Genomic DNA, 115343 nt, shown 5'->3' with positions numbered 1-115343 from the left:
GCAGATCTTTGCTCCGGATTTATTTGACCAACTGCAAATGCTAGCACCAAACGCCAAAATATTGTTTCGACCTATCGATGCCAATGATTATCTTGGGGCTTTGGAGTCACAAGAAATTGACTTGTGTATTGGTGTATTTGCTGATCTTCCAAACAAAGTGAAAAGCACTTTTTTATATAGGGAAAGGCATCTTTGTACTTTCGACAACAATGTTCTTCAATGTGAATTACCCATTTCATTGGACACTTACTTAAATACTCCTCAAATGATTGTTACGGCGAGTCATGAACTTTCAACTCAAGTTGATAAGAAACTCGCCCAAATGAAAGTAAAACGAAATGTCGTTCTTGGTACCACCCGATTCCTTACCATCAGAAGGATGTTAACTGGAAGACGGATCCTCGCCGTAATGGCTGAAATGGTTGGTAAGTCGCACTTAATCGACGACCGTTTAACTTTGTGTGAGCCGCCAATCGATATACCTGATTTTGATATTGAAATGCTATGTTTGAGAAGTGACAGTCAACACCCAAGAATTGTTTGGCTTTCGGAGTTAGTCAAAAACATCGTGCAAGAAAAAGTCTCATTGCTACGGAATTGATTCTTCTCCCAAATTGGTAACAGGGGAGTTCTTTGTCGCCACTTGGTAATTTGGGGGCAAAAAAAGAGCCGCTAAAAGCGGCTCTAAACTATTCGGAATTTTCGAAGTATTGATTACTTCTCTTTACCGTAAACGTTGTTCTCTTGCTCTAGAACGCGGATGAACGTAGTGCGCTTAGTTAGCTCGCGAAGCTCTGCCGCGCCTACATAAGTACAGGTTGAGCGTACGCCACCTAGGATGTCAGAGATAGTGCCGTGCACTGAGCCACGGAATGGCAATAGTACGGTTTTGCCTTCTGCTGCGCGGTATTTCGCAACACCGCCAGAGTGCTTGTCCATCGCAGACTGAGAAGACATGCCGTAGAATTTCATGAATTTCTCGCCATCTTTTTCAATCACTTCGCCGCCTGACTCTTCGTGGCCTGCTAGCATACCGCCAAGCATAACAAAGTCTGCGCCACCACCGAATGCTTTAGCGACATCTCCAGCACAAGTACAGCCACCGTCACCCACGATACGACCGCCAAGGCCGTGCGCTGCATCAGCACACTCGATAATAGCTGACAGTTGTGGGTAACCCACGCCTGTTTTTACGCGCGTTGTACATACAGAACCAGGGCCAATACCGACTTTTACAATGTCTGCGCCCGCAAGAATCAGCTCTTCAACCATGTCACCTGTTACAACGTTACCTGCTGAAATCACTTTATCAGGAAACGCTTCACGCACTTTTTGTACGTACTCAACTAGGTGCTCTGAATAACCGTTTGCGATATCGATACAGATGAAAATGAGCTCTTCCGACAACGCCATAATGTCTTTGGTCTTTTGGAAGTCCGCTTCTGATGTGCCGGTTGAAACCATCACATTGTTCAATACTGTTTTTTCTGCTGAAGCAACAAATTCCGCCCAGTCTGACACTGTGTAGTGCTTATGCACTGCGGTCATTACGCCGTGCTCTGCTAACGCTTTTGCCATTGCAAAGCTGCCCACAGAGTCCATGTTTGCAGCAATTACAGGCGTGCCAGACCATTGACGCCCACTATGTTTGAAGGTAAACTCGCGGGTTAAATTTACTTGAGAACGGCTTTTTAGCGTTGAACGCTTAGGGCGAAACAGTACATCTTTGAAGCCTAACTTAAGTTCTTGTTCGATACGCATTGTGTAATTCCTTGATTCATGTATGTATGTGTCACTCAGTGCGTCGTGGACTTGTTGGCAGACAAGACCGCTGTTCTTCGGACACAAAAAAACCGGGGCGTTGGCAGACGCTCCGGTTTTCAGCATTATAGGCAGCGATTTCTTTTCTACAAGACTGATAATTTAAATTTTTTTCTGATACACTCTTACAACGTTGCAACCTAATCTTAGCCAAATCCAAATCTCATCTTAAATATCAACAGGTTAGCCAAAAATCCCCCTTCAGGCCTTTTCACGCAATCCTTTGCTTTGACGATTTTTCAGCCGGATTTATCGACTTTTTACGCCATATGACACGTCTGGCCTCGCACTTTTCTTGTCTATTTGGTCAAAAAATTTCTTTTTCTAAGCGCTATTTTCTCTTTTTCGCTGGTGATGTCCTTGTTTTTAGCGCTCAAAAACGGCAAAGTATACAGAACGACATATTGTTAAGTTAATTTTATTCGTACACGTTTCGCTAATAATTCGGTCTTGATTTGCTAAATTTACGCGCTCTCTTGGCTTGGTATACCCAAATAACTTGGAGCTATCGATCGCCGGCAAAGAGCCGCGCCTTTGAGCACTTTGTGAACATAGATGGACTATGTGATGAGGTCTTCAAGTAGAGCGGCTATAAGAGGATCTATGAAAGGACATAACATGCACAGTTTTCTATCTTTTTTCCGTTATGCAACATTACTCACTGTTTTTACGTGCCATGCTGCAAGCGCCAAGGGCCCCCATGAATTTTACGCGCACGTTGGTGTGTCAACCTTCTCCGCTGGAGATCGTTCAGAAAACGGTCTGTATACTCAAGCAGGGTACAACTACTTTTTTAGTCCTTTTCTTGCACTGGATATTAACTATTCTGATGCCAACTCATTTAACAAAGATCTTTCACCAAGCGACCCTGCTTTTACTTCGCAAGCTCGAGGATTTGGGGTAGGAGCAAAGCTGATGCACGATGTCGGAAGGATCATTTTGCAAGCTAAGGCTGGCATAAGTTACTTAAAGATCACCCACGATTATTGGGATAATAGCCAACTGGCATTCGTTGAAACTAAAGATAATCACATCAGCCCCTATGCCGAAATTGGCATAGGGGTGCTCTCACCATGGACCAAAAATCTCATCGTCAATATCAACTATCAGTATCAAGTGGCCAGTGATGAGATTGATATTTCTAGTATCTCATTGAGCGGGCAATATTTTTTCTAACACGCTACTGGATTTTGTGCCGGGATGTTCAATTTCCACTATCTGATTGAGCACCATTCGCAGCGAATCAATAACATCACTCGCCAATAATCCGATAACGCCCTCATGTTGCACATTCAGATCGGCGGCGCTACTGTGCGCTAAGACGCCTAGTAACGCCGCCTCCAATAGATCATACTTTTGCGCTAACAGTGCACCAATTAAACCCGCGAGTACATCCCCCATTCCTCCGGTTGCCATGCCAGGGTTTCCTTGACGGCACACATAGGTTGTTTCACCATCGTCAATCAGGGTTCCTGCGCCCTTGAGTACAACCACGCCACCGTATTTTTGCTGCAACTGCCTAACGGCTTGATAGCGATCTTGCTCAATTTCAGTAATCGACACTCCGAGCAAACGTGCCGCTTCACCCGGATGAGGGGTTAGAATACGCTGCGCATCTTGCTGTGGGTTAAGTGACAGTAAATTTAACGCGTCCGCATCGAGTACTTTTAACACTGGAAGCTGCGCCGCGGCTTGATACCCTGCTCTCCCCCAATTACTCTGGCTGAGCCCGGGGCCTAGCACCAGCGCTTGAGCCCAACTTAGATCTGGTTGTGGTGTAACCTGAGCCTCACCAACTAATGACTCAGGTTCAATAAAACAATCTACCATCGCTTCAGGGCAACTCAATTGAGTGGGCAACCTTGAATCGGGATGTGTGATCACTTTGACTAAACCTGCACCACCACGTAGCGCCGCATGGGTTGCCATTCGAATCGCCCCCGACATACTGTGATGGCCACCAAATAAGATCAAACGGCCATTGTCACCTTTGTGGGCGCACATTTTGCGCCGTTTAACGAGTTCGGCAATGGCACTGGCGTTCATACCAAAGCAATGAGTGGGTTCTGTGGCAATAAAGTGATCGCCTATCGCTATGGTTTGCAAATGCAATTTGCCAACATATTCGCGTGCAGCCCCAGTGACTAAGCCTTTCTTAATCCCAATAAAGGTAATGGTTTCCAAGGCGCGAATCACGCTCCCTTCGGCTATCCCCACAGCCGCATTTAGCCCCGATGGAATATCAACGCTGATAATCGGCAATTGACTGGCGTTAACTTGGTCGATAATTGAAGCGATTTCTTCGCGTGCAGGACCGGATAGCCCGGTACCTAAAATGGCATCAACAATCATTTCGCTGTTACTAATGCATTGCGCTAAAGCGGCGGTCGAACTTACCTCATTTCCAGCGTCTACCCACTGCTGAAATGCACGCAATGCATCGCCCGACAGCGTTGCCGTGTCGATAGTGGAGACGAGTTGAACCGTTAAACCGGCTTGTTGCAGTTCTAATGCAGTGACATAACCATCGCCACCATTATTTCCCCCACCACATAGCACCAAGACTGACGACGTCGCGGAGTGCGTGTGAATGATGTGTGCAGCGACCGCTTTACCAGCGCGCAGCATCAATTGATAAAGCTCGATACCCTGCTCATCGGCGACAGTGCGCTCACCACGGCGGATCTGTTCGGGAGAAAATAACGGCTGCAGCGTTTGCAAATTCATAAGCTACCCTCGTACATTGCGTCTACGAAGATGGCATCACGAACGGTCTAAACCCCCTTGCAACTTGAAGATGCGGGTAGGTGGTAAACGAGCAAAGCCTTTGCGCATAGATAAAGGTTTGCAAGAACCAGCTACCCCTGCAACGTCAATTAGGACGGGTATAGAATGACGCCATCAAATATGCCAAGTATACTCGATGACGTTTAACTTGACGGTTATGTTTTCAAGTATGAAATGTCAAGGACTCCAATATCGGCGTTCACTCGGCGGTAACGAGTTTTTCTGCCGTCACATCTTGAATCGACAGAAACAGTGAATTCACTTCTCCTGACGGGGTACGCATCGGATTTAGAGTCACGTTTTGATACATGAAATTCACCTGTTGAGTGATAGGGCGAACATTGCGGCACTTGAACAAATAAGGGCGCTGCTGCCAAGTAATAAAACTTCGGCATCCAAGCTCAAAGACAGGTTTGGCTTTCATTCTAAACCAAGCTTGATGTATTTCAGGAAATACATCAAAAAGACTTTTTCCCAGTACGTCATGAGATTGTTGTCCACTATGATGTGTCATAAAACCATTCCAGACTTGGATCTGATAATCGCGGTTAATAACCACCAATCCCATATCAACATTTTGAACCATATCCACCATCCAGTGAAATTGTTCAAATTCAGCAGGTAGATGTAACATCAAAAATCCTCCATCAGGTACGCCAACTTGTTATTGAGCAGAGGAAGCGATTCATCAACAAACATAAAGAGTAAATCACAACGAATTGATGTTCCTTCAATGTTGTAGCTCACTTCAAACGTCATGGTTTTATGGAACACCCCCGTTGTTGATTCAATCACAGAGTCGATAGAGATGTGTTGCCCGAGTAAGACGGGCGTACTTTGGAAAAAACGAACATCCGCTTGCGCGCCCAATCCATTTAAGAAAGAACCGACTAAAATATTGGACACGTCCATGAGCAATTCTAACTCGATAACTCGCTCATCTTGTGCGATTAATTCAGGCGCCTGCATCAATTTTTTCAGATCATCGACACTGGAGTCACTTAAAAGCACCAGTGCTTCGCCCGCAATGCCTTCTCCACAAAAACCTTGGCACACCCCAGAGACATTATCGTGACGCGCAATATCTTTAAGCGCCATGTGTAGCTCACCCAACTCCAGAATATTCACATTTGGTAGCGGCAATTGAACAAAAACATCAAAGTGACGCGCAAGTGCATCTGCCGCGCGACCAATCGCGACGTTCGCCACCTCCATATAAATATCGCGGCGACGTAATATTGGAAGTTCGGTTCGTATCGGTTGAATGATTTGTGGCAAGGCATCCGGCTGCACCAATTCTCTTAGCGCCGCTTTTAGCTCATCATGGTTTATCGGCTTATGAATAAACGCCTTGGCACCTAAGGCAAACACACGCTCTTTGGCTTTAGGTTGAATGTCTCCCGACACAACAACAACCGGAACGTTGATGTCTCGTTGACGCATCGCTTCAAGCGTGCCAAAGCCATCGAGCTCCGGCATGGTCAAATCAAGAAACATCAATCGAAATGTGTGCTGACTCAATTTTTCTAAGGCATCAAGACCATGTTCAGCAAAAATAATTTCAGCATTCAATGATGCTGGCAGGGAACGCGCAATCTGCTTTCGGGCTAAAGCAGAATCGTCGCAGATTAATACGGGTAAAGACATAATGTTCCCTCCAAAACGCCGTGTTATGCCTCATCAAAATACGTTGAAAAACGTCGAGATTACAAACGGTTTTCTCAATTACTTATGAGTTGATCAAAAAAGCCTAGCACAGTGGCTAGGCTTTGTTCATTTAATCGACAACGCGCTGCTTATTAAACAACCAAACTATTATATAATTTGATTTTGGCTAAGAAACCACTTCGGCATCAACCGCTTCAACAGGCAACACTTGCTTAACATAATCACCCGGTGCTGGGCCTAATATAGGATGTAACTCGGAACCACGTCTAAATGGTTCAATTTGTTCCTCTTGGTTATACTGTGCAAGCCAATGATTCCAATGCGGCCACCAAGATCCTTCTTTGTACTCAGCATTATTCATCCATTCTTCGGCGTTGTCATCGAGGTTATCATTTAACCAAAATCCGTATTTATTCTTACCAGGATGGTTAACAATGCCAGCAATGTGGCCTGATGCGCCAAGAACAAACGTTTTGTTACCACCGGTATTCAACGCACCACGATACGTGCCCTGCCACAAAGCAATATGATCTTCTTTGGTTGAAACAAAATAAGTTGGAATGCGAATTTTGTTTAGATCTATCCATACACCACCGATCTTAACGCCTTTCTCTTGAACCAATTTATTTTCCAAATAGAGCTCGCGTAACATAAAGTTATGACACGCAGCAGAGACATTCGTGCTATCGCTGTTCCAGTACAATAAATCAAAATCAACCGGACTGTTGCCTTTGAGATAGTTGTCAATGTAGTAGTTCCAATACAAACTATTTTCACGAAGCAAACTAAAGGTCACACTCAAAGAACGGCCATCCATATAACCTTTCGCATTATTTTGCGCTTCGATTGCTCTGACAACGGGGTCATTGATATACGCGCCCACTTCCCCCGGTTGGGAGAAATCAAGAATTGTGGTAAAGAAGGTGGCAGATTTAATCCGCTTTTTCATTCGCTTCGCGGCGTAATACGCTACGGTACTCGCAAGCACAGTACCACCTATGCAGTAACCTGCGGCGTTAATCTGCTCTTTACCCGTGATTTCTTCGATCGCCGAGACAGCTTTAACAACCCCTTCGGTCACATAATCACCAAATTCTACATTGGCTTGGGCTGGTCCAGGATTTCGCCACGACATCATAAAGACACTGTGACCTTGTTCTAACAGCCAACGCACCAAAGAATTTTTCTCGGTTAAATCAAGAATGTAATACTTGTTGATAAATGGTGGGACGATCAGTAGCGGTGTCGCATTTACTTTTTCAGTCAATGGATGGTACTGAATCAGTTCAAACAATTCGTTGCGAAACACAACATCACCTTGCGTTTTGGCAACATCGTCTCCAATACGAAATGCATTGTTGTTTGTCATTCTAATTTTTAATATATCGGCACTGGCTTCCACATCTTGTTTTAATTGCTCCATCCCCGCCAGCAAGTTCTCACCATTTTGTTCCATGGTTAAGTGCAATAATTCTGGGTTTGTTGCGATAAAATTTGAGGGAGAAAGTGCATTGATTGCCTGACGCGAGAAAAAATTTATGCGCTCTTTCGCTTTTTCATCAAGGCCTTCAATTGAGTCAATCGTATCAAGATAGGTTTTACTAAATAATAGATAAGATTGTTTAATGAAATTAAATATGATTTCGGACTGCCACGCTTCGTTAGAAAAACGCTTATCACCACGCTCAGGATCGATGACACTCTCTCCATTATTTGCTAAAGCGACGTTTTGCCAAATTTGAAGCTGTTTTTCCCACCATTCCGTCTGCACTTTAAGTAATGCACCCGGTTGCTCCGCAGCCTTTTCAAGGAACTGGACTGAGTCTTCAAGACTCACTTCCTGCATGGCTTTATTCAAAGGCGAGTTTACGGCTGTCTTGTTGCTTTCAAGATCATGCCACCACTGTTGATTGCTTTCTTGGAGCTTGACAAGATAGTCCGAAAAGAAGTTTTGAAACATAACGATACTCCTGTATTCGGAAAAAGCGCCACCACAAGGGTGGCGCAAGATACGGGGACGCCTAAATAATGTTTTTGAGTCATCGATATATCAATATCACAACGATTCATTAATCATATAATGATCTAAAAATAACACGATTTAGGTATTTGCCAGCACCAGAATTAAGCGGGTGTTACCGTTTTCATATTTTCCGATGTCAACTGCTCTACATCATCTTTAAACTCTTTAGCAATTGCTTGAAGCTTATTACTGTCATCTAACATTTGTTGAGATAGTTTCGTTAGCGCACCAAGTTGCTGGCTATTAAAAGCTGCAAGTGACGTAATATCTTTTACGTCAGATGCCGCTTTTAGCTGGTTTAAGCCCATTTCACTATAAGTGCGCGCCGCGCTCAGTTGCAGTTCAGTAAGAACTTCAACGTTTTTAGTCATTAATTTATTAAACTTAAAGTAAGGTTCTAGGCTTTTTTCAGTTTGATCAGAAAAAGTTTTAAAAAAATCCGTATACATGACGTTTCTCCTAATAATAAACGTTTAATTCAGCATCAATGAATCGATTTAACAACAACGGCTGTGCCCATACCGCCACCCACACAAAGTGAAGCCACGCCGTATTGTCCTTTTTGTCTATGAAGTTCATGGACCAGTGTCACTAAAATTCGGTTGCCCGACGCACCAAGTGGATGACCCAGTGCAATTGCGCCCCCATTCACATTGGCTTTATTCAGGATATCTGACGAAGGTACGCCATGTTTTTCAGCCAACTGATGAATTACACCAAGCGCTTGCGCCGCAAACGCCTCATTCAACTCATAAAGATCAATATCACTCGTGTGCAAGTCTGCTTTTTCAAGCGCCTTACTCACGGCTTCTACAGGGCCTAAGCCCATTAATTTAGGATCTAAACCAGATTGCCCATAACCGACGATTTCGGCCATCGGCTCAAGTCCCAACTCTTGGACCGCCGTTTCAGAGGCGAGCACTACCGCGCTTGCGCCATCGTTAATGCCAGAGGCATTACCTGCGGTCACAGAACCTTCTTTGTCAAAGGCAGGGCGCAGCTTGGCTAACCCTTCTAACGTTGCATCCGATTTTGGGTATTCATCTGTATCAAACGAAACCGTATTGCGACGCTGCTTGACTTCCACGGCAATGATTTCATCTTTAAATTTACCCGCTTCAATCGCAGCAACCGCTTTTTGCTGACTTGCTAGGGCGTAACGATCTTGCTCTTCACGACCAATCCCAACTTCTTTAGCGATATTCTCTGCTGTCACACCCATGTGATACTGGTTAAACACGTCGGTTAAACCGTCGTTGATTAACAGATCTTGCAACGTCATACTGCCCATTTTTTGCCCATCGCGCACCGCGCCCGGAACCGCAAATGGAATTTGAGACATCACTTCGACACCAGCTGCCACTACAACCTTGGCGTCACCGCTGCGAATGTGCGATACCGCGTCCATCACTGTCTTCATTCCGCTGCCGCAAACCATGTTTAAGGTATAAGCTGGGACAGTTTCTGGAACATCAGCAAAGATAGCCGCCTGACGCCCCACGCTCATTCCTTGGCCTGCACCTATGACATTACCGACAATGACTTCATCAACACACTCAGGGCTAACATGCGCCGCCTCAAGTGCGCCTTTCACTGCTACTGCTGCGAGGCGACCGGCTGGCACATTTTTCAAACTGCCACCAAAGGCACCGATAGGGGTTCTTTTTGCTGATACAATAAATACACGTTCCATAGTCTTACCCTCTACTGCATGTACAAGCCGCCGTTGACGGAAATGGTTTCGCCAGTGATGTAGGCGCCAGCGTCACTGACTAGGTAGCCAACCGCTTGTGCGATTTCTTCAGGTTTGGCCAAACGTTTCATTGGAATTTCGTTCTTGATAGCGTCAAGCACTTCAGGTTTCATTTTTTCAACCATAGGTGTGCCTGTGTAGCCCGGAGCGACAACATTCACTGTCACGCCACTGCGAGCCCCTTCAGCTGCCAACGCTTTTGAAAAGCCAATCATGCCTGCCTTAGCTGCAGAGTAGTTGGTTTGACCGAACTGGCCTTTGAGACCATTGACTGAGGAGATATTAACGATGCGCCCCCCCCCTTTTTCACACATGGCCGCAAAAAGAGGTTGAGTCACGTTAAATAAACTATTGAGGTTGGTTTCAATGACGTCAAACCAAGCACTTGCAGACATTTTCTTAAACACACCATCACGAGTAATACCCGCGTTGTTCACAATCACATCAATCGTGCCTTCTTCTTCAAGAAGTTGATTTAAGCGTTCAGCACACTCGTCTGTGTTGGTGACATCCAGTTCAAAAAGACGAACTTGCTCATCATTGAAGCCTTTTTCGTTCTGCCATTCCACCGCACAGGTGTAAGCGCCAGTGAAATACGTTGCGATGACACGATAACCATCGTTGACAAGTTGTGAGGAAATTGCCGATCCAATTCCGCCTTTTGATCCTGTGACCAAAGCGACTTTCTTCATTTGAGACTCCATTCGTAACAGCAAAGATAGAAACCAATCAGCCACAAATGCCAATTGGCTAGCAGTTGAATCCGCACTTACGTTGAGTGCGTATCTATTAATTTAAGCTAACGTAGAAATATTACATTTCAAACTTATTCACAATAAATATGCATATAGTTGAACAAGATCTCAAACCAGTGAAATGTTAGGAAACTGTTAACCAAAAAATTATATTTATATTTTTCAATGCGTTAAAAATAAAAATGAGCAACTTAAAAATACAACACATTGTTAACAAACGATTTCACTTAACAACAAAGCCAATGCAATTTCACTATGCAAAACAGGTTGCGTTTTCGAATGATATCCTTCGTTAACTTACTCATTTTTAGGCTAAGTAATTGCGTTTGCGTCTCATTGAATGCAAACGTCCTACGAAATAAACCGCAAGAAAGGGGGCGAATTCAGTTGAAAAAATTCGACTGATAGATGGCAAAAAGCCACGCCGATTGGATGGGCGTGGCTTTGTTAGATTTCTTCGATTTGGTAATTCAATTACGGATTATCGTCTACCGGTGTCGGCTGGTAGTGCATGGCGGTGAGTTTTAATTGTTCAGCAAGAACCGTACTAATCGATATTGATGACCATGTACCACAGAAGACGCCAATAAACATTGCCGTTGAAAATCCTAGCAGTGGTTCGCCCCCCATCCACCATAACGCAGAGACGGTGATCAAAGTCGTCCCTGACGTCACCATTGTGCGGGAAAAGGTTCCTCGAACTGCGTAATCATTGATGTCTGCTGTCGTCCATGTTGGCTTTGCAATCAACAATTCACGAACTCTATCTGCAATGATTATTGAATCGTTAAGTGAGTAACCTAAAATGGCGAGAATTGCCGAAAAGACGGTGAGATTAAATTCCATGCCCGTTAACGCAAAAAAACCAAGCACGAGCACCACATCATGCGCCAAAGCCACTAGCGCGCCAGTGGCCAAACGCCATTCAAACCGCAAACACAAATAGGCAAGTATACTTAGCACGGACACCAATAACGCCATAGTGCCAGCCTCTACGAGCTCATCGCCAACTTGTGCCCCCACGACGCTATGACTAATAATGTCGACTTGGTGAGAAATTTGACCCAGCAACTGTGCCAGATTTGGCGCAACCATGTCGTTATTCGGCATCGCGTAACGAATCAACCAACGCCCCTCTTCTGCCGCTTTGGTTATGGCAAAACTGGCATCTATCTGTTGATTTAAATGCGCGCTCAAAGATTGATAACTTAGTGATGGGTCAATAATGACTTCCGTCACCATGCCACCCGTAAAATCCAGCCCCCAGTTTAAACCTTGGGTCATTAAAGCGACTATGGCGATTAGCACGAGTAGTAGTGAAACCATGGTGGTTGAGTAACGCATTGCACGAACACGATTATTAATTAGCGTCATTTTTATACCCTCACATTGCGGCGATTATCTTGGCCCCAAATTAGATTAATAATTGCTCGTGACACAAAAATGCCAGTAAACATACTTGTCAATAGACCTAAACCTAATGTTAACGCAAACCCCTGAATGGGCCCGTTTCCTAGGGTGTACAACACCACAGCAGTGATCATCGTCGTGATATTGGCATCCAAAATGGTGGCAAAAGCACTGTCAAAGCCGCAATCAATTGCCGCAGCAAAACTTCGGCCTTCTTGCATTTTGTCTTTGATACGTTCAAAAATGATCACATTCGTATCAACCGCCATACCAACAGTAAGTACTAACCCAGCCATTCCCGGCAGAGTAAGTACCGCGCCGGGTAAGAGTGCAATCAACCCTAACAAGCAGAGCATATTGGTGCACAAGGCAAGATTTGCCACCCAACCCAACCTGCGATACCAAAGTGCCATAAACAGCAACGTTAGGCCTACCCCCAACACCAAGGCCGCAAAACCATTGGCAATGTTCTCTTCACCTAAAGAGGCTCCAATTGTTCGCTCTTCCACTATGGTCACTGGCGCAGTTAAAGAACCTGCTCGCAACAACAAAGCAAGTGATTGAGCCTCTTGCATTGAACCTACCCCGGAAATTTGAAAGCGGCTGCCAAGCTGGGATTGAATTGTCGCGACACTAATCACTTGCTCTGATTGGCTCGTATTACCAAAGGCGTTAGTGTGATACTCACGATACACCGTTGCCATTGGCTTTCCGATGTGTTGACGTGAATAATCACTCATCATGGCTCCCCCTTGGCTATCGAGCACAATGTTGACCACCGCGTTGCCCATTTCATCCACACCGGAATGAGCATCAACAATATGCTCACCGCCGAGCACGGGGCGACGAGCCAATTCAACATTACCGCCTTCATTACTCGGCAGCACTAAGGATCCACCCGCCTCAACACTGTAAAAGGCAAGACTTGCGGTAGCACCAATGACTTGTTTCGCTTGCGCCGGGTCTTGAACGCCGGGTAATTCGATACGAATGGCATGGCTGCCCTGACGTTGTACCGACGCCTCTGTGATACCAAGCTCCTCAATTCTTTCACGCATGATCTTGGTATTTTGTTTAATCACCTCATTGACGAACTGTTGCTGATAGGTTTCCTGAACAGATAAGCGCCAGTGGTTACTTTCTTGATCCACCTGCCAATGGGAATACTGACTCAAATACTGATTTAATTGGCTCGCGATAGCATCGTTCGAACCTGAAACTCTAATGTCTCCACTTGGTAGAACGTTTACTTTGACGCCACGGATACGAGCTTCTCGAAAATAAAGACGCAGATCTTCTGACATCGCCGTTGCCTGCGCATGAAATGCCATATCAACATCCACGTTTAGCAAAAATTGAACGCCACCACGTAAATCAAGCCCGAGCTTCACCGGCATTAAACCCAAACGAGTCAACCAATCTGGTGCCATAGATAAAAAGGCGTAGGTCATTTCAGTATCTTGGGGCAATAAGGTGGCCAGATGATCGCGCGCGCGCGCTTGGTCTGCTTCGTCAGAAAAAATGACCGTCACGCTATCGCCGACTCGTTTGATTTCATAAACAGGAACGTGCGCTTTTTCCAGCTGCTGATAAATCATAAGAGGCTCAATCGAGGCATTGAGCGTCGACTCTGATTGTATTTGAATGGCTGGTTTTTCACCGTACCACGTTGGTAATGCACTGAGTGCCAATATGGCAACAGTTGTCACCAATACCAAATATTGCCACATCGAATAACGATTGATGACTTTGGTTTTTTTTATGATTTTTTTCATGTAACTCACCTCACGCCATGATGTCAATTGGGGCAAAAAATGCTCTCAAACCACAGCGATAAAACACCTGTTATCACCAAACAACATCAAGCTGCTGTTTAATGGTTGTGCACAGAGCCTTTGAGTCTCAACAGACTCAAAGTTAAATGGTGCAAGCGCTAGCCCGTTTTCGTAAACAAAAAGGCTTCAGCGTTAAATAAAAGGAGTTATACCCAAATAAATTGAAGATGCAGGGAAGCGACCAGCGAACAAAGCTTCTGAACACTTCGTGAACATAGATACACTAGGTGATGAGGTTTTTGAGTGCCTTTCAACACCGCTTCAGCTTCAGGTAAACAGGGTATATAAGATGAGTTAGAACTGGCTATTTAGCGCCACATAAAGCGCGTTCGTTTCCTTCCAACCTGCCAATCGATAATTTTCGATAAAAGAATAGAGACGAGATAGACACGCTAGCGTGCAAGATGGAGCGATTGAATCATTGGGCTTAGCCGACGTAAAACGTTCGACATCGGCAAGATTAGGATCAGGGGAATCATCAGAGAGTAAAGGTAAAGAGCGGAATGAAAGTGCAAGGCGAAGTTGAGGAATCACCCCAAGAACATCGCTACCAAATTCAGAATCGGAATAGGGGTAAGACTGTGTCACCCCGACCGCACGCTGACTCGGTTCCAACGTTGCGTGGACTATCCCTGACACTAAAATCAGCAGTAGAGAGATGAGACCAAGTCTAACACGTTGAATCACGTTCGAGCTTCCATTTTACCACATGGTTCTTTGCATGCCCTTGCGGGCGAGAGTCTTATACTTAAACGACTGGAAACTGCAGACAGGTGAAGAGCAAACGAAGCCTCGGAACATAAATACAGATATGATGAGATTTGTCGTAGCAACCCGTTTTAAATCAAAAGGGGCAGCGCCTTCAAGTCGAGTAAAGATAAGATGCATTGGTATGTTAAGCCGTTATCACAAACCGTGCAATGAAATTTGCGTGATACCATCATGAGCAACACGAAATAATTCGCCATTGTAGGCGTTTAGATAAATCTTATTCGTGCGGCGTAGCCCGCCACAATAAACAAAATAAACAGGATCAGATGAAAACGTGACACTACGAACCCATCCCGACAGAGTTTCTAGATCTTGCGGTTTACACACAGCCTGACTTAATAACTGACTCGTCGCTTTGCGAAACACCTCACGATAACGAGTCAAGTCGTCAGATTGCTGTAAATATCCATCTAAAATCGCCAGCTGCTCCGCTTCATCGATTTGAGGAAGTGTGCGCGATAACGCGCTTAATGAAACCCACTCAGCAACCGCATCGCGCCCTTCTTGATACACAATATAGTCAGCGATGCGACCAAATTCAGCGCCCTCAACCTCATAAACCACAACAGACTGCCCAAGGTATAAATGCCCCATCGTGACACTGTTTTTTTTCGGATGACTTTGTACTGCGACTTTTCGCTCAACGACGTAGTACTCTCCTGTCAATGAAACGGTGGGTTCCGGCGGCGATATCAAAGGTATGATCGGCGCAGGTAGCTCCTCATCCTTCACAACGATTGATTCAGCTGCGTCAACTTGCGATGGCTCTTGCTCAAAATAAGCGTAATAACTCGCCCCCGCTCCTATTAGCAGCAACGCGATGATCACTATGCGAAATACTTTTTTCATGCATCTTTACCAATTTATCATGCGTATTTAGTCAACAACCTTCACATATACCATACTCTAATCCAACAAAAGAATCCTTTGTGAACATATGGTTAAAAGCAATAAAAGAGAGAGCTACGTCACAATAATGCTTTACTTTTGCTGGTTTTTTAGGTAATTTTCTATCCCATAGTCTTTACTAAACTCACAATTTGGCTGGATATGATGCAAAATGATATGCGTTTCAATCGTTTGAACTACACGGATTGTTCACAGAGTACTAAAGCCAAGATCTTATCAGTGGTGCGACACCTTGAAGAGAATGGATCGATTAACGAGTTAGAACTATGCCGAATTTTTGGAGAAACAATTTGGTGCGATGGTAGTGCTTATCACTCGTCTGCCGTCTCCTTTATCATTGATGAAGCTTCTGCGTGCTGTGAAATCGCTCGTGTCAGACACAGCTAATGTAAACGTGACATTAATTTGACACTCAAATATCATTAAACAAAAGCCAGCTTATTGCTGGCTTTTGTTATTTTAATAAAGAGTCTATACCCAAACAACTTGAAGATGCAGGTAGGCGACCAGCGAACAAAGCCTCTGAGCATAGATAGGCTATGTGATGAGGTTTGTGAGTGCCCGTCAACACCGCTGCAGCTTCAAGTAGGACGGGTATATCCAATCGACATCTCGTCTCAAGAGAGTGAATCTTCACTTTGCGCCGCTTTAGTCGCTACGAAACGCGTATGATAATCAATGAAAGCATTGTGTAATTCATGCTCTTTAATTGGTTTCACTATCACATAATTTGCACCAGCGGCAAAAAACGCGTCTCTTGTCGATAATTGAGTATCTGCAGTACAAGCGTATATTGGCATATCAAGCTTCAAGGACGTACGAATCATTGTTGTTGTTTCTATACCACCTAATTTCGGCAGTTGATTATCCATTAAGATCAAATCAAAATGACGTTCTTTTAACGTTTCAAGCGCATCGTAACCGTCTTTCACCCAAACCACTTTCATGCGGTACTTCTCACAAAATGTTGTGATAATGAAGGCATTGGTATGGTTATCTTCCACCAGTAACACCTCTTGTGGCGTTTCAAACAGATCTTGAGGCTCTATTTTTACGCGTGATGGAGCAGGCGAGTGCGTCGTTTTTGCGCGTTGTACCGGAATGTTAACGACAAATGTTGTTCCAGAACCCGGCTGACTGGTCACGTGAATATCCCCTTTAAGCATCGCGACTAAGTTCTTCACAATCGCCAAACCAAGGCCACTGCCTCCATAAACCCGCGTTGTCGTCGCCTCTGCTTGAACAAAAGGATCAAAAATTCGGTTCAATTTTTCGCTTTCAATCCCGATGCCTGTATCTGACAAACGAATACTCAGCACATCACACTCAGCATGGATAAACTCTTCCAAAATGAAATCAATCGTAATCGAGCCTTTATGGGTAAATTTAACCGCGTTACTAGAGAGATTGAATAAGATTTGATTCAGTCGAACCTGATCAGTATAAAAGCGGACTTGAGGTGGTAAATGATCATTAATAATGAAATCGACATCCTTTGCCTCGCATAGCGGACGATAAATATTTTCCAATGTATTAACGCTATCGGAAAATAAAAAATCGCTCTTTTGAATATCAAATTTACCTTGTTCAATCTTAGAGAAATCAAGAATATCATTGAGCACTGCAAGCAAGTGTTCGCCACTGTTACACAATACTTCTATCTGTTTTTGACTTTCAGGCTTATCAATTGAATGACGCAACAATTGAGCCACACCTAATATACCGTTTAGTGGTGTACGAATTTCATGACTCATTCGTGCAAGAAAGTCTGCACGAGCTTGCGCTGATTTTTCTGCTTCACGTCGAGCAAAGTTACTTTGCTTTTCTGCCTCAATGAGCGTGGTGATGTCTTGCCCTTGAACAATAATGCCACTTATCCCACTCTCCACTTTAATTGGCGATAAATTCCAACGGAAGATTTTGTCAGCGATTGGCACATTAATCCCTGTGAGGGTCGCACCCTCCGCCGCCAGTAAAAGATGAGGCGTTAATTTCAGTCGAAAACGTTGAAAAACTGGGTGCCCACGCTCTACAGAATCGAGTTGTTCTACCACCAACTCTCGACGAGCCGCGGGATTCATCTGTAATAACTGCCCTTCCTCAGACCAAACCATAATTGGCGACAAGGCAAAATTGAACAGATCTTGAAACGAACGTTTCTGTGATTCAAGCTGTTCAAATGTGTCTTGCAGCGTAATGCCAATATGCTCAAATTCTTGAATATCAGAACCAGAAAAACGACGAAACTGTGCAGAATCCCCTGCAGATTTAGTGTAATTCATCAAACTCTTCAATGAATTAGACACCCTATTTTGGACCCATTTTCGAATCAACAAAGAAAAGACAATCATAATAAAAATGGATATTACAATTGCTATTAGGTGACGTTTTTGCATTGATGCAACATTGCTATTGTCTTGAATAGAGAGCAGCATCAACCCTGTAATGGCATCATTGATTTGGATTGGTGTTTTAGTGATCAGATAGTTCCTAAATTCACCAAGCAGACCATAATTTGCCACTATAGTGTCAAGATCATATGGTTCATCACTATTTAGAGAATCAGCAATCGGTGTTTGATCAACTAATAAAACGACGTCATTGCTATTACTCTCAGTTTGCAGAAGCTCAAGTAACGGATAATTGTTATCCAACACAACGGATACATAAACCTGCCCCAACACTTCGCCAGTTTCATTATTAATTGCAGGGCTACGTCGCACCAACATATGGCGTCGTCCACGCAAGGTTGCCATTGGAACGTATTGCCAGCGCCCGCTCACCGCGACCTCTTTCGCCATAGCGGCTAGCGCAGTATCATTAACTCCATAAAAAAGAGCATTTCCATCTTCCCAAATAATATGATTATGACGAGTGAGAAAACGAAATTCAGGGGTATGTAAAGAGTCGGTTTGATCAATGCTAACAAAAAAATCACTTAGTGCTTCACTATCACCTCGCCGATAATAATCACGAATCGCTTCACTTTTTGCGTTACTGTCGTGCAACATTTGAATCACTGAAAAATGATTATCAAATAAGTTGTGTAATAAGGCCGACGTTTGCTGTCGTGAACGCACCACTTCGCGTTCGATGATTTGATTACTGAAATAATTATTCTGTAAAAAAATCCCTAACGTCATAAATCCGAGAACTAATACGACGATGCGAGTAATTAACGTAGCAAGCGAGTAGCGTTGTTTAATTCGACGACTGTCCATATTAATGATCTGAATACCTGAACGCTCTTTGTTTCAGCGTTTCAATGCGAGCGGGCGAATCTTCTTTAGTGACCAATTCAAAATCCCCCGAATAAACGGTTGGAACCTGCCGCCCTTCTAAATCCCATTTAATCGCCTCTGCCATCGCTACGCCAGTATCGTCATTCATGCGCATGACAGTCACGTCAAGATCACCACTAGCAATGGCATCTAGCTCTGCTGAACCACCTCCCCAACCATTGATCAACACATCATCACGTTCTGCTTGATCGAGCGCCTCAACTGCCCCAAGAGCGACGTCGGTAGAACACGCATAAATAAAATCAATATCAGGGTATTTTTTTAGACTACGTTGAGCCGTTTCAAACCCGGAGCGTTTGGTCGCCTTAGTGTAAAATGAACTTTCAAGCTGGTAAGCGTCAAAATTGTCCATGTAATGTATAAAAGTATCACCGCGCGCGTCGCTGATGTAACCTTGCGAAAAATAAAGCAATGAATAATCTGCGCCTTGAGGAAAACGCTCTCGGTAGAAATCAGCAATTTTCTTGCTACCGACAACATGATCAAACCCAACATAAAGAAACGGCTGGCGCTGATCCCAAGCTTTCAATGGCGTAGTAATGTTCTGTAAGATGATTTTGGTCTCTGACTCCAAAACATATTCAATATATTTGCGATGACGAGTGGTATCGAGAGTAAAAATAATATAATCGGTTTTATTTTCAATCGCATCACTTAGCGTCCGTCCAATCTGGCGCGAATCCGCATTTGGCCGAGTGAAAAAGCGTTTAATTTGGTAATCAACATTGAGTTCATCAAGACGTTTTACAAATGCCGCAGCATTGCGCACCCAATAATCTGAGACCTGCTCTCCTGGAGATACAAACGAAATTGTCACCGGGCGAGACTGAACCGTATTCAGTGGCTCTGGGCTTTGACGTACTGTTTGAGAAAAATTAGTAACCAGATCCGTTTGTTCTGGGAATTGGGCGAGAAACGCACTATATGACCAATATTGCTCTAGCTGGTTCGGCATATCTTTTGCCCCAACACTCGCACTTACCATACAGAGCCAAACACTCACAATTACTAATCGTCTTTTCATCTCTTTATCTTTTCACTTTATACCCGTTCCACTTGAAGCCGTTTGGGTATAGATAGGGCAATATGTCTACTACTACTGATAGCATATCGCTGAACAAGCACCAAGTGTTGCAAGCAGCAGATCAAACCAAGATCAAATCGATAACATAATTTGAACGCTGTTGGTGTGATCTATGTGGATTTTTCGATGGCCAAGAATCAGTTGTTCTTTTGTCGATTTGGGCAATTGTTTGAGAGCGTATTCAACTCGAGCAGCTAAGGAGCGGCTGCCTACGTGATACTGCCAAACTAGCTGTAATGGCATTTTACCTCGTAACGCTTTAGCACCTCGCCCAGCTTGATGAAGCGCAAAGCGACGCTCAACATCGTTGCTTATTCCGCAATAAAGCGCGTTAAAACGAGTGCGAACGAAGTATACACTCCAGCTTGTTGCTACCTTACCGGATGGGATAATCGGCATAAACTCCTCTTGATGAGACAGAGGCTATACCCGTACCACTTGAAGCTGCAGCGTTGTTGACTGGCGCTCGCAAACCTCATCACATAGCTCATCTATGCTCAGAGGCTTTGCTCTCTTGTCACCTACCTGCATCTTCAAGTTGTTTGGGTATAACTGCATCTAGTGATGCATTAGATATCGCTTTTGCAAAAACGACAACCGATACGGCATTACGCTATAAGTTCTCTTAGAGCCTGAAGTTCCTCGCGCAATTCTGCCACTTCTGCCTCAAGCTGATTCACTCGCAGTTGCAGGTCAGCATCACTAGAGCTTGAAGATGGCGCCGTCAATGCGATAGCGGAGACATCCACCTCACCGCAAAACTGGTGCATGTAACGAGATTCTCGCTTACCGGGTTCACGTGGCAATTTAACCACAAGGTGACCACGTTCTTCGGTCCCCAAGTGCTCTAACGCATTCTCGACTTCTTTAACATCGGCAAAACTGGCAAGACGATTAGTGCGCGTTCTCAGCTCCCCTGGTGTTTGCGCGCCACGTAACAACAAACAGCAGATGATCCCCTTTTCTTGCTCGCTCAGTTGAAGATCACCAAACTCGGTATTGCAAAAGCGGTGTTGGTATTTGCTCGTACGGCTATTAAAGGCACTTTCATCGCTCACTAAGCGGCGCGCAATCAACGCATCTACGGCATCAAGGACCTCAGACTCACTCAATTGCATCACAGGCTCGCGATTGCTCTTTTGATTACAGGCATTCGTCAGTGCGTTTAGGCTCAATGGGTATAAGTCTGGTGTCGTGACTTCTTTTTCCATCAAACAACCGATGACGCGAGCTTCAATAGGCGTTAACTCAATTTTCATTATTATTATCCTTTTAATGCAACAAACCTTCGAATGTTAAAAACCTCACTTTCTACTTTACGCAAAATCGCAGTGATAACACTGCCCACTTTTCTGTTATCAATGTTCGATGATAAAAGCAAACCGTTGTAATTTGCCGTGGCTATCGATCATCACGATTTTGCTACGATTCAGCTCGACTTCAAGTTGCTCTAGGTGGTCGCGTTCGCTTAGGTAAGCGATTTTGAGCTTCTCGAGAGGAGGCGTAGCTTGGGTAAGTGGCTGCGTCAGTGGCGGTGTAAAATCAGACATAGAAAGGTTTGACGAGAAATAACTCATCGTAATATAACCACATCGTTGTACTAGCTCAAGTAGCGATACCCAACAAGTTAAAGGTGCAGGTAGGCGGGATGGGAAGCCTCTGAGCACTTCGCACACAAAGAACAGCTGTGCAATAAGGCTTCAGAGTACCCGCCAACAACACAACAACTTCAAGCAGTACGGGTATATACAGCCTGCGCGGTTCGCACTACAATGGCTTAAGATTCTGTCGCTTTGAGATGCAATACTGATAGCGACATACCAAAGTAATAGTTAAGGAATAGTGTTATGAACAGCGTATTTGAGATCGTAGCCCAAGCGCGCCGCAAAAATAAACTCAAGCGTGAGCTTGTTGATAATGAAAAGAAAGTGCGTGATAACCGTAAGCGTGTTGATCTTTTAGAGAACCTACTTGATTACATCAAAGCCGATATGTCACATGACCAAATCGTTGCCATCATTAAAAATATGAAAGCCGATTATGAAGATCGTGTCGACGACCACATCATCAAAAGTGCTGAAATTTCAAAATCTCGCCGTGAGATCAGCCGCCGCATCCGCGAATTAACCGAAGAAGACAAACAAACCAGCGGCAAAAAATAATTCGAATCCGTCAAAACCGCCTTTCGGCGGTTTTTTTATGGTTCAAATTGACCTAGCCCACTTTAAATCTTTGAATCATCGACATTAACTCATTACACACCTGATCCAATTCTTGGCTGGCATTCGCTAACTGTTTTGATTCTTGAGCCACATCGATAGACATGTCTTTCATACTCACGACATTACGATTGATGTCATTCACGGTCACGGTCTGCTCTTCTGCAGCCGTTGCAATATGGTGACTCATGGTTTCAATCGTTTGCATTTCACTACTGATTTTGTCAAGCGCTTGCACTGCTTGATTGGAAAGCGCAGACGCGGACTCCGCTCGCGTCGAGCCTTGATTCATCACCCCAACAACGTTTTCCGCACCAACTTGCAGTTTTTCAATGATAGTTTGAATTTCGTGAGTCGATTCTTGCGTTCGTTGAGATAAGGTTCTGACTTCATCTGCCACGACGGCAAACCCTCGTCCTGCATCACCCGCTCGCGCCGCTTCAATCGCCGCGTTGAGTGCCAGTAAATTAGTTTGATCAGCAACCCCTCGAATCACCTCAAGCACTGTATCAACATTTCGACTATCCCGCGCTAACTGCTCCACAGCCAAGCTGGCCTGTGTAATATCTTGCGCAAGCTGATGCGCCTCATTCATATTGTCGCTGACAATACGGTGACTATTTTGGGTCTCATCCGCGGCCATTTGGCTGGCACTATTGGCATCCACTGTGCGTCCAGCCACCTCCTCTACCGTAGCCAGCATCTCCGTCATTGCCGTTGCCAATTGTTCCACATCTTGCTGCTGCTGATTCAAGCTTGAATCAATATTGTTAACCGAGCGCCCCATTTGCGCGGTTGCCGAAGAGACCTGACTTCCCACGTCGCTGATACTCAGCATAATTCGCTGAATCGCTCCAACAAAGTGATTAAAGTGACGTGCAAGCTCACTCAACTCCTTACACCCACCCTCATCCAGCCGCTGCGTCAAATCACCTTCGCCTCTGGCTAAATTTTTCATCGCACCTACAGTTTTGGCGATGGGACCGGTGATGGTTCGAATGAAAAAGCTAATACACACTCCAAGCACCAGTAAAACAACACTCGCGTTGGTCAGTGAGGCCAATTCTGAATTATGAATATCATCTTGAAGTGCCTCCATATTCACCCCACCACCAATTAACCACTGCCATGGCGTGAACTCCTGAACGAAACTGGTTTTAGGCACTGGCTCACCCGTGGTTTTGTTGACCAAGTCGTAATCAACGCTCCCTCCCCCAGCCATAGCGGTACGGATCAATTTTTGCACAAAAAATTCTCCGCGCGAATCTTGCATATCAAAGATGTCTTGACCAATAAGATGAGGTAGACCGCTGAGATACAAACCTTGCCGATCAATCACAAAAACATAATTACCATTATCAAATTCAATCGCCCGCATGGCCTGCAGCGCTTGTTCCTGCGCTACGGTTTCACTGATTTCACCACGCTGGTATTTATCATAGTAATGCGCCATAACGCTCTCAGCGCTCTCGACCAGCATCTGCATCCCGCCGATATAGTTATCCCGCATCTGATCTCGAGTTTTCAAAACGTCTAACATCGTGCTGGCCATAAGGCCAACGGCAAAGATCACCAACAAGAGCCACGCGCGCATGGCAATCGAGGTGGATTGAAGTGAAGTAGTCATAGAATGTCCCTAGCCTGTTGTAAATTTACATCCTGTCTTATTTAGCGTAGCAGCCCCCCTATCTCTCGCCAGAAAAAGGCGGTGGAACGTTATGACACTAATTGAATTTATTAGGCTCATCTTTGCAATTCATGGCAATCACAGTCAGATTAGGTACAATTGATTTATTCATTATTTCAGAAAGATATTATGCCCAAATCCCAATCAGTGTCTCTAGCACGGCAGTTATTTACCATGACGTGGCCAATGATGTTCGGCGTCTTGTCACTGATGAGTTTTCAATTGGTCGACAGTGCTTTTATCGGGCAGCTTGGCGTGTTACCTCTCGCCACACAAGGCTTCACTCTGCCAATTCAAATGATCATTATTGGCATTCAAGTTGGATTAGGCATCGCCACCACCGCCATTATTTCGCGCGCGCTGGGGGCAGAGCAATTTGTCTACGCGAAACAGCTTGGTGGATTGGTTCTCATCGTCGGTATGGTGGGAGTTGCATTGATAGGATTGTTGCTTTGGCTGCTTCGTTACCCCATTTTGGCGTTATTAAGTGCGCCCGACACTGTCATGCCGGTCATCAACCATTACTGGCCACTGTGGCTCGTCAGCTCTTGGATTGGCGCAACGCTTTATTTTTTCTACAGTGTATGCCGCGCAAACGGCAACACTAAATTGCCTGGCGCTTTAATGGTGATCACCAGTTTAATTAATCTGGCTCTTGACCCTTTGTTTATTTTCACCTTTGGACTTGGTATTAATGGAGCGGCGCTTGCAACCAGCACCGCATTTGCGATAGGCCTAATTATCATTGCGCCCAAGACTCTCAAATATGACTGGATGAGTTTTGACTGGCGAGATATTGACCTTTCAAACAGCGTACGTTCGCTGCTGAACATCATGGGCCCAGCGATGACCAGTCAATTATTACCACCCATTTCATCGATGCTCGCCACAAAAATGTTGGCCGGATTTGGTACCGCGGCAGTTGCAGCTTGGGCGGTCGGCTCGCGGTATGAGTTTTTTGCTATTGTGGTGGTGCTGGCGCTGACCATGTCGTTGCCGCCCATGGTGGGACGCAGCTTGGGAGGCAAGCAATTTGATGACATCGACGCAACCGTCACTCTCGCGGCGAAGTTCGTTTTTGGATTTCAGCTAATCATCGCGCTGCTTACTTTTGCGCTCGCCGGCCCATTAACCGACATCATGGCCGCAGAAGATTCCGTACGAAAAATTCTCCATTGGCATCTCACTATAGTGCCAATCAGCTTAGGCCCTGTTGGGATCTGCATGATGATGGTCTCGGTCTGTAACGCACTTGGAAAACCTTATCGAGCGCTGCTAATTTCAGCCTTGCGTCTTTTTGCCTTTTTCCTGCCGTGCCTATGGATTGGTGCCAAACTGGGAGATGTGGAAGGGCTGCTGATAGGCGCCAGTATCGGCAATATGCTTGCTGGGTTGTACGCTTGGTCGATGTATCGCCAGACGATTAACGCGCTGAAACGTTCGCGCGAATAATATGGAGCATGAGGCGCAAAACCAATGTGTTGCGCCTCATCAAACCACGCGATTAATCTAAAAATCGATTAAACCGTCACAAGCACGCGAGCGGCAAGGGCTAAAAGGACGCATCCTGACAGTTTATCGATAAGCGCCGCTTTTGCTTTTATCTTATCGATAAAACGCGAACTGGATAAAACGCATGTAATCAAGCTATACCACAAACCATCAACGATCATCGGCGTCAGAACAATCACAGCGCGACCTGTCATACTTTCGCCCAAATAAACGAACTGGCTGAACAGCGCGATAAAAAACAGGGTAATTTTCGGGCTTAAAATCGAGATCAAAAAGCCGTCTCTCGCCGCTTGCCACCAATGGCTCTGCTTACCTGCTTCAAGCTTTGCTGCAACGCCGCCTTTTGAGCGCAATGCATTGATGCCAAGATAAGCGAGATAGAGCGCGCCCGCATAGCTGATCCCTTTAAATACCAAAGGTGAGCTTTGCAGCACAACAGCCAGGCCGATCAATGTGATGAACGCATAAATGCCAATGCCAATGGCGTGCGCCCAGCTAGTCACCAAACCGTGAACACGGCCGCCAGCGAGGGCGTGTTTTGCCACAATCGCTAAACTAGGTCCTGGAGACATTGCTCCAAGAAGACAAACAACAAACAGAGATAACCAAATTGTGAACGTCATACCGCCTCCTACTGACTGAACACAAACCGACACACAGTCCCTAAAATCAAGACATTACCCACTGGGAACAACGCAAAATGCAAACGTCGTATTCTACACCTGAATATTTATTCTCGGATAGTGTTTTCAGCACGGACATGCAATGTGAAACAACGTCATGCGAATGAGGCTTATACCAAATTGAACAATTTATGTTCTACTGCGTAAATATACCCAAGTAACCTCAAGTCGGTTAAAACAAACGCTGGGAAAACCCATGTCAGACCATTTTGAAAATTCAAGTAAACCAAATTCTACTTCAATGCGTTACAACGATGACTCAACCAATGAGCGTCAAGCGCGCAAACTACCCAGCCATCGTCTAAGCCGACTTGGGCAATTTGCCACACTTGCTACTCAAATCGCGGGAAATGTTGTGACGCATGGGGCAAAGCAATGGGTAAAAGGTGAGCGGGCTCAGGTTAAGCAGCTACTCCTAACGCCAAGCAATATCGAGCGCGTTGCAAATCAATTGGCACATTTACGCGGAGCCGCAATGAAATTGGGGCAAATGATCTCGATGGACAGTGGCGATTTCCTCGCGCCTGAGCTTGCCGATATTTTGGCAAGATTACGCTCGGATGCTGACCCAATGCCAACGCGACAACTCGCTCAAGTGCTAGAAGCCAATCTGGGACGCGAATGGCAGCAGCACTTTACTGCGTTTAACTTTAAACCCATCGCTAGCGCCTCAATTGGGCAAGTTCACTTTGCTTACGGCGACGACGGCACACCACTTGCAGTTAAAGTACAATACCCAGGCGTGCGCCAAAGTATTGATAGTGACGTCGATAACGTCGCGACAATGTTACGTATCATTGGCCTCATCCCTGACAGCGCCGATTATCAGGGGCTTCTTAATGAGGCCAAACTGCAGCTGCACGACGAGGCAGACTACACTCGAGAGGCCGACTTTGCCAAAGCGTATTTTTCAGCACTCAAAGATCAGCCAGAATTCATTGTGCCCAAGATCATTGACGATTGTTCCACTCAATCGGTGCTCACAATGCATTATCTCGATGGAGAGCCGATAGAATCCTTAATTAACGCACCGCAAGCGCAGCGTAATACCGTCATGACCCAGCTTCTGTCACTGCTCTTTCAAGAGCTGTTTACTCTGCACATGGTGCAAACGGACCCTAACTTTGCTAATTACCGTTACCAGCGGGAGAGTGAACGCATTGTCTTGCTCGATTTCGGCGCAACCCGTCAGTACAGTGAAAGATTCAGTGAAGGCTACTGCCGCGCTTTTGCTGCGGTGCAGCGCCAAGATGATCACGCGCTCAACGACGCTCTAGAGATGATAGGTTTTTTTAGCCACGATATACTGCCAACTCAGAGAGACGCGGTCATCTCGCTGATTAAAATGGCGTTCGAGCCGATGGGCGCAGCATCAGGTTATGATTTTGCCACTAGTGATTTGCCGACAAGGCTGCGCGAAGCGGGTCAGATCCTCAGTTTTCAACAAAATTACTGGCATACACCACCCGCTGATGCGATTTTTCTCCATCGCAAAATCGGCGGAATGTATCTGCTGGCATCACGATTAGGCGCCAAAGTGAATGTCGCCCAGTTAGTTGAACCCTATACCAATCGCAGTATCTAACCTTCAACTTCGTTTGTTAAAAGAAATTAATCCGTAGCCTAAATAGCAAAAAAGCCGGCAATGCCGGCTTTTTAGTCACTAACCTAAATTATAGGTAGTAACGCATACCCAGTTTCCACTGATTATCACCATCATCAGCTAGGTCAAACTGGTAACCAGCAAAACCTTGGAACTGAGACGTGAAGCTGTATTCAGCTTGCAGTGCAGACGTTTCTAGGAGATCAGAGTTGCCCTTTTCATCTGATACTTTTTCATAGTTAACACTTAAGTTAACGCCGTTTGCCAGAGAATACGCAGCAAGTAATTCCACAGCATGAGTATCTTCAAAAACTTCTTCTGGTGTAGCACTCTTGTCATCAGTATCCAAGTAGTATGCATTTTCACCGATCTCAAACATTGCGGCTAGATATAGGCCGCTGCCATATGAACCATAGGCCGCAGAGAACACGTGTGCTTCAGCTGTTTTAGCAGCTACATCACCAGTGCTGATCGCATAGTTAAGACCAAAGTCTGCAATTGAGTAATTAAGTGCAAGTTGTACACGATCATCGAATTTTTTTGTTAGTTCTGTTGCACCTGAGCCAAAAGTATGTTCTGAAGCGCCTTGCCATCCAAAACCTACGTTCAATGCACCAGCGTTACCGAAATCAAAACCGTTACGGTAGCTGATCATTTTTTCTGCTCGCCAAGTACCTAACGCTTGTGCTGAAAGGTAAATAGAGTCGTTAGCAAACGCGATTGGCATATCCGTTACGCCAGCTGCATCGTAGTAAGGTGCCCATTGAGTACCCACAACTGCGCGACCAAACTCAGCGTGAGTAAGACCAATGTAACCTAAACGAGTTGTGAATGACTCTTCACCACCTTCAAGAAGGTTAAGTGACCACTCACCTTTTGCATCAGCAGTGAAGCCGTTGCCTAGATCATTGGTTGCATTGAAGTTGATACGTGGAGAAACCGCGCCAACATCCAAATCGCCTTTTTCAGAGTCTTGTAGAGCTACTGAAACGTGACCGCCTAGAGAGAAAGTTGTACCTTGCGCATTGTATAGTTCAACTGCTACTGCTTGCGATGCAAATGCTGCGACCGCGATAGCTAAAATATTTTTTTTCATTTTATTTATTCCATTTCTGAACGAATCGACTGTTAAGTTCCTAACGAAGGTTATTTCACCCATTTGGCGAGATTACCTTCAATTAACAAGTGCTCCTCGACTCTATTCGATAACTTATTGATTCCTATCATAAAATAATATAAATTGACAAAAAAATAAATAAAAATCATTTAAAAACAAAAACTTATACAAAGTTAAAATCCTGAAATTTTTGCAACACATCCTCTCGCAATCGTTAAATCACTCGCATTTAGATCACATAAAATGCGCATTCAGTCGCATTACGTACATTTTTTGTGGGCATTTTTCTCACAACAAGCTACACAACAGCCAAAACAAAACACAACAATCACTTAACATCACTACACTATTTGACCCTCGACTCGTCTTTTAACCGTGTCGCATTCCTAATGAGCAATAGTCCATTCTATTAATAAAAGTTTGAACCCCGTCGCAAAGTTGAGGGCGAGCACGATCTAATATGCAACACCAATCATATTGCATATATTGGCGTGGCAAATGTCACAACCGCCACTCATCAAGTTGCAGGTGCAATAGAAACGTCATAGCTTAGAAATAATTTCTTAACACTCAGAAATTAAGTTTGAGTCAACAAACCATTGGGCATGTAAGCCCGTTATTACAACAATTAGGGTACAAGAAATGAAAAAAGCAGTTTTAGCAGCAGCAATTCTAACATCACTCACTATGGCCCCAGCGTATGCCGCAACCGTCTACGATGACAACGGCACAGTGCTAAAAGTCGGTGGTCGCGCCGAAGGTCGTTTCAATATCTCAGATAACAATGAAACGGACGCCACTGCGACAGAAAAAGCGACAACCAAATTTGAAGACAAGAGCCGAGCTCGTGTTAAAGTCGAAGGTTCGACTCAAATTGCGTCAAACCTATTTGGTTTTGGTAAGTACGAATCAGAGTTTAAGCGTTCATATGATGCGGCTACCGATAAATACGATAACAAAATCGATAATCGTTACTTCTTTGCTGGACTTAATTTTGATGACAACTTCATCTCTTACGGTAAGCAAGATTCAGCGCAAGTCATGGTGACTGACTTTACTGACGTATTAGAATCTTTCGGCGGTAGCTCTGCCGACATTGTTGAGGGCGCAAAAGATAAACTTGACGGCAACTTCGTTTATGGTGGCGATTTTGGCCCTGTTGTGGTTCAAGCCAACATGGTTGCCGCTCGCGCAACTGACCGCAACAGCTACGGCATTGCTGGTCTCTACACCCTTGATGAATACAACCTTGACCTTGGCCTTGGTTATGTGAAACAAAAAGATCCTAAGTACAGTGAGTACCAAGTGACCCTTGGTGGTCAATGGATTTACGAACAGTTCACCCTTGGCGGTCTGTTTGTTACAGGTAAACAAGAAGGTGAAACCCTTACTGGTTTCGAGCTAGCGGGCCAATACCAAGTATTGCCACAACTCGACCTCGTGCTTGTTTACAACTATCGTGAAGATGTAAAAGGCGATAATGAAACTGAAGTGAATGAAACCACGATTGAAGCGGTGTACAAGTTCGACAAGAACCTTCGCACTTACGCAGCGTTCGTATTTGATTCACTAGGTGGTATGGATCACCACGATCAATTCCAAGCAGGTATTCGCTACGATTTCTAAGGTAATTTAACACCAAAGTTTATTAGCGATAAATCCGCTTTGATTTAAATATCGTTATCATCAAAAGTCAGCCATTCGGCTGACTTTTTCTCTTTACCATGAAATAAAATATCCCCTTCCAAGTTCTTATTAGTTATAAAAATAAAATGAGGATAAAAGGATGACGCAACCCATTAAACTCACGCTCTACCGTTGGGCAGGCAGCTGGGGACCATTTAAAGTCAACATTCCTTGTGGTGAATGCACGCTGACCAAAGACATCATCAAGGACGTTCTTGTAAACGAACTGGCAGGTATTCCAGTAGAGGTTGAAATTAAAGACTGGCTATCACACTGGTGGGAACCACTCAAGCATGGTGCTTGGCATGCTCCGATAGTAAAAGTGGGCGATAAAATCGTCAGTCAGGGGGAGGCACTCAATCGAGGCGTATTAGTGCAAAAAATCATCGAACAATGGACCAAGCAAGATAACCTAAAAGGAAATATCGTGTTTGGTAAAGCAGGTTGCCCCCACTGCGTGCGAGCAAAATCACTGCTAGACAAAGTCGGTATAAGCTACCAATACCATGATGTAGTGAAAGAGAGTTCCGCACTGTATCGCATGATCCCCGAGGTCAAAGCCCACATTGGCTTAAAAACACCAGTGACCGTACCGCAAATTTGGTTAGAAGGGAGCTATATTGGCGGCGCAGATGCACTAGAGAAGTGGCTTGAAACTCATTTGCCAGAAACCGCTACAAACAACGTTGTTAATTTGAAATAGCGTCTATTTTTCTAAAAAAGTCACAAAAACCTGTCAAGTTCGGGCGTCAAAAGGCGTATCTAACGCCCGAGCTTCGCAACATAGCCTATGGCGTCGACTCAGCCGCGCTTAGGTTGCTGGTACGTTTTCCCTGCTGCTTGATACACCTCTTTCGGTTTCATATCGAAATAAGTTGAGAAGAACCATGCCGCAAATTTCACCAAGTGATCACCTTCATTCATCACATGCTCAACATACTCTGTGAGTTCACCAGCTTCATTTTCTTCGTTAAATACGTGGTAAATTCGGCGCTCTCCTTCCACTTCAGCAAGGGCAAACTGCCCTGTAAGTGCATTGGCAGCTTCTGCAATGTCGGTGTCTTCACTCGCTTTTAGCCACGCTAAACCCTCTGCTAAAGAAGGCAATTTACATAATTCAACGACCAAAAGTTCAAATTCTTTCTGATCCATTTTAAGTCTCCAGTGTCATATGACCGCGCATTGTATACTTATGCACGTACCTTCGAAAGCGCTGTTTTATACCCATAGTGGTAAACAATAGGTCGAGATGACGCTCGTTCAAACTTGTAAACATGTTGCATATGAACAATAGTTATCTTATGTCGGCAGCATGTAAATAGGGCGAGAACGACAGGTATGCAGCATCAAGTCAACACACATTCGGTTGCGATCATGCGGCTCAATCAGCTTCTCAGATCGAACCATTCAACAATCCTTGAGTCTATCGTCAGTGAATTACGCGCGCAATTTCAGCTTCAAATTTGCGCAGTATTCAATATAAAAGCAAATAGAACACGCCTTCTAACTCATGCTCTAGCTAGCGGCAAAGATCACATACCTTCTCGCTCTGAGAGCGAAAAGACCTCTAACCCGCCTTTCGATGATGTCCAAGCAATTAACCAAGCTTTATTAGATGAACTGAGCTCGCGCCTGATTGAGCTTATGACGGCAAGCAAAGACACCATGACTTTATCGGCTATCACGCCCATTGTATTTCAGTGCGCACCGACAAAAACATTGCGATGTTTGGCCATCACTTTGCATGATGCCCACCAACAACCCGACGGGGTATTAATCTCCATATTTGAGCCGATTACCCACTCCAGTACTCTGATTGAATACCACCACCTATGCGCCCGCTTAATTGAACGCGAGTGCCAGACTGCGCGTCTTAGTCATCAATTTAGAGCGCTCACGCAACAATTTAAACACGATGCCACCCATGACCCTCTCACTAACCTACATAATCGAGCCAATCTGTCTGCCACTCTTGAAGCGCTCGTTAATCAACACCGCGCGTTTTCACTCTGCCTACTCGATATCGACGATTTTAAACAAATTAATGCCGCGCATGGTCATATGTGGGGCGACAAAGTGATTCGCTATACGGCAAAAACACTAAAAGAGCACCTGCCAGCCACCAGTCGAGCCTTTCGTATTGGGGCCGACGAATTTGCGTTTATCATCTTCAATGACGAAGCAACCATCGTTGCCAATAACCTGATTAACCTATTTAATCTTGGCTATAGCAACCCAGTTCGGCAAATCGCTTTTACTGTCAGTATTGGCATCGCCTCGTATCAAACCTTTAGTCATAGCAAAGATGAATTAATGCAAAATGCGACTCTTGCACTCAAGGCATGCAAACAGTCACAAAAACAGCAATTCTACCGATTTGATGAAACACTGCGAGCCGAGCATGAACGCCAAATCATACTGACTGAAGCCCTTCGCTATGAGCTGGAACGGCCGATTGACGAAAGCGATATTTATGTGGTGATCCAGCCTATCGTCGCGCTCGATAACCCTCAGTGGCAATACTTCGAGGTGTTAGCGCGTTGGTCACACAGTGAAATGGGAGCGCTATCTCCGTTTGAGTTTATCACCGTAGCGGAACAATCGGGGCTCATTATCGCTCTTGGAAAACGCATTATTGAGTTAGCGTGTCTCGCCAAGCAAACCCTTGAAAACCAGCTTGGCTACACTATATGCCTTAGCATTAATTGTTCGGCGATTGAGCTAACCGATGCGTCTCGCTACATCGAGCACCTAACTGCGATGATGATCCGCTATCATCACAGGCCAAGAGATTTTGTCATTGAACTTACCGAAAGTGTCTTACTTAATCACAATGACCGAGGCGAGCATATTTTAGATGCATTGCGTTATCTTGGGTTTCGAGTGGCATTAGATGACTTTGGGACAGGCTATTCAAGCTTAAACTACATTCATAGCTATCCCATTGATATTATTAAAATTGATGCGACATTCGTGCGTAATATGTTAACCAGCGAGACAGCTGAACGCGTCATTTCATTTATTGCGCAACTGGCGCACCAACTACGCTTAAATTTGGTTGCCGAAGGTGTTGAGAACGTCAACGCGCTGGCGAAACTTCGCAGTATGGGGTGCCAGCACATTCAAGGGTATTACTTCTCAAAACCTCTGGTAGCAGATGAGATGATAGCCTTAATACGCAAAAATAACGCCGAACGCCAAGCCCAAACGACGATTCGTCCTTCTTAGGGTATATCATCGTAAGGGATGTGTGCTTCAATCACTTACCATCGCAAGGCTAGTCTCTTTATCGCCAAACAGCGCATCTAACGTATCTCGCTTGGCGATGAAACTTTTGAGTTCATTTTTAGGTACCGAAGACGCCATTGGAATATTCGCTTTCATTGCGTCAACAGGGCGACCATTAGCAATCAGCTCATAATGTAAATGCGCTCCGGTCACCCGCCCCGTTTTGCCTGAAAGACCAATCACTTCACCTCGCGCCACTTTTTGGCCTCGGCGCACTTTAATTTGATCCAAGTGGAGGTAACGAGTTTTGTATTTACTGCTGTGCTCAATCACCACATATTTGCCAGCATAAGGGTGATTCGTTGTTCTAATCACAGTGCCGTCGCCTGTCGACATCACCGGAGTCCCAATCGGTGTCGCAAAATCAGTGCCGTTATGCGGAGCCACGCGTTTTGTCACCGGGTGCAATCGCCTTGGATTAAAATGAGAACTCAAACGCCAACGCGAATCCACCGGATAGCGCTGAAATGCGCGCTGTAAACTGTTGCCTAGCGCATCGTAATACTGGCCATCGGTATGTAGGTAAGCCGATAACAGACGTTTTCCGTTATAAATTTTTATCGCTTCTAGCTTACGCTTGCCCGTCGCCTGCCCATCAATAAACTGTCTCAATCGAACCACTTCAAAGCGGTCTCCCGCGCGAAGATCTCGAGCAAAATTGACTTTTTCTTTCAAAAGTGACTGCACTTGTTCAATTTCATAGCTGCTCAAACCCGTGCGATTTGCCGACTGAGAAAAGCTGCCATAGATATCAGCAAAAAGTGCCTCTTGGACCCAATCACCTTCTATTGAAACATCGGCAAAATCAAAAGCGTTATCACTATTCCGCGTGTATCGCACGCGGTCTGCAAGCGTAAACTCCAATTCCATCATTTGTAGAGTTCGATTGGCTGGGTCAATCCAAAAACGTAATAAATCACCCGGTTGTAATGTATCTAACGCAAGGTAATTCATGTCTGTTTCCATGACACCCATCATGTCACTGTAACCGATCCCTAAACGCTCAAATATCTGACTTAAACTGTCGCCAATTTGAATTTCATACTGAAAGTGAGGTGTTGGCTCTGTGGGTAAGTCAAACGAGGGTTCCGCATTTGCTACAGGCATCGTTGCGGCCACTTTTAAAGGTATCCGTTTGGTCAGCGCTTTTGTCTCACCTATGGCAAGCATAGTGACCAAACAAATGGCCACCGTGACTAACAGAAAAATCGATATTTTTCGCCCCAGCATAGGGCGTTTTTTAGCGGTGTTCACGCGTTGTTCTCAAAACTAACTATCATTGGGCTGCCTTGCCCGAAAAAATCCACCATACCCATGGTAAAAACCAGCTAACGCAACACTCAATGTTACGCGCGACAAGCGACATACTGTAACGTACCCTTCGCTTATAATCCTTGGGTATACTCTAATCTTGCGAAATTATCACCATGTTACCGTATTTGGAGCCTTTATTGGTGATCTTGACTCAATCTTAACGTTTTAGCTGCTTTTATAACCGACCATTTGACCTTCGCGGGAGAGGTTGTACTCACCTTTGTGACATTGCTCAACAACACCTGCAATAGTTCTCCGTCAAACCTCATACCAGTCACATCGTACAGTGGTGGTGGTGGTAGCGATAACGCGTCGGCTAATATGACCCGTTTTGGCGTAGGATCGTAACCAAAGAGCGCGAGATACTTAAATTGGTCACCCCCATCCTGAGTGATAAGCAAGGGTGCAACAAACCAACCCTCTTGGTTGGGCCACGCGAGTAACTGAGCCGTATCGACAATCACCTCTCCGCGCCAACTACCGCCATCATAGCGCCCTCTCACTTGTTGAACTTGGTCATCATAGTGATCAAGCAAGGCAAATGCATGAGTTTTAGGCACAGTCACAGTCCAGGGATTAGGAACATCAAGCTTGAGTACTTTCTCTATAATTTCATCATTACTTGTTGGCGTCACTTTTGCCAAAATGGCGTCATCACCCAGCGAAAACCGATAAACGGCAGCAACGGCCACGAGAACGAGCAAAACGATGGGGATCGAAAGCATCAATGTTAATGAAGAAATTCCTTTTTGCATAATCTCGCACTCTCTAAAACTTGAGTCTGCAAACCATAGCGCCTTTTCTTATACTAAAACAACTGCAAGCATGGGATTTGTGAAGTCTTAGATAGGTAACCATATGATGAGATTGCTTTCACGTCAGTTGACTTGCCGTTGCCAACAGGCGCAATTGCTCTGTTATGGTGACGCTGTCACACCATCACTTTCCAATAGTTTCATGCTATGGTCACAGTTTGAATTTGAGCATGGACGCCAGCGCGGTATTGGCCTGATTTACCCTGCCCGTTATGTGATCCTACGGGGCGTTACCGTCAGTTTTACTCGCTTGTTAGATGAAGGCGAACAAGTCGCTTATCAGTTTTGTCCACATTGTGGCGTCAGTCTGACCTGCCGCAGCTCTCTGTTCCCTCATCTACTAATGATTCCTAGTGGCCTTCTGACGCAGCCTCTGCAAAAGCAATCTCCCGTGACGCAACTTCAAGTAAAACCAATATAGGTATATAATCCTCGGGTTATTTTCTGCAAACACTGGCAACCTGTCGTGATTTCTAAACTTCCTCGCTGGGTCGAATTCGGCGCGCTATTATTGGCACTACTTGCGGGTAGTGTGAATGCCATTGGTTTACTCGGGTTTCAGCATCAAGCTATCTCCCATCTTTCAGGTACCGTCACGCTCATGGGCAGTCACCTGTTTGATGATCTCTCCACGTCATTTCACCTGTTTTTAGTGATCGCCAGCTTTTTACTTGGGTCAGTATTCAGCGGCTTTTTTATGGAAGGGACCGCATTGAAGCTTGGCAGACGCTACGGTGTTGCATTGTGTATCGAAGGTGGGTTGCTCTTAAGCGCAATGTACTTTATCAATCGCGACATGTTAACGGGCCAATACCTTGCCTCTGCTGCGTGCGGGCTACAAAATGCGATGATCACCACTTTCTCTGGCGCGGTAGTACGCACCACCCATATGACTGGCGTCATCACCGATCTTGGACTCATGATTGGCCAAACTCTACGCGGTTATGGCTTTGATAAACGCAAAGCGAAACTGTTTGTTTGCATTCTTGTTGGGTTTCTATTCGGCGGCACCCTTGGTGCAATTTGCTACGAACGCTATCAAGCCAATGCCTTAGTGTTGCCTGCAATATTAGCTTTTACCATGGCAATCGCCTATTGGCTCTACCTTGCCATAACTCAACCTATATCCAAAACAATGCGATAATCTCATTCATTCTATGACGTGGTGATGACCACTTCATAGAAAACCTCGTTTGCAACCACACCCGCTAGAATTCACAAACCACAACAAAAACAAACCAAAAAGCAACATTTACCACCAATTGGTAAAATAACCGCGAATAAAACTGAATATTTAGCCAAATTTAATGAATAGTATTGCCATTGAGCTAAGTTGCAGTTACTCTTGCGCCCAGTGATTAAATACGGATATTTGGTGAATAAATATGTCCAGCAATGCTCTGACTCAACCTGCGACCCATCGGCTTGCCTTTTGGCGCTTCCTGATCCCCTCTTTGGTGGGCTTATTCCTATTTATGGCACCTGTCAGTTTTGATGGGGCAATTACGATTCCAGTGGCTATTCTAGCCAAGTCTTTGCAGGCTGCATTGGGAAATGTGCTGGTTGAGTTGGTGACGATCATTGTTGCTGCAATGGCAGTATTGTCGGTTATTTTTGCGTTTGCTAAACCTCGCATTATTACCCAAAATCCCTTCCTCACAGGGCTGTTTCTTCCATCCCCTTTATGGCTTGCTGTTCGCGTGATCGGTGGCATTGCCGTAGTGATGAGTTACTTTCAAGTCGGCCCAGAAGCCATCTGGCAAGAAAACACAGGCGGCATGGTACTTCAAGGCTTATTGCCAACGTTATTTTCAGTCTTTATTTTTGCCGGTTTGCTGCTACCCCTATTGCTTAACTTTGGTCTGCTTGAGCTGTTTGGCGCATTGCTAAGTAAAATCATGCGCCCCGTTTTTAATCTGCCCGGACGTAGCGCGATTGACTGCATGGCCTCTTGGCTTGGCGACGGTAGTGTCGGCATTTTGTTGACCAGCAAGCAATACGAAAGCAAATTTTATACACAACGTGAAGCGGCAGTTGTTGGCACCACATTTTCAGCCGTCTCAATCACGTTTAGCTTAGTGGTTATTGCGCAAGTGCAATTAGAGCACCTGTTCTTGCCTTTTTATGCCACCATTTGTTTAGCGGGTCTGGTTGCTGCCGTTATCATTCCACGTTTACCGCCTCTTAGCCGCAAAAAAGATTGTTTTATTGATGGCACTAAGCCAAATAAAGCCGATGATGCTCTGCCCGATGGCCACACTACTTGGTCTTGGGGCATGACGTTAGCCGTAAAGCGTGCTCAAGAAGTTACTTCAGCAAAAGCCGTTATCCAAGAAGGCGTTCGCGCTGCAAGCGATATGGTATTTGGTGTGTTGCCTGTCGTAATGGGTTTAGGCACCATGGCTCTGGTATTAGCTGAATACACGCCTATTTTTGAATGGTTAGGCACCCCTTTTATTCCCTTGCTTGAACTACTTGGTGTTCCAGAAGCGGTGGCAGCATCAAAAACCATCGTAGTAGGCTTTGCCGACATGTTCATTCCAGCGATTCTTGCTGCATCGATTGATAGTGAAATGACGCGCTTTATCATTGCCGCGCTTTCGGTCACCCAATTGATTTATATGTCAGAGATTGGCGCTCTACTCATTGGCAGTAAAATTCCGGTGAATCTATTTGAACTGTGCGTTATTTTCTTACTTCGCACCTTAATTACGCTGCCGGTTATTGCGGGAATGGCGCACCTCATTTTCTAATTGACCACTCCGCCATACCCATGATGCCTTATTTTGGGTATGGTTTTTAGGGTGGTACCGTCATGAAAGTGAAACTTATCACATAGTGTTCTATGGTTAGAAACAAGCCTTTGAGCGTCGCACAAAGGCTTGCAACTTCCTGCCAAATGGAGCTGAACACTATGACGATTCCACCTTGCTCTCGTCAATTCTCTTCCCATGACACACCAGTGATCCTCTGTGCTCAACCACAGCCAACAAATCAGTTCTTATTGGCCTATCAGCTCTCTTCATTGGGATACGCTTATGAGATGCTTACGTGTGGCCAACAGGTGTGGGATAAATGGCAGACAGGTCACTACACAACCCTAATCACCGCCTGCCAATTACCCAATCTTGACCCATTTGAGTTAACCGATACCATACGGGAAACAGAACAGTATTTTAACTTAATCCCAACACGGATTATTGCCACAACACCGAGCTCTCTGGCGGAAGCCCATTTTAACTGCCTTGACGTGGGTATGGATCATTGCGTGAATATTCCTTTTACTGCGGCATCGTTACGATCTCTTTTGGTTCCTTGTCCATTGGCATCACACCAACGGGATCTCGATACTATTCATATACCCTCTGTTAGTTCCAGCTCAGATCGCTATTACGGCATCGACATTTCTCGTCTCATGGAAACGCTCGAAAGCCATGATGAAGATCTCATCGAAACGGTGGTAACGCTGTTTCACCATAGCGCGAAGCAAGATATTGATGAGATAAAACACGCAGTAATCACGATGAATCCAACGTGCGTACAGCAAAAAGCCCATGCATTGAACAGCGCCGCACTTTCAATTGGTGCATTTCAACTTAGCGGACGTTTTAAACAAATTGAAGCTAACAGCGATGACACTCAGTATGTGAAAGCGCAACTGGCGAGTATCGAACATCAACTTGATGTTTTAGGAACAGAGCTCGATTTACTCAGTGATACTAAACCCACCTAATCAACCGGCACCTTAGATCCAAACAAAAGTAATACAGCACTCATTAACAGCCTGATTGAATGTCTTATTTTTGCCACGATACGCATCCTATCCCTCACGAAACCAATACCTATACAACCGCGCACTATACTGACTGAAAAGTCACTCAAAACGGATGGAGATATGGAATCACCAATTGAAACGCTTGCCTCTCGTGGCTGGAAATGGTTTGTGATTGTCGGAGCGCTAGTCAGTCTTGCGGGGCTGGGGGCCATCACACTCCCTGTGTTCGCGGGAATGGCGGTTACCACTTTAGTCGGCGCACTCTTTTTATTTAGCGGCCTCGTTCAAGGCTATCATACATTTCGCATTCATCAGTGGAGTGTCAAACTCTGGTATGTATTTAGCGCCATCATTTACATATTAGGCGGGTTGTTTATTCTGTTTGAACCCCTTTCAGGTCTGATTACCCTAACGATGCTGATGGTGGTCATTATGATTTTTAATGGTGTCACGCGAGTCATTTTCGGCATTGCCAATCGAAAAATTGACGGGGCAAGCTGGATCGTTTTCAGTGGCATTCTATCCATCATCCTTGGCGTTTATTTCTTTTCGTTACTTGGAAACCCCGAGATTTCAACGTCTCTACTCGGCATTTTTATCGGGGTATCTTTGCTAATGGAAGGTATTTCGTTTGTGTTTATGGGCTTTCAGCTAAGACGCGCAGCAAGCGTTTGAGGTCACTATGCACGTTCTTGTCATTGGTGGAACGGGCGGCATCGGCAGCGCAGTTGTTAAAGCGCTGCTTACCCATAAAGGTGTGACAGCGGTTCACGCAACTTACTGTCACAGCAGCCCGATTGATACCAAAAACTCTCATCAGGAAAAAGCCGTTCAAACGGTTGCTCTTGAGGAAAAAACCAACCCAAACGACCCCTACTGGTACCCACTTGACTTAGAGTCTGAATCAGATATTGAAGGGCTCGCAAGCCGGCTGGACACAGTGGATTGGATCATCAACGCCGCAGGTGTGCTTCAGCCACATGATGGCCTTGAGCACAAAACCGAGCAATCACAAAAAAGCCGTCACAGAGCGCCAGAAAAGCGACTTCAAGCGCTTTCCTATTCGTGGTTTATGCAGAGTATGGCGATTAATGCCGCTTCCCATTTGCTGGTAGCCAAAGCATTTGAACCACATTTACGCCGTAGCCACCAGCCACGTTATCTTGCGCTTTCAGCCAAAGTGGGCAGCATCCAAGATAATCGACGTGGCGGCTGGTATAGCTACCGCTGCTCTAAAGCAGCGTTAAATATGGCCATAAAAACCTTATCAATTGAATGGCAGCGCACTTTGCCAAAGGCGGCGATTATCGCCTACCACCCTGGAACCACAGATTCTCGCCTTTCGCGTCCGTTTCAGAATCACCTCGCCCCCGGACAGTTGCAAACCACCGATACCAGCGCTCATCAGTTGATCAACACATTACTCAATTTAACACCTGAGCAAACTGGGTTGTTTCTCAGTTACTCTGGTGAAGTCCTGCCTTGGTAGTATGGCACAGCCCACGACAGCGCTTTGAGCAATAACGAACTTCCTCCCACTGTTTTTGCCATTTTTTGCGCCAATTAAAGGGACGTTGGCAGACTGGGCACACTTTACTGGGCAGATTACTGAGCATTTAGTGCCTAGCCCTAATTTTCCGGCGACGTATGTTCGCTTCCTTCACCAGATTGTCAAACAAAGGCGCAAACAGGTTAGCAAATAAGATTGCGAGCATAATGCCTTCAGGGTAAGCCGGATTGAGCACTCGAATTGCCACGGTCATAAAGCCAATCAGCAGTCCATAAGCCCATTTCCCGTTATCAGTAAACGCCGCAGAAACAGGATCGGTCGCCATGAAAAAGGCACCAAACGCCAAACCACCCAAAGCGAAGTGCCAATAAAACGGCATCGAAAACATTGGGTTAGTATTTGAGCCAATCCAATTTAAGAGCGACGAAGTCACAATCACACCAAGTAGCACGCCAACAACAATACGCCACGATGCAATCCGCATTGCGATAAGCAAAAGACCTGGGATCAAAATCGCCAGCGTCGATACTTCGCCGATTGAACCGGGAAGATAGCCCATAAACGCATTCAACCAACTCAGTGGCGCGCCAGTAGCAACATCAACTAAACCCGATTGCCCATTTTGATACCATTGACTAAGCGGCGTTGCCGCGGTGTAACCATCAGCGGCGACCCAAACAAGACCACCGGACATATTGGCTGGATAAGCAAAATATAAGAACGCGCGCCCTGCTAATGCAGGGTTGAGAAAGTTACGGCCCGTGCCACCAAAAATCTCTTTCGCCACAACAATACCAAAAGTGATCCCAAGCGCGGCCTGCCACAGCGGGATAGTGGGTGGCAAAATCAACGCAAACAAAATTGAGCTGACAAAAAATCCTTCGTTCACCTCATGTTTGCGCACAATTGCAAAGAGCACCTCCCAGAAACCACCGACAATAAATACCGTGGCATAAATCGGCAGAAAATAACTGGCGCCGAGCGCCATTTGACTAAGCCAGCCAGACTCCATGAGTGCTTGGGGCGAGGAAAAAACCAAAGATAAGCGCCAGTTGTCATCAATAATCGCGGCCAACGCATTAGGGTCATACGCGGCAGAGAGCGCGGTAACGGCTTGCAGACCCACGTTATACATACCCCAGAACATCGCCGGAAATACCGCAAGCCAAACCATAATCATAATCCGCTTTAGGTCGATACTATCGCGAACATGGGTGATACCTCGATTCACATGTCCAGGTGTATAAATCAGCGTGGCGAACGCTTCATACAAAGGGTAGTAACGCTGGTAACGCCCACCAGGCTCAAACAGTGGTGCATATTTAGCGAGGGTTCGCTTTACTCCCATATTTGCCTCCTACCAATATACCCGTCCTACTTAGCGCTGCAGCTTCAAGCAAGACGAACATCACTTACCGAATCATCTCTCCCTACTACGGGACCAAGGCCAAAACAGGTCAAATTGAATAAAAGCATGGCAATCTCATTTTCTTACTGAGCGAATTACCCTTTCACCACGTAACCTTTATTGATTGTTGCAGCCGCTCGCTCACAGGTGACGCGGATTGTTTTTATACATTAGCTAAGGGTAAATTATGGACAGTTTTGCGCTTGATCTGGCCCGTTTCCAATTCGCATTTACCGTTTCCTTTCATATCATTTTTCCTGCTTTTACGATTGGACTGGCCAGCTTTCTTGCCGTTCTTGAAGGGCTTTATCTCAAAACGCGCAATGAGCAATATCTTCAGCTGTACAAGTACTGGCTCAAAATATTTGCGGTCAGCTTTGGTATGGGTGTGGTCAGTGGCATTGTTCTTAGCTACCAATTTGGCACCAACTGGAGCGTATTTGCCGACAAAACTGGCCCAATTTTAGGACCTTTAATGGGTTATGAAGTGCTCACAGCCTTTTTCCTTGAGGCGGGATTTCTTGGCGTGATGCTATTTGGTATGGGCCGCGTGGGCGAAAAATTACACTTCGCATCAACCTGCATTGTTGCTGTCGGCACCTTGATGTCGGCATTTTGGATACTCTCGGTAAACAGTTGGATGCAAACGCCGGCTGGCTTTGACTATAACGAGGCAGGCCAATTCATTCCGGTTGATTGGTTCGCTGTGGTGTTCAACCCCTCTTTTCCTTATCGTTTGGTCCACATGACGCTCGCGGCTTTTCTCACTACCGCGTTTGTGGTGGGGGGCGTTGGCGCCTATCACCTATTGAAAGCGCCCGGTAATCCATTGGCCCGGATCATGTTTTCAATGGCAATGTGGATGGCCGTTATCGTAACACCGATTCAGATCATTGCAGGTGATCTGCATGGCCTTAACACACTGGAACACCAACCGGCAAAAGTGGCCGCTATGGAAGGGCATTTCCAATCCCATAAAGGCGCGCCATTTATTCTGTTTGGTATTCCCAACGAGCAAACCCAAACCGTTGACTACGAGGTGTCTATTCCTCACCTAAGCAGTCTCATTTTAACCCACTCGTGGGATGGGGAAGTCAAAGGGTTGGATGCCTTTCCACCCGATGCAAGACCGCCAGTAACACTGGTGTTTTGGGCATTTCGCGTTATGGTCGGTATTGGCTTGGTGATGCTGACGCTTGGTCTGTTTAGTTTGTATCTGCGGCGCAAAAAGCGTTTGTATCAACCGACATGGTTTCACCGCGTTTGTGTTGCGTTTGCGCCGGCGGGATTTGTTGCCGTCATTGCCGGCTGGATCACCACAGAAGTGGGGCGTCAGCCATATACGGTTTATGGCTTGCTGACGACAGCCAATTCCGCCTCGCCAATTGATGCCGCCGCCGTGAGCGTCTCATTAACAGCCTTTGTTGTAGTCTATTTCGTTGTTTTTGGTGCGGGGATTTTTTATCTGCTACGCCTGATGCACAAATCACCCACTCGTTACGAACAAGGCATCGACAACCGTACTCCCGACGGTCAACAAAGTGACCCGACCTCATTAAATCAACACGGCAAGTAAGGAGTTCAACATGGATTATGCATTAATTTGGTACGCATTGATCGCACTGGCCGTGCTCATTTACGTCATATTAGACGGCTTTGATCTTGGGATAGGCTTACTGTTCTTGCGGGCAAATTCAGAAGCGGAACGCGATTTAATGATGAACAGTATCGCGCCGGTATGGGATGGCAATGAAACCTGGCTTGTTTTAGGTGGGGGCGGGCTGTTTGCCGTTTTTCCTCTTGCTTATTCGATCATTATGCCGGCGTTTTACGCTCCTGTTATTGTGATGCTACTCGGTCTCATTTTACGTGGCGTTTCATTTGAATATCGGTTTCGCACCAAACGGGGACGATTTCTTTGGGATAGCGCGTTTTTCCTTGGCTCGCTTTTAGCCACTGTAATGCAAGGGATTATGCTTGGTGCCTTAATTCAAGGGTTAACCGTCACTGACCGCGCCTACGCAGGTGAATGGTTCGATTGGCTTAGTCCCTTCAGTCTTTTTACCGGTTTTGCTTTGATCAGCGCCTACATTTTGCTTGGCGCGTGTTGGCTCATTATCAAGTTACCCAACGATCTCATCTCGGATTACTACACCATTGCCAAGCGTTGGGGCATCGTCTTAGTCATCGCCATTATCGTGACCAGTCTTTGGCTACCTCTTGCTAACGACACTGTTTTTGCTCGCTGGTTCCACATGCCCAATGCCCTGTTCTTTTTCGTAGTGCCTTTGGCGGCCATTGGGTTTATTTGGTTGTTATTCTCGTCACTGCTTCAGCACCGACCAATCAAAGCGTATCTGTGCGCAATCGGTTTGTTTGTGGTTTCTGCTGCCGGGTTTGGCGTAAGCACCTTTCCTTATCTCGTTCCCTTTGCCGTAACGTATAAAGAAGCCGCTGGGCCAGACGAAAGTTTGACCTTTTTACTCGTTGGAACAGTCATTCTCTTACCCCTGATTCTACTCTACACCGGTTACTCTTACTGGGTGTTTCGCGGCAAACTCAAGCATGGTGATGGATACCATTAACCGATGAAAAGTGAGGATAATTTTGGATGGAGAAATCAAATTTAACCACTCACCGCTGGCAACGCTGGCTCTGGCTTCTCATCATTTGGAGCGCCAGTGTTGCCACGCTCGCCATTATCGCCTATCTTCTGCGCCTCATTATGCGCATAGGCGTCTACTGATGGTAGAGCTCGAGACTGCCGATCGAGGAATTTGTGGGTAAGTTACATCGAAAAGTGTTCATTATTTTGTTGCCACTGGCGGCGATCATATTGTTTCTGGGTTACGGTTATTATCAAGCGCGCCAGACACTCAATATTGATCACATCAAGCAGACGGTGCAATTTGCCGCCGTTCAAGGCAGCAAAGAGATCAGCCAAACACTTGAAGCGGGTTTAGCTGAATTTGACCAGTATGACTCCCAAATTAGTGGCTGCCATGACGATTCTCTTTCGATTGAAGCCATTATCGGCGGGCAACCTTTCTCCTTTGATCGGTTTGCAATGGTTTTGGCAACGGATCCTCAAGGCAATATTATCTACGAAAAATCGGTGAACCAGCCGAGTCAGTTTAACTCGACATCACTGAAGCTGAAAACGCCTTTTTACCCCTTTGATCTCTTGCAGCAATTGGTTCAGGTGCACGAGCAACAGCAAGCGCAGCAGGCATACCGCCAAAGCATGCGGAGCCAAGTCAAACAAACGCTAGGCACGCTAAGCGCGCAAGGTCAAACCGATACGCCACTCGCTCGCTCACTTAATTTACAATTACGTCACCTTGCCCAAGTCAACACGCAATCAAAAGCACTGATTGCTTATTTACCTGCAAAACAAGTGGAAGCACTTGCACTGCCGTTTACCGGAGGCACCTTTTATCTTTCTCGACCTTTGACAAACTGCCAAGGCCAGTTAATTGGCTTTTATAGCGTTATTATTAACAACCAAACATTAGAGAAAAAACTCGAATCTATCCGTAAGATACTTGAACAACACCAGCTTGCTCATGCCGATATCTCCGTCGTCCATAATGCCAGCAACGCACCGATGTTTCCGCTAAGCTACATTTCTCTTTCAACATTACGCCGCCAACCACTTAGTCATTCGCCCCTAGCACGGGAAGCGATTGACGATTTGGGTATTATCGTGAACTCACCGATTAATGTGACTTTGCAATCGAACCACTCACGGGTACTGACGACACCATCTGCATTACAGGCACGGCAATTTGGCCTCAACCTTTTGATATATATTCCTTATCGAGAAATGGAACAAGACCATAACGTATTATTTGATGAAATGGCCTTTTACATTCTGCTCTCGTTATTGATGTTTGTGATCCTAAGTGGTTACCTTGCCTATACCATAGTGTCGCCCATTAGCTATCTGACTCACCAAGCGCAGCTGTTGGCATCTGGCGGTGATGTCACAATTAAGCCTTTAAAACGCAATGATGAAATTGGTGAACTTTCTCTTGCGTTTGAGAAAATGGCCATCACGATTCAATCTAAACAGCAATCACTGACCGAACAGGCGCACCATGACCCACTCACGGGGATTTTAAACCGTCGCGCTTTACTGGAAGATGCCACAAGCACGATCAGAGCCAATGCCAGCGTGTGCATGATGGATCTTGACCACTTCAAGCAAATTAACGACCAGTTTGGTCATGCCGCTGGGGATGCGGTATTGCAATATTTTTGTGAGTTGGTCAAAGCCGAAATTCGCACTCACGACATTTTTGGCCGCATCGGCGGAGAAGAATTCACGTTGGTGTTACCGCAAACCCATCTTGAACAAGCCGTTAAACTGGCTGAACGCATTCGCGAGAAAACCGAACAACATCTTCATACGGTATTGACCTCGCCAGCGCCCTTTCCTGTTACCGTCAGTATTGGTGTGACTGAGTGGCGCTCGGGCGATTTTCATAAAGTCCTTTCGCGAGCCGATCAGTGTCTTTATCAAGCCAAGCGTGCGGGACGCAATCAGGTTATCGCCACAACCGATCAACCTTCGTCGTAGTATACCCATCGCTATACCCAAGTAACTTCAAGTTGCAGGCTTCAGAGCCGTCAGTTCCGTGATTGGCTCCCAATGAGCGAGCTATCTTGTATTCCCTCACGTTTACTTACCGCGCTAATACCCGGGCTTACGCTGCGCTCACGAGAGAAGTATCGAGCCTACGTCTTTTCATCATGAATATTTAGTTACAACTCTAACTAAACCGCTCATCTAAAAACGTTTCCAATAGCGTAACAAGTACTATAAATATGGCAAAAACCAGAGCCAACTTGCAAAAATGAGCCAATGATGTATTATTACCGCGAACTAAATAGTTAGACATCTAAAGGATTATGTGGCCAACAATGAGTACTGCTTACCCTTGGGTTGCTTATGCAGACGTACTTCAAAAACAGCAGGATGAATGGATTTTCCGCCAGCCTCACATTCATGACGGAGATGACGTCAATCAACTGATCGCAGATTGTCCACCGTTGGACATTAACTCTGCTTATTGCAACTTTCTTCAAACTTCTCACTTCAACCAAACTTGTGTGGTCGCCGAATGTAACGGTGCGATTGCTGGATTTATTTCCGCTTATCGAAAACCGGATGCGCCACAAGAACTGTTTGTTTGGCAAGTTGCCGTATCCCCACGTCATCGTGGTAAAGGATTGGCATTTCACATGCTGCAAGAGCTACTTCAGCGCGATGGCTTGCAAGACATCGCCGCATTAGAAACCACTATTACTAAAACGAATCGAGGGTCATGGCGATTGTTTGAAAAGCTAGATGCTCAACACGGAAAGCATGGCCAAGTCAGTACTTTCTTGTGTGAAGCGACGCATTTCAACGGCAAGCATGACACCGAGTATCTTTATCGAATTCCACTTGTACCAAGCAAGGTAAATCCTTGAACAGAGATTCTCTGACAAGAAATTTACTTAAACCTCAGAATATTGGCCTAATGCCAAACTTTAAGAGGTGCCTTGGGAATAAACACACTCTCCATCAATAAGGATGAATAACGGTCCCCATATGGATATTTATAAACAGCAAGAGTCAAATGTACGATCGTATTGCAACAGTTTTCCGGTTGAGTTCACGACCGCCAGCGGTTGTTGGTTAACCACAGACACCGGCGAGCAGTACCTTGATTTTCTTGCTGGCGCTGGTGCGCTCAACTACGGACACAATAACCCCAACTTTAAACAAGCACTCATCGACTACATTAGCCAAGATGGGATCACCCACAGCCTTGATATGCACTCTCAAGCTAAAGGGGCGTTTCTCACCGCTTTTCGTCGTCATATCCTTGAGCCACGACAGCTTGATTACAAAGTACAATTCACTGGCCCAACGGGCACTAATGCTGTTGAAGCTGCGTTGAAACTCGCACGCAAAGTAACTGGCCGCCACAATATTGTGACCTTCACCAATGGTTTTCATGGCTGCAGTCTGGGGGCTCTTATGGCCACGGGCAACCAGCATCACCGTGGTGCGTCTGGCGTGCCGCTGTTTGGCGGAACGCGATTGCCTTATGATGGTTACGCTGGTATCGATGGGCTCACCTTGTTTGAAACCATGCTAAATGACAACTCAAGCGGTCTCGATAAACCTGCAGCTGTCTTACTGGAAGTGGTTCAAGGCGAAGGCGGCTTGAATGTGGCCTCAACTCCATGGTTGCAAAAACTCAGTGCGTTATGCCATGAACACAACATTTTGATGATTGTTGATGATATTCAGGCGGGTTGTGGCAGAACTGGCAGCTTCTTCAGTTTTGAAGACGCAGGTATTACGCCCGATATTATTACACTATCTAAATCGATTGGCGGCTACGGCCTACCCATGGCCATTGTGCTGTTAAAGCCTGAACTAGACACCTGGAAACCTGGCGAGCATAACGGCACATTTCGTGGTAACAACCACGCTTTTATTACGGCAACCAAAGCAATTGAAACCTATTGGGCTGATTCAACATTTGAAGATCATGTAAAAGCGCGCGCCGCTCAACTGAACCTTCGCTTGGCTCATTGGTGCGAAACTCTGCCTGAACTATTTGTTAAGGTAAAAGGCAAAGGTCTGATGCAAGGCATTGAATGTCACAGTGGCGAAATTGCAAGTCTATTAGGTAAAGCGAGTTTTAAACACAACCTTATTATTGAAATGGCAGGTCCTGATGATGAAGTCGTGAAGTTTTTTGCGCCGCTCACCATCACTGAATCAGAGCTTGATCAAGGGTTGGCTAAATTCGAACAAGCGATAAAAACTATTGCCCCTCAAATTACTCAAATTGCCTCATAGGATCGCCAATCATGATTGTAAGAACATTAGAAGAATGCCAAAACAGCGAGCGTCGCGTCGTCTCTAGCACTTGGGAAAGCGTGCGCATGCTACTTAAAGATGATCAGATGGGATTTTCTTTCCACATTACGACCATCTATCAAAATACCGAAACTCACATTCATTATCAAAATCACCTCGAGTCGGTTTACTGCATGTCAGGCGAAGGCGAAATCGAGGTCGTGGGTGGTAAAACGTATCCAATTAAGCCCGGAACTTTGTACATTTTAGATAAGCACGACGAGCACTATCTTCGCGCATATAAAGACGCCGATATGGTGATGGCGTGTGTGTTTAACCCACCGATCACTGGCCAAGAAGTGCATGACGAAAATGGCGTTTATCCACTCCTCGATTAAACGCATTTTGCTGCGCAATAAATAGCCAAGTGACTTGGCAGTCGCAAACCCTTCAAACCTTTGACCGCAAAGACACCGTGTGATGAGGTTTGTATTGGTTTGTTGTTGCACTTAAGCAACGCCAAGCACGCCATTCTATTCTGTCCAAAGGATTTAACATGACTTATACCGTAGAGAAAATCGGCGGTACTTCTATGAGCGCCTTCGATGCCGTGCTCGATAATATTCTACTTCGTCCGCAAAACCCCTATCACCGTGTTTTTGTTGTCTCTGCCTATGGTGGTATTACCGATGCGCTACTGGAGTGCAAACGCACCGGCGCTCCGGGCGTCTACCGCTATATTTCAAAACGAGACGAGCAGTGGCGCAGTGCATTTAGCGCTCTCGAACAGCGCATGTTGCTTATAAATGAAAATATGTTCGCCGATCCACTACTTCGAGGGCGCGCTGACAAATTCATTCGTGAGCGCATTAGCCGCGCGACAGATTGCATCGAAAACCTGCTTGAAACTTGCCAGCACGGCCAGTTTTCATTACGCCACTACCTACCACAGATTCGTGAGTTCCTCTCAGCTATTGGTGAGGCTCATAGCGCGAACAATACCGTTCTCAAGCTGAAAGCTCAGGGTATCAATGCGATACTGGTTGATCTTTCCAGTTGGGACAATTCACTGCAAGGGACATTAGACGACGTGATCACCAGCGCGTTTAAGTCCATTGATGTGGCCTCCTCGCTCCCGATAGTCACCGGTTATGCCTACTGTGAAGAGGGGCTAATGAAAACTTATGATCGTGGTTACAGTGAAATGACTTTTAGTCGAATCGCTTGCCTTACTCAGGCTGATCTGGCCATCATTCATAAGGAATACCACCTAAGCTCTGCCGACCCTCGCGTTGTCGGTACAGACCGAGTCTTGCCTATTGGACAGACTAACTTTGATGTCGCCGATCAACTGGCGAATTTAGGAATGGAAGCCATTCATCCAAATGCCGCGTCCGGTTTGCGCAAACATGCAATCCCGCTACAGATCAAAAATACCTTTGAGCCCGAACATCCAGGTACTTTGATTTCTCCAAGTTATGACCCCAATAACAACAAAATTGAAATCATTGCTGGTCGCGACAAAGTTTTTGCGCTGCATCTGTTTGATCAAAACATGGTGGGTAAAGTAGACAATGTGAGCTATGAAGTTATGGAATTTATCTTTGCTTCTAAGGTCAATCTCGTCGGCAAGGAGATGAATGCCAACTCCGTGACCTATTACCTCAGTGGCTCACAAGAGCGGTTAAATGATTTGAGATACCAAACGGAAAAGCGTTTTCCCAATGCCACTATTACAGGCACTATGGTTGCGCTCATTTCGGCTATTGGCGCACAGATCGATACCAATACCGCTCTGGCACAGGGCATTTTAGCCTTGATGAATAATGGCATTACGCCTATCGCCGTTCATTCATCGATGAGAAATGTTAACGTTCAGTTCGTTGTGCCCGACAGTGCTTACCACGATGCAATTTGCGCGCTCCATCAAACATTTTTTGTGTCAGAAAAGTCACTCGAAAGCGCCGCCTGAGCCCAATACTGTGAAAGTGTAGAAAACTGAGTAACACGCGCGTAAATCAGATGACGAGAATCGCTGCCAGCTCGTCATCTGTCATATAGCGATGACGCTGCAGCTTGGGCTTAATATAGAGAAACATTAGATCTGAAAAACCGGGATCAATGACGTGATTTGGTTCGTAGCACTGCCCACCAATAAAAACGTAACGCCCGCTGGACCCTTCATCGTGCAGCGCGTTATTCAGCGGAGTTGAAATTTCGGCACGAACTCCCTCGATAACACAGACGATTCGTCCTTTCACAACTCCGACAACGCGATTCACCACATTGGCTTTTACCCCACATTTCCAGGCTTGTCGGGTGGCCATTTCAAACCCTTGTTGACGAACTCGCTTGTGTATAGGCACTAATAAATTCATGGGCGACTCTTGTTGTTTTTTTATCCAATATACCGACATGAGCGGTGAGATATAACAACAAATATTAATAGTAACGATTACACCCAGACCATTTCGAATAAAACGTCGTGCTACAACTCAAACATCTTGCTATCCCACTTGCAATTAGCGCCCCTTTCTTGTTGTCAAAATCGACAATAAGGTTGAGTTTTAATCAAACGCACTTAAATTCCTTATGTTTTCAAAAATTTCTCTCGCTTTTTAGGATTTATTGCATGTAGAATCAAACCCGGTCACAAAGACCACTTTCGACACACTTTGTGTGATATCGATGCCGAGATGGTGAAATTGGTAGACACGCTAGCATGAGGTGCTAGTGCCTTTGGTGTGAGGGTTCGAGTCCCTCTCTCGGCACCATTCTTATGTCAAAAAACTTCCCAACGAATACGTCCAATGTGATGCAAAATTTCAAGCAGACAGATGCCAATCAACTTCTGAGCGAGCTTGCGGTGCACGCGCTATTGCATCATGAATTTCGACGTCTTTTAACAGCCAACAAAACGCTGTCAGCCCAACAAAGTAATGAACTTCTTAATAAGTGGCTCAAGCCAAAGTTAAAAAACGTTCGTTACCGCACGATTAAAAAACCACTCAAAGCCCTTATTCAGCAAAGCAAATCGCATCAAGCGTCGCTCTTTTCATTGTTAGAGCAGTGCGCTATAACTCGCCCTGAAAATAAACAGCCTCACCTTGATAGCTATTTATTATTAATCAATGAAATTGAGAAAAAATTAGGTCTAACGGTTTTATTATCTGATGCGCATAACGTTGATCTCTCACACGATGCCAACGGCTGTCTGTTGTCTGTGCTCAGCGCGGATCTCAATCAACACTTTGACGGTCATAACGCTTTAATTGAACCCATCTCGATGTTATTTCGTGGTCCTCTTAGCCAACGCGCGCTATTTCTTGGGGCCATTTACGCGAATCAAACGTTCAGCTATCAAGTGATGTATCAAGATGATCAGTTTGTTCGCATTCAGCTTGAGCTCGCCTAACCCTATTATTTTGCTGAAAACTCAAATGAAACAATGGCGAACCACATTATACCCAAGTGACTTCAAGATGCTGGATTCAGAGCCAGCTCACTGAGCTGAGAGCAAGGCAAACAACGCAGCGAAATAGCGAGCCTATTTTCAAGTTGTTTAACGCACTTTCGTTACAACAAAAAGCGGTTCAGTGATTGGCTCCCAAAGGGCCAGCTGTCTTGGCTCATCAGCTTTGTTGACGATTTTCGATTGAGAGCCACTCAATCTTCAAACCCTCGCCTCACTGACAAACCAAGTCATTCTCGCTGAACCATGCATCTTGAGGTTACTTGGGTATAGGTATCGCCATTCGCTTATTCAGACAAATTAACGTGATTGTAAAGCAGCATTAAACGCCGATTTCACCACCATCTTCACGGCGAATCACGACCGTCGCAGCGCGAGGCCTAACAGACTCGCCTTCTGGCGTCGCTTGCGTCGCATCTTCATTGTAAGGCCAATTGCTTGGATGTTGGATATTGATAAACAATGATTTGTAGTCTGGGCTTATCGTAAACCCTGTGACTTCACAACCATTTGGACCAACAAAAAAGCGGCGCAATTCGGCTTGATTCTCTGCATTTATCGTTTGAGCCTTGCCGTCTGCATCGCGCAGTGATGAGGGCACCACTGCCAACATTTGGTCATTGGTATACTCTTCCACTTCGTCCGCGCCATTGTCGGTCTGAATCCATAAAATCCCACGCGGATCGAACGCTAAACCATCGGGGCTTGCAAATTGGTTCCATTCGGTCAATCCAGAACGATTGGTCTCAGCATCACCATTAGCGGGACTACCAAAAACAAAAATATCCCACGTAAAGACCTCGGCACTCGCTCCTTCATCCCAGCGGATAACGTGACCAAATTTGTTATTCAGTCGAGGATTGGCAGGATTCGTTGAGTCGGTACGTTTGGTATTATTGGTTAGGGTTAAATAAACGCTCCCCGTAAATGGGTCGACACTACACCACTCAGGTCGGTCCATTGGCGTTGCGCCGACTAAATCTGCAGCACCTGCTGTGTTCAAGATTATGTCGTCCAATGAACTAAAGTGGTCTGCCAATGTGCCACCATCAAGCGCGCCATCGGTGCGAGTTGGACTTTCAAGTGTTAATGGCAACCAAGCGCCACTGCTGTCGTCATTAAACAGCGCGACGTATAACGTGCCGCTGTCCATGTACTTATCACCCATCGCCAAACGATTGACGGTATCAGCGTCTTCAGCCTGCCAATTTTGCTCAGAAACAAACTTATACAAATACTCAAAGCGAGAATCATGACCTGAATAGAAGACCACAGGCTGACCTACAGTGAGTTTACCAAAGGTGCACCCTTCATGGCGAAAACGTCCTAGAGCGGTGCGTTTTTTAGCGCGAGAATTGGCAGTATAGGGATCAATTTCAACGATGTAGCCATGACCATTCGCTTCATTACGATAGTCATCACGCGCGGTTGCACCGCGAGGCGTGACATTAAAGCGCGAAAACTCATCCAAGCGTTCTTCTTGATGGCCTGCGAGAGTTTCCCATAAATAGCGCGTCTTTTCGTCATCAAGACCAATGCGCTGCTGCTCTGTAGTTTGTGTGCCAGTGTTAACAAAATAACCCGGCCAATTCTCTTCACAGGTCAGGTAAGTCCCCCAAGGGGTATAACCATTACCACAATTATTAAGCGTACCACGAGCTTGACTACCATCGTCGGAAAAGGCCGTCACAAGGTGATGGCTATAGGCTAACGGACCCGAGACGTCCATAACGCTCGCTCCGGTATAACGACGATTGAGTGGGTCGCTCTCAACCATCTGCCAACGGTTACCGGTTAATTGAATTCGCACCACACTCACGCCATGCGCATTGATTTCTTTACGGACTTCATCAACGATGGTGCGCATGCCATTATTGACCGTTGGACCATTCGCATGGAGCGCGTTAACGTCAATATACTCATGATTAATGCACAATAATCCATCATCACTGCTGCCATTGAGCGGAAAAAAATGCAGTCCGTCGTGGTGCATACCGAGCGCATTGAGCTGATCGTCAGCGCTATTTGTACCATCCTCTTTCCACGCGTCAGCCGCAGCGTTTAATGGTGAGCCCCAAGGCACAAGTACTTGCGCTTGATAACCTGGTGGCACAACGACCGCATCGGTGAGAGAGCCGGCAATCGACTTAAAATTGAGGGAGGCTCGCGCCGTACTTTGCGCCGCTTCTCCCGTTACTGAAGAAGAGCTATTACAGCCTGCCAAGCCGAAACTACCAAACGCAGTTAACGCGCCAATGCCCACACCTCCTTTCAAAATCGAACGACGCGATAATGACGCTTCTAGAACTTGTTCAAAAGGGGTATTGCCACTTTGATTGTAACGTGTGGGATCAAATGTTTCCTTACTCATTGTTTTCTATCCTATATTGTTGTTGAGCGCTGACATAGTGCAAAACAAACGTGACAGAAATGTTCCATTAAAGTTAAGGTTTAATGGCTGCTTAGACGAAAACTCAAAGCACATCTCCCAAAGATCAAACGGAATTGGCCGCGAAAAATACTGAATATGTCAATCCCGAGAGGTGATACGCTATCGGCGCAGCGCTAAAAATTAGGGTATGAGTTTTGTTAGAGCGCGTGAGAATTTAATCAAGCTGAGGATAATTTTATTATCGTTCCCCCCTAAGCAAACCCATCAAATCAGAGGTTAAGCCAGGGTAAGGAACGTATGGAGATGCAGTGAAAGGTGAATTAGCTTTTTGACTTGTTTGCCATAATTCGAGTGTGGCGATGGCATTTAGACATATCCATCCAACCCATTGTTAATAATAAAAAGATTATTTCTTAATGCTGGTTTTGCTCGCATCTTTCCAATACTGAATTCGAATGCGATGCAATTGTGCTTTTCTCATTTTCTTCATAGCAATGTCCCTTCATTGTAAGTGTTGCTTTGTAATAAGCTTATTGGTTGCAAGGATTACTTTCGTGGTTAACATAACCAGTTCATTCCATACAATCCGTGACTCATTTCACAGCTCAATGACAAATTTTGCGCTTTTACACTCAAATTCTGATGTTCTACGCAATTTTGTTCTGAGTTCAAGTTAGAGATCCTTCATGACATTTCAATGTCGATTCAGTGTCATTTTGGATTTTATCGCTGTCCAACAATATAAACAAAGTTACATAATATTTAGCTTGCTATTTCAGTAAATGCAAATTCAAACCATCACATTTTGTGCTTAAACATCAAAGGGGGCATTCAGTTGCCAGTGCTCTGCAGCTTCAAATACTTTGGCTATAAGCGGCGTTGCGCACAATTTAAACAAATTAATTTACGCCACATTTTGATGAATTGGGCCTGTCGACGGCCATCGATTTATAAATAACCCTTGGCAGATTGTGACATGGTTTCCAGAACCCCATCTGGCAAATGAAATTTCTAATCGAAACGATTAATGAAATTCGTTTTCTTCCGCGCCGGAAAAAACCTAAGGTGCGCACCTCTGAACGATGTGGTTGCTCAACCACACTCCCAAATCGTCAAAGCGAGCGGAATGTCACAACATTCAAGCAAGTTCGCTTTATTCTGATATCATTTGATTTAGTATTGACTTAGTAAGGTATCGCTATGCGCATTGCCATTCTGTCTCGTAATGAGAATTTGTATTCTACCATGCGCCTAAAAGAGGCTGGTGAAGCACGTGGTCATCAAGTAGATATTATTGATACCCTGCATTGCTATATGGACATCACGAGCAACAACCCAAAAATTCGTTACATGGGTGAAGAATTGCCGCAGTACGATGCCGTTATTCCGCGTATTGGCTCATCAATCACTTTCTATGGCACCGCTGTGGTCCGTCAATTTGAAATGATGGGCACCTTTTGTGTTAACGAATCGGTCGCTATCAGTCGCTCTCGTGACAAGCTGCGTTCGCTTCAATTACTGTCACGCCGTGGCATTGGCTTGCCTCGTACTGGTTTTGCGAATCACCCAGACAATGTTAAAGATCTCATCAAAAACGTTGGCGGCGCGCCTGTTGTTATCAAGTTACTTGAGGGAACTCAAGGGATTGGTGTCGTGCTCGCAGAAACGACGAAAGCCGCTGAGAGCGTGATTGAAGCCTTCATGGGCCTGAAAGCCAACATTCTCGTGCAGGAATTTATCGAAGAGGCCAACGGTGCTGATATTCGCTGCTTTGTTGTCGGCAACAAAGTCATTGCGGCAATGAAGCGTCAGGCCAAAGAAGGTGAATTTCGTTCTAATTTGCATCGTGGTGGTACGGCTCAGTTGATCAAACTGACCAAAGAAGAGCGCGCGACGGCGATTAACGCAGCCAAAGTGATGGGGTTGAACCTTTGTGGCGTCGATATTCTTCAATCGAAGAATGGACCCGTCGTGATGGAAGTAAACTCATCGCCGGGCTTAGAAGGCATTGAAAATGCGACGGGCAAAGATGTTGCAGGCATGATTTACGAATTTATCGAAAAAAATGCCAAACCCCATTCAAACCGTACTCGTGGTAAAGGGTAATTCCCCTTTGATACTTGTCGAACGACATAACGTGGTTTGAATTTAGACGCAGAGCGGAGCATATACTCAAACCACTTGAAGATGCAGGTAGGCGGCACACGAACAAAGCCTCTGAGCACTTCGTGAACATAGATAAACTATGTGATGAAGTCTGTTAGAACCAGCCCCCCCCCTGTAACGTCAAGTGGAAAGAGTATAGTCTCCGCTCAAATATTTTGAGTAACAAGCTTGGATAGAGACTATGACTCAGAAATTGATCATTGGAAATACTGAAGCTGTGTGCTTACCAGAGTTAGGGATTACTCAATTAGAAACACGGATCGATACCGGAGCACAAACTTCGTCACTGCATGTTGATAACCTTGAATGCACGACGGTTGACGGCAAAAAATACGTTGAATTTGATTTACACCCCGACATTTACAATCTTGACGAAACCGTTCGCTGTAAATCGTTGTTAATCGATAAACGTAAAATCAAATCATCTAACGGCACTTATGAGCATCGATTTGTGATTTCAACTCTACTGCGTATGGGCAACGAAGAGTGGCCTATTGAAGTGACTCTTAGCAATCGCCAAGAGATGACCTACATGATGTTGTTAGGCCGCCAAGGCATGTCAGACAAAGTGTTAGTGGACCCTAGCCGAGCGCACTTACTGGCCAGATAACAAAAACCGAGCGCGCTCGGTTTTTTTATTTATTTTGAGTGATTGGTCTGCGCGTCATCAGCGCAGCACTCATCTTGAATAAAGCTCAAAACGCCTTGCAACGTCTGATATTCTGCAACACAAAATAGGGTCCGCCCTTCTCGCCGCTGATGAATCAGCCCAGCAGAAGCAAGCGCACTCAAATGGTGTGACAGCGTCGAGCCTGGAATGGCCAGGCGCTCTTGCAAAGCCCCAACCGCAATGCCTTGGTAACCGGCTTTTACCACCGCTTTAAAAAGCATTAATCGTGTGGGATGGCCCAGCTCTTTCAATGCTTTGGCGACAATCTCGATTTCCATTATCTTTCTCTCATCAAAATCGTTATTTCGATGATAATCGAAATAACTAACAACAGCCACCACTATCGTCCAATAATCGAAACTCATGAGTAAAACGACAATAGGCTATCCCCCGTTTTGCTGTACACTTGACGAAAACACATCGCTGATAAAGGACGCCCTGTGACCGCTTTTAAGCCTCACTCATCACAAGCCATTCCCGCCCCTATTGCAAAAAGAGTCCCTCACCAAATGACCGTTCATGGTGATACACGAGTAGATGACTATTATTGGATGCGTGATGACACGCGGCAAGATTCGGTGGTACTCGCCCATTTGCAAGCCGAAAATGACTACGCGCAAAAAACGCTGCAGCATACTGAAGCGCTACAACAAACTCTGTTTGATGAAATCAAAGGGCGGATCGTCAAAGACGATAACTCCGTGCCTGTGCGCATTGGCCGTTATTTCTACTCCAGTGAAGTAACGGGTGACAACGAATACGAAGTGCATGTGAGAGCGGATGACTTTAACGGCCATAACAAAACCACACTGCTGGACGTCAACCAGCGGGCGGCAGGGCATGAGTTTTACAGTTTGGGCGGCTTGACCGTCAGTCCGAACACCTCACTTTTGGCGTTTAGTGAAGATACACTCAGCCGCCGAATCTATACAATACGAGTCAAAGATTTAACCACGGATACAGAGCTGTCCGATATCATTGAAGGCGCGGCGAGCACTGTCGTGTGGCAAAACGATAACCAAGCGTTTTACTACATCAAAAAAGATCCTCAGACGCTGCTTGGCTATCAAGTCTTTCGACATAAACTTGGTGAGCCGCAAGCCAGCGATACATTAATCTATCAAGAAAACGACAGCGCTTATTACACCGATATAAGTAAAAGCAAAGATGGTAGCGACATCTACATTTGGCACTCAAGCACGGAAACCAGTGGTGTCTCTGTCATCGATGCCAATGATCCCAACGCGCGTGCTCAGCTATTTTTGCCATTGCGCACTGGTATTGAGTACTCTGTAAGCAAACTCGGTGACTGGTACTATATCTACACCAACGATGGCGCAGTTAACTTTCGTCTGGTTAAAGTGCCCGCTGATAATGTGCAAAATCGAGATTCTTGGGAGGAGGTTGTCGCCGCCGACGATAACGTTCAACTGGTTGATTACAGTCTGTTTAACGATCACCTTGTGTTTGAACAGCGGCAAGACGGGCTGTCACGCACCACGATTCGTCAGTTGTCTACTGGTTATGAATTCGAATTGCAATTTGATGACCCCATCTACAGCGCGTTTTTGACTGGCAACCGAGAACTCGACAACAGTGCAGTGCGTTTGTATTACACCAGCCTAACCACGCCTGGCAGCTACTATGAATTTGATTTAGCATCGGGCGCGCGCACCTTGCTCAAACAAAGCCAAGTCCTCGGTGGGTTTGATGCGAAAGCCTATCGCTCTGAACGTCTCATGATACCCGCGCGCGATGGCAAAACCATTCCGGTGAGCTTGGTTTATCGCATTGACCAATTTAAGCAAGATGGCAGCAATCCCCTGTATCAATATGGCTACGGCGCGTATGGCTCAACCATTGAGCCCACCTTTAGCATTAGCCGATTAAGCCTGCTTGACCGAGGGTTCGTTTTTGCCATTGCGCATGTTCGTGGTTCGGAGATGTTGGGACGCCCTTGGTATGACATGGGGAAAAAGCGTCATAAACAAAATACCTTCAATGATTTTGTCGACGTGACTCAAGCCTTAGTTGCACAACGCTATTGCGCTAAAGAAAAGGTCTGCGCAGTGGGCGGTTCCGCAGGGGGCTTATTAATGGGCGCCATTGCCAACCAGGCGCCACAAGATTACTGCGCCATTGCTGCGCACGTCCCCTTTGTGGATGTGGTCACCACAATGTTAGATGAATCCATTCCATTAACCACGAACGAGTACGATGAATGGGGTAATCCAAATCAGAAGGACGATTATTTCACGATGCTCCGTTATTCGCCTTACGACAACGTATCGGCTCAGAATTACCCGCATCTTCTTGTGACAACCGGACTTCATGACTCACAAGTGCAATATTTTGAACCAATGAAATGGGTCGCCAAGTTACGTGAGCTCAAAACGGATCAAAACCGATTGGTCTTTAAAACCGATATGGAAGCGGGGCACGGTGGTGCGTCGGGTCGCTTTAAGCGGATCCACGAAACGGCTTTAGAATACGCTTTTTTCTTTGACATACTTGATATGTAAACCCAAACAACTTAAAGACGCAGGCAGGCGACAAGCGAGCAAAGCCTCTGAGTATAAAAAAGGCCAGCAGTGCTGGCCTTAATATTGAACGCGGGTTAGAAATAATATCTCATCCCAACACCCCACTGGTTATCACCGGTATTTGATCCTAAGTGCGCTTGATACCCAACAAACGCCGCAAAGTGCGTGGTGCGGTAATATTCAATTTGTGGCGCTAAGTAATCAATTTTTAAGCTATCAATCGTGCGATGGTCGTGCTCAACGCGTTCATAATAGAGTACCCAGTTAATGCCATTCTCCATTCCATAAGCCGCGAGACCAGAATACTGGTTGGCATCATAGAAACCATAAAAATCATGGGTACGACCGTAGTTTGCCGCCAAATATAAGCCCTTGGCATACGTACCGTAGCTCAACGACACTGACGTGATATCCGCATCGGTGCCATTCACATCGCCCCCCATGTAAGCAAGACCCAACGTATACTCGTCATAATCAATACTGGCAGCAACCTGGCCTCGATTGTCCATATCGATCGTCGTCGCAGTTTGGGTTACCACGCCCGTAGTACGGACAATACTGACGGTGTTAAGTTGCTCGACATTGGTCGTGGTATCGACATAGGTGCGTTTTCCTTGCCAGGCTAAACCGACGTAAAGCTCAATCTCTTTGTTAATATCAAAGGTATTTTGGTAACTGAGCATGCGCTCTGCACGTCCATTACCAACACGATACATACTGCCACTACGTCCACCTTCATAAAGGTAATTGTTGGCATACAAAATCGGTTGGTCAGCGACACCAGAGATTTGATAGAAAGGTGACCATTGAGACCCTAATTTAATTTTTCCGGCTGGAGTGTGAAGAGCAACATAACCTAAACGTGTATCAAAGGTGTTATCACCGCCGTTCATAAGATTTACTTGCCATTCCCCTTTGGCCTCGACGGTTAATCCGTTGCCAATATTTTGAGTCCCGACAACATTAATTCGCGGGGAAACGCCATCAACGTTAGTTGACGTGCCACCACCATTATGTTCTAACGCAGCATCTAGATAACCACCGACAGAAAAGGTGGTGCCACCGCTGTTGTACAATTCCACAGCGAAGGCGCTTGAGGTTGAGACAGTTACTGCCACTGCTAAAGCAATTTTTCTCATCTTCATATTTTAAGTTCCATTTGCATATTGGTATCACGTTCAATTCGGTACCATGGTGAAGACGCAAAACACTGACACCTCCTCAAAGGCAGGCTTAATGAGTCCCAAATTTGCTGTACCCAGAACTGCTATAGTGGCAATCCAAACCAACCTCACACCCTGCTGTAGGAGACAACATTCGGCCGGAATTGCGAATCACTTCATCTCAGTTGCTGACGGATGTCACACTGAGCCTTACATCCGGAAATAACTCAGTAGGCACAACCAAGCGCTTTGTATCACTCACAAGCATTAACTCGAGTAAGTGAGCCACCTCACGCCTGCCAGCACTTTGATAAACAATGCCGAAACTGCTTGAACTCTATAACCCTAGTATGCAGTTAGACTGCAAGTACGCGTTTATTTGATAAGTTTCACAACAACCGTTTTCAATCGGCGCATTATCACTAACCAGCTCATATATAAGACAGTTTTCTCAACATTGAGGTCACGCTAATCATCGAAAAGCTTAAATATCATCCACCTCTAACCGCCCTGTAAACCCTAAACGCCACTGAGCAGGAGCAAGGTTAAACACCGCTTTAAATTGCTTGCGATAGACACTTTCTGAACGAAACCCAACACGACGAGCGATCTGCGCTATCGAATCATGGCTATTTTCAAGCCAATATTGGCTTGCATTTAATCGCTGATTTGTCAGCCACTCATTAAAGCTGGTGCCATAAATCGCTTTGAACTTGCGCGTAAAGGTACGGCGACTCATCGCACAACGCTCTGCAACGGTGTCTATCGTATGCTGGGTCGCTAAATCTCGTGTTAGCCCCACAACCACTTGCTCAAGCGTGCTATTGGCCCTTGGCTGCGAAGTTAAAGGAGCGGGAATGTATTGTTGCTGACCACCAAATCGAAATGGCGCGGTTACCATCAAACGCGCAACCTGATTGGCTCTTTCTATACCAATAAAACGGCGCAACAAATGGAGACAACAGTCAATCGAAGCCGCAATACCGGCAGAAGTGACGAGCTGCCCTTCATCAATAAACAGCGGCTGAGCATCAAAATTCACCCTAGGAAAGCGCTCGCGAAACGGCTCAGCGTACCCCCAATGTGTGGTGGCGGCACGGTGATCAAGCAGTCCGGTTTCTGCCAAAACAAAGGCGCCCAAGCACAGCCCAACAAGCACCGCTCCACGTTGATAAGCATTACGCAGTGCTTGCACTAATGCTGCTGGTACCTGTGGTAATGAATCCCCCCAGCCACAAATGATCACCATGTCTGCTTGTGCCAAAGGTGATAAATCCACGATTGCCTCAAGATGATAACCCGACTTTTTTGCAAGACTTGCCTGTTCAATACTGCAAACCGTAACGTCAAACACAGGCTCAGACAAAAAAGCATCTTGAAAGACCATACAAGGCACCGCAAGATGGAACAGACTAATGCCATCACCGGCAACAATGACAATACGATGTAGCGGCGAGGAGTTACGAGATAAATGAGATGATGACGTTGACATGAAAAGACTCACAGAGCAATGTTGACCCAATTCAAGCGATCTTTGTCCCCTGGGTCAATATGTAATTCGATATGATTAGCGCAGTTTCATTTAACGCAGATTGATTTGTCATGAAAATTCACCAGTTACGCAATGCCACCCTCGTTATTGAGTCCGGCAACCACGCCATTTTGATTGACCCGATGCTAAGTGCCAAAAGCGCACAGCCACCCTTTTCACTGTTTCGTGCCAAGCCTCGTCGTAATCCCACGGTAGAGCTACCAAATAATGCAAACGATATTCTCAGCAAAGTCACCCATGCGATTATTACCCATAGCCAAACATTTGGGATTCAAGCGCTACAACATACAGATCACCTAGATCAAGACGGCGAGACTTTTCTCAAAAATCGAAACATTCCCATTGCGACGCCAGCAAAAGATGCTGATTATCTGCGCCGTAAGGGGTTAGATGTTGTTTGCGATGCCACGCCCTGGCAGCGCACCGAATTTGCAGGTGGCTTTATCACAGCGATACCGGCACAACATGGTCATGGTTGGATTCACAAAGTGATGGCGAATGGGGCTGGCTTTGTTATTGCGTTATCAAATGAACCGAGCGTTTATGTGAGTGGTGATACGGTACTCACCGATGATGTCCGTCGCGCGCTCGATGAGCTAAAACCAGACATTGCCATCGTCGCCGCAGGCAACGCCAAGATGGATGTTGGCAACCCATTGTTGATGGGTGCCGATGAACTGATTGAGTTTATTCAGCGCTCGCCCGGCCAAGTGATTGCCAACCACATGGAAGCACTCAATCACTGTCACATCGACCGCACGCAGCTCAGCGCCCTCATCACCCAGTACGGGCTAGGTGATAAAGTGCTAATTCCCGCAGATGGAGAGACGCTGACCTTTGCTGAGCGAATCACTGCCTAAAACAGACAGCCCACCAAAAGGTGGGCTGTTGCATGAGTTCCTAGGAATTACCACATAAGATCGTCAGGCACTACGAAATCAGCATAAGGATCATCTTCATCAAGCGTATCTGCTTGAGGTGCGTTTTGCTCAATCACCATCGACTCATCACGCTGCGCAATTTTATTGGCAACGCTGCTTGGGATCACAGCATAACTTTCACCACTCACGGCAATAGAGAGAATACCTTTCGCCAGCTGGTCACGAATCAGTTCCGTCACATAAACCGCTTTAACCAAAGTGCCATCGGTAAAATTGTATTTAATATCGCCGTCTTTCGTATCGAGCTTATTCATCTCAATCAATTGCGCGATCTGCGCTTTGATCTCTTTATTGATTCGCTGCGCATTTTGCTGCTCGCTCAATGCTTTATCTCGCTCAGCTTGCTGTCGTTTATTCTCTTCAACTGCCGCTTTGACTTCACGAGCTTGAACGCGAGACTTTTTTGAGCCTTTTTGCGCTTTCTTCAGCTTTTTCTCATTAACAAGGCCCGCTTTTAGCATTTGCTCTTGTAGGGTCAATTTCGCCATAGTAATTCCAATGAGTGATGCTTGATGTTTGTAGTCCCTATTCTATACCCTTTCTACTTGAAGTTGCAGCGTTGTTGGCAGGCTCTCACAAACCTCATCACATTATGTATCTATGTTCACGAAGTGCTCAGAGGCTTTGTTCGTTTGCCGCCTACCTGCAACTCCAAGTTGTTTGGGTATAACCACACTCTTATATACAAACCACTTGAAACGCTTTGCGTTTTTTTAATGATTATTCGCGACTGCGCAGCAGTTGACTCAAATACGTGACCCAACCTTTGCTTTGAGCCGTTGAAACCTGAGCCTGCTCCGCTAACGCTTGAGCGCGCTTTGCTTGGTGTAGCGCGTCGTTAAGCTGATCCAGTTTATATAGGGCTCGGGTGCGAGCCAGAGCCACGTCTAGCTCTCGATCTTTAACTTGATCTAATGAGACTAATGCCGCTTGATATTGCCCTTCTTGCAACAAAATTTGCGCGTGAGGCCAGTAATACTGTGAGTCTTTCTTGGCGGCTAAAGCCCAAAATTCAGCCGCGTTACGCCACTCTTTGGCCAATTGCCAATAACTGGCTTGCTGAGCAAGTAATTTGGTGTTTTGCTGCGCGTTTTCAAGCAAAGCTAGTGTGCTTGCCGCTTGCTCAGGAATGCCACGCTTAGCGTAAAGCTGCGCCATGATGACAAAATCATTGTCTTCAAGCGCAACACCCTGCAATTGAGCCAACACATAACTGTCGAGAGCGCCAGATTCGTCACTAATACGCAATTGCAACGCCGCCAATTGACGCCACCATATTAGATGTTGAGGCTCGAGCGAGATCAATTGCTTGATTGTTACAATCGCCGCCCGCCACTGCTGCAATTCCAATTCCGCGGAAAGCTTGAGTGAAAGCGGAGGCTTGCTTAGCGCAGGTTCGATTTTCTCGTAACGTTCAATGGCATGAAGTGTTTTATCCCACACCTGCAGTTGATACTGAGACTGGGCAATGCGTAACCACAATGACGCCTCATCTTCATTCTCAGGCACATTGACAACCAAGTCATAATAGTGGGGCAACGCACGAGCAACCGCTTGCTGATTTAACAACAGATCAGCCAACATTTTTCGCGTATGCCAACCCTGTTCATCGCGAAGCTCATCGCTATTAACGGCCAATTCAAGTTGCTCAATGGCCTGTTCGGGCTGCTCATTCTGCCAATAAAAAACGCCCAGCATACGAGCAACAAATGCTTTGTCATAAGCTCGGGAGAGCTCTAACGCGCGAAGTGAATCAATCGCCGCTGCGTATTTCTCATCTTGCGCTAACTGGTGCGCTTTCTGAACGCGCGCTGCGGTATATTGCGACAACTCTACGCCTTGAGCTGCAAAGGTGAGGCTCAAACTCAGCGCCAGCATCGCCAAAAATCGCACACGGCTTACCGAGGTCAAAAAAGATAAAAAGTGGATCATTTGGCCAGTTTAAACTCCAATTTCACCGTTTGGCCGAGCTGCTCTATCGCTTTACCCTCAGCCACTTTCGGTTGATATTTCCACTTTGCCAATGCGCGCATGGCTTCTCGCTCAAAAACGCGCTTCGGCTCGGCTTCAATAATACGAATGTCTTTGGGACGACCCGTGGTATCGATAGTAAACGCGAGCACCACATGCCCTTCCAGCTTGCGCTTAAGCGCTCGCGAAGGGTAACGTGGCTCAACACGATACAGTGGCAACGCTTGTTGATTGCCCATTGTTGTCGATAAATCTGGCGCGTTTATGCCTATGCCTGCTAGGCCAGTTTCAAGCCCCAAGGCTTGGCTTGCGACCAGTGGCGTCATTGGCTCTAACGCCATATTACTCTGAGAGACAGGGGCTTGCTCGGGCACCTGAGGTGGCGTTGGCTGCTCTGGCACGCTGCGCTGACGGCGCTGAACCTGAGAGTCATTTTCCACCATCACCATGTCAAAACGCACTGGAGAGCTCGGCTCGGGCGCGCGTTGATGACCCTGATGCGTCATCCACGCCATCAAGCTAAATAACATCATGGCTGACAGCGCCGCAAAAGGCACTGCCAGAAGCATACGGATCATTACGGCGTCTCCGCCGCTAAAGCGATATTGGTCACTCCAGCACCTTTCGCCGCGTCCATCACTTTGACCACGGTGCCGTTATACGCGTGTTCGTCGGCCTGAATCACCAATGATGCGTCAGGCTGATCAAGCAATAAATGCTCGATTGTCGCTTCAACACGCTCAACATCCACCATGCGTTTATCAATGTAGATGTCGTTAGTTGCTGTAATGGCAATGAAGATCCCCGCCTCTTTTTGACTGACGACATTTGATGCCTGAGGACGGTTTACTTCCACACCAGATTCACGCACGAAAGAACTCGTAACAATGAAAAAAATCAACATGATAAAGACAATATCAAGCATCGATGTTAAATCAATTTGCGCTTCATCTTGTTTACGAGGTTGACGGCCAAGTCTCATGACTGACTCCTTAACAACTGTTCTACTTGACTCGCCTTGCGCTCACACACCTTGCTAAGTCGCGCATGAGCAAACAGGCCAGCCAATGCCGCCACCATACCCGCCATAGTTGGCAAGGTGGCTAATGAAATACCTGAAGCCATTAATTTTGGATCGCTGCTGCCTTGTGTTGCCATCACATCAAAAACCGCAATCATGCCCGTCACTGTACCCAGCAACCCGAGCATCGGACAAATCGCCACCAGCACTTTAATCGTCGATAAATGCTGATAAAGCTGCGCTTCCAGCTCACCAAGCCATTTATCGCGAATTTGCCTTGCGTACCACGAGTCATGATCGCGACGAGCCTGCCAGCGCGCTCGGTAGTCGCGCGCCAGTTTAGGATAATTCAGCAGCAAAAATAGCATGCGTTCAATGATCAGCAGCCAGCACACCATCACAACCGCCGCCAACCACCAGAGTACTTGGCCGCCTTGCTGCATAAATTGCAGCAAAGCTTGCAACCCATCTTGTTGAAAGAGGCTCAGCGAGCTGAGCGTCGACAGCGCCATTACGCTGCACTCTCAACCAAATGTGGTGTCGCCGCGTCATTTTCCGCCAACTCCGCGACCATACCAATACCTTGTTTTTCCAAAATATTGCGAATACTTTCCGCCTGACTACTTAAAATGTTATGGACCAATAGCAACGGCATTGCTGCAATCAGGCCAAGCACGGTTGTCACCAAGGCCATGGAAATGCCCCCTGCCATCACTTTCGGATCGCCATTGCCAAACTGAGTGATCACCTGGAAGGTTTCAATCATTCCCGTTACGGTGCCAAGTAGACCAAGCATCGGCGCTAAAGCCGCCAAAAGTTTGAGCATTGAAAGCCCTTTTTCAAGACCGTTTTGCTCATCGACCACAGCTTCAAGCAAACGCAGTTCAAGCGCTTCAACCGTGCGGTGTTGCCCTTTTTGCTTGTCTTTTTGATAAACCGCCAAAATGCGACCAAGTGGGTTGTTCCCGGGCTGTTCTGGCTGCTTTAATTGCGCTGCAATTTTAGCGCGGGCGCTTACCAGCAATAAACCACGCACTAGACCAATCATTAAGCCCACCAAAAGCAGACCGATGATCACATTACCTACCATTCCGCCTGCGGCCAAACGGTCTTTCAGAGTTGGCGTCAACGCCAATTGAGACAGCAGCACACCTCGAGACGGGTCAACTTGCGCCGTAACGAGAGCGCCGGTTGCCACCGAATCAGCAATCGCTGCGGTGGTGATCCCTTGCGGCTGTTTGGCATAGAGCATGGCTTGAGCTTTGCCGCTGTGCCAATCCAAATAACCTTCGTCATTTAATAGGCCGATAGCGCCGAGACGCTGTACCTGTTGAGTGTTTCGCTCACCAGTGCCGTCAACCACATTCACCATAACCGGCTCAATAACGCGGCTCGATTCAATATGAGTTTGCATCGCACGCCACATTGCATTGAGCTGTGCTAAGGTGGGCAGCGTCTTCGCGGCAACAATCTCATTCAGCGAGTGCTGCGATTGTGCGTTATTAATCCCCACCACACTCTCGCTCAATTCAGTTTGAATTGATTTCGCATTTTGGCGTACGACACCAAACAATTCACCAAGGCTGCCGGTCTCAAGTCGAAGCTGCTCTTCACGTTTAGCCAGTGTTGCCTCATTGCGAGTAAATTGCGCTGCTAAATCATCGGCTTCTTTTTGCAATTTTGCGCGCTCTGCATTTAATGCCGCGTGCAATTGTTTACGCTCTTGCTCTGTCTGTTTAAACGCCGCTTCTCGCTGTTTGTTGAGCGCGCTTTGCGTTGAACTGGCTTGCTGCGCCTTGGTTGGTAGCGCCGAAATGGATTCCGCAACAACCAAGCTTGGCATGGCCGTCATTGCTAATGCCGCCGTCAGCGCAAAGGCTCGCTTGTACATGTTCAGATTGCGTGAAACCGCTCGATGGGAAGAAAAAGGGATCATCACTGGTATCCTATGGCTGAGTGGTCGCGTGCGCGGTGATAGAAAGGGGTAGCTCAAGCAAACTTGGCGCAACCTGTTGCGCTGCCACAGCAAACGCCTGATCTAATTGCGGCTTAAAACTTGAGTCCAGTGCTACCCAGCGTTTTTTATCCGCTTGCCAATGCCAAAATTGCTCCCCCGAGAGTGAACGTGCGACAAAAGCGATGCGGCCAAGATAAAAGAGATCCGCTTCAATGGTTTTGTCATCCAGCGCCACCTGCCCTTGATAGACACCTAATTTGGTGCCGTAATCCATCTCAATTTGGTACGCTTCAAGAATACGACGAAACTTCTCAGCATCCGCCACATCAGCGCGATGCATCATCGCTTGCAGCTTATCCAATCGCTGCAAACGCGAATCTATCTTAATCGGGCGATCTTGCTCAATAGACACTTTAAGCTCTGCTAGCATCTGATACATCAAAGGCACAACACCTTGGCGAGTTTTGGCAATATCATTAATTTGCTGGTCAAGACTGGCGACTTCGGCATTTTGGCTGGCAACCAACGCAGCAAGATGATCGCGATAGATCTCGAGATTACGTACCTCTTCTTGCAACTGTTCAATTTCGGCGTTCAACACCAGCGTTTTTTCTGCGCTTTTGTCCACGCGCGATTGACTGTTCGCTTGCGCTTGATGACTCGCAGATTGAATGGTTTGCGCGCGGCCAAGCTCATTGGCGTTGGCCACCGAGAGCGCGGCGCAAGCAAGTATCGCAGCACTGGGGTTAAGTAATTTCATCGTCTTTCGTCTTAATGCGTTATTAGCGTAACAAAGCCATCATTGGGTTTGCCGTCTGTCGTTAATGCCTGTCACTTCACTGCCAAGCAGTGAATGAAGCATTACATCGCAAGGTAGGTTTTGGGTGCAATCTGACTTGGCATCATCGTCAAGTGAGATAAGTGAGAACCATTAGCATTTGCATTATATTTACAATCTTGTCTTTGTAAATAGGCCCGAAGAGATAACGGTTATTCTGTGGCTATTTTGCGCTCTGCTTTTTGTCTTAATATCGTGACGCCCCGTCACTGAAATTTTTTACCACACTGAAGTTGAGCACAATTGCCGCGCGCTTAGCTCACAATCGATATCAAATTCCCACTCTACTGTCGACAGGTCCCACTATGAGTAATGTGCTTATCATTAATGGCCACCAGCCCTACCCATTTTCAGAAGGAAAGCTCAATGCGAGCTTGGTTGAATTAGCTGAACGCCTATTGCGCGCTCGCGGGTATGACATTCGAATCACCACTGTTGCTCAGGGGTGGAACATAGAGCAAGAATTGGAAAATCATCAATGGGCGGATGTTGTGCTGTTGCAAACACCAACCAATTGGATGACGGTGCCTTGGCTCCTCAAACAGTATATGGATGAAGTCTATACCGCGGGCATGGGAGGCGCACTATGCAATGGTGATGGCCGCATGCCTAGCGAACCCAAAGCACATTATGGCGAAGGGGGAACGTTAAACGGCAAACGTTATATGTTATCACTGACCTTCAACGCCCCCGCCGAAGCGTTCAACGACCAAAATGAATATTTATTTCAAGGCAAAAGCGTTGATGATCTTTGGTTTCCTATTCATATGAACTTTCGCTTTTTTGGCATGCAAGGATTGCCCACATTCGCGTGTCATGATGTGATGAAAAACCCTGAGATTGAAAGCGATCTTGCGCGATTTGAAGCGCACATCAATTGGGTACTTTAAGGATTCAATTGAAGCCATTGCGGTGGAACGTCAGTGAGCTCACGCGCTTTTTTGGGGACTGAAAACATGCTATCAACCTATAAAGCTATGCGTTGCAGGCAAGCGGTAATGAGGTTTATGAGAGCCAGCCCCTTAGTTTGAAACGAAAAGCCCGGCAATTTAAAGTGGAAAAGGGATCAGGTAATTCCTACGCTGCGCTTGGCGGCATTTAGGTATATAGTCCTGTCAAAACGATATAAAAAGACAGGGAACAGCGATGGCAAATTTAATCATCGGACACCGCGGCGTAAAGGGGCACTACCCCGAAAACACGCAAGTGAGCGTGCAAGCGGCCATTGATATGGGGTTACAGTGGGTTGAGGTGGATATTCAACCGACTCTGGACGGCGAGTTAGTCGTGTGCCATGACCACACCGTCAACCGTTGCAGTAATGGTCGAGGTCGCGTCGACGCGCACACGTTAGTGCAGTTGCAACAGCTTGACTTTGGCGCTTGGTTCGCGCCCACTTTTGCTGGCGAGCCGATTATGACGCTCGCCACTTTACTCAATCTTGCGCAGCAGCACCATTTACATCTCAATCTTGAAATTAAGGTTGATCAGCAAAACGTGACAGAGGTGGTGACACGATTAAAGCAGCAATTGGATTTATCTGGATTACCGACAGACCAGTTCGTACTGTCAAGTTTTAGCCACGACATGATTCGCTCGCTGCACCAGCACTGTTCTGGCTATCGGCTTGGCGTACTCAGCGAGCGATTGCGCCACAGCGATCGAGCCCTCCTTAAAGAAGTTAACGCCTTTTCTTGCCATTTGAACCAGCGCTGGATTCGCCAGGCCCATATTGATGAGTTAAAGCTTGCGGGCTACCAAGTGTGGTGTTACACGGTCAATCAACCCCAAAAATTCAAATACTTAAATCAGGTTGATGCCGTTTTTAGTGATTTCCCTGAGCGCTTTTCGGTTCAATAACCACGCGCCACACTTCCCGTGTGGCGCAGCCTCTCAAGCGCGAATTGAAATCGGGGTTCCACGTTTAACCATACGCAAGAACTCGTCCATTTCCCGATTGGTGATCGCGATACAGCCATTGGTCCAATCAACGTTTTTCATCTGCGCAGGCAACTCTTGGATTCCGTTGGGCAGCCCATGAATTTTGATGTCACCGCCAGGAGAGACGCCGCGAAGCTGCGCGGATTGTGCATCTTGCGCATTGGGGTAAGTGATGTGCATTGAACGATAGTATGCAGAGTTATTCATCACAAAATCCAAGGTGTAATGCCCTTCAGGGGTTCGGTTGTCCCCCTCCTGACGTTTGTGGCCTTTTGGCGCTTTACCTAATGCGATGTGATACTCCCGCACGACTTTGTCACCATCAAAAAGGTACATTCGGCGCTCTGATTTAACCACTTCGACGCGATCCACCGCCCAACATGGTGCACTAAGCCCCAGACTCAATAACGCCAACCACACCAGTTTTTTTTTCATTGCTGCAACGCCTCACTGTTAGCCTGTCGCAAAGTCCAGCGGATAGTAACGCAACCGCGACAAAAGCGTTATATACAAGCGATCACTCTGCTCAGACGCTGCTATTCACACCCACAACTCTCGAATACTGACTATGTTCAAGGAAGCGTTGTTCTTATACCCAAGTCTCCAGGGTATCAATCCAAATTGCTCAAGGCAAAATCTGACGTAAAACAGCCCCTATTCGGAGAGCGGCAATGGCTTACACGGTTTTGGCATTTTCACTAGTAGAGTATCAAACGCGCTTAGCAAAAGTGCGCGCGCGAATGATAGAACATGAACTGGATGTGTTGATCGTGCACGATCCTGCGAATATGTGTTGGTTAACGGGCTACAACAGTTGGTCCTTTTATGTTCCTCAGTGTGTCGTTGTGACTCATTATGGTGAGCCACTTTGGTTTGGTCGAGAAATGGATGCGGCGGGTGCCAAACGCACTTGCTATCTCGAGCCACACAACATCACCAGCTACCCAGACGCTTATGTCATGAACCCGCCGCTGCATCCGATGGATTATCTTGCTCAACGGGTATTAATGCCTCGGGATTGGCATTGCGGTCGAATTGGTGTCGAAAAAGACAACTATTACTTTAGCGCGGCCGCTTACGACGCTCTTTGGCATAGCCTACCCAAATGCGAACTGCTTGATGCTACTGGACTTGTAAATCAATGCCGCGCCATTAAATCGCCCCAAGAGCTCATCTACCTTGATCATGCTGCTCGGATTGTTGAACAGATGCACTACATCGCCTTTGAACTGATAGACGTGGGTCTGCCAAAACACCATCTTGTGGCTGAAATACAGCGTCAAGCGACACTTGGAGTCGACGACCATTTCGGCGACTATCCTTCCATTGTGCCGCTACTGCCTTCCGGCACCGAGTCCTGCGCGCCCCACCTGACATGGGATGAACGCGCTTTTCGCCGCGGAGAAGGCACTTGCCTTGAAATAGCCGGAGTCCATCGCCGTTATCACAGTCCGCTATGCCGCACGATTTTTCTCGGTGAGCCACCGTCCTTTTTTCTTCGCGCCGACGATGCGCTAAATCGCGGTTTAGAGGCGGGAATCGAAGTTGCCAAACCCGGCAATACCTGCGCAGACATCGCCAACGCGCTTAACGCCATTTTAGATAAAGCCGGCTTTTCTCGCCGCGATACCCGTTGCGGCTACTCCGTGGGGCTTAGCTATCCACCCGATTGGGGAGAGCACACTATGAGCTTGCGCGCCAGCGACCATACTGTTCTAGAACCGGGCATGGTGTTTCATTTTATGCCAGGCCTATGGCGTGATGATTGGGGTCTTGAAACAACAGAAAGCATTGTGATCACCGAGCATGGTGCCAAACCACTGTGTGATTACCCGCGCCATTTGTTTGTCAAAAAATAAACCGCCCTCGTAAGCTGAGATAACACAGAGCTTGCAGATGCTGGTGAGGAATAATTTTCGACACAGTAAGCAATTGCCAACTAGGATTTATACGAGCGCGTTTGCAAGGGGAATTTATGGGATCCATGTCAGAGCAACAACGTCAGCGAGAACACGAGATCCACAGTGCACTCCAATGCAGCGGTCTGTGGCACGAAAGTGCTTATATAAACGGGCGTTGGTGCCAAAATGAATGTACTTTTCCTGTTAATAACCCTGCCACGGGAACGCAACTGGGTTTAGTAACTGCCTTGGACAAAGAGCAAGTTGATGAGGCGATTGAGGGCGCAGCACATGCCTTTAAAACGTGGCGAGACATGAGCGCCGAAGCTCGTGGCGACATTTTAAACCGTTGGCATACGCTCATTCTCGAACATCAAGACGAGCTGGCTCGCATCATGGTGCTTGAACAAGGCAAAACACTTAGTGAAGCGCAAGGTGAAATCGCTTACGGCGCCTCATTTGTACATTGGTTCGCCGAAGAGGGTAAGCGCGCGTATGGCGAAACGATGCCAAGCCACATCCCTAACGCTCAATTAATGACGTTTCGCGAACCCATTGGCGTTGCAGCGCTGATTACGCCATGGAATTTTCCCAGCGCCATGATAACGCGCAAAGCGGCTGCAGCGATGGCCATTGGTTGCACTGTGATTGTTAAACCCGCAGAAGAAACGCCGTTTTCGGCACTGGCATTAGCTCATCTTGCGGACATGGCAGGCATACCCGCCGGCGTATTTAATGTTGTCACCGGGGAGCCGAAAATGATTGCAGAGCAATTGTGCCATTCGACTCTTGTTCAAGCCCTCTCATTCACCGGGTCCACCCGTGTCGGACGATTGCTCCTCAGTGAGGCCGCCAATGGCATCAAAAAATGCGCGATGGAGCTCGGTGGCAATGCACCTTTTATTGTGCTTGAACAAGGCGATCTTAACTTCGCAGTGCAGCAAGCCGTGGCGGCCAAGTTTCAAACCTCAGGTCAAGACTGTCTTGCTGCGAATCGAATCTTCGTGCCCAGAGCTCAATATGAAGGCTTTTTACAGCGTTTTTCTCACCTTATGGCACAACTTAACGTGGGAGATGGCCTAGAGGCGAACGTTGACCTTGGCCCGCTCATCAATCGCGCCGCAGTTGAAAAAGCGCATCAATTGGTTCATGACGCATTAGACAAAGGAGCTCGATTGGTTGCAGGGTATCAACCCGATGATCAATCGCTCTTTTTTATGCCAACACTGCTTGCTGACATTACGCCAGAGATGCGTGTCTACCGCGAAGAAAATTTCTGCCCTGTCGCAGGTGTCATCGCTTACGACTCGCTTGATGAGGTACTCACTATGTCGAACGACACCGAATACGGCTTAGCCGCGTATGTGTATGGTGATCACCTGCCTAGTGTGTGGCGCTGCATTCATGCACTCAATGTCGGAATGGTCAGTGTCAATTCCGTCAAGATGACCGGACATCCGATCCCGTTTGGTGGCACGAAACAATCCGGACTCGGCCGTGAAGGCAGTCGTCATGGCTTCGATGATTTTAGTGAGTTGAAATATTGCTGCTTGGGTAACGTTTACGACACCTCACCGTAATAAGCACTCACCAAGAATTTCTGTTTACAACTCATCATTCAAGGAGACGGCATGGATCAACATACCAAAACGCTGTTAGATATTGACAGAGAAACGGTCTTTCACGCATCGACCCATTTAAGCCAATACGCCGACGGTCAGGTACCCGGACGTGTCATTGCCAGTGGTAAAGGGATACGCATTACAGATAACGCAGGCGAAGAGCTGATTGACGGCTTTGCCGGACTGTATTGCGTCAACATAGGCTATGGCCGTCAAGAGATGGCTGACGCCATTTATGACCAAGCCAAGGCTTTGGCTTATTACCACACCTATGTTGGCCACACCAATGAAGCACTCGTTCGACTCTCGCAACGATTGATTGAAATGGCGCCCAATAACATGAGTAAAGTGTACTATGGGCTCTCTGGCAGTGACGCAAATGAAACTCAGCTAAAACTGGTTTGGTATTACAATAATGTACTGGGACGGCGAGAAAAAAAGAAAATCATTTCTCGCGATCGCGGTTACCACGGCTCTAGCATTGCCTCCGGTTCGCTAACCGGCTTGCCGCTGTTCCACGCGCATTTTGATTTGCCGATTGAACGCATCAAACACACTATCGCCCCTTATTATTATCGCCGCATTGACGATGCCATGAGTGAGCAAGAATTTTCCGCCTACTGCGCGGAAAAGCTTGAAGAGCTGATTTTGGCCGAAGGCGCTGAGACCATTGCCGCGATGATTGCTGAGCCGGTACTGGGCACCGGAGGAATTGTGCCACCGCCTGAAGGCTATTGGGCCGCCATTCGTGACGTATTAGACAAATACGATATTTTGCTGATCGCCGATGAGGTGGTGTGCGGTTTTGGTCGAATTGGCAGCGCTTTTGGCTCGCTTTATTACCAAATGAAGCCGGATCTTATTACAGTCGCAAAAGGACTGACATCCGCCTACATGCCTCTTTCTGGCGTTATGGTCAGCGACAAAGTTTGGCAAACGTTAAGAGATGGCACCGATGAGTGGGGAGCTTTTGGGCATGGGTATACTTATTCTGGTCACCCACTTGGCGCTGCTGCGGCCAATTGCAATCTCGATATCATCGAGCGTGAGCATTTGATAACCCATTCTGCAACCACGGGGGCCTATCTGCAGCAACGAATGGCAGAAACCTTTGCCCAGCATCCTTTGGTGGGAGACACTCGAGGTATAGGGATGCTGCATGCGCTCGAGTTCAGCCCTGATCCCGCGCGGCGCGCGCTGTTTGACCCTAGCTTAAAAGTCGGCCCTTTAGTTGCTGCAGAGTGTTTAAAATTAGGTCTGATTGCACGCGCAATGCCCCATGGTGATATCCTGGGTTTTGCTCCTCCTCTTGTGGCAACACGCCAGCACATTGACTTGATTGTCGAGATCACTCGCCAAGCGGTAGACAACACGCTCGATGCATTGATTCGTCAAGGCGTTAGCATTCGCTGATCCTCGTGCCGAAGGCAGTCAACCCCTATGGCCGCCTTCGGTAAGATTGAATTTAACCAAGCTATACCCGTCCGACTTCAATTAGCATTAAGGTTACTTATCAATAAAGTTGCAGTATCATCATGGCTTCTTCACGCCACTCAGCCTTTGTATGCTTCAAAAATTCGAACTTTTTATTCCTGTCGGGGTGCGCTTTGCGCTGCTTTCTGCGCTCGGCTTCGCCTTAATGTCTGCGTGCGTCAAATACGTCAGCCTCTATGGTATTCCGGTGTTTGAAATTGTCGCGGCGAGGGCCTTAGTCTCGCTCATCCTTAGCTATCTTGACGTTAAGCGTAAAGGCATTTCCATTTGGGGTAATAACAAACCGCTGCTGTTTGCACGCGGCGCGGTAGGCACTCTTGCTTTAATGTGTGTCTACTATGCGGTCACCACACTGCCCTTAGCTGAAGCGACCATCTTGCAGTACGTTCATCCGGTTTTCACAGCCTTACTGGGATGGCTAGTGCTAAAAGAGCGGATACAAATGTCCACAGTTGGCTGCATCCTTCTATGCTTAATCGGCCTTAGTCTCATCATTCAGCCAAGCTTGGCGCAATATCAGCAAAATGTCGATTCTGCTACCTCTTTACCGTTAACCAGTGTGCTCGTTGCCCTGCTTGGCGCTTTTGGTAGTGCCATCGCTTATGTGATTGTTCGTAGACTCAGTCGCAGCGAAGACGCCTCAGTGATCATATTTTATTTTCCACTGGTCGCCCTACCAACATCGCTGCTCTTTGTTTCGCAGCATTTTGTCATGCCGAGCTTGTATTTAACGCTAATGCTGGTTCTGGTGGGCGTATTTACTCAAATTGGCCAATACGGTCTGACGATGGCGATGCGAACCCAGCAAGCCGGTCAAGCGTCTGCTTACTCTTATGTGCAAATTGTGTTTGCATCGCTCATTGGCGTTATGGTGTTTAATGAAGTACCCACTCTTTGGACTTTCCTTGGTGGCGGTTTTATTATCACTGGCGCCCTGTTTAATGTGTTTGGCGATAATCTTATTCAACGTCTGCGGCGCTAAGCGGTAGGCTCATGAGGGGGCTTGGTTTTTTCTTTCACCAGCCCCTCACCTGAGCGCAGTAACATGGCAAGAAGATCTTGATCATTAATAGACTCCCCAGCCAAAATTGCGGCGAGGATTTCACTACCAAAAAGCTGTGGCGAGAGCACCACATCGGCTTTGACCTGCTTGACCTTGTGCATGTTTTTCGCATCATTAACGGCAATCACCGTCTTAATGTCAGGAGAAAACTCTTTCACCGATAGAATCACAAAAGCATTATTGGCGTCATTGTCGGTTAGTGCAAGCACAGCTAAGCAGTTTTCCATTCCCGCTTCTTCAAGCAAGTCGCCATCGGTATAGTCACCAGACAACAAATCCAGCTCCATACCCACCCGCTGCTCGATTAGCGGAAATTTATCCTCATCTTCGAGTGTCAATACCGTGACATGCATGCCCCGTTTTTTAAGCTTTAGAATGGTGCTCACCGCCAAAACGGACGTACCACAGACGATAAAATGATTTTTTCTTTCCATGGCTCGAGGCGCTCCTTTCAGTAATTTGGTTAAACCACCGGACAGCATTGGACCAAAAATAGTGGTCAGTGACGTTGCAAAGACCGTGATGCCAGCAACGATGATCGACACGGTAAACAAACGTGCCGCTTGCGTTTGAGGAATAATGTCGCCATAACCCACCGTGGTCATGGTCACCATCGAAAAATAAAACGCGTCGGTTAAATCGGTAATTTTGGGCTTAAACCCCGCCCCAAAATAGAGTGCGCCGTAGGTAGAATAAAAAAGCAGCACGATGAAGCTTATCGCGGCAAAAATGCCCCCAGCGGTGGCGCTTGAACGGCTAAAATCCGCAGTAAAGACAATAAGAAAGACCAAAGTGCCTAAGGACCAGTAGAGGTATTCGGTAAATTCAAGTAGTACATGCCACGTAAAGGCAATCACTATCATTAAAAGGGCGATACTCACCGCCCATGCCACTCTGGCGCGAAACAGCAAACCCACTGCACTCAGCATCAAGCAGACGCCGAGCAACAACCATGGACCATTCGCCGCGCTGGTCCAATCTATCTGCTCAATCGCTTGAATATCGAAAAGCTGCCCAAGGCTCGATACCGTTCCCCACACAGAACGAACAATAAAAAGCCCATCAAGAAACACCGCCACAGCGACAAGATAGTGACGAAGCTCCATCCAAAAATTGAACAAGCGTGGGCCTATTGAGATAAATACCGCCCAAAGTGCTGAGCGCTTAGTCACCATTATGCCATTCCACAATCAACGGTCAGGGTCACCATTTAACAATGCCTAAGGTCACTTGAATGCTGCCACCTAGGGTCGAGCCGCCATAATCTTTTGCAAGCCTCATGAGCATTTTTTGAAAGCCAAGATTAGGAAACGCGAGCTCCACTTGTGTGATCAAGTCTTTATCCAATCCTTTGTGGATCCGCCCTTGAGATATGTCTATCCAATCAGCCTTACGGCAAGCTTCAATAATCGTCTGATGTTTGCCGCGGTATGGGGTGATTTTATGATGCCAATGAATCGCACCCGCAAGAACGTCGGGGTCAAACCCCCAACCAAAACGCGCATTATCTTCTAGAGCGTGCGCTTCTGAAGGCTCAAGGTAGGCAAGCTGATGATTGGTCCAAAGCCCAATATCATGGTAGACAAATATCGTTTCAATCAGAGGCTCATACTGAGGATCGTTGTCCAAAAAGTGCATCGCATACGTGATATCTCGGTACACATGGTTGCGATACGCAGGTAAATCATCACCGATAACATCACTGTAGCGCTCAAATAGCGTGTCGACTGCTGGACGCTCTCGCTTTATCTCAATTGAAGACATTGACCCTCCTCATTCGTAATGATCTATACCAACCAAGACACGTGAACAGTGACCTACTACGATTAGCACCAATTCCATCAAAGCAGAGACTACTCACAAAGGCTCGCAAACAGCTCGCTTCATAATCAAAGCCGATGACGCTTTGCAATAACGATAGCACAGCGCTTCATTGCCGATGAGACACAAGATAAAAATTCAGCGAGATACGAGATACGAGATACGAGATACGAGATACGAGATACGAGATACGAGGCGATTATGTAAGAGAAAGGCAATATGAAAAGAGAAAAACTAAAAAGGCGAGATTAAACATCTCGCCTTTTCAAAATCTTTAAGCATATTAACTAACAACAGAGTGGTTGCTAGTTCTGCTCAAACTGTCTTATAGAACAGTTACGTTCGCAGCTTGAGGGCCTTTTGGACCTTGCTCAACTTCAAAAGAAACTTTTTGGTTCTCTTGAAGAGTTTTGAAGCCGTCAGAAACGATAGCACGGAAGTGAACGAAAACGTCAGCGCCGCCGTTGTCTTGAGCGATGAAACCGAAGCCTTTAGTTTCGTTGAACCATTTTACAGTGCCAGTTTGTTTGTTTGACATGATAGTTACCTTAAAAATGTCGTTAATTTGGAATCTCGCGTTTCGCGAACCCAAGGTGAGCAATTATTTTCAACAAGTTAGTATTAAGGTAAGCACAGAGGTCGACGACAGTTACGAAGAGATTCTGAAGATAACTTTGACTAATTCTACCAAATAATACTCACAGCATGAGCGACACACACGATACAGGATTATAAAGTTAAGTAAAGGGCTATTTGCTCTCAACTCAGTTTTTCTTACGCGTAAGAATAGCAAACCGATCATCGGTTTGCTGATAAAAAATCGCGCTATACCCTAAGGTATAGCGCTTCATTTCTAGCCATTACTATTGTTATTAGTTTGCGCTTTTCTCGGCTTGTATTGTGATTAACTTTATCTGCCGAGCTGTAGTTTAATTATTGATTTTTAACTACAAACGCGAAACGCCATGGCATTTTGCCATCAGTCATTGCTCATAACGTGTGTCACGTTATCGGCGTTTCTGCGGCAAATGATCGTCAATTTCAGCGATAAAAAATATAGTAACTTGTTACTGGTTAAGTGTAAAAATATAGTGACAAGAGTCACAAAATTATCAATTCTTAACAATAAGAATCTTTATACCAATCCGTGGATTATCAAAAAAATCAACACCATCAATACAAGAATCTGCTCTGTTGCTAATCCATTGCATGCATAAAAATGGCCCCACGTTACTACCGTGGGGCCATTGTTTCACCTTGATGCTGTTATTTATCGAAGTCTTACATCGCTTCAAGTGGGAAGCGTATAACGGCGCACAAGCTCTGATATACCATACTGCGCACCATAATTTTCAACCACAAAATCAATGTCTTTATCGCCACGCCCAGAGAGGTTGATTAAAATCGAGCCTTTTACACCTTGCTGAGCCAATTTAAGGGCATAAGCAACCGCATGCGACGATTCAATAGCGGGAATGATTCCTTCCTGTCTTGAAAGCTCAAAGAACGCGGCAATGGCTTCATTATCATCAGCCGTGCCATACTTCACTCGGCCAATGTCCTTAAGATAACTGTGTTGCGGTCCTACGGCCGGGTAATCAAGTCCACTTGCAACGGAATAAACTTCTTGAGGCTCACCTTGGGCGTCTTTTAGCATATAAGACTTAAACCCATGCATTACTCCCGGCTCACCCAATGTAATTGACGCAGCATGCTCACCCTCTTGCTCTAAAGAGCGACCAGCGGGCTCTACCCCGTGAATCGCGACGTCAGTGTCGTCTAAGAAGGCACTAAATAATCCCATCGCATTTGAGCCACCTCCCACACAAGCCACAAGGTTGTCTGGCAGTTTTCCCGTCATTTCTTGAAATTGAACACGAGCCTCGTTACCAATAATTGACTGGAAGTCGCGCACCATCATTGGGAATGGGTGAGGCCCCACGACAGAACCAATCGCATAAATTTGTGTAATCGGATCAGCAAGGTAAGCTTCAAATGCCGCATCAACAGCCTCTTTTAATGTCTTGCGACCATGAGTTACTGGAATCACATTCGCCCCAAGAATTCGCATACGTACAACATTGGGGTGCTCTTTGGCTATATCCACTTCCCCCATATAGATATCGCACTCTAAGCCAACCAAAGCAGCTGCAGTAGCCAATGCCACACCATGTTGGCCCGCGCCAGTCTCAGCTATCACTTTTTTCTTACCCAATTTTTTCGCCAGTAGAGCTTCACCTAAACAGTGATTAATTTTATGCGCACCCGTATGGTTGAGATCTTCGCGCTTTAGGTATATGTCGACACCATGTTTGCGCGATAAATTTTCTGCATGGAAAATGGGGCTTGGACGACCAACAAAATGCTTATATAACCGAGCTAATTCCGCTTGAAACTCAGGATCACGACGACATTCGTCGTAAGCTTGAGTAATTTCATCCATAACCAGCTGCAATTCAGAAGGGATAAAACTACCACCATATTCACCAAAGAAACCCTGTGCATCTGGAAGTGCATGTTCAAATGTATTTTTCATAATCCTTATGTCCTACCATACTAGTACGCTTGTTGATAGTAGGGTTTTTAACCTGTCCAGAACATCGATAAAGTACAAATTAGATAACTCGATCACACTTTATCTTATTTGCACCGATTACTAACTGACTAAAATAGCACCATAATTTTGTTAGTCTTGATCACAAGTCGATTGCAAAGCTGGTATAAACTAGGCAAGCTGCATCAGTAACTGTTCAACCTCATCATAATACGGATAACGACAATGAATTTGCTAAAACCTATCACTTGCCTTTGCGCGCTTGCCCTAAGTGGATTTGCAGCAGCTGATGTCAAAATCAACCTTCCAGAAGGCGTTGACCTTCTCGTCGTGAATGACGCTCGTGCAGAAGTGACTGGTGGTCTATTTGCCTCGGAAAGTAGTGCTACCTTGCCTAATGGCTCAAATCAGATAGTGTTTCGCTTTGAGCAATTTTTCTCATCAAAAAATGATTCTGAATCCGTCATCAGTGATGCCATTATTGCAACCTTTAACGCAACGGATACCGAGCTTGATCTAGTCGTTCCAAACTTTCGTACCGTCAAGCAGGCGAAAGCCAATATGGCGGATCTCGATTGGCAATTGGTTGACACGTCAGGCCAAGTCATTGCAGTGACACAGGATAAACTGGTTAAAAAAGGCTTACAGATTGGTCGTGATTACGTGCGTGAAGCTGCGGATTACAACCGTAAAGGGGGAATTGCGACTCTCGCTCGCCTAGCCCAACCTTATGCCATTTCGCCTCAAGCCAATGTAATTGCCACTACTACCGAACAAACTGCACCTACGCAATCAAGTGCTATGGACTCTACCGCGGAAGAGATGCTGCACTTTTGGTACAACAAAGCCGACGAGGCAACACGTGCTCGTTTTAAAGCGTTTGTAAACCAACAATAAGTCCCTCTACTCTCACAATACTTATACCCAAACAACTTGGAGTTACAGGTAGGCGGCGAACGAACAAAGCCTCTGAGCATAGTTGGACTATGCGATGAGGTTTGTCAGAGCCAGCCAGCAACCCGGTAGCTTCAAGTAGAAAGGGATTCTTTCCCAATAAGTTCTATACCCAAACTTCTATTCCCAAGTAAGCATCAAGATGCACTCTTCAACGAGAATAACTTCGTTTGTCAGTGAGACGATCATTTGAACATTAAGTGGCTCCCAACCTAAGCAAAATCATTAGAGCTCAAAGTTAAATCTTCATGAATTCATCATTAAATAATCCTTAAACTAACCAATTACAGCTCTTATTTAGAAGCAAGTTAATTTGAATTCAAATGATTATCTCGCTAAACTGAAAGCGTTTTGTTATGAAAGGACTCATGAAAATGAAATACGCTGCTGCTCTCACTTTACTTGCCGCATCGCTTGCGACACCCGTCGCAGCTCAGGACTGTGGTGAAGTCACTATCGCTGATATGAACTGGAATTCCGCAAGCTTAGTCGCCAACATTGACCAATTTATTCTTGTGAATGGGTATGGTTGCGAGGCCGAGCTGATCCCGGGCGATACGATGCCAACAGGCACCTCAATGATTGAAAAAGGCCAACCTGACATTGCCCCTGAAATGTGGACTAATGTCATGAAAGAGGCGATAGACAAAGGGGTCGCAGAAAACCGTCTTCGCTATGCTGGCAAAATGTTGGTTGAAGGTGGCGAAGAAGGTTTTTGGGTTCCTGGATATTTAGTCGAAAAATACCCTGAACTCAGCACCATTGAAGGTGTTAAAAAGCACGCAAAACTGTTTACTCATCCAGAAGACCCAGACACCAGCGCATTTTATAACTGCCCTGCGGGTTGGGGTTGCCAAATCAGCGCGGCGCATCTGTTCAATGCCATGGAGCTTGAAGATGCCGGTTTCACACTGGTTGACCCCGGATCTGGCGCTGGGCTCTCAGGCTCTATCGCCAAAGCGTTTGCACAAGAAGAGCCTTGGTTTGGTTATTACTGGGCACCTACGGCAATTTTAGGCAAATTCAAAATGGTTAAGGTGGATTTTGGTAGCGGGATTAATGAGCAAGAGTTTTTAAATTGTACGACTCAAGCCGATTGTGCCAATCCTAAAGTGACTATGTACCCACCTTCACCTGTGCACACCATCACTACGGAGTCTTTTGCTTCTCAAGCTCCTGAGGCTTACGAATACATCTCCAAACGCGGTTTTACTAACAGCGATATGAACGCATTACTTGCGTGGATGGAAGAAAACCAAGCCGATGGCGAAGATGCGATGTACTACTTCTTTGAAACCTATCCTAACGTTTGGCAAAGCTGGCTCCCTGCCTCTGTTGCAAAAAAAGTGTCTGAAGCACTCTGATCGCTCTTTAACCCAAACTCATCAAGTGTTGTCGTTATTCCATGACGGCAACACTTCACTCCAAATAATCCAATAAAAAATTTATATGTTTTCTCATCTGGCTAAACAATCGGCCACAGACGTACGGCATAAGTACGTTCAACGAGATGGTTTCAATTTTATGATTCGATATTCTGCTTACCTAAAAGTCATGCGGATCTGTCGATAAGGAAGTAATTATGTCCGACACCAGTTGGTTAACTGAATTTCCCGAGATGGGGCGAAGCGAGCTTCGCGCTATTCGTAAAACACTTGATGGCGCATATCGTGATTTTTCACGCGAATATGGTGACCTCATTGAGTCTTTGTTTGACCCCTTGCTCACCTTTCTTGTTTGGTTTGAAAAACTGCTCATTAACACACCTTGGTTTATTGTACTAGGTGTTTGTACCGCGCTTGTCTACCTCGCCAGTCGCTCATGGAAACTGAGCTTAGGCTGCCTTGTTTCGCTGCTGCTCATTGGCTACTTTGGCATGTGGGAAAATACGATGCGAACATTGAGCATCATCACCGTCTGTACCCTATTAGCCATTTTACTTGGCATACCCATCGGCATCGCTATGGCCCGCTCCGATCGCGTGCAAGCAACAGTCACCCCACTGCTTGATGTGATGCAAACAATGCCGGCGTTTGTTTATCTCATCCCCGTAGTGATGTTACTTGGCATCGGGAAAATTCCAGGACTGATTGCGGTTATTATCTATGCGATTCCTCCGGTGATCCGCCTAACCAACCTCGGAATTCGCTTAGTAGACAAAGAAGTGCTCGAAGCGGCGACCGCTTTTGGTGCCAGTCGCCGACAAAGATTATTTGGTGTCCAATTGCCTCTTGCGATGCCAACCATCATGGCAGGGATCAACCAAACCATTATGATGGCGCTGTCTATGGTCGTTATCGCGTCAATGATTGGTGTAAAAGGTCTTGGTCAGCCCGTTCTTAAATCAATAACTAATCAATACTTTACTCTTGGTCTTCTCAATGGCTTTGCCATCGTGGCACTTGCAATTCTCTTTGACCGTGCTTCTCAAGCGTATGCGAAACGAACTCAAGCTCATCTGGGAGATATGAAACATGGATAAGCCATTAATTGAAATCACCGATTTGTATAAAGTGTTTGGCAGAGATCCAAAATCTGTTATGCCGCGAGTCAAAGCCGGTGAAAGTAAAGATGCGGTATTGGCAAGTACTGGGCATACTGTCGGCTTAAAAGCCATTAACCTCAGCATCAATAAAGGCGAAATTTTCGTCATCATGGGGTTATCGGGCTCCGGTAAATCCACCATGATTCGCCACTTTAACCGGCTCATCGATCCCACTGAGGGTAAAATTCTCGTGGAAGGCGTTGATGTCATGGCTTTGTCGGCAAAAGAATTAGAACAATTCCGCCGCCATAAAATGTCCATGGTATTTCAACGCTTTGGCTTATTACCTCATCGCACCGTGATCGACAACATCGCTTACGGTTTGGAAATTCAGCATATCGATAAAATAACTCGGTTGGAAAAAGCTCAGCAGTGGCTTGAAACCGTAGGACTTAAGGGATACGAACGCCAATACCCAGCGCAGCTGTCTGGCGGACAGCAACAGCGAGTTGGTCTTGCTCGAGCGCTTTGTACTGATGCCGAAATTCTATTAATGGATGAAGCATTTTCAGCACTTGATCCTTTGATCCGCAGTGAAATGCAAGATCAGTTAATTGAGCTGCAAGATAAATTGCAAAAAACCATCATCTTTATTACCCATGATCTCGATGAAGCTTTGCGCCTTGGCGATCGCATCGCCATTTTAAAAGATGGTGAATTGGTTCAGCAGGGAAGGCCCGATGAAATCCTATTACATCCCGCCGATGATTACGTGGAAGCTTTTGTCAAAGACGTCAATCGCGCTCGTGCGTTAACGGTTGAAAATGTGATGCAGCCCCCTGCCGCACGCATCACCGCAACCACAATCACTGACGCGCTCGAACAGATGAAACGCTGTAAACAAGATTACGCTTATCATGTAACTGATGAGGGCTACCAGGGCGTGCTAACAAAAGAGGCATTACTTGATGCCCAAGGCCAGCAATCAACCATTTGTGAGAAAGTCTACGAGGCGGTTCCTGCCATTTCACCCGATTCCGCGATTGAGACCGTCCTAACCGAAACCATGTCCAGCGATTACTCACTACCCGTTGTGGATGACGAAGGTAACTTGCAAGGTGCGCTTGAACGTAGCGCTGTCGCAGATATCTTTTCCGATTACAGTGAGAGTGATGCCGAGATAAAAACCGATAGCAGCGCGTTGTTGAAGGCAGAAAAAGAGACGCCACGTGAGGCAGCTTCAGCCCCATCAATCACGTCAACGCAACATGATAGTTCAGAAACAGTGACTAACCACAAAGCGTCTTAGTTGACGCTCTTTTAACACCAACAGTCAAAATTCACCAAGCGCCCTTTGGACTCTTTCCTTGTGGCGCTTGTATTACATTGGCACCTAAGCAACCTCAAAATGCGCGATTCAACGAAAATGGCTTAGTTTGGCAGTCAGTTCGCTCTGAGTCTGGCATCTTGAGGCCACTTGGGTATATCACTTGGGTAAATAGCAATAATGCAGGATATAATCTTCACCATCGCGACCGGTAAACTCGCGGTCTTCACTGTATGCCAGAGGTTGTCCAGAGGCTCCACGCTTAACCAGACTGATCCAATGACGTAACGCGCTCGTTTCTTGCTGACGTTGGGTTGATACACTCGCTTGAGATCCACACATATCAAGATCCTCTGCCACACTTCCAGAAAAAGTCGTTCGTGTTTCAAGCAAAATATCGTCAATCGTCATCAGCTCAATATGACCCGTTCCTTTGTGAGAGCCCATCACAATCTCCGCATGACTCCCCGAATCGTCCTGCAGCAAAATAGAGGCAGGTTTATCTCTTTGTCCTGTGTAAGCAACAAACTGTTTAGGTGTGGCAAGGCCACTGTGGGTTCCGTCTTTAAAAAACGCCAACACATGATGATAATCAATCAGATAACTCGACACTTCTGTATGTGACCCCTGCGCAAGCGGAAACAAGCGATCCAGCATCGCTTTCGCTTTATCCTGCTTCTCTTCAGTATGGTCGGCGTCAACAGCTTCGACATCAAACACCGTTTGTGCGATGTACGTTTGAGTTGAAGGTACCGATTCATTCTGATCAAATCGCAACATATTCATGGGCATTCCTTATTACTGTCGAGGCGGGTAATTCATATGGCGCAAAACTTGAACAATCTTTCATTGAGGTTTCGCCATTCAATTGAACATGATCACAAAGTATTGTTGCCGTCCTATGCTTTGTTATCCGTTCATTATGAATCCTAGCCAATTTTTAACTACAATTTCACAACAAAAATTACACAATGTGAATTTTACAAAATGCCCGGTCCAAAGAGTTTAATTCGACAATCACACTTTCTCGGCACCAAAATTCGCAACTTGCGCAAAAATAACCACCTAACCATGGAAGATTTGTCTGCGCGTTGCGTGCGTATCGACCCACAGTACGCGCCATCGGTGTCATATTTATCAATGATAGAACGTGGAAAACGAGTACCAAGCCCGGAAATGCTTGGTGTCGTAGCGCAAGTATTTCAAAAAGAATTAGCGTGGTTTTTGGATGATGAGCCTGAGCTTCAAGCTATTACCCCGAACAAAGGCAATCGCGGTGGGGTTAATGGAATGGCTCTTGAGCCTAGCTTTCTTTTTTCAAACGATATTCTGCAGATCGCCATTCCGGAAATGCTCTCCCAGACGGGCATCACCGGTCGTCAATTTGCGCATTTGCTGATCCGCGCGCATCAAGAAAATCATCAAAACCATTTTCCTGATCTTGAGCGCGCGGCGGAGGAAATCGGCAAAAAACAACTCAACCTCTCTGCACAAGAATTGATAGAGATAGCTAAACGCTTAGGTTTGACCATTCGCTGGATTGACCGACCCGCCAATGACATTAAAGATGAATTAGGGACACAAGCCAAACAGTTAGTCACATCGTTTATGGAGGCGCCAAACACCCTCTATCTCAATACCATGTTGAAAGAGTGTCCAACGCGCCTCAAATATGATTTATCTGTCTATATTGGTCATCGCGTTTTACATGGATCAGAAACCGTCAATAACATCCTTTCTATTGGCCATCATCAACATTGGCAAGGCCAACCGGATTCTCACACGGGTTCAGAACTCAACTCTCAAGATATTTTACAAGCGTGGCGTGATTTTGAATCGAGCTTCTTTGCCGGCGCACTACTTTGCCCTAAAGTCCCGTTTCGTCAATTACTAGACCGCTGCGGCTATGAAATTGATGTACATAAAAGAGCCGGCGTCTCTCCTTCTGTAGCAATGCGCAGAATGACTGTGGTTTCACCCTACCCACATTGGCACTATTTCGATGCGTATGGTCCCGGCAAGCTCAAAGCCGTCTATCGAGGAAATGGCATTCCATTACCGTGGGGAAATATGCGCAAGGTGAACGACCCCTGTCAGCACTGGGCGGTTTTTCGGCGTCTTTCTGAACCGAGTGGTCGCAGTTCCGCGCAAATTTCGATCCTGAACTTGGGGCAGGAATCCCGAATTTATTGTTGTGAGTCAGTCAATGTGACCGATCCTGCGGGTAACAATCGCGTTCTCTGCGCTGGGATAGATCTCAATCCAGCCATCACGGCACAAGGGGGGGATGCATCGATCATCAGCGATGAGCTAACTCAGTTATGTGTGCAAAACGGCGGTGAAAGTCAGATCCCAACCCACATTAAGCATTCGTTGAAAACCGTTGCTAAAATTCTCAATATCAATTGGATTGAACGAGGCATCGAAGGACAAGCGCGACTCATATGTTCACGTGGTGCGGTATGCCCACGAGAGCCGAGTTGTTACCAAGGCTGTAAAGAACTTTATTCTTAAATGAAAGGGAAAACCAGAGAGAAAAAAAGCCAAGCCCAAAAGGTGGGCTTGGCCAGATATGATGTGAACAAATATATTCACTAACAACGTCAGTTGGCTAGGTGACCCTCGGCTTAATAAGGGTCACACGCTATTTTGCACATTATGTGCCAATTTTTATAGTACCAATTGGCGAAAAATGACGCTTTTTTTGCTGTTTTTTTAAGCTTGCGTGATTTTTCATTTGCAAAATGCGTTTCAATTTGCAAAACCACTTGGAGTTGCAAGTAGAACAGGTATGAATGGTATTGAACCCTACCAGCTTCAAGTCGTTCGTTGAACAGGGTATACTCCGCGCCTATTTCTCTTTACAGCCAGAAGGTTTGTTATGCGCTCTTTTGTTTTACGTGCTCGCGCCGCCCCTACCACCAGCAAAGCGTTATTGGAGGGCGTTGGCCAAGAAGCGCACACTGAAATTTTAGCGCACACACTAATGAACACCCTTTTTGTGGCGCAATCACATCGCGAAGATGTCATCGTTCACTTAGTGCTCGAAAGTACAAAAGATTTTTCGCGCACTATCACGGTTCACGCGAATGACATCACCAATGTCGGTGGGTTTCACGAAGCCACATTAATCGCCATGGTCGCTAGAGCGTTAGACGCTTCAATTGGTATGGGCAAAGAAGAGTGTCGTAATGTCGAGGCTGGCGTAACCGTTCGAACAATCAGCTTTGAACGATTGGTTCTAGAACTCTCAGAAACTCATAACTTATATATGCTCGATAAAAAGGGCGAGTTTGTTCGAGACGCGGAGATTGGACCCAACCCTTGCTTTTTATTGACCGATCATATTCCAATGCCCAAAAAATCGTTCAATAGCTTAAAGCGCCTTGGGACAGAAAAAATCAGTCTTGGCCCCAAAATGCTTTTTGCTTCGCAGTGCGTGGTGTTAATTCATAACGAGCTCGACATTCGCGAAAGCTAAATTCTCCCAACGTTAAGCTTCAAGTGGAACAAGAATAGACGCGTTGTTATACGACGCATCTATTTTTTATTTCCTCTGTTTATACCCAAGTGACTTCAAGATGCTGGATTCAGAGCCGGCTCACTGGGCTGAGAGCAAGGCAAACAACGCAGTGAAATAGCGAGTCTATTTTCAAGTTATTTAACACAGCTATCGGTTCAGTGATTGGCTCCCAAAGGGCCCTATTTGTTATAAACAAGGTCTTGGCTCATCAGCTTTGTTGACGATTTTCGATTGAGAACCACTCAATCTTTAAATCCTCGCCTCACTGATAAACCAAGTCATTCTCGCTGAACCATACATCTTGAGGTTACTTGGGTATAACTCACTAAATAATCGCGTTTTTCTATCCCTTTCCCCAATGAGACCTGTTATCATTCTGTTGTTTTCACGCCATATCGTGATGAACACGTTTTATAGTCGGGGCGCCGATGGTCATTTTAGTTGTCGCAAGGTGATGAAGTAACACACCTTATTAACTATGTTGACATCAGGCTGAGATCGCTGAGCGAAACCCGTTGAACCTGAATCAGTTAACACTGGCGTAGGGAACTATGCTTCATCGAAACACAACTCGATCTAAGCCTTTTATTGCCTTGATCTCCTGTGTTTGAAGACGTTCTATCGCGCCAACTGGAGCGCTAATGAACGTAAATTCCAAGACCCCTATCGTACTGACTATCGCTGGCTCTGACAGTGGCGGTGGCGCCGGGATTCAAGCAGACATCAAAGCTATTTCAGCCACTGGCAGCTACGCTTGCTCAGTCATTACGGCAATTACGGCGCAAAATACCTTGGGTGTTAACGCTATTTTTCCAATTCCTATTGAGCATGTTGAGCATCAACTCGATGCGGTTTTTAGCGATCTGAATGTTGTCGCGGTAAAAGTGGGTATGCTCGCAGACAGTGCCATTATTCATGCGGTAGCAAAAAAACTGATGCAATATCAGCCGCCATTTCTCGTTGTCGATCCTGTGATGGTGGCAACCAGTGGTGATTTACTGCTTGAACAGTCAGCGATTAGTACACTAAAAACCACCCTTTTGCCGATGGCTAACCTAATCACACCGAATTTGCCTGAAGGTGCAGCATTAACCGGTTTGCCAGTACCAAACACAGAGCAAGAGATGACCCAATTGATTGATGAGCTGCGTCAAATTGGTTGTGATGCGGTGTTGCTCAAGGGGGGGCATTTAGAAACAAGCCGTGACAGTAATGATCTGCTGATTTTGCCCGATGCAACCCAAAAACTGACCAGTAAGCGTATCGCCACACGAAATACCCACGGCACAGGTTGTACCCTTTCGGCTGCGATTGCCTCTTATCTTGCTCAAGGGCACGATTTGCAGTCCGCCGTTGTTGAAGCTAAGCATTACATCACTGCCGCGATTGCCCACGCCGATGAACTGGTGATAGGCCAAGGTCATGGTCCGGTTCATCATTTTTACAAACTCAACCAACCGCAGTGTCGGCCTAATCACCAAGATCTGGTCGAAAATGATGACTAAACCGAGCACCAATATGATGAATCCATCAACGTTCGCGCTCGGCATTACTATCACACACGGTCATTTGCACTACCGAGGTAATACCGCGCCGACATTGCACGATCTCTCATTGACCTTGCCAAAAGGTCAATGGAGCTGCTTATTAGGTCGCAGTGGCTGTGGGAAAACCAGCTTACTGCGCTATTTAGCGGGCTTACTATCCGAAGACGCGCACTGGCAGGGTCAAACTGCGGTCAGTGATGGCAAACCTCTCGATGGGCGTATTGCCTATATGGCGCAGCAAGATCTCTTGTTGCCTTGGCTTAACGTACTCGATAATGTCTGCCTCGAGCGCCGGCTTACTGACACGCTCACTCAAGACGATTTAACGCGAGCACATCAACTGCTCGAACAGGTTGGACTTGCAGAGCACGCTCAAGACAAGCCCAGCCAACTCTCCGGTGGCATGCGGCAACGTGTGGCTTTAGCTCGAACCTTAATGCAAGACCGCCCCGTTGTTCTAATGGATGAGCCTTTTTCTGCACTCGATGCCGTCACTCGCTATAAATTACAGACCTTAGCTGCACAGCTACTAAAAGATAGAACCGTCGTATTAATCACCCATGATCCACAAGAAGCGATCCGCCTTGCTCATAAGTTGTATGTAATGCAGGGAACGCCCGCGCATTGTATCGAGCTTGACTTGCCTAACACATTACCGCCAAGAAAAATCGACGCTGCCAGTGCGCAATTGCAACAAACGATTTTAGAGCAATTGGAACACGATTATGCCTAACGCAAACGCCTCCCTTCCTCCTCTAAGCACATCACATCCTAGCTCGATTCGCCGTCTGCTTTCTCATTCAGCGGCTCGCTTACTGATCAGCGCGCTCTTCGTGCTCGGTACGTGGCAACTGGTGGTGGTATTATTTGAGATGCCAAGCTTTATACTGCCTGCGCCGCATGATGTGTTACATAAATTGCTTACGCGCCAAGAGGTCCTACTGAAGAACACTTGGATAACCGCGCAAGAGATCTTTCTTGGCCTACTCCTTGGCTTAAGCATGGGCCTGTTTTTTGCCTTGCAAATGCTGCTGTTTGAGCCGCTCAAACGCTGGTTACTGCCCATTTTGATTGCCAGTCAAGCGATACCCGTTTTTGCTATTGCTCCGGTATTAATGCTTTGGCTTGGTTATGGTGTTAGCTCAAAAGTGGTTATGGCGGCAATCATTATCTTTTTCCCAGTCACCACATGCTGTTATGACGGCCTACGCAACACGCCGCGCGGCTACCTTGATTTGGCCACAACAATGGGCGCCAATCGCTGGCAACGTTTACGCCAAATTCAACTTCCAGCAGCCATGCCGACTCTCGCTTCTGGCGTTCGTATTGCGGTCGTAATCGCACCGATCGGCGCCGTGGTTGGTGAATGGGTCGGCTCCAGCGGCGGCTTGGGCTACTTAATGTTGCAAGCTAATGCTCGCATGATCATCGACGAAATGTTTGCCGCCTTATTTATTCTCGCGGTGCTCTCTATCACCTTATATTTCGTTACCGATAAATTACTTAAGATTCTGATCCCTTGGGAAAATCAATAACCATTAGGAGAAATGAAGTGAAACTATTATCCACGATTTCGCTCGCCTTTATTAGTCTTATTAGCTTACCGTTACAAGCGGCGAATCAAGATCTGACGTTAATGTTGGATTGGTTCGTTAATCCAAATCACGGTCCTATCGTTATCGCCAAACAACGCGGTTATTTTAGCGAACAAGGGCTCAATGTTGTGATTCAAGAGCCCGCCGATCCAAGCACCCCACCTAAGTTAGTAGCGGCAGGCAAAGTGGATTTGGCCATTTCTTATCAGCCCAGCTTAACCATTGATGTTGCAGCAGGATTGCCTTTGGTACGAGCAGCGACACTTATTGCGACGCCTCTCAACACATTAATGGTACTTGATAACGGCAAAATCGACTCATTGGCCGATTTAAAGCATAAGAAGATTGGCATTGCTATCGCCGGCAATGAAGAAGCGACCATTGGCACCATGCTTCGTAGCGTAGATGTTGCGTATGATGAGGTCGAAACCATTAATATTGGTTGGGCGCTTTCCTCATCGCTTGCCTCTGGAAAAGTGGATGCCATCTGGGGGGGGCTGCGCAATTTTGAAACCAATCAATTAGCATTAGAAGGCTACAAAGCAAAAGCCTTTTTCCCTGAAGAATTTGGTGTGCCGAGCTATGACGAATTGGTGTTTGTCGCCAACGCCAATACCTATGATGCTCAAGCGCTAAAAGGCTTTAATGCAGCGATTGAAAAAGCCACGATGTACATCGTCAATCACCCTGAAGCATCGTGGCAACAATTTGTCGCCTATGCACCAGACACCTTAAACAATGAATTAAATCAACGTGCGTGGCGCGATACTCTAACGCGCTTTGCATTGCGACCTGCTGCTGTCGACCTGAAACGCTACGACGACTACGCCCACTTTATGTACAGCCAAAAAATTATTACCTCACTACCTAAAGCACAAGATTATGTGCTGGAGCTACAATGATGCGTTATCAAGATTTGATCTCAGCTTGTGAACCCGATTGGCAGGCCTATACGGAGCACCCATTCGTACAACAATTGGCTGCTGGCACGCTCGCACCTGAGTGCTTTTTGCACTATCTAAAACAAGATTTTCTGTTTCTAAAACAGTATGCCCGAGCTTATGCTCTGGCGATCTATAAAGCGCGAACACTGGAGGATATGCGTCGCGCGCTTCCTAGCGTTCACGCGTTACTTGATTCTGAAATCGCGCACCATGTTCAATACTGTGCCAATTGGGGCTTGAGTGAATATGATCTCGAAAATGAAGACGAAGATTTCGGCACCGTGGCATACACACGTTATGTCTTAGACGCGGGAATGACTGGGGATTTAGTCGAACTCTATGCGGCGCTGGCGCCCTGTTCAATTGGCTACGCCGCAATTGGAAAAATGCTTGGTGAAGCCTCAACCACCGTTTGGGATAATAATCTTTATCAAAGTTGGCTAGCACTATACAGCGGCGAGGAATTTCAACAAGGCGCTGCCAAAGGTGCCACCCATTTTGACCAACTATTAGCCGAGATTGATCTACACAGTCCACGTGGGCAAAATCTTATCCACGTTTTTCGAACCGCAACTCGAATGGAAGTGGCATTCTGGCAGCAAGGCCTTGATGCCGTTTTGACCCGCGCTAATGCAATTCAAAACAATGTAACCAAAGCTTAAGGAATGTCTGCATGAATATTGAATCGATCATTAACGCATTAAATCAAGTGCGGGAACAAAAACCACTCGTGGTGAACATCACCAACTATGTTGTGATGAATAATACGGCCAACGGATTGCTGGCCCTTGGCGCGTCGCCAATCATGGCTCACTCACAACAAGAAATGGCCGAGATGATGTCATTTTGTGGCGCGCTCGTGATCAACATTGGCACACTAGACAGCCAATGGATCCCTCGTATGCGCTTTGCCATCGAGCAAGCCAATGTCAATCATCGACCAGTGATACTTGACCCCGTTGGTTGCGGTGCCAGCGCACTTCGCACCGAGACAGCACGAGAGTTTGCTCAGCTTGCTAACCAGCTTATTATTCGCGCCAATGCTTCAGAAGTGATTGCTCTTGCGGGAGAAATGTCGAAAAGCAAAGGCGTTGATGCACTCGACAGTAGTGAGGCCGCGCTGGATGCCGCTCGTCATTTGATGACGACGTATCAAGCCAATGTGGTCATTTCAGGTGCGACAGATTATATCGTCACACCATCACACACCATCTCGCTCAACAATGGCGATGCCATGATGCCTCACGTGACGGGGATGGGGTGTACACTTAGCGCGCTCACTGGTGCATTTGCTGCTGTTGGTGAAATGAGTGGAGCTGCCGCCGCTGCAGTGCTAGGCGTTGCCGGTGAAATCGCGGCTGAGCAATCGCAAGGACCAGGCTCATTGCAAATGCATCTACTTGATGCGCTGTATCAGTTAAATGCTGAAACACTCGCAGCGCGACTCGCTATGGTGGTGACCCCCTAATGTCACACTTAAATCACGCGCCTAATCCCTATTTACTCTATTTGGTTACCGACGACAAACAAGACCTAGATACCTTGGTTAACGTGGTTCGTCAAGCTGTTGCTGGTGGAGTGACTATGGTTCAAGTGCGCGAAAAACATGGCGATGTTCGAGAGTTTATGGCTCGAGCCTTTGCAGTGAAAAAAGCACTTGAAGGGACTCATGTCCCTTTAATCATCAATGACCGAGTGGATGTTGCGCTTGCGGTCGACGCAGACGGTGTCCATCTCGGTCAAACGGATATGCCTGCTGCCGTGGCAAGACAGCTCATCGGTAATGAAAAACTGCTTGGACTCTCGATTGAAAATCATCAACAGTTACAAGAGTGCGCCAATTTGCCTATCGACTATATTGGGCTCAGCGCTATCTATCCAACCGCAACCAAAACCGACACGCAAACCTATTGGGGTCTGAATGGATTGCGCTATGCGTTAGACCACTGCACGCTACCAATTGTTGCCATCGGTGGGATTGACAGCAGTAATGTACCGTCAATTTGTGAAACAGGGGTTGATGGCCTTGCCATTGTATCCGCTATTTCTCACGCCAAGGATCCTCAAAAGGCAGCGCACGATTTGCGCCAACTTATCGCTCAGCATCACGGTAAACGTTGATATCAACCAGCCCTAATTGATGCCAAACAAAGCCTCAATTAGGGTATCCTCGTCTTACTTAAAATTGGTAAATCACACAAGATCACGCAACAAAATCTCCAACTGCTCACTTGCCTCTGCGATAAGATGATTCAACTCGACGGCGTCTTTTGACGACAAAGTGTATTGCCATGGATTACTGTGATCCGTCCCCAATAGCACCGTTTTATTTTGGCCGACATCAAAACGGATATTGTCAAATTCAGTCACATGGTGCACTTGCGTCTCACAAACCTTTAAATCCAACTTCCCCGTTGGATTAACCTCAATGTGAATATGCATTAAAGATGTGTCTGCCAAAACGTAATCCCTGTGTACCGATATCATTTAAACCTCCTCATCCATTGACCATCCTTTTTAGGTTAGACGCAACAACCGAGTTTATGTCGTTCAGGATTAAATTCTTGCGTTTTATTTCCATGCACTATAATCAACAGTGTGCGTATACCCAAGTAACCTCAAGATGCGTGGGTATATCAATACTCGCTACGGTTTAATGCCGTCGATACAATCCATCGCTATCTACATGGAGTCTCTTGTGATAAAAGGACGTGCAACAGAATTAAAAGTCCTCATTATTGATGATTCAAGACCTGCCGCGGTGTTAGTAAGACAGCAGTTAGTCAGCATGGGCCTACACCGGGATAATGTCTATTCCGTCGTTCGCTATGAAGATGCGTTACCTTTACTCGATAAGTATTTCTTCCATCTACTGATCATCGACTACCATCTCGAACAGGCGCTAAATGGCTTTGAATTGGTTTCAGTACTGCATCAAAATCGACGATTAAATGACAAAGTTGGTATTTTGATTATATCGGGTGACGCAACACAACAAACCGTATTAACCGCGTTGTCAGGTAAGGTCAAACACTTTATTTCAAAGCCAATTAAAACGCGCCATCTTGAAGAAAAAATCGATCAAATTCTTGGCGAAATCGAACTCAAAGAAGCGCTCGGCCCGCTACTGCCAATCGAGCGCTTTGACATATTAAAGCAAGCACTAAATCAACCTGTTCATCCGCGCTTTGCAATTGCCCATGAAGCCCTGATCCTTGATGATTTAATGAGTAATGCGAATGTATTGCTCCTTAAAGAAGCATTAACCCAGTCGCAGACGAGCAACCATGCAACAAAAGCGATTGCGCAAGCGGTCGTGCTCCAGCATCACGGGGAAGTTGGTTCTGCGATTGAATTACTGCATCAATTCTTAATTGAGAATCCACTATCGATTCGCATACTCGACCAGCTCAGCTTGCTTTATCAAGAAAATCACAACCATCCAATGGCATTAAAATGGGCTATAAAAGCGTTTGAACTCACACCGAGTATCAGTAAACGCGCCATTCGCGCCAGCTTTCTTGCCGCTCAACTCAAACAAAAAGAAACGCTAGTCAAAATTGGCTATACCTTTGCTGGCCATATATCACTAGCAGATCAAAATTGGCTTAATGCGGTGCTCAGTTATCTTAACGATCTCGGTTCAGTCTATACCGCAACAGATCAAAACAAATCAAAAAAACTGCTTTTAAAACATACTAGCAACTTTGCTCAAGTCGCATTACGACGATTAACCCCTCAACGTATTGCTCAGCTCAATGCCGCAGTGACGCTATTTCAAACCCATATTCTGCTGCATGAACAAAATCCGTTTCTCGCTCACCAGAAACTGTTTAAGAGCCTCTCTTTTTTTTATCAAGATATTTTCGCTTGTCCCTCGCTGCTACTCGAGCAGTACATAAACAGTTTTCTCTATTTCGGCGAGTTCCATATGCACAAGGAACTGCAGCAAATAAACCAGCAACATCAGTCCACTAAGTGTGCTCAAGCAGAGTTTGTCAACGATGCAGTAACACCCCCCAATGACATTCACGATCTAGAGGTTCATCTACAGCAATACCCTTATTCAGCCGAAGCAAAGATGCATTACATGCACCGCGCACAGAACAAGTTGAAAAACAACAAACAAACTCATCAATATCGCGATGAACTCAATCAATTGCACCTTCCTCCTAATTGGGGAAGATGGTTGAAAATACACCAACACCGGGCGCCTCTCACTGCGCCGCCAACAGCATTTAGTATCTCAACACCAGCGGAGCCACTATGATTGATTTTGATGTTATGAACAGCTATCTAGATAATGATCAAGAGGTCATTTTTGCCGTACTATCGGCATACCAAGAAGATCACTTTGATTCCGTGAATGAAATCCGCCAAGCTATCGCCAACAAAAACTGGCAAGAACTGCACCACTTAGTGCATACATTAAAAGGGATCTTGGCAAGTTTAGGGGAGGAAATCGCCGTTCCTGTGCTAGAAAGAATGGAGCAAGGTGCGGCTCAAGCCCAGGCACCCGATGCTGACGATGTGACATTAGTGCTCAAAGAAATCGCTTTGATTAACCAACAGATCGAAGAAGCCTTACTTGCTCATTCAGAGTAAGCCTCGCGGGTTATTCACGATTGCAAAAGCGGTCATCGAATAAGACCCCATGAGCACAATTCATGGGGTAAATACATCCATGCATACAGCCAACTTATACCCAAACAACTTGAAGAGGCAGGTAAGCGACCAGCAAACAAAGCCTCTGAGCACTTAGTGGACACTTCATGAACATAGATAAACTATGTGGTGAGGTTTGTAAGTGCCCGTCCCTATCTCGTTAACAAAAAGCGCTGCAACTTCAAGTAGGACGGGTATATCTGCATTGCCACCATTAGGATGGCAGCGTCGCTGACATCTGTTCCAACTTCTGTTCTAACGCCTTTGCACTTAAAATCCAATTTCGCATCGCTTGAGGCGACATCACTGAAGCGTCTCCCAAAGCTTTATCATCAACATGCGCCAATTCTGGCGGTAACACATCAATAATCAATTCAAGATCGTGGTGAGATTCAATTTCACTGTAAAAAACCGCGGCCATTTCTTGATTATATTCAACACCTCGCGCCTGAGCGGACTTAATCAGACCATCAAGCAAAACATACCAAGTGGTCATTGGACCTTGTACGATTGACGCCGACTCGGCAGCTGAGTCAATAAACGCAAAAGGCACGGTAGTAAAGGTATACTCTTCAGCCATAGCGGCAAAAATCCAATCGGTATCGAATGAAAAGTCATACACTGTTGGTGCTTGTAAAATGGATTCCAATGCTTTTCGGCTATAAAGTTTAAAAGCCGCTTGCGTGTCCTTGATCCCTTGCTCAAAGATGGCATGGCCAATCATGCGTTGCATGTGGCGCAAACTTTTAATACCGACGCCCCAACGCGCTTCTTGCTTGACCAAAATTGACAGTGGATCCTTACGATTACCCAATACAACTTCAGCGCCTTCGTGAACATAAGGTGCCAGCAATAACCCTATTTGGCCTAAATGAACAGAGCTATCCGCATCAGTATAAATAACCGCGTCAGCATGACGCTCTAACGCACGCTCGCACCCCAATATAATCGCACCACCTTTGCGCGAATCATCCGCAGATTCTAGATTGCGCAGTGGACCAGATTGAGCTGGCAATGCAGCCGCAAGTTCCAGTATTTCAACGCGTACCGATACTGAGCTTGGATATTCTTGCAAAATCTCTCGCGCTAATTGCGCACTACCGTGTGGGCAACCATCATCAACCGCAATCAACTGCCAATTCACATTGGTGCCTTTAGTGATCCATTGCAACTGCTCAATCTTAACGCGAAGCGCATCTTCGCCGTTAAGATTGGTTGCTGACTTAGGCAGTAAGCGGTTATGTTCCCCCCACATAGCGTAAACCACAGCAACGTTAACCGGTTCGGTCAACCGAGTGAGCATTCGGCGGGATTCAACCAATTTTACAGCTAAACGAAATTCGATAGGCGCGTTGTGAACAGTTGCAGCTTGCTGCAATTGCGCCACGCTTACTGATGTCAGCTTCAATAACTCGTCGGCTAAAAACAGTAAGCGCCGCTGATGAGAATGATCGGTTAAGTCAAAATGCTGATGAGAACTGTTTAGAAGATTAAGAAAATTGCCTGTTGACGTATGAAGTGCCATACCACCACCTTGCTATTTTGTTTTCGCTATAGAAAGTTACTAAAAAAAGCTTAGTATCAAACCAGTTGCATAACAAAGTGATGGCAGCATTAAATTTAAAAATGACAACGCTTACGAGCAGTGAAACGAAAATTGCGATATTCCGCAACATGCTGCTGTAAATTTCTCTGATCGTACAAACCCGCCCAATTCGAGATGTTAGGGTGAGTCGCCCATACATTAGCCATCACACGCAATCTTGAGCTACTTACTTTTGGAATGGGATCGTAAGGGCTATCATCAAATTTCATTACCGAACGTCCATCAATGAACCATTCAATAGCTTTCGGCCCCCAATCAATCGCATAGTGATGAAATGCTTGTGATGCGTCAAAATCTAAAAACACTAACGTTTCATGACTGTTTGCATAAGCATCGTCGTCAGTCCAAAAATTCAACTGGACCATATTGGTATTTGAACCAAGAAATTCAATATCGATTTCATTATGAATACCGTTTCCATTCTTGGGTTTATCATACGGTCCGGCAAACAGAAAAAAAGAAGTTACGACGCCCGGCGCTCGCACAGGTTTCATTTCAATTTCATAGCACCCATAACCGTAGAAACCGTGTGTTCGATATTCTCCCCCGACAAGATCAATTGCGTCTCCCTGCTGGAAACGTTCGTTATTACTGATCTGATGACCATCCGGTCCAAGAGATATTGCCAATCCATGCTCAGAGAAGGAGATGGACTCTGCGCTCCAGCGGTTTAAAAATGGAAACCCATTGGCCCAGCCATCCGCAATCCACCAGTTTTCACTGTCTAATTTGGTCAACGGATCGGCAAAGCTTTTTGCATCTACTCCCATCGCAGGCATAAGTCCTAAAATGACACTAAAACCCGCCAAGGGTAAACCCCGTAAGACGAATCTTTCGGCAACATGTTTATCACAACCTAACATAAATCAATCCCAATGCAGTAAATTACGTTATACCCTTCCCTCATGAAGTTGCAGCGTTGTTGACCGGCACTGACAAACCTTATGACATAGTTTACCTATGTTCCCAAAGTGCTCAGAGGCTTGTTCAGCGGTCATTTATCTACAGCTTCAAGTTGTATACTCAAGTACAAGCATAATCTGCTAAAGATAATTTGCGTTTTTATACGCAACGAATCACCCATTTATCACACTCGTTCGTCGTTCAACCTCAGTCTTTGTTGGTTGTTCTTAATCAATTTCTACAACGGGGCTGAAAGAGCGTTTTTGCCGCGCGTCTACGTTAGGTGTGTCATCGGGGGCTAAATTGGCTCGATATCGCTGCGTTACCGGATGGCTCGATGGAGCTGGGGCTTCAAGTGACGATGAAGCATCTATTGGCTCAAGTTCTGCTCGTGAACTAGGCACATCTGCGACTGCCGGCTGTGCTAGCACGTCATCAACGATGATTTCTTCAATCTCATTTTTGACCTGAATGACCATTGGCCTTTCGATAGGTGTGACTACAATCACCTCACTATCATCAAGCTCGGTTGATGTTGTCGAGTCTTGCGTTGATGGTACCTGCTTGCTCTTTGTCTTATGATCCGCTGACTTAAGTTCTTTTGATTTCGTTTCGAGCGCTGAAACCTGCACGTTTCGATTTTCAACCGATAGACTTTCTTCGCCATTTGCATTCTCTTGAGAGAGCATATGCTGTTTCAGGGCTGGCACATTTTTTACTACATGGGAACTCAATGGGACTGTGCGGAGTACTTGTGCCGCTGGCCCAATTGGCGGTGCGCGAGTCCCATCATTATCGATTCGACCATGGGTGAACGTCCTTTGCACTATTGGATCCGCTGAACGAGTCGATGTTATTTGTTTCACATTTTGGCGCGCCTTGCGCGAAGGCACTGCATCATTGTTCGGCACATCAATCAGATTATTATTTTCTGTTTGTGCACCGAGCTCATTTTCTGACGTCACCACACTCAACTCGTTTGGAGTGCTAGGATCGACAATGAGCAAATCTTGATTAAGGCTAAAAGTTCTCGGTTTTGTCGCACCTTGCTGAATATTACTTTTGATATCGTTTGCAGGTTGAGTTGGAGTTGCTGAGAATGTCTTTATACTCTCGGATTGCAGTGCTTTAACGACATTAGGCTGATTCGTGACGGTTTTACGTATACCAAGTTCACGACTTGGATGATTAAATTCAAATAAGTGAAGCTGATAACGCCAAATATCAACCAGTGTCATCAATTGTTCTTGTATATTCGCGTCCACAAACGGTTGAAGCCAATCTGCGCCCTCAATTGATTCCGGAGCATGATACCGTTGATATTCTTGATAGATTTTCGCTTGCGTTTCATCCCATGACGTATCACCGAGCAAAAAATAACGTTGGCTATTTTCCCAATATTGGTATGCTGCGGAGTCCAAAGCCTTTTCTGCAGACATCGCCGCAAGTGCTTCAGCTAATCCCGCAAGTTGCCACATCTGCTGACTGCCAATGGTCTTCTCGGAGCTTAACACGCGCTTTGCTTGCCAATGAAAACTGGTCGCCGCCTGCGCGTACCGAGCTTGACTCACAAAAAGTGTTGGTGAGCCGAAAAGCTCGAGTGCGAATGGGGATAACGCATTTGCAACCACAGGAAACAAAAACACGAGCAAAGTCAGCCATCTCATCGAAATGTCTCCACTAAACAGTGTCCAGGGTGTTCGAAACGAGATTGAAAACGAACATCTCGATAAGCTCGAGAGTCTCTTCCTTTATGCAACTTGCCGTTCGCTTTGTACAAAAGTGCTTCCAGTACACCAGCATTTGTCTTTAGCGTTAAACTTTTTTCATAAGCTCCCGTGAGTTCATAACGTCCCTCATACCAACCGCGCTCAGGATCATACAGCTCCTTGACCAGTGTCATTAATCGCTTGGTATAATCGGTTCGCCATAGAGCCCACATCTGAAAAGCCACCCGAGTTGAAACGAGCGCTAGGTGATCATGAGAGCTACCATCATCGGCCAGCGTTATCCACGGCGTGCCTAAGCCATAAATGGCATCATAAACAAAGAAGGGATCTTTTGACGTAATGTGTTCGCCACGAGCGGTATAAATTCGGTCTTGTTCCCAACGCTGCTCTTGGACTTGATAAACCGCATCGGCCATCGCAGAGAGGTTATGGTTCGTGTGCGTGGCATCCGTAGAATAGGGGTCACGTAGATAGTCCCAGTTGAACTCTAAACCCAAACGCAAATAGGGTGTTGAGTAAACCGGTCGGAGCATTTCATAAACTCGAGGATCGCGCCCATCAAAAATGATGTCCACACCGTAAATGGTTGCAACATTGTAAGGCTCCAGATTCATGGCTTTTATTGGTGCAATTTGCCAATCAATATAACCATAGGAAGTGTACTCTTCGACGCCTAAGCGCCCTTCCTTGTATCTCTGAACAACACCATTTTCTATTCGCGCGCCATACAACTCACCTTCTTGGCTGATAAGTTCGCAGAAATTCCAGCGCAATACCGCCTTATCGATATATTCTGAGAACTCGGGCGAATGCTGACGCACAATAGAAAGGGCTATTAATAAACGTCCCACTGCCAATGAAGACCAACCGATATCATCTGGCTGATTAGCAAAATTGACCTTGTCGCCACTTTCAGTGTTATACACTTTATTTGGCGCTTGATCTTGACTCAATGACATTTCATTAAGAAATGTCAGCACTAACGTCAATCGTTCGTCATATTGTTTATTAGTAATAAATTCGAACTGTTTCGCTGCCAAAAGTGACACCAAATAATCCGCTAATCCATCCATATCCGTAGTTGGTAGATTATCGATTCCATTCACTAATCCCGTAGCTGTTTGCGTATTATTTTCGACGTATTTCCAGGCAATAGTCGCCCAGGCAAGTTCCTCTTCCGTTAACTCACCATAACGACCTTGTCGAATCATTTGAGATTGGCTAATGGTGTCTAATCCACTATTAATCCCGCGATATACTACACCACAAGCAGATACCATGAAGGTCAGTGCTAATACTACGAAACACCTTAGCATTCACTAACCTTTATTTCACGTACTTAACTTTCTTACGTGGCAGGCATTGTCCTTCGTATCCAAAAGGCGATTCGAGTGCTTTTTCCCACAAGCTGGGAGCTACGTCATCTTTATACTTAAGCAATTTCCCTTGTGCTTTATAAAGTAAAATTTCGAGCGTGATACCATTATTATTGGATGTAAAAGTATTAATAATCCCAGTACCATTTTCAAAAATCCCTTCATAAAATCCTTTTTCTCTGTCGTAGGCTGTTGAAACATGATCAAAAAGCAAATCGGTATAAGGTGTATCCCAAAGCACCCACATCCCCATAGCGCCTTTTATTGCAACCGCAGAAAATTGAGGTAAGAATTCACCGACTTCAGAGATGGTATTCCATGCAAAACCATCAGTATAGATAGTGTCATATACAAAGTATGGTGCTCCAGCGAGCTGATGCTCAGTACGTGCCGTAATAATCCCTGTTTGGCGATAGCGCTCCTCTTGCACTCGGTAAATCTGTAAGGCAAATTCTGCTATCCAATCGTGAGAGTATCGTTCATCATGAGGAGAGCGGTCGCTGACCAGATCCCATCCCATCTCAATACCATCTAAGACGTAACTTTCTGTCACAACATAACTGTGTGCTTTTAATTTTCTTGGATCGCGAGTGTCATAAGGCACATCATAACCATACAGATTTATCGTGGCATAAGGCTCTGGCATTGCGGCTTGCTCAGTATTAAAACCCCACAGTTCAAATCCTTTCGCGGCATACTCTTCGTAACCTAAACGACCCTCCTGTAAATATTGAACTTCCTTGCCTTCTTCGAGCAATGCCCCAAACATAGTGCCGTTTTCATCAACGACTTTACAGAAATTCCAGCGCAACACTGCGTTGTCAATACTGGTGGCAAACTCAGGATACCGGTGCTTAATGATATAAAGCCAAATCATTAATCGTCCCAAATCTAACGCGGAATATCCGATTTCACCAGGTTGGTTTCCGTAATCCACTTTTGCTGCCGTTTGAGTGTTGTAGGCTTTATTGGGCAGTTCGTGCTTGAACAAATCAAGCTGATTTAGCGTGGTTAGAAATCGCACCAAACGTTTATCAAACGTCTCTTTCTCGATAATGCCCAGTTCGTAAGCACTTACCATACCCGCTAGATAGGAAGCGGCATCCCACCACGTTACCGATGGGTAGTTATTTACCGCATTCACTAACCCAGTTGACTCTTGATAGTTGTTTTCAAAGTATTTCCACGCAATACGAGCCATCTCCATTTCATGTTCTGTCAATGGCCCTTGGCGTGGTTTTGGTGTATTCCAATGGTTTTTGCGTTCAACGACATCATCCGTAAAATGGTTGTATTTATTGCCACAACCTGTCACCGCTAATGCGATAAGGCCAACACATATTGCACGCATAGCTATTCCTTTTAAGTTATTATTTCTCACCAACGCTGAGCAATGGACCATTTTCAATATAGGCTAATGATTCCAAAACAATTCCATTTGTATTCGCTGTGATTGCTTTGTTAATTCTTCCGTCAGACTCGTAACGACCGGAATACCACCCTTTTTCTTCTGAAAACAGCGTTGAAGCCTCATCAATTAAAAGATCGGTATATTTAGCATCATAAAGGGCATACCACCCAAAAGCGGCTTTGGTAGACAATGTTTTTAAATGAGACTGATCTTTGCCATCATCAGAAATCGCATTCCATTTTTTCCCATCGGAAAATACCGTGTTGTAAACAAAATAAGGAGCCTGATCGACATTATCCTCGCTGACTGCGGTTAAGATCCCTAAATCTTCAAACCGTCTTTCTTGAGCTTGATAAACTCGGTGGGCAAACACTTTTGATACGGTATCTGAGCCAAACTCAATACCATCAAGTATGTAAGACTCACTAACAACATAGTTATGAGCGTGATATTTAGCAGGATCGCGACGATCGGTTGGAATATCAATATCGTAAACACTGACAAGCTCTAAATAGTCGATATATTTCATTGAATTAAACACATCTCGCCCCATCAGTGCTAACGACTTTGAAGCATATTCTTCGTAACCAATACGACCTTCTTGCACCAATTCCATCTCCTCACCATTCGAGGCCGGGCGCGCGCCATATAAATAGCCATCAATGATCATGGCACTGACTTGCCAATGATTTAGCACATCATTGACTTGGCGATTAAACTCAGGGTATTGCCAGATGAGAATATTAAGTGGAACGAGAATTCGGCCAATATCAATCGCCGACCAACCAATACCATTTTCTTTTGGGCTATTGGTGTAGTCCACCATTTCCAACGTTCGAGTGTTATAAGCTTTATTAGGCAGCTTACCATCAACTAAAGGTAATCTTGCCAAGGTTGTGAGAGCTTTCTCCATCCGTTGCTTGAATATATCCGTCGTGATTACGTTGACTTTCTCTGCTGCAATCAACCCCATCAAATACGATGCTGTATCCCACATGGTGGTCGACGGGTAGCCGTCCACCGAGTTAACTAACCCTGTATTTTCCTGGTAGTTATTTTCAAAATATTGCCAAGCGACATTCGCCCATTCATATTCTTCGGTGGTTAATATTCGGCTTGACTTAAAAGGGATATCTTCAGGAACATCAAACGTAATATTCCCTAATACACGCCCAGACTCTCGACTTTCGATGCTGAACGCTATCACCAGTGCTGTTGCTAGCCCCAAGATAAAAACCAAATGGTGACGTGCATTTACGAACGATTTTTTAAACGCCATACTTCAACTCCTCTGAAGAGCGATTTTCTTCTTGTTCCTTATTGGTTGTCGGTGGCTGCCAAAATGCGGCTGCCATCATGCCCCACATTGCGAACATGTTATTCATTATCCAAAACGTATTTAAGACTAATCCGCCAAATGAATAATCTCCCCAAAGACCAGTCATGTGGCCACTCCATGCAAATATCAAGGCAAATAAACTAAGGAAAAAAACACTTGCTTGGGGGATCACCAGCTTAAAAAAGTTACCAGTTTGCCGCTCCTTTGGTGTGGTAGGGAAACTGATTTTTCTTCCACGTAAAACCGTCCATAATGCGCGTAAATTAACTGGAAAAAATGCGAGAAAATTAGTTTTTCCTTTGTAACCATCAACACCCCAAGTACCCACCATCATTGCTAGCTCAGCAGTCAAAACAAAAGGAAGAAAATGCATATAAAAATTAACATCATAAGCATCTACTGGCGCGATTGATGACAAAAAGTAAATAATCGGGCAAGCAAGAAAGATAATGTTCCAAATGGCTGACAAATTTGACCAAAAACTCGCGCCATACATTAATTTCTGCTTTAGTGTTAGTCCCTTACGAAACACCGGATTATCGTTCATAAAAATATCAATCGAACCTCCGGAATATTTAAAGCGCTGTACTGTCCAAGTTTGCAAATCTTGAGGAGATAACATTTTACTTTCAACGCGAGGATGCATCACGGACCGCCAATTTCTTTCACGGTCTGAATGCAGCACAATTGAGGTATATAAATCCTCTGAAACATGAAACTTATATGGCGTAAATTCTGTATCAAACAAGATTTCATTCCGCAAATTTTCCGAGATGCTGTCATCGACCTTGCTCTCTTTGGTTAATCTGCGAATTTGCTTTTCAACTTCATCTTGTTCTTTGGTAATTTGCTCAGCATAAGCACGTAACGCCGCTTCCATTACCGCTTCACGACGATGAATCGAACCTGCACCACAACAAAAAGAAGCATTTGCACCATTGCGGCGGCGCTGAATAATGTCGTAAAACATTTGCGGGTCGTTCACAAAAGGATCATCACCAAGAGTAACGGGGCCATATACCGCTTCTATACCACGGCCAATAAATCGCGACCAACGTCCTAACTTCCGCGACAAAAACTCAGGCAAGCGCTCCCCTTCGGGAACATCAAAAAACCATTGTGGCGTTTGCACCCACGCCACTGTCGGATCTCGAAAATAGCCCAAGGTATTTTCTAAAATCGTAGGAAATGGCCTCGTGTCGGCATCACAAATCACGACAAAGTCACCGCTGGTTCGCTCAATGGCGTTACGCAAATTGCCTGCCTTAAAACCGATATTGCTTTCTCGAGTGATGTAACCAACATTCATTGCGCTGGCCATCGCTTCCATTTCAGGTCGGCGACCATCATCCAGGATGAAGATATTTATCTCAACATCATGAGGGTAGGTGATTTTTTGCGCATCTAAAATGCTCAATTTGACCAGCTCTGGTTCTTCATCATAGCTAGGGAAAAAGACATCAACGCTCAGAGGACGATCATCCATCTCATCGTTGGTACACTCGGCCATTCGGTAGGGTGGCGTTCGAATTGGCTCATCGTCAGTGCGCCAGAGATTATAGGTAAATAACATTGAACCGATGAACGCGCAGGATTCTGCAAAAGCCAATGGCAACGAAAACCAAAGCGCGTCGTAGTTTAACGCAAACATCCAGCGCCAGCCTAAATACCAGATCCCTAAAGTTAAATTACATGTTGCTAAATATTGATATAGCAACTCTCTTGAAATGCTATGTGGAACTGGCTCTGGCGGAAGCCGATGCTCAAATGCTTTAAAATAATTATCCATTTAACGGTTTCCATAACAAGTAAAACCAAACAACCTGGAGTTGCTGGCAGGCGGCAAGCGAACAAAGCCTCTGAGAACTTCGTAAACATAGATAAACCATGTAATAAGGTTTGTAAGAGCCAGACCCGTAATTTCTAAAAAATCAATGCTGATTCAAGTGGATATACACAATCAACCTAAGGTTAAAATTAGATGACAATTCCACTCTCTTTCTAAGTCTAAAAATCTATAATTCATGATTTTTAAACACCCATCTAAAATTCAGCGCCAGATAAAAAAACACTTCATGCAAGATAAATACATTAATGTTTAAAAATTCCCAGATAAAAACCAAAATATTAATATATAAATATCAAGGCCATATTATTGACAAAAAACATTAATGAAAAATAAAGTAGATAGCCATCCTTATATACCTAAACAGCTTGGCGTTGCAGGTCGATGGCAAACGAACGAAGCCTCTGAGCATAGACCGTCTATGTAATGAGGTTCGAAAGTGCAAGCCAAAAATGCTGCAACTTAAAATAGGACAGGTATACGTCATGTTATTCTCACTAGCGCATAACTTACTAAAAATAAAATGACCATAATTTGGTATCAAATTGAATGCGACAGTACTTCTATATCGTCTTCACTTAACTCTTTTACCATTAAAAATTGATTTCTTGCATTTTCTTTACCCAGAGCAATACGATCCATTAAGCTTGATACAATCAAGAACCCTCTACCTGACGTTGTCCAAGTACTTTCATCATTTGGATCTGCTTCAATAAAATCGTTAGCTAATGCAGCTTCTAATTGCGCCTGCGTCATTGCACTACCGCTATCTTCAATTTCTAGGTGCAACTCTGGTAAGGGTGTTCCCTGAATAAAATGGCATCGGACGGTAATCGGCAGATTTTCTACTTCGTCATATGCATGAATGTAGGCATTATTGACCATTTCAACGATACATAATTCGAGTTGAGTTGCCAGCCCTGCTGAAAGTCCAATTTCACTCCAAAATGCGTTAGTCGCATCCGCCGCAAAACGTGATGCATCCAACGAGCTAGGAAAGACTTTTTCAAACTTCACGTCAAATAGAGGTTGCATTGATTTCTCCTCTCTAGCCTTAAAGGGTATTAAAGACGTCAGATACTCGTCCACTCACTTTCCCAGAGCGCAAATGGCTCCAAGCAACATCTTCACACGGTTTCCCATCATGCTCGATACAGTGGTGACCAAATATAGTTCGAGATTTGACGTGTGAGTTTTCATGAATTCGCACATAGTCAAAAATTAAAGACTCTTCCACGGTACAGCCTTTATCAAGTTGACAGTTCGCTCCAACCAAAGCAGGTCCAATCAGCGTCGCATTGTCATCAATTTGACAACCACTACTGATAACGACGGGAGGTTTAATATTGCACTTATCAAGATCAATGGATGAATTAATCCCTACCCAGATACCGGCTCGCACTTGCACACCGGGAATTCGATAACCAGGAACTTTTCCCTCAAGGATTTCGCGAGTCACACTCCAAATATCGGTAACATTACCAACATCCAGCCATTGGAATTTCATGTCAACGGCATAGAATGGAATGCCAAGGTCCACTAATTTCGGAAAAAGCTGACTTCCTATATCATATTGTTTATCTGCGGGAATATAGTCGAATATCGCGGGCTCAAAAATATAAATTCCCGTATTAATTTTGGTCGATAATGCTTCTTCACGAGTGGGTTTTTCCTGAAAGCTGCGCACACAGCCACGCTCATCAGTTACAACGACGCCGTACTTTTCCACCTCTTCAGGTAACACGTTTTTCGTAATAATAGTGGCAATACCACCATTTTTTTTATGCTTTCTTACCGCTTCGGTAAGGTCAAGATCAATCCAAGCATCACCACAAACCACAACAAAGGTTTCATCAAAAAAACCAGAAAATTGTTGAATTTTTTTCATTCCCCCCGCAGAGCCCAGCGCTTTACTTTGATATACGCCATCAACTAATGCGCCTTCATAGGAGTATGAGAGTTGAACATCAAAATGATGTCCATCGCCAAAGTACCCCTCAATAACTTCCGCAAGATGACTTGTATTAATGACAATTTTATTGATATTGTGCTGAGCAAACAGTTCTATCGTCGATTCCATTACTGGTTTGCCCAATATAGGAATCATAGGTTTGGGTATCGATTGCGTAATAGGCCGTACACGGGTCCCTTTACCTGCGGCTAAAATCATTCCCTTCATCGTTTTTCCCCCATCAAACTGGTGTTGTTATCGCAGCTTCAACGCTCGGATAGGTTTTGATTAATCTATCCATACGAGTCAGCTTAAACAGATCAACAACGGGCTGTTGCGGGTTCGCTACTGCTACTTCTTTATTTTTTAGTAGTTTATAAACACCCATCAACGATCCAAGACCACTGCTATCCATAAATTTCACATTAGCCAAATCCAGCACAACTTTGTCGCTCAGCTGTGGAATTAACGCTTCAATTTGAGCTCGAAACGCTGGTGCTAACTTAGCGTCAAAGCGCTGCTCGTTTATTTGTAAAATTGTGCAGTTGCTTTGTTGACTAATTTCATATTGCATTCTGTCTCTCCTTTAACTGGGCCCTTCCATTCAGCCACTAAAACACTCACATCATCTTCAAATGATTCTGATCGTTGCCAAGTCCGTACTTTTTCCACCAGCAGCTCTGTCTGACGCTGAGTTGGGTAAACATAAAGTTGCTCTATCGCCTTTCTTAAGCCATTTTCGGTGAATTGGTCGGCGCCATTCTCAGCTTCAGTAATTCCATCGGAATAAAACCAAACTTTATCTTCCGGCTCGAGCTGAATAGTAGAGGTTTGATAATCAACCCCTTCAAATACGCCGACAACGAAGTTATCGTGGCCAATAAGTTCAGCGTTTCTCTGCTGCCCGTGGTACCAAACCAAAGGAGGATGGCCAGCACAGCAATAGGACATCATTCCGGTTTCAACATTGAGGACTGCGTATATCATAGTGAAATAGAGCACGTTGTTATCACCACTCATATAGAGTTCATTGAGCTTGGATACCACCTCTTGTGGCGTACAGATCTCTCGCCCCGCAGGGCCGTTCTTAACCACAATGGACGAGCTGGAATTCATCACAGACAACGTGGTTTGAACTGAGAAAGACATGAGCGCCGAAGAAACACCATGGCCGGCAACGTCGAAGAGGTAAAACGCCACATGTTTTGAATCAAGCTGCATATAACCAAGCATGTCACCACCAACCTGCGCGCTCGGTATGGAAATGTAACTCAGCTCAACACTAGAAAATGACCGTTTTTTGGGCAAAATGTGCTGTATAAATTCGCCAGCAGATTCAAGGTCGCGTCGAATGGTTTTATATGCAGAATCCAACTGCTCGTTTTTATCGATTAAATCATTTTGCAAAGCGAGTGTGCGAAACCCGGCACGGATCCTCGCGTCCAGCTCGTCCACCGAGGTTTTCTTATCAACAAAATCATCCGCACCAGCATCAATCCCTTCAACAATCGATTGCTGATCATTTTTTGATGAAAGAAGAACAAAGAAAATATAGCGGTTGTAATCTTGTGATTTCAGCTGAGCACACAGCTCGATCCCGCTCATTTTTGGCATCATCCAATCACTTAGCACAAATTGAATTGAGTCATTGGCCTCTAACGTGACTAATGCCTCTTGTCCACTCAATGCGGTATGTACATGGTAGCCACGCTTTTTCAGCACAGAACTCATGTAAATTAAGACTGTGCGACTGTCATCAACCAACAAAATTTCTTTCATTGCCATCCCTAACCAGACTGACCTGCCAGCAAGTTTATTGTTGCCTGCGCTATTGACTCGTTAATTATTTGTTAAGTAAGTCAAATTTTGGCACACACAGACATTCACCACTCTAATAAGTTTAGGTTAGGATCAATTGGTTGCAATGCAAATAATTTCTTATTGTTTCATGAAGATCAGAGTCGAGGTGTGCGCTAGATGGGGATATGGAGATGTCATAATTGGTATTTGTTGCTTAGCATGCTAGCGCCCAGCACGCTCGCAAACGAATACCTCGCTCAATCTGCACAATACGCTGCAAAAGAGCAGTCAACTGAATTCACCAATGTTTCAGGGCTATTTCAACCAGAGCAAGCGCCAAACGATACAACAGATCAAGCGGATGAAATATGGCAAGGTGTTAGCAGTTCATTTGAGTTTTCTTTTGATGATCTTGGCGAAGGCACCTTCCTAGATAGGCTGAGTGGTAACATTGGCTACCATCATCCACTGCTTCGAACCGAAGATGCGAATACTTCAGATGCCGCAACACAAGGACGTACCAATCATAATAGTACGGGGACTCTTTCCCTCAAATATTCTATTGTGAGCAGTTGGTTTGTTTCGGCCACCTTCTACTACTACTTTGATAAAGCTCAGCAGCAGCCTTGGAATCCCGATTTTACTTATGTTTTCGGCTACAGTGATTGGCGCCCTTACACACTAAGCCTAGTTTATTCCAACTATGGTGGAAACCGATTCAGTCCAACAGGCGAAGAAAAATACACCGAGTTTGATCAAGGAACGTGGGCTCTTGGGTGGAAATTTCCAATCACAGCGCCAGTTATTGACTGGCTACGTTTTAATGATAAGGGCGCTATTGGTTGCCAAGTCGATTATAACTACACCAAAGAGTATTTCGATCTTGCATCGATCTCGTACAAAAATAATCATCAAACACTGAGCCTAGGCTGTAAATATACCCTTGTTGGCAACTGGTATGTCAACGGAACTGCCTTTTACTATTTTGATCGCTCACAGCAGCAGCCTTGGAATCCAGATTTTACCTACGGGTTTGGCTATTTTGATTGGCGTCCTGGCACCATTACTTTGCAATATAACAACTATTCTGGGAATCGATGGAAATCATCTACCCGTGGCGCCGATACAGGGCGCTTCAAAGATGGTTCAATTACCCTGGCTTATAGTTTTTCTTTCTAAAACAAAATCGCCCTTACACTTTGTTAATTAAGTGTAATTTTATTTACTTGTCACTACAGTCCCTCAAAAAACGAATATCCTTCTATACTCAGCATACTAACCTGGTTTCATATTTGCTTAAGCTTGTTGGCTTAGGTTCACTTGAAATATCACAAAGCAATGGCTGGGAGACAATGGCATGGAAGGAACAAAGCACGATGACGTACTGATTGGCACCGCAGACGATGATGCCGTCAACAGCCGTTCAGGCAACGATTATATTGAAACCAAAGCCGGTAATGATTTTATCGCTGCGGGCGAAGGCAGTGATGAGGTACTTGCTGGTGAAGGTAATGACACCATATTAGGGGATGTCGAATACGCTCCAGCGGATGAAAATACTCCGGTCAATACTGACGACAGTTGGGGTAACAGTCAGACCGTTTATGAGTTTTCTGCCGAGCAAGAGGGCGAGCAATCATCACACTCGGTCAAATTAAG

General features: G+C 45.8%; 104 protein-coding genes, 1 tRNA gene, 1 pseudogene and 1 riboswitch (2 of these 107 cut by a window edge). Of the genes and pseudogenes, 51 read left to right on the top strand and 55 right to left on the bottom strand.

Annotated features, from left to right (window positions below):
* A protein-coding gene (locus HGP28_RS04405; protein WP_168835237.1) for a LysR substrate-binding domain-containing protein crosses the window boundary here: on the top strand, positions 1 to 601 show its 3' portion. Its footprint begins 332 nt before the window's first position; the window shows 601 of its 933 coding nt (coding positions 333-933); its start codon lies beyond the left edge, outside the window; the stop codon is at positions 599 to 601.
* Between the two features lie 113 nt (positions 602 to 714).
* Here the strand turns inward: HGP28_RS04405 and HGP28_RS04400 are convergent, their stop codons facing one another.
* Positions 715 to 1761, bottom strand: a complete 1047-nt coding sequence (locus HGP28_RS04400) for a GMP reductase (protein WP_168835236.1) — start codon at positions 1759 to 1761, stop codon at positions 715 to 717.
* Positions 1762 to 2376: 615 nt separating this feature from the next.
* On the opposite strand from HGP28_RS04400, the gene HGP28_RS04395 reads away from it, so the two are divergent.
* Complete coding sequence (locus HGP28_RS04395) at positions 2377 to 2997, top strand: outer membrane beta-barrel protein (RefSeq protein WP_246225550.1); 621 nt, start codon at positions 2377 to 2379, stop codon at positions 2995 to 2997.
* Here the strand turns inward: HGP28_RS04395 and HGP28_RS04390 are convergent.
* The 16 genes from HGP28_RS04390 to HGP28_RS04315 all read right to left on the bottom strand — a co-directional run bounded on the left by HGP28_RS04390 (position 2971) and on the right by HGP28_RS04315 (position 21668).
* A complete protein-coding gene (locus HGP28_RS04390) occupies positions 2971 to 4548 on the bottom strand; it encodes an NAD(P)H-hydrate dehydratase (protein WP_168835235.1) in 1578 nt (525 codons plus the stop codon). The two genes, HGP28_RS04395 and HGP28_RS04390, sit on opposite strands and share 27 nt — an antisense overlap.
* Before the next feature lie 259 nt (positions 4549 to 4807).
* Entirely contained in the window at positions 4808 to 5242 is a 435-nt protein-coding gene (locus HGP28_RS04385; RefSeq protein WP_168835234.1) for a PAS domain-containing protein, read from the bottom strand.
* Positions 5242 to 6255, bottom strand: a complete 1014-nt coding sequence (locus HGP28_RS04380) for a response regulator (RefSeq protein WP_168835233.1) — start codon at positions 6253 to 6255, stop codon at positions 5242 to 5244. The genes HGP28_RS04385 and HGP28_RS04380 overlap by 1 nt, the downstream gene beginning before the upstream one ends.
* A 187-nt stretch (positions 6256 to 6442) precedes the next feature.
* Positions 6443 to 8236, bottom strand: coding sequence for a class I poly(R)-hydroxyalkanoic acid synthase (gene phaC / locus HGP28_RS04375; RefSeq protein WP_168835232.1), 1794 nt, complete (start codon positions 8234 to 8236; stop codon positions 6443 to 6445).
* 164 nt (positions 8237 to 8400) lie between these two features.
* Positions 8401 to 8748 carry a phasin family protein gene (locus HGP28_RS04370; protein WP_168835231.1) on the bottom strand — a complete coding sequence of 116 codons (348 nt, stop codon included), beginning with the start codon at positions 8746 to 8748 and terminating at the stop codon, positions 8401 to 8403.
* 35 nt (positions 8749 to 8783) lie between these two features.
* On the bottom strand, positions 8784 to 9992 hold the full coding sequence (locus tag HGP28_RS04365; protein ID WP_168835230.1) for an acetyl-CoA C-acetyltransferase: 1209 nt from the start codon (positions 9990 to 9992) through the stop codon (positions 8784 to 8786).
* An 11-nt stretch (positions 9993 to 10003) separates the two neighbouring features.
* Positions 10004 to 10744 (bottom strand): SDR family oxidoreductase, encoded by a 741-nt coding sequence (locus HGP28_RS04360; protein WP_168835229.1) that lies wholly within the window; start codon positions 10742 to 10744, stop codon positions 10004 to 10006.
* A gap of 537 nt (positions 10745 to 11281) precedes the next feature.
* Positions 11282 to 12181: a protein translocase subunit SecF gene (secF, locus tag HGP28_RS04355; RefSeq protein WP_168835228.1), complete on the bottom strand. Its 900-nt coding sequence runs from the start codon at positions 12179 to 12181 to the stop codon at positions 11282 to 11284.
* A 2-nt stretch (positions 12182 to 12183) separates the two neighbouring features.
* Positions 12184 to 13992, bottom strand: coding sequence for a protein translocase subunit SecD (gene secD, locus HGP28_RS04350; RefSeq protein WP_168835227.1), 1809 nt, complete (start codon positions 13990 to 13992; stop codon positions 12184 to 12186).
* 354 nt (positions 13993 to 14346) lie between these two features.
* Positions 14347 to 14739 (bottom strand): hypothetical protein, encoded by a 393-nt coding sequence (locus HGP28_RS04345; RefSeq protein ID WP_168835226.1) that lies wholly within the window; start codon positions 14737 to 14739, stop codon positions 14347 to 14349.
* A gap of 219 nt (positions 14740 to 14958) precedes the next feature.
* Positions 14959 to 15672 carry a flagellar basal body-associated FliL family protein gene (locus HGP28_RS04340; protein ID WP_168835225.1) on the bottom strand — a complete coding sequence of 238 codons (714 nt, stop codon included), beginning with the start codon at positions 15670 to 15672 and terminating at the stop codon, positions 14959 to 14961.
* Positions 15673 to 16349: 677 nt separating this feature from the next.
* Complete coding sequence (luxQ, locus tag HGP28_RS04335; protein WP_168835224.1) at positions 16350 to 18953, bottom strand: quorum-sensing autoinducer 2 sensor kinase/phosphatase LuxQ; 2604 nt, start codon at positions 18951 to 18953, stop codon at positions 16350 to 16352.
* 1 nt (position 18954) lies between these two features.
* Complete coding sequence (locus HGP28_RS04330; protein ID WP_246225565.1) at positions 18955 to 20019, bottom strand: substrate-binding domain-containing protein; 1065 nt, start codon at positions 20017 to 20019, stop codon at positions 18955 to 18957.
* Between the two features lie 171 nt (positions 20020 to 20190).
* A complete protein-coding gene (locus tag HGP28_RS04325; RefSeq protein WP_168835222.1) occupies positions 20191 to 20517 on the bottom strand; it encodes a GIY-YIG nuclease family protein in 327 nt (108 codons plus the stop codon).
* Positions 20518 to 20726: 209 nt separating this feature from the next.
* A complete protein-coding gene (locus HGP28_RS04320; protein ID WP_168835221.1) occupies positions 20727 to 21377 on the bottom strand; it encodes a YceH family protein in 651 nt (216 codons plus the stop codon).
* Positions 21378 to 21476: 99 nt separating this feature from the next.
* Entirely contained in the window at positions 21477 to 21668 is a 192-nt protein-coding gene (locus tag HGP28_RS04315; protein WP_211091883.1) for a hypothetical protein, read from the bottom strand.
* A gap of 297 nt (positions 21669 to 21965) precedes the next feature.
* On the opposite strand from HGP28_RS04315, the gene HGP28_RS04310 reads away from it, so the two are divergent.
* A complete protein-coding gene (locus tag HGP28_RS04310; RefSeq protein ID WP_168835219.1) occupies positions 21966 to 22280 on the top strand; it encodes a DUF496 family protein in 315 nt (104 codons plus the stop codon).
* A 52-nt stretch (positions 22281 to 22332) separates the two neighbouring features.
* On the opposite strand, the gene HGP28_RS04305 is transcribed toward HGP28_RS04310, so the two are convergent.
* The gene (locus HGP28_RS04305; RefSeq protein ID WP_168835218.1) at positions 22333 to 23964 is read right to left on the bottom strand and encodes a methyl-accepting chemotaxis protein; all 1632 of its coding nucleotides are present in this window, start codon (positions 23962 to 23964) and stop codon (positions 22333 to 22335) included.
* Positions 23965 to 24153: 189 nt separating this feature from the next.
* Here HGP28_RS04305 and HGP28_RS04300 point away from each other — a divergent pair, with 189 nt between their 5' ends.
* Positions 24154 to 25476: an MATE family efflux transporter gene (locus tag HGP28_RS04300; protein WP_168835217.1), complete on the top strand. Its 1323-nt coding sequence runs from the start codon at positions 24154 to 24156 to the stop codon at positions 25474 to 25476.
* A gap of 68 nt (positions 25477 to 25544) precedes the next feature.
* Here the strand turns inward: HGP28_RS04300 and HGP28_RS04295 are convergent, their stop codons facing one another.
* Positions 25545 to 26159, bottom strand: coding sequence for a LysE family translocator (locus HGP28_RS04295; RefSeq protein WP_168835216.1), 615 nt, complete (start codon positions 26157 to 26159; stop codon positions 25545 to 25547).
* Positions 26160 to 26460: 301 nt separating this feature from the next.
* On the opposite strand from HGP28_RS04295, the gene HGP28_RS04290 reads away from it, so the two are divergent.
* Positions 26461 to 27804 carry an ABC1 kinase family protein gene (locus HGP28_RS04290; protein ID WP_168835320.1) on the top strand — a complete coding sequence of 448 codons (1344 nt, stop codon included), beginning with the start codon at positions 26461 to 26463 and terminating at the stop codon, positions 27802 to 27804.
* A gap of 88 nt (positions 27805 to 27892) precedes the next feature.
* Here the strand turns inward: HGP28_RS04290 and HGP28_RS04285 are convergent, their stop codons facing one another.
* Positions 27893 to 28918, bottom strand: coding sequence for a porin (locus HGP28_RS04285; RefSeq protein ID WP_168835319.1), 1026 nt, complete (start codon positions 28916 to 28918; stop codon positions 27893 to 27895).
* A gap of 663 nt (positions 28919 to 29581) precedes the next feature.
* On the opposite strand from HGP28_RS04285, the gene HGP28_RS04280 reads away from it, so the two are divergent.
* Both HGP28_RS04280 and HGP28_RS04275 read left to right on the top strand, forming a co-directional pair.
* Positions 29582 to 30565: a porin gene (locus HGP28_RS04280; protein ID WP_168835215.1), complete on the top strand. Its 984-nt coding sequence runs from the start codon at positions 29582 to 29584 to the stop codon at positions 30563 to 30565.
* 160 nt (positions 30566 to 30725) lie between these two features.
* The gene (locus HGP28_RS04275) at positions 30726 to 31328 is read left to right on the top strand and encodes a glutaredoxin domain-containing protein (protein ID WP_168835214.1); all 603 of its coding nucleotides are present in this window, start codon (positions 30726 to 30728) and stop codon (positions 31326 to 31328) included.
* A gap of 98 nt (positions 31329 to 31426) precedes the next feature.
* Here the strand turns inward: HGP28_RS04275 and HGP28_RS04270 are convergent, their stop codons facing one another.
* On the bottom strand, positions 31427 to 31777 hold the full coding sequence (locus tag HGP28_RS04270; RefSeq protein ID WP_168835213.1) for a hypothetical protein: 351 nt from the start codon (positions 31775 to 31777) through the stop codon (positions 31427 to 31429).
* Between the two features lie 492 nt (positions 31778 to 32269).
* On the opposite strand from HGP28_RS04270, the gene HGP28_RS04265 reads away from it, so the two are divergent.
* On the top strand, positions 32270 to 33853 hold the full coding sequence (locus HGP28_RS04265; protein ID WP_211091882.1) for a putative bifunctional diguanylate cyclase/phosphodiesterase: 1584 nt from the start codon (positions 32270 to 32272) through the stop codon (positions 33851 to 33853).
* A gap of 27 nt (positions 33854 to 33880) precedes the next feature.
* On the opposite strand, the gene HGP28_RS04260 is transcribed toward HGP28_RS04265, so the two are convergent.
* Complete coding sequence (locus HGP28_RS04260) at positions 33881 to 35143, bottom strand: peptidoglycan DD-metalloendopeptidase family protein (protein ID WP_168835318.1); 1263 nt, start codon at positions 35141 to 35143, stop codon at positions 33881 to 33883.
* Positions 35144 to 35361: 218 nt separating this feature from the next.
* Complete coding sequence (locus HGP28_RS04255; RefSeq protein ID WP_168835211.1) at positions 35362 to 35982, bottom strand: hypothetical protein; 621 nt, start codon at positions 35980 to 35982, stop codon at positions 35362 to 35364.
* A 103-nt stretch (positions 35983 to 36085) separates the two neighbouring features.
* On the opposite strand from HGP28_RS04255, the gene HGP28_RS04250 reads away from it, so the two are divergent.
* From HGP28_RS04250 to HGP28_RS04225, 6 genes are all read left to right on the top strand, one after another.
* Positions 36086 to 36463, top strand: a complete 378-nt coding sequence (locus tag HGP28_RS04250) for a GFA family protein (RefSeq protein ID WP_168835210.1) — start codon at positions 36086 to 36088, stop codon at positions 36461 to 36463.
* Positions 36464 to 36508: 45 nt separating this feature from the next.
* Positions 36509 to 37186, top strand: a complete 678-nt coding sequence (locus HGP28_RS04245) for a DUF1275 family protein (protein WP_168835209.1) — start codon at positions 36509 to 36511, stop codon at positions 37184 to 37186.
* Positions 37187 to 37427: 241 nt separating this feature from the next.
* Positions 37428 to 38795 (top strand): YjiH family protein, encoded by a 1368-nt coding sequence (locus tag HGP28_RS04240; RefSeq protein ID WP_168835208.1) that lies wholly within the window; start codon positions 37428 to 37430, stop codon positions 38793 to 38795.
* A gap of 161 nt (positions 38796 to 38956) precedes the next feature.
* Positions 38957 to 39775 carry a response regulator gene (locus tag HGP28_RS04235; RefSeq protein WP_168835207.1) on the top strand — a complete coding sequence of 273 codons (819 nt, stop codon included), beginning with the start codon at positions 38957 to 38959 and terminating at the stop codon, positions 39773 to 39775.
* Between the two features lie 162 nt (positions 39776 to 39937).
* On the top strand, positions 39938 to 40492 hold the full coding sequence (locus HGP28_RS04230) for an HdeD family acid-resistance protein (protein ID WP_168835206.1): 555 nt from the start codon (positions 39938 to 39940) through the stop codon (positions 40490 to 40492).
* 7 nt (positions 40493 to 40499) lie between these two features.
* Positions 40500 to 41306 carry an SDR family NAD(P)-dependent oxidoreductase gene (locus HGP28_RS04225; RefSeq protein WP_168835205.1) on the top strand — a complete coding sequence of 269 codons (807 nt, stop codon included), beginning with the start codon at positions 40500 to 40502 and terminating at the stop codon, positions 41304 to 41306.
* On the opposite strand, the gene HGP28_RS04220 is transcribed toward HGP28_RS04225, so the two are convergent.
* Together HGP28_RS04220 and HGP28_RS04215 are read right to left on the bottom strand one after the other, a co-directional pair.
* Positions 41275 to 41433: a DUF2256 domain-containing protein gene (locus HGP28_RS04220; protein WP_168835204.1), complete on the bottom strand. Its 159-nt coding sequence runs from the start codon at positions 41431 to 41433 to the stop codon at positions 41275 to 41277. The two genes, HGP28_RS04225 and HGP28_RS04220, sit on opposite strands and share 32 nt — an antisense overlap.
* Positions 41434 to 42675 (bottom strand): NADH:ubiquinone reductase (Na(+)-transporting) subunit B, encoded by a 1242-nt coding sequence (locus HGP28_RS04215; protein ID WP_168835203.1) that lies wholly within the window; start codon positions 42673 to 42675, stop codon positions 41434 to 41436.
* A 247-nt stretch (positions 42676 to 42922) separates the two neighbouring features.
* On the opposite strand from HGP28_RS04215, the gene HGP28_RS04210 reads away from it, so the two are divergent.
* From HGP28_RS04210 to HGP28_RS04175, 8 genes are all read left to right on the top strand, one after another.
* A complete protein-coding gene (locus tag HGP28_RS04210; protein WP_168835202.1) occupies positions 42923 to 44311 on the top strand; it encodes a cytochrome ubiquinol oxidase subunit I in 1389 nt (462 codons plus the stop codon).
* A gap of 10 nt (positions 44312 to 44321) precedes the next feature.
* Positions 44322 to 45320, top strand: a complete 999-nt coding sequence (gene cydB / locus HGP28_RS04205; RefSeq protein ID WP_168835201.1) for a cytochrome d ubiquinol oxidase subunit II — start codon at positions 44322 to 44324, stop codon at positions 45318 to 45320.
* 26 nt (positions 45321 to 45346) lie between these two features.
* Positions 45347 to 45481, top strand: coding sequence for a DUF2474 domain-containing protein (locus HGP28_RS04200; RefSeq protein WP_168835200.1), 135 nt, complete (start codon positions 45347 to 45349; stop codon positions 45479 to 45481).
* 33 nt (positions 45482 to 45514) lie between these two features.
* Entirely contained in the window at positions 45515 to 47317 is a 1803-nt protein-coding gene (locus tag HGP28_RS19395) for a diguanylate cyclase (protein WP_168835199.1), read from the top strand.
* Between the two features lie 332 nt (positions 47318 to 47649).
* Positions 47650 to 48213, top strand: coding sequence for a diaminobutyrate acetyltransferase (gene ectA, locus HGP28_RS04190; protein WP_168835198.1), 564 nt, complete (start codon positions 47650 to 47652; stop codon positions 48211 to 48213).
* Between the two features lie 121 nt (positions 48214 to 48334).
* The gene (gene ectB, locus HGP28_RS04185; protein ID WP_168835197.1) at positions 48335 to 49600 is read left to right on the top strand and encodes a diaminobutyrate--2-oxoglutarate transaminase; all 1266 of its coding nucleotides are present in this window, start codon (positions 48335 to 48337) and stop codon (positions 49598 to 49600) included.
* Positions 49601 to 49611: 11 nt separating this feature from the next.
* Complete coding sequence (locus HGP28_RS04180) at positions 49612 to 49998, top strand: ectoine synthase (protein WP_168835196.1); 387 nt, start codon at positions 49612 to 49614, stop codon at positions 49996 to 49998.
* Between the two features lie 158 nt (positions 49999 to 50156).
* Complete coding sequence (locus HGP28_RS04175; RefSeq protein ID WP_168835195.1) at positions 50157 to 51572, top strand: aspartate kinase; 1416 nt, start codon at positions 50157 to 50159, stop codon at positions 51570 to 51572.
* 46 nt (positions 51573 to 51618) lie between these two features.
* Here the strand turns inward: HGP28_RS04175 and HGP28_RS04170 are convergent, their stop codons facing one another.
* Positions 51619 to 51978 carry an acyl-CoA synthetase gene (locus HGP28_RS04170; RefSeq protein WP_168835194.1) on the bottom strand — a complete coding sequence of 120 codons (360 nt, stop codon included), beginning with the start codon at positions 51976 to 51978 and terminating at the stop codon, positions 51619 to 51621.
* Positions 51979 to 52290: 312 nt separating this feature from the next.
* Here HGP28_RS04170 and HGP28_RS04165 point away from each other — a divergent pair.
* A tRNA-Leu gene (locus tag HGP28_RS04165) sits at positions 52291 to 52374 on the top strand.
* A gap of 41 nt (positions 52375 to 52415) precedes the next feature.
* Positions 52416 to 53015, top strand: coding sequence for a DUF2913 family protein (locus HGP28_RS04160; protein ID WP_168835317.1), 600 nt, complete (start codon positions 52416 to 52418; stop codon positions 53013 to 53015).
* A gap of 379 nt (positions 53016 to 53394) precedes the next feature.
* On the opposite strand, the gene HGP28_RS04155 is transcribed toward HGP28_RS04160, so the two are convergent.
* Positions 53395 to 55443 (bottom strand): PhoX family protein, encoded by a 2049-nt coding sequence (locus HGP28_RS04155; protein ID WP_168835193.1) that lies wholly within the window; start codon positions 55441 to 55443, stop codon positions 53395 to 53397.
* Positions 55444 to 56664: 1221 nt separating this feature from the next.
* Between HGP28_RS04155 and rimK the strand changes: the two genes are divergently transcribed.
* Positions 56665 to 57570: a 30S ribosomal protein S6--L-glutamate ligase gene (gene rimK, locus HGP28_RS04150; protein WP_168835192.1), complete on the top strand. Its 906-nt coding sequence runs from the start codon at positions 56665 to 56667 to the stop codon at positions 57568 to 57570.
* Positions 57571 to 57811: 241 nt separating this feature from the next.
* On the top strand, positions 57812 to 58240 hold the full coding sequence (locus HGP28_RS04145; RefSeq protein ID WP_168835191.1) for an ATP-dependent zinc protease family protein: 429 nt from the start codon (positions 57812 to 57814) through the stop codon (positions 58238 to 58240).
* A 29-nt stretch (positions 58241 to 58269) separates the two neighbouring features.
* Here the strand turns inward: HGP28_RS04145 and HGP28_RS04140 are convergent, their stop codons facing one another.
* Positions 58270 to 58578 carry an ArsR/SmtB family transcription factor gene (locus tag HGP28_RS04140; protein ID WP_168835190.1) on the bottom strand — a complete coding sequence of 103 codons (309 nt, stop codon included), beginning with the start codon at positions 58576 to 58578 and terminating at the stop codon, positions 58270 to 58272.
* A 162-nt stretch (positions 58579 to 58740) separates the two neighbouring features.
* Between HGP28_RS04140 and HGP28_RS04135 the strand changes: the two genes are divergently transcribed.
* Positions 58741 to 60822 (top strand): S9 family peptidase, encoded by a 2082-nt coding sequence (locus HGP28_RS04135; RefSeq protein WP_343033798.1) that lies wholly within the window; start codon positions 58741 to 58743, stop codon positions 60820 to 60822.
* 95 nt (positions 60823 to 60917) lie between these two features.
* On the opposite strand, the gene HGP28_RS04130 is transcribed toward HGP28_RS04135, so the two are convergent.
* Positions 60918 to 61988 (bottom strand): porin, encoded by a 1071-nt coding sequence (locus HGP28_RS04130; protein WP_168835189.1) that lies wholly within the window; start codon positions 61986 to 61988, stop codon positions 60918 to 60920.
* A gap of 502 nt (positions 61989 to 62490) precedes the next feature.
* Positions 62491 to 63498, bottom strand: a complete 1008-nt coding sequence (locus HGP28_RS04125) for a GlxA family transcriptional regulator (protein WP_168835188.1) — start codon at positions 63496 to 63498, stop codon at positions 62491 to 62493.
* 110 nt (positions 63499 to 63608) lie between these two features.
* Here HGP28_RS04125 and HGP28_RS04120 point away from each other — a divergent pair, with 110 nt between their 5' ends.
* Complete coding sequence (locus HGP28_RS04120; RefSeq protein WP_168835187.1) at positions 63609 to 64418, top strand: MBL fold metallo-hydrolase; 810 nt, start codon at positions 63609 to 63611, stop codon at positions 64416 to 64418.
* Between the two features lie 47 nt (positions 64419 to 64465).
* On the opposite strand, the gene HGP28_RS04115 is transcribed toward HGP28_RS04120, so the two are convergent.
* The 7 genes from HGP28_RS04115 to HGP28_RS04085 all read right to left on the bottom strand — a co-directional run bounded on the left by HGP28_RS04115 (position 64466) and on the right by HGP28_RS04085 (position 70208).
* Positions 64466 to 64987, bottom strand: a complete 522-nt coding sequence (locus HGP28_RS04115) for a DUF2058 domain-containing protein (protein ID WP_168835186.1) — start codon at positions 64985 to 64987, stop codon at positions 64466 to 64468.
* Positions 64988 to 65219: 232 nt separating this feature from the next.
* Positions 65220 to 66431, bottom strand: coding sequence for a tetratricopeptide repeat protein (locus HGP28_RS04110; protein ID WP_343033797.1), 1212 nt, complete (start codon positions 66429 to 66431; stop codon positions 65220 to 65222).
* The gene (locus HGP28_RS04105; RefSeq protein ID WP_168835185.1) at positions 66428 to 67048 is read right to left on the bottom strand and encodes an energy transducer TonB; all 621 of its coding nucleotides are present in this window, start codon (positions 67046 to 67048) and stop codon (positions 66428 to 66430) included. Before HGP28_RS04105 ends, HGP28_RS04110 begins: the two co-directional genes overlap by 4 nt.
* The gene (locus HGP28_RS04100; protein ID WP_168835184.1) at positions 67048 to 67452 is read right to left on the bottom strand and encodes an ExbD/TolR family protein; all 405 of its coding nucleotides are present in this window, start codon (positions 67450 to 67452) and stop codon (positions 67048 to 67050) included. Before HGP28_RS04100 ends, HGP28_RS04105 begins: the two co-directional genes overlap by 1 nt.
* A complete protein-coding gene (locus HGP28_RS04095; RefSeq protein WP_168835183.1) occupies positions 67449 to 68003 on the bottom strand; it encodes a MotA/TolQ/ExbB proton channel family protein in 555 nt (184 codons plus the stop codon). Before HGP28_RS04095 ends, HGP28_RS04100 begins: the two co-directional genes overlap by 4 nt.
* Complete coding sequence (locus HGP28_RS04090) at positions 68003 to 69343, bottom strand: MotA/TolQ/ExbB proton channel family protein (protein WP_168835314.1); 1341 nt, start codon at positions 69341 to 69343, stop codon at positions 68003 to 68005. Before HGP28_RS04090 ends, HGP28_RS04095 begins: the two co-directional genes overlap by 1 nt.
* Positions 69344 to 69437: 94 nt before the next feature.
* The gene (locus tag HGP28_RS04085; protein ID WP_168835182.1) at positions 69438 to 70208 is read right to left on the bottom strand and encodes a DUF3450 domain-containing protein; all 771 of its coding nucleotides are present in this window, start codon (positions 70206 to 70208) and stop codon (positions 69438 to 69440) included.
* A 383-nt stretch (positions 70209 to 70591) separates the two neighbouring features.
* On the opposite strand from HGP28_RS04085, the gene HGP28_RS04080 reads away from it, so the two are divergent.
* Together HGP28_RS04080 and HGP28_RS04075 are read left to right on the top strand one after the other, a co-directional pair.
* Complete coding sequence (locus HGP28_RS04080) at positions 70592 to 71176, top strand: NAD(P)H-dependent oxidoreductase (protein WP_168835181.1); 585 nt, start codon at positions 70592 to 70594, stop codon at positions 71174 to 71176.
* A 256-nt stretch (positions 71177 to 71432) separates the two neighbouring features.
* Positions 71433 to 72146, top strand: coding sequence for a glycerophosphodiester phosphodiesterase family protein (locus HGP28_RS04075; protein ID WP_168835180.1), 714 nt, complete (start codon positions 71433 to 71435; stop codon positions 72144 to 72146).
* 33 nt (positions 72147 to 72179) lie between these two features.
* Here the strand turns inward: HGP28_RS04075 and HGP28_RS04070 are convergent, their stop codons facing one another.
* The gene (locus HGP28_RS04070; protein ID WP_168835179.1) at positions 72180 to 72662 is read right to left on the bottom strand and encodes a L,D-transpeptidase family protein; all 483 of its coding nucleotides are present in this window, start codon (positions 72660 to 72662) and stop codon (positions 72180 to 72182) included.
* A gap of 236 nt (positions 72663 to 72898) precedes the next feature.
* Between HGP28_RS04070 and HGP28_RS04065 the strand changes: the two genes are divergently transcribed.
* The 4 genes from HGP28_RS04065 to HGP28_RS04050 all read left to right on the top strand — a co-directional run bounded on the left by HGP28_RS04065 (position 72899) and on the right by HGP28_RS04050 (position 78226).
* Entirely contained in the window at positions 72899 to 74086 is a 1188-nt protein-coding gene (locus tag HGP28_RS04065) for a M24 family metallopeptidase (protein ID WP_168835178.1), read from the top strand.
* Between the two features lie 125 nt (positions 74087 to 74211).
* Positions 74212 to 75708, top strand: coding sequence for an NAD-dependent succinate-semialdehyde dehydrogenase (locus tag HGP28_RS04060; RefSeq protein ID WP_246225560.1), 1497 nt, complete (start codon positions 74212 to 74214; stop codon positions 75706 to 75708).
* 51 nt (positions 75709 to 75759) lie between these two features.
* A complete protein-coding gene (locus HGP28_RS04055) occupies positions 75760 to 77163 on the top strand; it encodes an aminotransferase (RefSeq protein WP_168835176.1) in 1404 nt (467 codons plus the stop codon).
* A gap of 151 nt (positions 77164 to 77314) precedes the next feature.
* Positions 77315 to 78226 (top strand): DMT family transporter, encoded by a 912-nt coding sequence (locus tag HGP28_RS04050; protein ID WP_168835175.1) that lies wholly within the window; start codon positions 77315 to 77317, stop codon positions 78224 to 78226.
* On the opposite strand, the gene kch is transcribed toward HGP28_RS04050, so the two are convergent.
* The 4 genes from kch to trpB form a co-directional block, all read right to left on the bottom strand.
* Positions 78223 to 79482: a voltage-gated potassium channel protein gene (gene kch, locus HGP28_RS04045; protein WP_168835174.1), complete on the bottom strand. Its 1260-nt coding sequence runs from the start codon at positions 79480 to 79482 to the stop codon at positions 78223 to 78225. The two genes, HGP28_RS04050 and kch, sit on opposite strands and share 4 nt — an antisense overlap.
* 28 nt (positions 79483 to 79510) lie before the next feature.
* Positions 79511 to 80071, bottom strand: a complete 561-nt coding sequence (locus HGP28_RS04040; protein ID WP_168835173.1) for a phosphohydrolase — start codon at positions 80069 to 80071, stop codon at positions 79511 to 79513.
* A 382-nt stretch (positions 80072 to 80453) separates the two neighbouring features.
* Positions 80454 to 80666 carry a transcription antiterminator/RNA stability regulator CspE gene (gene cspE / locus HGP28_RS04035; protein ID WP_168835172.1) on the bottom strand — a complete coding sequence of 71 codons (213 nt, stop codon included), beginning with the start codon at positions 80664 to 80666 and terminating at the stop codon, positions 80454 to 80456.
* Positions 80667 to 81419: 753 nt separating this feature from the next.
* Positions 81420 to 82664, bottom strand: coding sequence for a tryptophan synthase subunit beta (gene trpB / locus HGP28_RS04030; RefSeq protein WP_168835171.1), 1245 nt, complete (start codon positions 82662 to 82664; stop codon positions 81420 to 81422).
* Between the two features lie 243 nt (positions 82665 to 82907).
* Between trpB and HGP28_RS04025 the strand changes: the two genes are divergently transcribed.
* From HGP28_RS04025 to HGP28_RS04010, 4 genes are all read left to right on the top strand, one after another.
* Entirely contained in the window at positions 82908 to 83579 is a 672-nt protein-coding gene (locus HGP28_RS04025; protein WP_168835170.1) for a DUF2057 family protein, read from the top strand.
* 431 nt (positions 83580 to 84010) lie between these two features.
* Positions 84011 to 85000: an ABC transporter substrate-binding protein gene (locus HGP28_RS04020; protein WP_211091881.1), complete on the top strand. Its 990-nt coding sequence runs from the start codon at positions 84011 to 84013 to the stop codon at positions 84998 to 85000.
* A 218-nt stretch (positions 85001 to 85218) separates the two neighbouring features.
* Complete coding sequence (locus HGP28_RS04015) at positions 85219 to 86118, top strand: ABC transporter permease (protein WP_168835168.1); 900 nt, start codon at positions 85219 to 85221, stop codon at positions 86116 to 86118.
* Positions 86111 to 87430, top strand: a complete 1320-nt coding sequence (locus tag HGP28_RS04010) for a quaternary amine ABC transporter ATP-binding protein (RefSeq protein WP_168835167.1) — start codon at positions 86111 to 86113, stop codon at positions 87428 to 87430. Before HGP28_RS04015 ends, HGP28_RS04010 begins: the two co-directional genes overlap by 8 nt.
* Before the next feature lie 177 nt (positions 87431 to 87607).
* On the opposite strand, the gene HGP28_RS04005 is transcribed toward HGP28_RS04010, so the two are convergent.
* On the bottom strand, positions 87608 to 88234 hold the full coding sequence (locus HGP28_RS04005; protein WP_168835166.1) for an aldolase/citrate lyase/malate synthase family protein: 627 nt from the start codon (positions 88232 to 88234) through the stop codon (positions 87608 to 87610).
* A gap of 201 nt (positions 88235 to 88435) precedes the next feature.
* Between HGP28_RS04005 and HGP28_RS04000 the strand changes: the two genes are divergently transcribed.
* The 9 genes and pseudogenes from HGP28_RS04000 (at position 88436) to thiE (ending at position 97178) form a co-directional block, all read left to right on the top strand.
* Positions 88436 to 89962 carry a DUF3612 domain-containing protein gene (locus HGP28_RS04000; RefSeq protein WP_168835165.1) on the top strand — a complete coding sequence of 509 codons (1527 nt, stop codon included), beginning with the start codon at positions 88436 to 88438 and terminating at the stop codon, positions 89960 to 89962.
* A gap of 367 nt (positions 89963 to 90329) precedes the next feature.
* Positions 90330 to 90929 carry a tRNA (pseudouridine(54)-N(1))-methyltransferase TrmY gene (gene trmY, locus HGP28_RS03995; protein WP_168835164.1) on the top strand — a complete coding sequence of 200 codons (600 nt, stop codon included), beginning with the start codon at positions 90330 to 90332 and terminating at the stop codon, positions 90927 to 90929.
* Between the two features lie 450 nt (positions 90930 to 91379).
* Positions 91380 to 91536: riboswitch (TPP riboswitch) on the top strand.
* 76 nt (positions 91537 to 91612) lie between these two features.
* Positions 91613 to 92476, top strand: coding sequence for a bifunctional hydroxymethylpyrimidine kinase/phosphomethylpyrimidine kinase (thiD, locus tag HGP28_RS03990; protein WP_168835163.1), 864 nt, complete (start codon positions 91613 to 91615; stop codon positions 92474 to 92476).
* Positions 92477 to 92489: 13 nt separating this feature from the next.
* Positions 92490 to 93251 carry an ABC transporter ATP-binding protein gene (locus HGP28_RS03985; protein ID WP_246225548.1) on the top strand — a complete coding sequence of 254 codons (762 nt, stop codon included), beginning with the start codon at positions 92490 to 92492 and terminating at the stop codon, positions 93249 to 93251.
* Between the two features lie 76 nt (positions 93252 to 93327).
* Positions 93328 to 94053, top strand: a pseudogene (locus HGP28_RS03980) (ABC transporter permease); the annotation flags it as partial.
* Between the two features lie 2 nt (positions 94054 to 94055).
* The gene (locus HGP28_RS03975; RefSeq protein WP_439333833.1) at positions 94056 to 95015 is read left to right on the top strand and encodes an ABC transporter substrate-binding protein; all 960 of its coding nucleotides are present in this window, start codon (positions 94056 to 94058) and stop codon (positions 95013 to 95015) included.
* Positions 95015 to 95719, top strand: coding sequence for a thiaminase II (tenA, locus tag HGP28_RS03970; RefSeq protein ID WP_168835311.1), 705 nt, complete (start codon positions 95015 to 95017; stop codon positions 95717 to 95719). Before HGP28_RS03975 ends, tenA begins: the two co-directional genes overlap by 1 nt.
* Before the next feature lie 11 nt (positions 95720 to 95730).
* Positions 95731 to 96525 carry a hydroxyethylthiazole kinase gene (thiM, locus tag HGP28_RS03965; RefSeq protein ID WP_168835161.1) on the top strand — a complete coding sequence of 265 codons (795 nt, stop codon included), beginning with the start codon at positions 95731 to 95733 and terminating at the stop codon, positions 96523 to 96525.
* Complete coding sequence (gene thiE / locus HGP28_RS03960; RefSeq protein WP_168835160.1) at positions 96525 to 97178, top strand: thiamine phosphate synthase; 654 nt, start codon at positions 96525 to 96527, stop codon at positions 97176 to 97178. The genes thiM and thiE overlap by 1 nt, the downstream gene beginning before the upstream one ends.
* Before the next feature lie 72 nt (positions 97179 to 97250).
* Here the strand turns inward: thiE and HGP28_RS03955 are convergent, their stop codons facing one another.
* Complete coding sequence (locus tag HGP28_RS03955) at positions 97251 to 97544, bottom strand: hypothetical protein (protein ID WP_168835159.1); 294 nt, start codon at positions 97542 to 97544, stop codon at positions 97251 to 97253.
* A 136-nt stretch (positions 97545 to 97680) separates the two neighbouring features.
* On the opposite strand from HGP28_RS03955, the gene HGP28_RS03950 reads away from it, so the two are divergent.
* A complete protein-coding gene (locus tag HGP28_RS03950; protein WP_168835158.1) occupies positions 97681 to 99327 on the top strand; it encodes a response regulator in 1647 nt (548 codons plus the stop codon).
* Positions 99324 to 99662: an Hpt domain-containing protein gene (locus HGP28_RS03945; RefSeq protein WP_168835157.1), complete on the top strand. Its 339-nt coding sequence runs from the start codon at positions 99324 to 99326 to the stop codon at positions 99660 to 99662. The genes HGP28_RS03950 and HGP28_RS03945 overlap by 4 nt, the downstream gene beginning before the upstream one ends.
* Positions 99663 to 99936: 274 nt before the next feature.
* Here the strand turns inward: HGP28_RS03945 and HGP28_RS03940 are convergent, their stop codons facing one another.
* From HGP28_RS03940 to HGP28_RS03890, 11 genes are all read right to left on the bottom strand, one after another.
* Entirely contained in the window at positions 99937 to 101247 is a 1311-nt protein-coding gene (locus tag HGP28_RS03940; RefSeq protein WP_168835156.1) for a glycosyltransferase family 2 protein, read from the bottom strand.
* 95 nt (positions 101248 to 101342) lie between these two features.
* A complete protein-coding gene (locus tag HGP28_RS03935; protein WP_246225546.1) occupies positions 101343 to 102191 on the bottom strand; it encodes a family 16 glycosylhydrolase in 849 nt (282 codons plus the stop codon).
* Between the two features lie 267 nt (positions 102192 to 102458).
* Positions 102459 to 103898, bottom strand: coding sequence for a hypothetical protein (locus HGP28_RS03930; RefSeq protein WP_168835155.1), 1440 nt, complete (start codon positions 103896 to 103898; stop codon positions 102459 to 102461).
* Positions 103895 to 105277: a DUF3131 domain-containing protein gene (locus tag HGP28_RS03925; RefSeq protein ID WP_168835154.1), complete on the bottom strand. Its 1383-nt coding sequence runs from the start codon at positions 105275 to 105277 to the stop codon at positions 103895 to 103897. Before HGP28_RS03925 ends, HGP28_RS03930 begins: the two co-directional genes overlap by 4 nt.
* Before the next feature lie 10 nt (positions 105278 to 105287).
* On the bottom strand, positions 105288 to 106688 hold the full coding sequence (locus HGP28_RS03920) for a DUF3131 domain-containing protein (protein ID WP_168835153.1): 1401 nt from the start codon (positions 106686 to 106688) through the stop codon (positions 105288 to 105290).
* Between the two features lie 19 nt (positions 106689 to 106707).
* Positions 106708 to 108027, bottom strand: coding sequence for a DUF3131 domain-containing protein (locus tag HGP28_RS03915; RefSeq protein WP_168835152.1), 1320 nt, complete (start codon positions 108025 to 108027; stop codon positions 106708 to 106710).
* Positions 108017 to 109876, bottom strand: coding sequence for a glycosyltransferase family 2 protein (locus tag HGP28_RS03910; protein WP_168835151.1), 1860 nt, complete (start codon positions 109874 to 109876; stop codon positions 108017 to 108019). The genes HGP28_RS03915 and HGP28_RS03910 overlap by 11 nt, the downstream gene beginning before the upstream one ends.
* 597 nt (positions 109877 to 110473) lie before the next feature.
* On the bottom strand, positions 110474 to 110968 hold the full coding sequence (locus HGP28_RS03905; RefSeq protein ID WP_168835150.1) for an ATP-binding protein: 495 nt from the start codon (positions 110966 to 110968) through the stop codon (positions 110474 to 110476).
* Between the two features lie 19 nt (positions 110969 to 110987).
* A complete protein-coding gene (locus HGP28_RS03900; protein WP_168835149.1) occupies positions 110988 to 112112 on the bottom strand; it encodes a nucleotidyltransferase family protein in 1125 nt (374 codons plus the stop codon).
* Between the two features lie 13 nt (positions 112113 to 112125).
* Complete coding sequence (locus tag HGP28_RS03895) at positions 112126 to 112458, bottom strand: STAS domain-containing protein (RefSeq protein ID WP_168835148.1); 333 nt, start codon at positions 112456 to 112458, stop codon at positions 112126 to 112128.
* The gene (locus tag HGP28_RS03890; protein ID WP_168835147.1) at positions 112410 to 113663 is read right to left on the bottom strand and encodes a SpoIIE family protein phosphatase; all 1254 of its coding nucleotides are present in this window, start codon (positions 113661 to 113663) and stop codon (positions 112410 to 112412) included. Before HGP28_RS03890 ends, HGP28_RS03895 begins: the two co-directional genes overlap by 49 nt.
* A 198-nt stretch (positions 113664 to 113861) precedes the next feature.
* On the opposite strand from HGP28_RS03890, the gene HGP28_RS03885 reads away from it, so the two are divergent.
* Together HGP28_RS03885 and HGP28_RS19330 are read left to right on the top strand one after the other, a co-directional pair.
* Positions 113862 to 114863 carry a hypothetical protein gene (locus tag HGP28_RS03885; RefSeq protein ID WP_168835146.1) on the top strand — a complete coding sequence of 334 codons (1002 nt, stop codon included), beginning with the start codon at positions 113862 to 113864 and terminating at the stop codon, positions 114861 to 114863.
* Between the two features lie 178 nt (positions 114864 to 115041).
* Positions 115042 to 115343, top strand: partial view of a beta strand repeat-containing protein gene (locus tag HGP28_RS19330; protein ID WP_168835145.1) — the start only. The gene runs 4558 nt beyond the window's last position; the window shows 302 of its 4860 coding nt (coding positions 1-302); the start codon lies at positions 115042 to 115044; its stop codon lies beyond the right edge, outside the window.

The sequence above is a fragment of the Vibrio agarilyticus genome (assembly GCF_012641465.1).
GTDB lineage: Bacteria > Pseudomonadota > Gammaproteobacteria > Enterobacterales > Vibrionaceae > Vibrio > Vibrio agarilyticus.
The sequence above is the reverse complement of the archived record's forward strand: the minus strand, read 5'-3'. Positions and strand labels throughout refer to the sequence as shown.

Coding starts and splice junctions, on each gene's coding strand:
- HGP28_RS03910 (WP_168835151.1), bottom strand. CDS start 109,876: ATGGATAATTATTTTAAAGCATTTGAGCATCGGCTTCCGCCAGAGCCA.
- HGP28_RS04100 (WP_168835184.1), bottom strand. CDS start 67,452: ATGAGACTTGGCCGTCAACCTCGTAAACAAGATGAAGCGCAAATTGAT.
- HGP28_RS04320 (WP_168835221.1), bottom strand. CDS start 21,377: ATGAAAATTGAGTTAACGCCTATTGAAGCTCGCGTCATCGGTTGTTTG.
- HGP28_RS04060 (WP_246225560.1), top strand. CDS start 74,212: ATGTCAGAGCAACAACGTCAGCGAGAACACGAGATCCACAGTGCACTC.
- HGP28_RS04070 (WP_168835179.1), bottom strand. CDS start 72,662: ATGAAAAAAAAACTGGTGTGGTTGGCGTTATTGAGTCTGGGGCTTAGT.
- HGP28_RS03915 (WP_168835152.1), bottom strand. CDS start 108,027: ATGGCGTTTAAAAAATCGTTCGTAAATGCACGTCACCATTTGGTTTTT.
- HGP28_RS04330 (WP_246225565.1), bottom strand. CDS start 20,019: ATGGTAAGTGCGAGTGTTGGGGCAAAAGATATGCCGAACCAGCTAGAG.
- HGP28_RS04075 (WP_168835180.1), top strand. CDS start 71,433: ATGGCAAATTTAATCATCGGACACCGCGGCGTAAAGGGGCACTACCCC.
- HGP28_RS04380 (WP_168835233.1), bottom strand. CDS start 6,255: ATGTCTTTACCCGTATTAATCTGCGACGATTCTGCTTTAGCCCGAAAG.
- HGP28_RS03950 (WP_168835158.1), top strand. CDS start 97,681: ATGCGTGGGTATATCAATACTCGCTACGGTTTAATGCCGTCGATACAA.
- HGP28_RS04110 (WP_343033797.1), bottom strand. CDS start 66,431: ATGATCCACTTTTTATCTTTTTTGACCTCGGTAAGCCGTGTGCGATTT.
- HGP28_RS04295 (WP_168835216.1), bottom strand. CDS start 26,159: ATGACGTTCACAATTTGGTTATCTCTGTTTGTTGTTTGTCTTCTTGGA.
- HGP28_RS04085 (WP_168835182.1), bottom strand. CDS start 70,208: ATGAAATTACTTAACCCCAGTGCTGCGATACTTGCTTGCGCCGCGCTC.
- HGP28_RS03920 (WP_168835153.1), bottom strand. CDS start 106,688: ATGCGTGCAATATGTGTTGGCCTTATCGCATTAGCGGTGACAGGTTGT.
- HGP28_RS04235 (WP_168835207.1), top strand. CDS start 38,957: ATGACGATTCCACCTTGCTCTCGTCAATTCTCTTCCCATGACACACCA.
- HGP28_RS04260 (WP_168835318.1), bottom strand. CDS start 35,143: ATGCTGGGGCGAAAAATATCGATTTTTCTGTTAGTCACGGTGGCCATT.
- HGP28_RS04115 (WP_168835186.1), bottom strand. CDS start 64,987: ATGGCGAAATTGACCCTACAAGAGCAAATGCTAAAAGCGGGCCTTGTT.
- HGP28_RS04310 (WP_168835219.1), top strand. CDS start 21,966: ATGAACAGCGTATTTGAGATCGTAGCCCAAGCGCGCCGCAAAAATAAA.
- HGP28_RS04080 (WP_168835181.1), top strand. CDS start 70,592: ATGAGTAATGTGCTTATCATTAATGGCCACCAGCCCTACCCATTTTCA.
- HGP28_RS04055 (WP_168835176.1), top strand. CDS start 75,760: ATGGATCAACATACCAAAACGCTGTTAGATATTGACAGAGAAACGGTC.
- HGP28_RS04360 (WP_168835229.1), bottom strand. CDS start 10,744: ATGAAGAAAGTCGCTTTGGTCACAGGATCAAAAGGCGGAATTGGATCG.
- HGP28_RS04280 (WP_168835215.1), top strand. CDS start 29,582: ATGAAAAAAGCAGTTTTAGCAGCAGCAATTCTAACATCACTCACTATG.
- HGP28_RS03885 (WP_168835146.1), top strand. CDS start 113,862: ATGGGGATATGGAGATGTCATAATTGGTATTTGTTGCTTAGCATGCTA.
- trpB (WP_168835171.1), bottom strand. CDS start 82,664: ATGAAAAATACATTTGAACATGCACTTCCAGATGCACAGGGTTTCTTT.
- HGP28_RS04385 (WP_168835234.1), bottom strand. CDS start 5,242: ATGTTACATCTACCTGCTGAATTTGAACAATTTCACTGGATGGTGGAT.
- rimK (WP_168835192.1), top strand. CDS start 56,665: ATGCGCATTGCCATTCTGTCTCGTAATGAGAATTTGTATTCTACCATG.
- HGP28_RS04090 (WP_168835314.1), bottom strand. CDS start 69,343: ATGACGGCCATGCCAAGCTTGGTTGTTGCGGAATCCATTTCGGCGCTA.
- HGP28_RS04095 (WP_168835183.1), bottom strand. CDS start 68,003: ATGGCGCTGTCGACGCTCAGCTCGCTGAGCCTCTTTCAACAAGATGGG.
- HGP28_RS04270 (WP_168835213.1), bottom strand. CDS start 31,777: ATGGATCAGAAAGAATTTGAACTTTTGGTCGTTGAATTATGTAAATTG.
- luxQ (WP_168835224.1), bottom strand. CDS start 18,953: ATGGACAGTCGTCGAATTAAACAACGCTACTCGCTTGCTACGTTAATT.
- HGP28_RS04285 (WP_168835319.1), bottom strand. CDS start 28,918: ATGAAAAAAAATATTTTAGCTATCGCGGTCGCAGCATTTGCATCGCAA.
- HGP28_RS04175 (WP_168835195.1), top strand. CDS start 50,157: ATGACTTATACCGTAGAGAAAATCGGCGGTACTTCTATGAGCGCCTTC.
- HGP28_RS04340 (WP_168835225.1), bottom strand. CDS start 15,672: ATGAAAAAAGTATTTCGCATAGTGATCATCGCGTTGCTGCTAATAGGA.
- HGP28_RS03900 (WP_168835149.1), bottom strand. CDS start 112,112: ATGAAGGGAATGATTTTAGCCGCAGGTAAAGGGACCCGTGTACGGCCT.
- HGP28_RS03985 (WP_246225548.1), top strand. CDS start 92,490: ATGATGAATCCATCAACGTTCGCGCTCGGCATTACTATCACACACGGT.
- HGP28_RS04370 (WP_168835231.1), bottom strand. CDS start 8,748: ATGTATACGGATTTTTTTAAAACTTTTTCTGATCAAACTGAAAAAAGC.
- HGP28_RS03905 (WP_168835150.1), bottom strand. CDS start 110,968: ATGCAACCTCTATTTGACGTGAAGTTTGAAAAAGTCTTTCCTAGCTCG.
- HGP28_RS04040 (WP_168835173.1), bottom strand. CDS start 80,071: ATGTCTTCAATTGAGATAAAGCGAGAGCGTCCAGCAGTCGACACGCTA.
- HGP28_RS03925 (WP_168835154.1), bottom strand. CDS start 105,277: ATGCTAAGGTGTTTCGTAGTATTAGCACTGACCTTCATGGTATCTGCT.
- HGP28_RS04315 (WP_211091883.1), bottom strand. CDS start 21,668: ATGTCTGATTTTACACCGCCACTGACGCAGCCACTTACCCAAGCTACG.
- HGP28_RS04130 (WP_168835189.1), bottom strand. CDS start 61,988: ATGAAGATGAGAAAAATTGCTTTAGCAGTGGCAGTAACTGTCTCAACC.
- HGP28_RS04400 (WP_168835236.1), bottom strand. CDS start 1,761: ATGCGTATCGAACAAGAACTTAAGTTAGGCTTCAAAGATGTACTGTTT.
- HGP28_RS04020 (WP_211091881.1), top strand. CDS start 84,011: ATGAAATACGCTGCTGCTCTCACTTTACTTGCCGCATCGCTTGCGACA.
- HGP28_RS04240 (WP_168835208.1), top strand. CDS start 37,428: ATGTCCAGCAATGCTCTGACTCAACCTGCGACCCATCGGCTTGCCTTT.
- secD (WP_168835227.1), bottom strand. CDS start 13,992: ATGAAAAAAATCATAAAAAAAACCAAAGTCATCAATCGTTATTCGATG.
- HGP28_RS04120 (WP_168835187.1), top strand. CDS start 63,609: ATGAAAATTCACCAGTTACGCAATGCCACCCTCGTTATTGAGTCCGGC.
- HGP28_RS04000 (WP_168835165.1), top strand. CDS start 88,436: ATGCCCGGTCCAAAGAGTTTAATTCGACAATCACACTTTCTCGGCACC.
- HGP28_RS04395 (WP_246225550.1), top strand. CDS start 2,377: ATGGACTATGTGATGAGGTCTTCAAGTAGAGCGGCTATAAGAGGATCT.
- HGP28_RS04025 (WP_168835170.1), top strand. CDS start 82,908: ATGAATTTGCTAAAACCTATCACTTGCCTTTGCGCGCTTGCCCTAAGT.
- HGP28_RS04220 (WP_168835204.1), bottom strand. CDS start 41,433: ATGCTCAGTAATCTGCCCAGTAAAGTGTGCCCAGTCTGCCAACGTCCC.
- HGP28_RS04225 (WP_168835205.1), top strand. CDS start 40,500: ATGCACGTTCTTGTCATTGGTGGAACGGGCGGCATCGGCAGCGCAGTT.
- HGP28_RS04255 (WP_168835211.1), bottom strand. CDS start 35,982: ATGCAAAAAGGAATTTCTTCATTAACATTGATGCTTTCGATCCCCATC.
- secF (WP_168835228.1), bottom strand. CDS start 12,181: ATGACGCTAATTAATAATCGTGTTCGTGCAATGCGTTACTCAACCACC.
- phaC (WP_168835232.1), bottom strand. CDS start 8,236: ATGTTTCAAAACTTCTTTTCGGACTATCTTGTCAAGCTCCAAGAAAGC.
- ectB (WP_168835197.1), top strand. CDS start 48,335: ATGGATATTTATAAACAGCAAGAGTCAAATGTACGATCGTATTGCAAC.
- ectA (WP_168835198.1), top strand. CDS start 47,650: ATGTGGCCAACAATGAGTACTGCTTACCCTTGGGTTGCTTATGCAGAC.
- HGP28_RS04365 (WP_168835230.1), bottom strand. CDS start 9,992: ATGGAACGTGTATTTATTGTATCAGCAAAAAGAACCCCTATCGGTGCC.
- thiM (WP_168835161.1), top strand. CDS start 95,731: ATGAATATTGAATCGATCATTAACGCATTAAATCAAGTGCGGGAACAA.
- HGP28_RS04215 (WP_168835203.1), bottom strand. CDS start 42,675: ATGGGAGTAAAGCGAACCCTCGCTAAATATGCACCACTGTTTGAGCCT.
- HGP28_RS04300 (WP_168835217.1), top strand. CDS start 24,154: ATGCCCAAATCCCAATCAGTGTCTCTAGCACGGCAGTTATTTACCATG.
- HGP28_RS04015 (WP_168835168.1), top strand. CDS start 85,219: ATGTCCGACACCAGTTGGTTAACTGAATTTCCCGAGATGGGGCGAAGC.
- HGP28_RS03895 (WP_168835148.1), bottom strand. CDS start 112,458: ATGCAATATGAAATTAGTCAACAAAGCAACTGCACAATTTTACAAATA.
- HGP28_RS04210 (WP_168835202.1), top strand. CDS start 42,923: ATGGACAGTTTTGCGCTTGATCTGGCCCGTTTCCAATTCGCATTTACC.
- HGP28_RS04290 (WP_168835320.1), top strand. CDS start 26,461: ATGCGTTACAACGATGACTCAACCAATGAGCGTCAAGCGCGCAAACTA.
- HGP28_RS04200 (WP_168835200.1), top strand. CDS start 45,347: ATGGAGAAATCAAATTTAACCACTCACCGCTGGCAACGCTGGCTCTGG.
- HGP28_RS04250 (WP_168835210.1), top strand. CDS start 36,086: ATGATGAGATTGCTTTCACGTCAGTTGACTTGCCGTTGCCAACAGGCG.
- HGP28_RS04125 (WP_168835188.1), bottom strand. CDS start 63,498: ATGTCAACGTCATCATCTCATTTATCTCGTAACTCCTCGCCGCTACAT.
- HGP28_RS04105 (WP_168835185.1), bottom strand. CDS start 67,048: ATGATCCGTATGCTTCTGGCAGTGCCTTTTGCGGCGCTGTCAGCCATG.
- cspE (WP_168835172.1), bottom strand. CDS start 80,666: ATGTCAAACAAACAAACTGGCACTGTAAAATGGTTCAACGAAACTAAA.
- HGP28_RS04390 (WP_168835235.1), bottom strand. CDS start 4,548: ATGAATTTGCAAACGCTGCAGCCGTTATTTTCTCCCGAACAGATCCGC.
- thiE (WP_168835160.1), top strand. CDS start 96,525: ATGTCACACTTAAATCACGCGCCTAATCCCTATTTACTCTATTTGGTT.
- HGP28_RS03955 (WP_168835159.1), bottom strand. CDS start 97,544: ATGATATCGGTACACAGGGATTACGTTTTGGCAGACACATCTTTAATG.
- HGP28_RS04275 (WP_168835214.1), top strand. CDS start 30,726: ATGACGCAACCCATTAAACTCACGCTCTACCGTTGGGCAGGCAGCTGG.
- cydB (WP_168835201.1), top strand. CDS start 44,322: ATGGATTATGCATTAATTTGGTACGCATTGATCGCACTGGCCGTGCTC.
- HGP28_RS04160 (WP_168835317.1), top strand. CDS start 52,416: ATGCAAAATTTCAAGCAGACAGATGCCAATCAACTTCTGAGCGAGCTT.
- HGP28_RS04325 (WP_168835222.1), bottom strand. CDS start 20,517: ATGCCGATTATCCCATCCGGTAAGGTAGCAACAAGCTGGAGTGTATAC.
- HGP28_RS03930 (WP_168835155.1), bottom strand. CDS start 103,898: ATGAGATGGCTGACTTTGCTCGTGTTTTTGTTTCCTGTGGTTGCAAAT.
- HGP28_RS03940 (WP_168835156.1), bottom strand. CDS start 101,247: ATGGCACTTCATACGTCAACAGGCAATTTTCTTAATCTTCTAAACAGT.
- kch (WP_168835174.1), bottom strand. CDS start 79,482: ATGGTGACTAAGCGCTCAGCACTTTGGGCGGTATTTATCTCAATAGGC.
- HGP28_RS04145 (WP_168835191.1), top strand. CDS start 57,812: ATGACTCAGAAATTGATCATTGGAAATACTGAAGCTGTGTGCTTACCA.
- HGP28_RS04170 (WP_168835194.1), bottom strand. CDS start 51,978: ATGAATTTATTAGTGCCTATACACAAGCGAGTTCGTCAACAAGGGTTT.
- HGP28_RS04065 (WP_168835178.1), top strand. CDS start 72,899: ATGGCTTACACGGTTTTGGCATTTTCACTAGTAGAGTATCAAACGCGC.
- HGP28_RS04140 (WP_168835190.1), bottom strand. CDS start 58,578: ATGGAAATCGAGATTGTCGCCAAAGCATTGAAAGAGCTGGGCCATCCC.
- thiD (WP_168835163.1), top strand. CDS start 91,613: ATGAACGTAAATTCCAAGACCCCTATCGTACTGACTATCGCTGGCTCT.
- HGP28_RS04155 (WP_168835193.1), bottom strand. CDS start 55,443: ATGAGTAAGGAAACATTTGATCCCACACGTTACAATCAAAGTGGCAAT.
- HGP28_RS04180 (WP_168835196.1), top strand. CDS start 49,612: ATGATTGTAAGAACATTAGAAGAATGCCAAAACAGCGAGCGTCGCGTC.
- HGP28_RS04265 (WP_211091882.1), top strand. CDS start 32,270: ATGACGGCAAGCAAAGACACCATGACTTTATCGGCTATCACGCCCATT.
- trmY (WP_168835164.1), top strand. CDS start 90,330: ATGCGCTCTTTTGTTTTACGTGCTCGCGCCGCCCCTACCACCAGCAAA.
- tenA (WP_168835311.1), top strand. CDS start 95,015: ATGCGTTATCAAGATTTGATCTCAGCTTGTGAACCCGATTGGCAGGCC.
- HGP28_RS04005 (WP_168835166.1), bottom strand. CDS start 88,234: ATGAATATGTTGCGATTTGATCAGAATGAATCGGTACCTTCAACTCAA.
- HGP28_RS04010 (WP_168835167.1), top strand. CDS start 86,111: ATGGATAAGCCATTAATTGAAATCACCGATTTGTATAAAGTGTTTGGC.
- HGP28_RS03890 (WP_168835147.1), bottom strand. CDS start 113,663: ATGAAAGAAATTTTGTTGGTTGATGACAGTCGCACAGTCTTAATTTAC.
- HGP28_RS03945 (WP_168835157.1), top strand. CDS start 99,324: ATGATTGATTTTGATGTTATGAACAGCTATCTAGATAATGATCAAGAG.
- HGP28_RS04230 (WP_168835206.1), top strand. CDS start 39,938: ATGGAATCACCAATTGAAACGCTTGCCTCTCGTGGCTGGAAATGGTTT.
- HGP28_RS04305 (WP_168835218.1), bottom strand. CDS start 23,964: ATGACTACTTCACTTCAATCCACCTCGATTGCCATGCGCGCGTGGCTC.
- HGP28_RS03935 (WP_246225546.1), bottom strand. CDS start 102,191: ATGTTAGGTTGTGATAAACATGTTGCCGAAAGATTCGTCTTACGGGGT.
- HGP28_RS04050 (WP_168835175.1), top strand. CDS start 77,315: ATGCTTCAAAAATTCGAACTTTTTATTCCTGTCGGGGTGCGCTTTGCG.